The sequence below is a fragment of the Streptomyces flaveolus genome (assembly GCF_000716535.1).
Lineage (GTDB): Bacteria > Actinomycetota > Actinomycetes > Streptomycetales > Streptomycetaceae > Streptomyces > Streptomyces flaveolus_A.
This window is the reverse complement of record NZ_JNWV01000010.1, coordinates 171,432-285,423: the sequence shown is the minus strand read 5'-3', so window position 1 is coordinate 285,423 and position 113,992 is coordinate 171,432. Positions and strand designations below refer to the sequence as shown.

The following is a 113,992-nucleotide window of genomic DNA, read 5'->3' as shown; positions in this document are numbered from 1 at the left end:
GTAGATGTAGTTCCCGACGACGACGTTCTTGCCGAAGTCCGTCGTCTTCTCCGCGTAGTTGGTGTCCATGTGGAGCGGGTGGTGGTTCATGGTGAGGAGACAGAACAGGTGGTCGTCGTACTCCGTGACCGTCTTGCCCGGCCAGTGCTTGTACGTCGCCCCGACCTCGAACTCCTCGTACGTGCGTCCGAACTGCATCGCCGTCACGCCTCCGGGATCTCGAACGTGCTGGTGCGCTGCATGCCGGCGGCGCGGCCCTTGCCCGCGATGACCAGCGCCATCTTGCGGCTGGCCTCGTCGATCATCTCGTCGCCGAGCATCGCGGAACCCTTCTTTCCGCCGGCCTCGGACGTGTAGTAGTCGTACGCGTCCAGGATCAGCTCGGCGTGGTCGTAGTCCTCCTGCGACGGCGAGAAGACCTCGTTGGCGGCGTCGACCTGGCCCGGGTGCAGCACCCACTTGCCGTCGAAGCCCAGCGCGGCGGCGCGGCCGGCGACCTCGCGGAAGCCGTCGACGTTGCGGATCTGCAGGTAGGGGCCGTCGATGGCCTGGAGGTCGTTGGCGCGGGCGGCCATCAGGATCTTCATCAGGATGTAGTGGTAGGCGTCCGCCGGGTAGCCGGGCGGCTGCTCGCCCACGACCAGGGACTTCATGTTGATGGAGGCCATGAAGTCGGCCGGGCCGAAGATGATCGTCTCGATGCGCGGGGAGGCCTGCGCGATCTCGTTGACGTTGTTCAGGCCCTGCGCGTTCTCGATCTGGGCCTCGATGCCGATCCGGCCGACCTCGAAGCCCATCGTCTTCTCGATCTGCGTCAGCAGCAGGTCCAGGGCGACGACCTGCTGGGCGTTCTGCACCTTCGGCAGCATGATGCAGTCCAGGTTCGGGCCCGCGCCCTCCACCACCGTGACGACGTCCCGGTACGTCCATTCGGTCGTCCAGTCGTTGACCCGGACCACGCGCGTCTTGCCCGTCCAGTCGCCCTCGTTGAGGAACTTGACGATGGTGTGCCGCGCCTCGGGCTTGGCGAGCGGCGCGCACGCGTCCTCCAGGTCCAGGAAGACCTGGTCCGCGGGGAGGCCCTGCGCCTTCTCCAGGAAGCGCGGGTTCGAGCCCGGCACGGCCAGGCAGGAGCGCCGCGGGCGAAGGCGGTTGACAGGCGTGGTCATGCGGGGACCTCCAGGGGGTCGAGCTTGTTCGCTTTCCGGATCTCGTCGACGATGCGGCCGATGATCCCGGTGATGTCGAAGTCCTTCGGGGTGAAGACGGCGGCCACTCCGGCTTCCCTCAGCTGGTCGGCGTCACCGTTGGGGATGATGCCACCGGCGATCACCGGTATATCTGTGGCACCGGCCACACGCAGCCGCTGGAGCACATCGGGGACCAGTTGGGCGTGCGAGCCGGACAGGATCGACAGGCCCACGGCGTGGACGTCCTCGGCCAGGGCCGCGTCCACTATCTGCTCGGGCGTCAGCCGGATGCCCTGGTACACCACCTCGAAGCCGGCGTCCCGCGCGCGGACGGCGATCTGCTCGGCGCCGTTGGAGTGCCCGTCCAGGCCCGGCTTGCCGACCAGGAAGCGCAGTTTGCCGACGCCCAGCTCGCGGGCGGTGGCGTCCGCCTTGGCGCGCACCTCGGCGAGCGCCGAGCCGGCCTCGGCGGCGACGGCCACCGGTGCGGAGGAGACCCCGGTGGGTGCCCGGTACTCGCCGAACACCTCGCGCAGGGCGCCCGCCCACTCGCCCGTGGTGACCCCGGCGCGGGCGCACTCCAGCGTGGCCTCCATCAGGTTGTCGGTGCCCTTGGCGGCCTCCTTCAGCCGCTCCAGCGCCTTGCAGGGGCGCGGGTGGTTGAAGGGCGGCTGGTAGCGGGTGTCCCGCCAGCGCTGGAGCGAGTCGATGACGCGGGCCTCGACCGCCGGGTCGACCGTCATGATGGCGGTGTCCAGATCGGCCGTCAGCGGGTTCGGCTCGGTGCCCTCGAAGATGTTGACGCCGACGATCTTCTCCTCGCCGGACTCGATCCGGGCCCGGCGCTCGGCGTGCGAGGCGACCAGCTGCGACTTGAGGTAGCCGGACTCCACGGCGGCCAGCGCGCCCCCCATCTCCTGGATGCGGTCGATCTCCGCGAGGGTGTCCTCGACCAGCTGGTCCACCTTCGCCTCGATCACCTTCGAGCCCTCGAAGATGTCGTCGTACTCCAGCAGGTCGCTCTCGTAGGCGAGCACCTGCTGGATGCGCAGGCTCCACTGCTGGTCCCAGGGCCGGGGCAGGCCCAGCGCCTCGTTCCAGGCGGGCAGCTGCACGGCACGCGCGCGTGCGTCCTTGGAGAGGGTGACCGCCAGCATCTCCAGCACGATCCGCTGGACGTTGTTCTCCGGCTGCGCCTCGGTCAGGCCGAGCGAGTTGACCTGGACGCCGTACCGGAACCGGCGCTGCTTGGGGTTCTCGATGCCGTACCGCTCACGGGTGACCTTGTCCCAGATGCGGCCGAACGCCCGCATCTTGCACATCTCCTCGATGAAGCGGACGCCCGCGTTCACGAAGAAGGAGATGCGGGCGACGACGTCCCCCATGCGCTCCTGCGGCACCTGGCCGGAGTCGCGCACGGCGTCGAGGACGGCGATGGCGGTGGACATCGCGTACGCGATCTCCTGCACCGGCGTGGCCCCGGCCTCCTGCAGGTGGTAGCTGCAGATGTTGATCGGGTTCCACTTCGGGATGTGGGAGACCGTGTACGCGATCATGTCCGTCGTCAGGCGGAGCGAGGGTTCCGGCGGGAAGACGTGCGTCCCGCGGGACAGGTACTCCTTGACGATGTCGTTCTGGGTCGTGCCCTGGAGCTTGGTGATGTCCGCGCCCTGCTCCTCCGCGACGACCTGGTAGAGCGCCAGCAGCCACATGGCGGTGGCGTTGATCGTCATCGAGGTGTTCATCTGCTCCAGGGGGATGTCCTGGAACAGCCGGCGCATGTCACCGAGGTGCGCGACGGGCACGCCCACCCGGCCGACCTCGCCGCGCGCGAGGATGTGGTCGGGGTCGTAGCCGGTCTGCGTCGGCAGGTCGAACGCCACCGACAGACCGGTCTGGCCCTTGGCGAGGTTGCGCCGGTACAGCTCGTTGGAGGCCTCCGCCGTGGAGTGACCGGCGTAGGTCCGCATGAGCCACGGCCGGTCCCTTTCCTTTTGCGCCTGACGCTCTGTCATCTATGACCTCCCGGCTCTCAGACGTTCCGGAAGCGGTTGATGGCGTCGATGTGCTTCGCGCGCATCTCCTCGTCGCGCACGCCCAGGCCCTGCTCGGGGGCGAGGCACAGGACGCCGACCTTGCCCTGGTGCAGGTTGCGGTGGACGTCGTAGGCCGCCTGGCCGGTCTCCTCCAGGGAGTACGTCTTCGACAGCGTGGGGTGGATCTTGCCCTTGGCGATCAGGCGGTTGGCCTCGTACGCCTCGCGGTAGTTGGCGAAGTGCGAGCCGATGATCCGCTTCAGGGACATCCACAGGTACCGGTTGTCGTACTCGTGCATGTAGCCCGAGGTCGACGCGCAGGTGGTGATGGTGCCGCCCTTGCGGGTGACGTAGACGGAGGCGCCGAAGGTCTCGCGGCCGGGGTGCTCGAAGACGATGTCGATGTCCTCACCGCCGGTGAGTTCGCGGATGCGCTTGCCGAAGCGCTTCCACTCCTTGGGGTCCTGGGTGTGCTCGTCCTTCCAGAACTTGTAGCCCTCGGCGTTGCGGTCGATGATCGCCTCGGCGCCCATCGAGCGGCAGATCTCCGCCTTCTGGGGCGAGGAGACGACACAGATCGGGTTGGCGCCGCCCGCGAGCGCGAACTGCGTGGCGTACGAGCCGAGCCCGCCGCTCGCGCCCCAGATCAGGACGTTGTCGCCCTGCTTCATGGCGGCACCGTTGCGGGAGACCAGCTGGCGGTAGGCGGTGGAGTTCACCAGGCCCGGGGCCGCGGCCTCCTCCCAGGTGAGGTGCTTCGGCTTCGGCATCAGCTGGTTCGTCTTGACCAGCGCGATCTCCGCGAGGCCGCCGAAGTTGGTCTCGAAGCCCCAGATGCGCTGCTCGGGGTCGAGCATGGTGTCGTCGTGGCCGTCGGGCGACTCCAGCTCGACGCTCAGGCAGTGCGCGACGACCTCGTCACCGGGCTGCCAGGCGTTGACGCCGGGGCCGGTGCGCAGGACGACGCCCGCGAGGTCGGAGCCGATGATGTGGTACGGCAGGTCGTGTCGCTTGGTCAGCGGCGACAGCTTGCCGTAGCGCTCCAGGAAGGCGAACGTCGGCACCGGCTCGAAGATCGAGGTCCACACCGAGTTGTAGTTCACCGAGGAGGCCATGACGGCCACCAGGGCCTCGCCCGGGCCCAGCTCGGGCACGGGGACCTCGTCCAGGTGGATCGACTTGCGCGGGTCCTTGTCGCGGGTCTCCAGGCCCGCGAACATCTCCGTCTCGTCCTTGTGGACGGTGATCGCGCGGTACGAGTCGGGGAGCTGCAGGGCGGCGAAGTCGGCGGACGTGGCGTCCTTCGACTGGATCGCGTCCAGGATGTCCTTCACGGTCACGGTGTTGCCTCCGGCGGGTGAGCGCCCTGAGGGAGGGGCGCCTAAGGGTTCGTCGGTGCTGTCAGTGCTGCTGAGGGTGGTGAGGGTGTGCCGTCGGTCCGGCTCGGTGGTGCTTCGGCAGCGCGTTGTGGCGCGGGAGGTTGCCTGTGACGCAGGCGTTCGGGCGCGCAGGTGATGGTCTGCGGGGACAGCCCGGACACCTTCAACGTATGACACCGCGTGTCACCCCGCAAGGCACTGAGTGCCAGAACTTCCTCTCAAATGAAATCTTTACTTGACAGATGAGCGATGATCGATCGAACGGGCCTGTGCCGGCGGGTCAAAAAGGGCGCTGACATGCAAAAACGGCCACCCGGAGGGTGGCCGTTGTCACAGGGGGAAGGGCGGGTCAGCGCTCCTTCAGGGCTTGTTCGATGGTGCGCATGACCTCTTCCAGGGGTGCGTCGGTGCGTGCGACGGTCACCAGCACCTCGCCCTCGGCGGAGGCTGCCACCGGCGCGGAGGCGGCCGGCCGGGAGGCCGTGTCGCGGCCGGCCCCGATCCCCGTGCCGAAGGTCTTGCGCACGATCGCGAAGGCGTGGTCGAGCTGTGCCTCCACGTCCCCCTGGCCGCCCGCCCGCAGCCAGCGCCTGAGGACGTGGTTGTGGGCGGTGACCACGGCGGAGGCGGCGACCTCGGCCAGCAGCGGATCGTCGTTGGCGTCGTCGGCGTGCGCGTGCTCGTCGAAATGGCCGAGCAGATACCGCGTGAACAGGCGCTCGTACCGGGCCACCGAGGCGATCTCGGCCTCACGAAGGGTGGGCACCTCGCGGGTGAGCTTGTAGCGGGCGACCGAGATCTCCGGCCGCGCCGCGTACATCTTCATGACCTCCTTGATGCCCCGGCACACGGTGTCGAGCGGGTGCTCGTGCGCGGGCGCGGCGTTGAGGACCGCCTCCGCGCGGATCAGCGTGTCGTCGTGGTCCGGGAAGATCGCCTCTTCCTTGGAACGGAAGTGGCGGAAGAAGGTGCGCCGGGCGACGCCGGCGGCGGCGGCGATCTCGTCGACGGTGGTGGCCTCGTACCCCTTGGTCGCGAACAGCTCCATGGCTGCTGCCGCCAGTTCTCGGCGCATCTTGAGCCGCTGGGCGGCGGCGCGACTGCCTGCGGCACTTTCCGGCGCGTCGGGCGTAGCTGGTGTACGGGAGGACTTGGCGGGCTGGGACATGACCCGAACGTACTGCATGTGCGCAGCTCGATGCGCAGGTCCGGGGTGTCCCCCGCCCCCGGAGGGCGGGGGAGAGCCGGACCGGGCGGACGGGGGAGAGCCGCCCGGGTCGAGCAGTCCGCCCCAGTCCGCCTCCGTCCGGAACCAGTCGCCGACGCCGTCAGCGGCGGGCATACTCGCGGAAGCCGCGGCCGGTCTTGCGGCCGAGGCAGCCCGCGGCCACCAGGTGCTCCAGCAGGGGCGCCGGGGCCAGACCGGGGTCGCGGAACTCGCGGTGCAGCACCTTCTCGATGGCCAGCGAGACGTCCAGCCCGACCACGTCCAGCAGTTCGAAGGGGCCCATCGGGTAGCCGCCGCCCAGCTTCATCGCCGCGTCGATGTCGTCGAGGGACGCGTAGTGCTCCTGCACCATCTTGATCGCGTTGTTGAGGTACGGGAACAGCAGCGCGTTCACGATGAAACCGGCGCGGTCGCCGCAGTCCACCGCGTGCTTCTTGATCTTCGCGCAGACCTCGCGCACGGTGGCGTGGACGTCGTCCGCCGTCAGCACCGTCCGCACGACCTCGACCAGCTTCATCGCCGGTGCGGGGTTGAAGAAGTGCATCCCGATCACGTCCTGCGGGCGTGAGGTGGCGCGGGCGCAGGCGACGACGGGCAGCGACGAGGTGGTGGTGGCCAGGACCGCGCCCGGCTTGCACACCTTGTCCAGCGTGGCGAAGAGCTGCCGCTTGATCTCCAGGTCCTCGGCGATCGCCTCCACCGCCAGGTCGACCTCGGCGAAGGCGTCGTAGGAGCCGGCCGGCGTGATCCGGTCCAGGATCAGGGCCGCGGCCTCCGCGGTCAGCCGGCCCTTGTCGACGGAGCGGGAGAGCGACTTGCCGATACGGGCCTTGGCGGCCTGCGCCTTCTCCTCGCTGCGGGCGGCCAGGACGACGTCGTAGCCCGCCTTGGCGAACACCTCGGCGATGCCGGAGGCCATGGTGCCGGAGCCGGCGACGCCCACCGAGCGCACCTCGCGGCCCGCGGCCGCCGAGCCGCCCGTCGCCGGGGTCAGCACGTCCGGCACGACCGTCCCGCTGCCCGGCGCCTCGTAGGTGTAGAAGCCGCGCCCCGACTTGCGGCCGGTCAGGCCGGCCTCGCTGAGCTGCTTGAGGATCGGGGCGGGGGCGTGCAGCCGGTCCCGGGACTCGGCGTACATGGCCTCCAGGACCGTCCGCGCGGTGTCGATGCCGATCAGGTCCAGCAGGGCGAGCGGGCCCATGGGCAGGCCGCAGCCGAGCCGCATGGCGGCGTCGATGTCCTCCCGGGAGGCGTACTTGGCCTCGTACATGGCGGCGGCCTGGTTGAGGTAGCCGAAGAGCAGTCCGTCCGCGACGAAGCCGGGGCGGTCGCCGACCGCGACCGGCTCCTTGCCCAGCTCGATCGCGAGGTCGGTGACGGCGCCCACGGCCTGCGGCGCGGTCAGCACCGAGGAGACGACCTCGACCAGCCGCATCGCCGGCGCCGGGTTGAAGAAGTGCAGGCCGAGCACGCGCTCGGGACGGGCCGAGTCGGCCGCCAGCCGGGTCACCGACAGCGCGTTGGTGCCGGTCGCCAGGATCGTCTCCGGACGGACGATGCCGTCCAGCTCGCGGAGGATCTGCCGCTTGATCTCGTACGACTCCGGGGCCACCTCGATGACGAGGTCGGCGTCGGCCGCCGCGGTGAGGTCGGTGGCGGTGCGGACCCGGGCCAGCGCCCGGGCGCGCTCCTCCTCGGTGAGCCGGCCGCGCGCCACGGCACGGGCGGTGGCGGCCTCCAGGGTGGCGAGCGCCTGCGCGGTCCGCGCCTCGCTGATGTCGATGCCGATCACCTCGCGGCCGGCCTTCGCGAGGACCTCGGCGATGCCGGTGCCCATGGTGCCGAGGCCGACGACGGCGATCGTCTTGAGCGGGGACGGGGACAGAGCTGAGTCGGACAGGGGAGTGGCCATCGCGGGACTCCAGGAATGAGGGTGACGACGAGGAGCGCGCCGGGGGCGCCGGAGGGCGCACCACGGGGCGAGAGGGTGCGGGTGTTGCCGGGCTGCGAGCGCACACGCCCGGGGTGCCGGTGCCACGGGCGTGCACACGCCCGGGAGCGGCGGAACTTCCGACCGGCTCTGTCCCGAAGCCGGGTCGTACTGCGGTACACACGGCGTACCGAACCGACCTGCTCGCTCGCGACGGCCGCGTCACCAAACCGTCGCCAGCGGAAATGCGAGAGGGTTACTCGCTCGTATGAGCTTAACCGGCGGGTAACGAGCGCGCTAGTCCCCGATGGCCAACCGACTTTGTGATGTACCTCCCTCGGCCGCCGCGACCCGCCTACGCTGGACCTCGTGGACGAAGAGTTGCGATCACTCACGGAGCGCTTACGGCAGGAGTCGGGCGGCTCGGCCGCGTTCCAGCACCTGCTGGCCACCGGGGACCACGACGAACTGGCGGAGGTGCTCACCGCGCCCGGACAGCCGCTCTGGGCCAGGGAGCTGGCCGCGTTCCGCCTCGGCCGGGCGGGCGACCGGCGGGCCTTCGAGTCCCTGGTGCTGCTGCTCAACCACCGCGACCCGCCGCGCTGCGCCTCCGCCGCGCACGCCCTCGCCCGGCTCGGCGACCCGCGCACGGCCCGGGCCGCCGCCGCCCTCGCCACCAACGAACTCCGCGTCGCCTACGCCCTGCACCCGGTGCGGCTCCTGGTGGCCCTGCGCGCCCCGGAGTCCGTGCCCGCGCTGATCACCACGCTGGAGCGACGGCTGCGCCCGCACGACCCCTACCGGCGGGTGGCCCTCGCCTGTGTGGAAGGCCTGGGCGCGCTCGGCGACGCCCGCGCCCGGCAGGTCCTCACCGAGGCCCTCGCGCATCCCGCGCTCGCCGAGGCAGCGGTGCACGCGCTGGCGCGGATACCGGAGCAGCAGCCGAGCTGACGCCCGGTCAGCCGCCCAGCGTCTTCACGTACCGCACCTCGGGCACCGGCACGCCGTCCACCTCGAAGGGCTCCTCGGCCCCGTCCGGGCGGAACCCGGCGCGCTCGTAGAAGCGGCGGGCGGGCGCGTTCTCCTTCAGGACCCACAGGAGCATGCGGGGAAACGCCCGGCACCGCTCGGCCGACGCGGCCAGCAACGCCCGCCCGATCCCGCCGCCGAGCCGGGCCGGGTCGACGTAGATCGCGTACAGCTCGGCGTCGCCGGTGCGCCTCTCGCCGTCGCGGTACGGCCCGTGCGCCGCCCATCCGACCACCGCGCCGTCCCGCTCGGCGACCAGGTTCACCACGGAGCCGTTCCCTTCGGCGAACCAGGTCCGTCGCCGTTCGGCGTCCGCGGTGACGCAGAGCCCGTCGAGGTACGGCTGGGGCATGAGCCCCCGGTAGGCGTGCTGCCAGCCGCGGATCCGTATCTCGGAGACGCGCTCGCAGTCGGCGAGGGTCATCTCCCGGACCGTCGGCGAACTCACGGGGCCACCACCGCGAGAGCCTCGACCTCCAGCAGGAACTCCGGCGCCACCAGCCCGGCCACCTGGACCGCCGAGGAGGCGGGCAGGCGGTCGTCGGGTATGTGGGCGGCGCGGGCCGCGCGGATCGCCGGCATGTGGGCCATGTCCGTGACGAAGTACGTCAGCTTCACCACGTCCCCGAAACCGGCCCCCGCCGCGGCCAGGCAGCGCCGCAGGTTCGCGAACACCTGCCGGGCCTGGGCCGCCGGGTCGCCCGCCCCGACCAACTCGCCGTCCTTGTCGAGGGGAAGCTGGCCGGAGACCGCGACGAGACGGCCGGTCGCGGTCACCACATGGCTGTACTGGGCGGCGGGGAACACCCCGGCCGGGGCGGGGATACGGGTCGGTCCACCACCGGCCCGAGTCGGTTCGCTCATGCCCCCCATGATGGACCACCCCACTGACAACGCCCCCGACGGACCAGGCCCGTTGCCGGGCACGAGCACGCCACCCTCCGGCGGAGGCCGAGGCTGTGTCGGGTTGGGTGACGGGCCGGGTGTGGGGGCCTTGCCCGCAGGTGGAGGCCGAGGCTGTGCCGGGTGCGGGGGCCTCGCCCACCGGCGGAGGTTGAGCTGTGGCGGGCTGGGTGTGGTGCCGAGTGCCTGGCGTGGCGCCTGCCGGTCGCAGCCGAACCTTCAGCTGTGTCGGGTGGCGGGCGCGGGTGCGTGGCGAACCGGCGGAAGCGGGGCCGCCGACGGGTCGCGCGCGTTGCCCGGAGTCTGGTTCGTCGTCTGCCGGTGGAAGGTCAGCCTCCGAGGGGCCGCGCGTGTTGCTCGGCGTCTGGTTCTGTCGGCGGAAGGGCAGCCTCCACGCGGCGCGCCCGGTGCCCCGCACCGGGCTCGTCGGTCTGCCGGTGGAGGGTCAGCTTCCGACGGGGCGCGCGCGGGCCCCGCGCCTGGCTCGTCGTCTACCGCCGGAAGGCCAGCAGGCCGTGCAGGGTCGAGCCGCGGGACGTCGTCGACGCCGACTTCGCCTTCAGCGGCTTGGGGCCGGGGGACTTCGGGCAGACCGCGTCCACCGCCCCGCGGCCGCGCGGCACCCTGCCGTCTCCCAGGTAGGCGGCCAGGTGCTTGTCCAGGCATGCGTTGCCGCTCAGCGTGACGCCGTGGTTGCCGCCGCCCTCCTCGACCACCAGGCTGGAGCGGGCCAGCAGCCGGTGGGCCGTGGCGCCGCCGGAGTAGGGGGTCGCCGCGTCGTCGGTCGCCTGGAAGAGCAGCGCCGGTGGCAGCGTGCCGTTGGTGATGTCCACCGGCCGCAGCGGCGCCGTCGGCCAGAACGCGCACGGCGCGTTGTACCAGGCGTTGCTCCAGGCCATCACCGGCGCCTTCGCGTACACGCCCCAGGCGTCCGAGCGCCACCGGTTCCAGTCGCGCGGCCAGGCCGCGTCCCGGCACTGCACCGCCGCGTAGACGCTGTAGCCGTTGTCTCCCGCGGCGTCCACGGCACCGAAGTTCCGGTACGCCTCCACCAGCGGCCCGGTGTTTTTGTGGTGGACCCAGGCCGCGAACGCCTCGGCGAGGGAGGGCCAGTAGCCGTCGTAGTAGGCGCCCGGCGTGAAGGTGTCCTCCAGCTCGGCGGCGCCGACCCGGCCCCCGGCCGGCTTCTTCGCCAGGGCCGCCCGCATCGCGTACCAGCGGGCCGCGATCTTCTCGGGGTCCTTGCCCAGCTTGTAGCTTGCGTCATTCTTGGCGATCCAGGCCATCAGCGCCCGGTGGCGGTCGTCGAAGGCGTAGTCCTGGCCGAGGTTGTCCTCGTACCAGACGCCCTTCGGGTCGACGATCGAGTCCAGTACCAGGCGGTGCACCCGCCCGGGATACAGCTTCGCGTAGACCGCGCCCAGGTAGGTGCCGTAGGAGTACCCGAAGTAGCTGATCTTCCGGGCGCCGAGGGCCCGGCGGACGGCTTCCAGGTCCCGGGCCGCGCTGACGGTGTCCAGATAGGGCAGCAGGTCGCCGTACTTCCGGCCGCAGGCCGCGGCGAAGGACCTGGCGCGGTCGAGACTGGCCCGCTCCAGCGCGGGCGTGGCCGGTACGGAGTCGGGGCGCACCGGCTTGAAGTGGCCGGGCACGCAGTTCAGGGCCGGCCGGCTGCGGCCGACCCCGCGCGGGTCGAAGCCGATGACGTCGTACCGGGCCGCCACGCTCTTCGGCAGCGACGAGGCGACGAACCCGGCGAGCGACAGACCGCTGCCGCCGGGGCCGCCGGGGTTGACCAGCAGCGGGCCCTGCGAGGCCCGCGCGGTGTGCGGGACGCGGGACAGCGCGATGGTGATCCGCCGCCCCGACGGGTCGGCGTGGTTCAGCGGCACGGTCAGGGACGCGCACTGGAGCCTGGGGTAGTCGGTGATGCCGCACTTCTTCCAGTTGAGCTGCGCCGGCCGGGCGGCCTGCGCGGGTGCGGCCGTGACCGCGCCCGCCAGCACGGTGGCGGCCGCGGCGGCGCACAGCAGGGCTGCGCGTGTTCTCATACGGGTCCTCCCGGGACGGAGGTCTTCGGCGAACCGCGAGGCTCACGGTTCTCGCCGGATCGTCCCGGAGTCGGGGCCCTGAAGAACGCGTTGCGGTGATACGTGACCCGATTGGGCCGTGGGATGCCCTCGAACGACCCTGGGCGTCCTCACATGAGGCTGAGCTGGACCGGTTCCGGCTCGGTGGGGGCCGGTGCCGGCTCGGCCGGGCGGATCCGGCGGGCCAGGCCCGCGCGCGCGGGCCCGATGCCGTACTCCTGCGCCAGCTCGTGCACCTGCCGGGTGATCCGGCGCTGGTACCACTTGGGCGCGTAGGCGCCCTCCGCGTACAGCCGCTCGTACCGCCGCACCAGGTGCGGATGGTGCTGCCCGAGCCAGGCCATGAACCACTCCCGGGCGCCGGGGCGCAGATGCAGCACCAGGGGTGTGACGGAGGTGGCCCCGGCCGCCGCGATGGCCCGTACCGTGGCCCGCAGTTGGGCCGGGTCGTCGCTCAGGAACGGGATCACCGGCGCCATCAGCACTCCGCAGCCGATCCCGTGCTCCCCGAAGGTGCGGACCACGTCCAGCCGGCGCTCGGGCGCGGGCGTGCCCGGCTCCACCGTGCGCCACAGCCCGGCGTCCAGGAAGCCGACGGAGACCGAGACGCCCACGTCCGTCACCTCCGCGGCGCGCACCAGCAGGTCCAGGTCGCGCAGGATCAGGGTGCCCTTGGTGAGGATCGAGAACGGGTTCGCGTGATCGGTGAGCGCGGAGATGATGCCCGGCATCAGCCGGTAGCGGCCCTCGGCGCGCTGGTAGCAGTCGACGTTGGTGCCCATCGCCACGTGGTCGCCCTGCCAGCGGCGGGAGCCGAGCTGGCGGCGCAGCACCTCGGGGGCGTTCACCTTGACCACGATCTGGGTGTCGAAGCCGATGCCGGTGTCCAGGTCCAGGTAGCTGTGCGTCTTGCGGGCGAAACAGTAGACGCACGCGTGCGAGCAGCCCCGGTAGGGGTTGACCGTCCATTCGAACGGCATGCGGGAGGCGCCGGGCACCCGGTTCAGCACCGAGCGCGCCCGGACTTCGTGGAAGGTGATGCCCTGGAACTCGGGCGTGTCGAAGGTCCGGGTGGTGACGGCGTCCGCGCCGAACAGCACGGCGTCGGCGGCCCGGCCGTGTTCGCTCTCGTCTGTGAGGTTCTCCCAGCGCATGACGCCTCCTCGCTCGCACTGCCCACAGAATAGAACACATGTTCCCATGATCGTGCGAACTCGATTTGGGCGGCCGGGCGCCGGGGTGGTTGGCTTGCCCCAACCCCGAGGAACCAGGTCGTGGAGGAACGCAATGGCGCAGGTCGAGGCCACTACGGAGCGGGTCGTCGCGGCGGACGCGGAGAAGGTGTTCGACGCCCTCGCCGACTACCGCGGCACGCGGCAGAAGCTGCTGCCCGAGCAGTTCAGCGAGTACGAGGTGCGCGAGGGCGGCGACGGCGAGGGCACCCTCGTCCACTGGAAGCTCCAGGCCACCAGCAAGCGGGTGCGCGACTGCCTGCTGGAGGTCAGCGAGCCCACCGACGGCGAGCTGGTCGAGAAGGACCGCAACTCCTCCATGGTCACCACCTGGCGCGTCACCCCCGCCGGTGAGGGCAGCTCCCGCGTGGTCGTCACCACCACCTGGCAGGGTGCCGGCGGCATCGGCGGCTTCTTCGAGCGGACCTTCGCACCCAAGGGCCTCGGCCGGATCTACGACGCCGTGCTCGCCCGGCTCGCCACCGAGGTCGAGAAGTAGCCCAAGCGCCCACCGGTGAAGGGGGATTGACCGCCGGCCGACCCCTTCACCGGTTCGAGTGCATCTCCGGGCCGTACCGGATCGTGCCGTAACTCGCCGCAGATGTTCGCAGTTGTCGCCTTACGCGGGAAATGTGAACGGGTGTGACGAGGGGAGCGGTACGTGGGCGGGACGACACTGGTGAAGCGGGAGCCGGTCGTGGCGCCGGCCGCCGGCGAGGAGACCGCGACCGCACCGCCGCCTCCCGCGCCGCCCGCCGGACTCGGGCCCCGCCGGGTGCGGTTGGTGTTCCTCGGGCTGATGCTGGCCCTGCTGCTGGCCGCCCTCGACCAGATGATCGTCGCCACCGCGCTGCCGAAGATCGTCGGCGAACTGCACGGCCTGGACAAGATGTCCTGGGCGATCACCTCCTACCTGCTCACCTCCACCATCGGCCTGCCGGTCTACGGCAAACTCGGCGACCTGGTCGGCCGCAAGAGCGTCTTCCAGTTCGCCATCGCCGTCTTCGTCCTCGGCTCCGCCCTCGCCGGCCGGGCCGGGACCATGGACCAGCTGATCGCCTTCCGCGCGGTCCAGGGCGTCGGCGCCGGCGGGCTCATGATCGGTGTGCAGGCGATCATCGCGGACATCGTGCCGCCCCGGGAACGCGGCCGGTACATGGGCCTGATCGGCGCCGTCTTCGGTCTCGCCTCCGTCGCCGGACCGCTGCTCGGCGGCTACTTCACCGACCACCTGTCCTGGCGCTGGTGCTTCTACGTCAACGTCCCCTTCGGCCTGGTCACCCTCGCCGTCATCGCCGTCGTCCTCAAACTCCCCAGACCGCGCACGCGCGCCCGGCTCGACGTCCTCGGCGCGCTGCTGCTCGCCGCCGCCTCCACCTGCCTGGTCCTGCTCACCAGCTGGGGCGGCACCGAGTACGCCTGGGGCTCGCGGCAGATCCTCGGCCTCGGCGCCGGCGCCCTCGTCGCCACCGTCCTCTTCCTCGTCACCGAGCGCTTCGCCGCCGAACCCCTCATCCCGCTCAGGCTGTTCCGCGACTCCGTGTTCAACATCAGCGGCCTGGTCGGCCTGGTGATCGGCGTCGCCCTGTTCGGCGCCGCCAGCTATCTGCCGACCTTCCTGCAGATGGTCGACGGCGCCAGCGCCACCGAGTCCGGACTGCTGATGCTGCCCATGATGGCCGGGATCGTCGGCGCCTCCATCATCGGCGGACAGCTCATCAGCCACACCGGCCGCTACCGGATCTACCCCGTGCTCGGCGGCGCCGTCGCCACCGTCGGCATGTGGCTGCTGTCCCGGCTGGAGACCGACACGCCCCGGCTGCACTACAGCGTCTGGATGGCCGTCCTCGGCGCCGGGATCGGCCTGGTCATGCCCGTCCTCGTCCTCGCCGTGCAGAACTCCGTCCGCCCCGCCGACCTCGGCACCGCCACCAGCGCCAACAACTACTTCCGGCAGATCGGCGGCAGCGTCGGCGCCGCCGTCTTCGGCACCCTCTTCGCCGACCGGCTCACCTCCTCGCTGCGCGAGGAACTGCCCCCGCGCGCGGGCACCGGACTGCCCGCCGCCGACTCGATCACCCCGCAGCTCGTCCACGCGCTGCCCCCGGCCCTGCGCGACGCCTACATCCGCGCCTACGCCGACGCGATGCCCCGGATCTTCCTCTACCTGGTACCGGTGCTCGCCCTCGGCCTGCTCATCGCCTTCTTCCTCAAGGAGAAACCACTGGTGTCCCACAACACCGCCGAAACGGAGCCGCAGACCGTGACCGCCTCGATCCCCGGGGCCCGGGCCCCGTACGCCGCCGGGGTCCCCGTCTGCGGCACCGTGCAGCACCCCGACGGCACCGTGGTGCCCCGCGCGGCCCTCACCCTCATCGACGTCGCCGGACAGCAGATCGGCCGGGGCGCCAGCGGCGACGACGGGCGGTACGCGCTCAGCACGCCCGGCTCCGGGTCGTACGTGCTGATCGCCGCCGCCGGCGGGCACCAGCCGCAGGCCGTCTCCGTCACCGTCGGCGAACGCCCCGTCGAACTCGACGTGGTCCTCGGCGGCGCCGGCCGCCTCGCCGGCAGCGTGCTCACCGCCGACGGCAGTCCCGTCCGCGACGCCACCGTCACGCTCACCAACGTGCACGGCGAGGTCGTCGCGAGCACCCGCAGCGGGCGCGAGGGCGGCTACGTCATCACCGAACTGGTCGCGGGCGAGTACACCCTCGCCGCCAGCGCCCCCGCCTTCCGGCCCGCCGCGCTCCCGGTCACCGTGCAGGCCTCCCGGGAGACCCGCCAGGACGTCGAACTCGCCGGCGGCGCCGTGCTGAGGGGCACCGTCCGGGCGAGCGGCGGACGGCCCGTGGAGGACGCGCGCGTGACCCTGCTCGACGCCGCCGGCAACGTCGTCGACACCCTCACCACCGGAGCCGACGGAACGTTCCGGTTCGTCGATCTCTCCTCCGGCGAGTACACGGTCATCGCCGCAGGTTACCCGCCGGTCGCCACGGTGTTGCAGGTCGCGGGGGGTGGCCGGACGGAACGCGATCTCCAACTGGGCCACGAGGACTGAGCGGGGCGCCCGCTCGCCGCGCCGGCGCGATCCGGTGAAACCAATTCCAGGATTGCCACACATCGCGACCGGCGGTCGTCTTACCGTAGTGGCGGGCGGCACAGATCGTTTGCGGACAGCCGTGGGGAGAGAGGGCCTGGGCCATGGACCGTGGCAGCGAGCGGGACACAGCTCCCGGGCGCGGCATCGGCGAAACCGCCGCGGGCCGGATTCCGCTGGCCGTGGTCGTCGTCGACCGGGCCGGGCTGGTGTCCCACTGGAGCACCGGCGCGCGGCGCCTGTTCGGCGTGAGCCGTGAGGACGCCGTCGGACAGCCCGCCGCCGACCTGCTGCCCGTCTCCGGCGCCCTGCCGGAGGACCTCCAGGACGGTGCGGTGCCGGACGCGTACGAGGCGTACGACGGACCCGGCCCCGACCTGGAGACGTCGCTCGGCGGGCACAGCGGCTACGCCACGGCCGGCCGCGCCCGCCTCTGCCCGCCCCCGCAGGCGCCCGGCGGCGAGCGGCTCGACGTGCTCTGGTGGGCCTACCCGCTGGTCGGCCCGGACCCCGCCCGGCTGCTCGTGCTCGCCGCCGACGCCAGCCGGCTGCGCGACGAACGCGGCTACGACGACGAGACCGCCGAACGCGTCTCGCCCGGCTTCGCCCGCCACACCGAACTGCCCGCCCCCGACGAGCTCGAACGGCGGCTGCCCGAGATCCTGCCCAACATGGGCCCGGGACTCAGCGCCCGCATCGTCGCGCAGGTCCTCGAACTGGGCTACCCGGTGCTGGAGTTCAGCCAGTACGACCGGGTGCCCGTGACCCCGTACTGGGGCGTGCCCCGCCGTCCGGGCCGCAGCCGCGCCGAAGAAGCCGTGGTACCGCAGCAGCGGGCCGCGGCCGTGGTCCCGGCCGGCGCCGAGCAGGACCTGGAGTACGCCGCCGTCCGCGAGCGGCTGGAGTTCCTCAACGAGGTCAGCTCCGGCATCGGCTCCTCCCTGGACCTCGGCGAGACGATCCGCGAGGTCACCAGCGCCGCCGTGCCCCGGTTCGCGGACTTCGCCGGCACCCATCTGCGCGCCGCGGTGCTGGCCGGCGAGGGCTTCCCGGACGGCCCGCCGGACGCCAGCACCGTGATGTTCCGCGTCTGGGTGGAGCACAACGACGAGCCGGGCCGCTGGGACGACACCGTGCCCGTCGGCGAGGCCTTCGCCTTCCCCGAGCACACCCCGTTCTACCGGTGCATGGTCACCGGCGAGCCGGTGCTCATCCCGAGGGTCACCGAGGAGCTGTCCGAGCGCATCTCGGGCGAGTTCGAGAAGCGCGACCTGCGGCCCCTCATCGGCGGCCGGTCGCTGCTGATCGTCCCGCTCAAGGCGCGCAACGTCGTCCTCGGCTTCATGGTGCTGATGCGCCGCCCCGACCGGCCGCAGTTCGACGACATGGACCGCACCACCGGTGCCGAACTCGCCGCCCGGGCGGGCCTGGTGCTCGACAACGCCCGCATGTACACCTACCAGGAGAACGTCGCCGACACCCTCCAGGACAGCATGCTGCCGCAGGTCAACCCGAGGATGGCCGGCTGCGACGTCGCCACCCGCTACCTGCCCGGCACCCGGCTCGGCCGGATCGGCGGCGACTGGTTCGACACCATCAAGCTGCCCGGTTCCCGAACCGCCCTGGTGGTCGGCGACGTCATGGGTCACGGGCTCAACTCGGCGGCGATGATGGGCCAGTTGCGCACCGCCGTGCAGACCATGGCCGCGATGGAGACCCCGCCCGCCCAACTGCTGCGCAGCCTGGACGACCTGGCCCGCAGGCTCGGCGACACCTACCTCGCCACCTGCCTGTACGCCGTGTACGACCCGATCCGCGGCGAACTGACCCTCGCGAACGCCGGTCACATCCCGCCCGTGCTGGTCCGCGCCGAGGACGGCAGCAGCGAACTCCTCGACCTGCCCACCGGGGCACCGATCGGCGTCGGCGGCGTCCCCTTCGAGGCCACGCGGGTCAAGGTGGCGCCCGGCGACCGGCTGGTGCTGTGCACCGACGGCCTGGTCGAGGTGCGCGGCTCCGACATCGGCGAGGGCCTCGCCGCGCTCTGCGAGTCCGCCGCCCACCCCGCGGCCTCCATGGACGACGCCTGCGACACCATCATCCGCGCCCTGAACACCCGCGGCGGACGCAAGGACGACGTCGCCCTGCTCATGGCCCGTCTCAACGGCATCCCCGACGACCACGTCGCCGAGTGGCGGCTCGACGCCGACCCGCGCGAGGTGGCCCGGGCCCGCCGCCTGGTCCGCGAACGGCTCCTGGACTGGGGCCTGCCGCAGGCCGTGGAGACGGCCGAACTGCTGGTCAGCGAGGTCGTCACCAATGCCGTCCGGCACGCGGAGAGCGACCGGATCGGGCTGCGGGTGGTCCGCACCGACGCGCTGCTGTTCGAGGTCACCGACGACGAACCCGCCCTGCCCGCCATGGTGAGCGCCGGCCCCTACGACGAGTCGGGCCGCGGCCTGCGCGTGGTCAGCCGGCTGGCCCGGGAGTGGGGCGCCAGCGCCAGCGGACACCGCAAGACCGTCTGGTTCGAGCAGTCCGTCACCACCGGCCACTGACGAAGGCGCGGCGCGTGGACCGCGCGCCGCCCGGAGCGACCGGGGGCCGTATATCTCGTGAAAGGTGGCCACCCGGCCCTTGCCCCGCCGCCGGTCCCCGCGATATTCCGATCACGGAACCGACCCGTGGGGAGATCGCATGAACGTCTCGGAGAACTACCGCAACGCGTGGGAGAGTTACTGGCGCGGGACCTCCGACGCCCGGGGCGAGGCGATATGGGACGCCGACCCCTCACTGAGCGCGGCACCGCACAGCGAACTGCTCCTGCCCCACGCCGACACCGGCCGGACGATCGTCGACCTCGGCTGCGGCAACGGCACCCAGACCCGCTACCTGGCCACCCGCTTCGCCCGCGCCGTCGGCGTCGACCTCTCGCACGCCGCCGTCGAGCACGCCCGCCGCGCCGCGAACGGCGCCCCCGTCGAGTTCCAGCAGCTCGACCTCACCGACACCGACGCCGTCCGCGCCCTGCACCACAGGCTCGGCGACAGCCACGTCTACATGCGGGCCGTCATCCACCAGAGCGAACCGGCCGCGCGTCCCGCGGTGGCCGCCGCCGTCGCCGAACTCATCGGCACCGAGGGCCGCGCCTTCGTGGTCGAGCTGACCTCCGGCTCCCGCGACGTCCTCCAGCGGGCGGCGTCCGAGCCGGGCGGCCCGGGGCCCAAGCTCCAGCGCGTCTTCCACCACGGCCTCAAGCCCGCCGACGCCCCCGACGAGGAGATCCCGCGGCTGCTCGCCAAGGCCGGGCTCGCCGTCCTGGCCGACGGCGAGACGACGCTGCCGCAGACCGAGCACCTCCGGGACGGCACCCGCATCGACCTGCCGGCCCGCTGGTTCGTCCTCGCCAAGGCCTGACCGGACCCGAGATCGCTTCCTCGGGCGAGGTCGTAGCCTGTCCGCCGCTCGGCGCGTAACGTGACGGTCCATGAAGATCCTCATCAGTGCCGACATGGAGGGTGCCACGGGCGTCACCTGGCCTGCCGACGTGCTGCCGGGGACGCCGCAGTGGGAGCGGTGCCGGTCGATGTTCACCTCGGACGTGAACGCCGCCGTGGAGGGCTTCTTCGACGGCGGCGCCGACCAGGTGCTCGTCAACGAGGCCCACTGGACCATGCGCAACCTCCTCCTGGAGCGTCTCGACGAGCGCGTCGAGATGCTCACCGGCCGGCACAAGGCGCTGTCCATGGTGGAGGGCGTCCAGCACGGTGACGTCGACGGCATCGCGTTCGTCGGCTACCACGCGGGCGCCGGCATGGAGGGCGTCCTGGCCCACACCTATCTGGCCAACCAGATCACCGGGGTGTGGCTGAACGACGTCCGCGCCAGCGAGGGTCTGCTCAACGCGCACGTCGTCGCCGAGTACGGCGTCCCCGTCGTCCTCGTCACCGGCGACGACGTGGCCTGCGAGGACGCCCTCGGCTACGCGCCCGAGGCCCTGAAGGTCGCCGTCAAGGACCATGTGTCGCGGTACGCGGCCGTGTGCCGGACCCCGGCCCGGACCGCGGCCGACATCCGCGCGGCGGCCAAGGAGGCCGCACAGCTCGCGGTCCGTCACGCACCGGTCGAGGCAGGGCCGTTCACGGTCGCCGTCGAGTTCGACGCCGAGCACCTCGCGATGGCCGCGACCGTCGTGCCCGGCGTGGCGCGGACCGGGGAGCGGAAGGTGGCGTACACCAGCGCCACGATGTACGAGGGGATCAGGACGTTCAAGGCGGTCACCACGATCGTCTCTGCCGCCGTGGAGGAGCAGTATGGCTGACCAGCAGGCCGACGAACTGGCCCTGGCCGAGGTCGTGGAGTTCACCTCCGGCCTGATCCGCATCGACACCACCAACCGGGGCGGCGGGGACTGCCGGGAGCGGCCCGCCGCCGAGTACGCGGCCGAACGGCTGGCGGGGGCGGGTCTGGACCCCCTGCTGCTGGAGCGCACACCGGGCCGCACCAACGTGGTGGCCCGGATCGAGGGCACCGACGCGTCCGCCGACGCGCTGCTGGTGCACGGGCACCTCGACGTGGTGCCGGCCGAGGCCGCCGACTGGACCGTGCACCCGTTCTCCGGCGAGGTCCGGGACGGCGTGGTGTGGGGGCGGGGCGCCGTCGACATGAAGAACATGGACGCGATGATCCTGGCCGTGGTCCGGTCCTGGGCCCGGCAGGGCGTGCGGCCCCGCCGGGACATCGTCCTCGCGTTCACCGCCGACGAGGAGGCCAGCGCCGAGGACGGCTCCGGATTCCTCGCCGACCGGCACCCCGAACTCTTCGAGGGCTGCACGGAGGGCATCAGCGAGTCGGGCGCCTTCACCTTCCACGACGGGTCCGGGCGGGAGATCTACCCGATCGCCGCGGGGGAGCGGGGCACCGCCTGGCTGAAGCTCACCGCGCGCGGCCGGGCCGGACACGGCTCCAAGGTGAACAGGGAGAACGCGGTGACCCGGCTCGCCGCCGCCGTCACCCGCATCGGCGAGCACGAGTGGCCGCTCCGGCTCACGCCCACCGTACGGGCCGCCCTCGCCGAACTCGCCGCGCTGTACGGCATCGACGCGGACTTCACCGACGTGGACCGGCTGCTGGAGAAGCTCGGCCCGGCCGCCAAGCTGGTCGAGTCGACCGTCCGCAACAGCGCCAACCCGACCATGCTGGACGCCGGTTACAAGCTCAACGTCATTCCCGGCGAGGCGGTCGCCCACGTGGACGGGCGCTATCTGCCCGGTGCGGACGCGGAGTTCACCGCCACGCTGGACGAGCTGACGGGACCGGACGTCGACTGGGAGTTCGCACACCGCGAGGTGGCCCTCCAGGCACCGGTCGACGCGCCGGTGTTCGCGAGGATGCGGGCCGCCGTGGAGGCGTTCGCGCCGGGCGGGCACGTGGTGCCGTACTGCATGTCGGGCGGCACGGACGCCAAGCAGTTCTCCCGGCTCGGCATCACCGGCTACGGCTTCGCACCGCTGAAGCTGCCGGTGGACCTCGACTACCAGGCGCTGTTCCACGGAGTGGACGAGCGGGTGCCCGTGGAGGCGCTGCACTTCGGGGTCCGTGTCCTGGACCGGTTCCTGCGGACGGCCTAGAGAATGGGGGAGCGGATGCGGAGCGCACCGTACGGATCGTGGCCCTCGCCGATCGACGCGGCCCTCGCCGCCGCGCACGACGGGCGGCCGGAGTGGGTGGGTTTCGTCGGGGACGAGGTCTGGTGGACCGAGCCCCGGCCGGCCGAGGGCGGCCGGCGCGCCCTGGTGCGGCGGACCGACGGGGGCGAGGAGTCGATGCTGCCCCCGCCGTGGAACGTGCGCAGCCGGGTCATCGAGTACGGCGGCCGGCCCTGGACCGGGGAGGTCCACGACGGCCGGCCGCTGATCGTCTTCGTGCACTTCGCCGACCAGCGGCTTTACCGGTACGAGCCCGGCGGCGAGCCCACCCCGCTCACCCCGGTCTCCCCGGTGGGCGGCGGCCTGCGCTGGGCGGAGCCCCGGCTGGACCTCGCCCGCGGTGAGGTGTGGTGCGTGCTGGAGGAGTGCACCGGGGACGGCCCCGACGACATCCGGCGGGTGCAGGCCGCCGTACCGCTGGACGGCTCGGCCGCCGACGACCGCGCCGCCGTCCGTGAGCTGACCGAGCCCCGGCACCGGTTCGTCACCGGCGCCCGGGTCTCCCCGGACGGCCGGCGGGCCGCCTGGCTGGCCTGGGACCACCCGCGGATGCCGTGGGACGGGACGGAGCTGCTGGTCGCCGACGTGACGGAGGACGGCCTGCTGAAGGACGCGCGGACGGTGGCCGGCGGCCCGGAGGAGGCCGTCGCCCAGGTCGAGTGGTCGGCTGACGGCGGCCTGCTGTATGCGAGCGACCGCGGCGGCTGGTGGAACCTCTACCGCGACGGCACCCCCCTGTGCCCGCGCGAGGAGGAGTTCGGCGGGCCGCTGTGGCAGCTCGGGCTGCGCTGGTTCGCGCCCCTGGACAGCGGTCTCCTGGCCGTCGTCCACGGTCGCGGGCCCACCGCGCTCGGGATACTGGACCCGGGGTCCGGCGAGATCGTGGACGCCGTCGGACCGTGGACGGAGTGCGCCGCCGCCCTCGCCACCCACGGCGCACGCGTCGTCACGGTCGCCGCGGGCCCCCGCACCGCCTACGAAGTGGTCGAGCTGGACACCGCCACCGGCCGCGCCCGCGTGATCGGCTCCCGGCACCGTGACCCCGTCGACCCGGCCTACTACCCGGAGCCACGGCTGCGCACCTTCACCGGCCCCGACGGCCGTGAGGTGCACGCCCACGTCTACCCGCCGCACCACCCGGCCCGCATTGCGCCCGACGGCGAGCTGCCGCCCTACGTCATCTGGGCGCACGGCGGGCCCACCAGCCGCGTGCCGCTCGTGCTGGACCTGGCGATCGCCTACTTCACCTCGCGGGGCATCGGGGTCGCCGAGGTGAACTACGGCGGCTCCACCGGCTACGGCCGGGCCTACCGGGAGCGGCTGCGCGGACACTGGGGCGTGGTCGACGTCGAGGACTGCGCGGCCGTCGCCCGCGCCCTCGCCGACGAGGGCACCGCCGACCCCGCCCGGCTGGCCATCCGGGGCGGCAGCGCCGGCGGCTGGACCACCGCCGCCTCCCTGACCACGACCGACGTCTACGCCTGCGGCACCGTCATCTATCCGGTGCTCGACCTCGCCACCTGGGGTCCCGGCGACACCCACGACTTCGAGTCCCGCTACCTGGAGTCGCTGATCGGCCCGCGCGGCGAGGTGCCCGACCGGTACGCCGAACGCTCGCCGACCACCCACGCCGACCGGCTCACCGCGCCGTTCCTGCTGCTCCAGGGCCTGGACGACGTCATCTGCCCGCCCGCCCAGAGCGAACGCTTCCTCGCCCGGATCGCGGGCCGGGGCGTGCCGCACGCCTACCTCGCCTTCGCGGGTGAGGGACACGGGTTCCGGCGGGCCGACACCATGGTCCGCGCCCTGGAGGCCGAACTGTCCCTGTACGCCCAGGTGTTCGGGCTGAACCCGACACCGCCGGTGCCGAAGGTGGAGCTGACCCCGTGAAGGAACTTCAGCGGCCGCGCCGGCTGGCCCCGGGCGCGCGGGTCGCCGTCGTCGCCACCAGCGGGCCGGTGCCCGAGGAGCGGTTGCAGGCGGGCCTCGACGTGCTGCGCGGCTGGGACCTCGACCCGGTGGTCGCACCCCATGTCCTGGACCGGCACCCCGAGTTCGGCTACCTGGCCGGCACGGACGCCGACCGCGCCGCCGACCTCCAGAACGCCTGGTGCGACCCCGCCGTCGACGCCGTGCTGTGCGCCCGCGGCGGCTACGGCGCGCAGCGCATGATCGACCTGCTCGACTGGGACGCGCTGCGGGCGGCCGGGCCCAAGGTCTTCGTCGGGTTCAGCGATCTCACCGTCCTGCACGAGGCCTTCGCGACCCGCCTGGGCCTCGTCACGCTGCACGGGCCGATGGCGGCCGGCGTCGACTTCATCAAGAACGCGCGGGCTCAGGAGCACCTGCGGGCCACGCTGTTCGCCCCGGAGACCGTCCGCACGATCACCTCCGGCGGTACGGCCCTCGTCCCCGGCCGGGCCCGGGGCGTCACCCTCGGCGGCTGCCTCTCCGTGCTCGCCGCCGAACTCGGCACCCCGCACGCCCGGCCCTCCGCGCACGGCGGACTGCTCTGCCTGGAGGACGTGGGCGAGGAGACGTACCGGCTGGACCGGTACCTCACCCAGCTGCTGCGCTCCGGCTGGCTGGAGGGGGTGCGCGGGGTGCTGCTCGGCTCCTGGGAGCGCTGTGCGGACTACGCCGAGCTGCGGCCCCTGCTGGCCGACCGGCTCGGCGGACTCGGGGTCCCGGTCGCGGAGAACGTCGGATTCGGCCACGGCGAAGGCGCGTTGACGATCCCGCTCGGAGTCGCCGCCACGCTGGACGCGGAGGCGGGCACGCTGACGCTGGACGAGCCGGCGCTGCGCTGACGCGGAGGCCGGCCGGATGCGCCGGCGCCGCGCCGACGCCGTAGGCTGGCCGGATGCCGCACCCGCAGTCCCGCCCCCTCGCCGAGGGCCCGCACGTCGTCATCCGCCCCTTCACCCTCGCCGACGGCCCCGAGTTCACCGCACGGGCCCGGGAGAGCAAGGACCTGCACCGGCCCTGGCTGTTCCCGCCGGACACCGACGAGGCGTACGCCGACTACGCCGGCCGGCTCATCGAGGACCCGGCGCGGGCCGGCTTCCTGGTCTGCGAGAAGGACAGCGGGGCCATCGCCGGCTTCATCAACATCAACAACATCGTGCGGGGCGGCTTCCAGTGCGGCGCGCTCGGCTACGGCGCCTTCGCGCACGCGGCCGGGCGGGGGCTGATGCGCGAAGGGCTGGAGCTGGTGATCGGGTACGCGTTCGGACCGCTCGGCCTGCACCGGCTGGAGATCAACGCCCAGCCGGGCAACGCGGCCTCCATCGCCCTCGCCCGGGGAGCCGGGTTCCGCCTGGAGGGCTTCTCCCCGGACATGATCTACGTCGACGGGGCCTGGCGCGATCACGAACGCTGGGCCCTCACCGCCGAGATGCGCGGCTGAACCGGCTCAGCCCCGCTGGTCCACGTACTCGAAGACCGACCCGTCCGGGTGCACCGCCAGCAGGTTCCGGCCCACCGGCGTCGGCACCGGTCCCGCGACGATCCCGGCGCCCAGCTCGGTCAGCAGCCGGTGGGCCTCGTCCACGTCCTTCACGGCGATCGTCGCCGTCACCTTGCGCAGGATCTCCAGCTCCGACTCGGGGCCGCTCATCAACAGGAAGGAGCCGACCGCGGCGACCTGGACGCCGCCGCGCTGGAAGCGCAGCGCCGTGCCGCCCGCCAGGCGCTCGTAGAAGGGGATCGCGGCTTCGAGGTCGTCGACGCAGATGCGCAGCGAGGCGCCCAGAATCTCCATGCGTCCGAGCCTAGTTGGGGCCACCGGGCGCGCGCAGGCCCCCCCGCGTTACCCGCTGTGCCCGGCGGGTACCCGCAAGGTATGGACCGTTTGGATCACCTGGAACATCTGGACAAGCACCTTGTCGAAGAGCTGGCACAGGTGGCACGCGAGACGGTACGCGACGAGCTGCGCGAGCAGTCACGCAAGCAACGCCGCACCGCCATGCTCTACGCCGCGTCGGGTGCCGCCGCCCTGTACGCGGGCGGCGCGGTGGCCCTCGCCGTGGGCCTGGCCCTGGCGATCGGCCTGCCCGGCTGGGCCGCGGCGCTGATCACCGCGGCCCTCCTGGGCGCGGTGGCCTACTTCCTCCGCGGCGCCGCCCACTCCGGGCACGGACCGCACGCCCCGCACCGCGTGGTCGGCGGCACCCCGCCGGCCGCCCCGCCGAGCGGCCTGGGCATGCCGTACCCCCCGATGCCCCAGACACCGCCCGACACCCCCCACCACAGGGCCTGACAGCGAGCGGGGGAGCGGGGCCGGCCGGCCCCGTCCCTCACCCGCTGAGCTGCGGCAGCACCTTCGTCCGGTAGAAGTCGAAGAAGCCCCGCTGGTCCGGGCCGATCTGGTTCACGTACACCCGGTCGAACCCGGCGTCGGCGAACGCCTTCAGCGCCGAGACGTGCTCCTCCACGTCGTCCCCGCACACCGACTTCTCCCGCACCATGTCCTCGGTGACCAGCTCCTGGAGCTGCTCGAAGTGCCGGGGCGAGGGCAGCACCTGCCCCATCTCGCCGGGCAGCAGCTCGTTGTACCAGAGCCGGTGCACCGTACGGACGCACTCGTCGCGGTCGGTGCCGTAGCAGACCTTCGTGCCGCCGCTGACCGGCTTGGCCCCGCCGCCGCCCTTGCGGAACTGGGTGACCATCTCCTCCTCCGGCATCATCGTGATGTAGCCGTCGCCCACGCGGGCGGCCAGCGAGGTCGCCTTCGGGCCGAAGCCGGAGATGTCGATCGGGACGGGCTCCTCCGGGACGGTGTAGAGGCGGGCGTTCTCCACGGTGTAGTGCGTGCCGTGGTGGTTGACCTCCTCGCCGGTGAAGAGCCGGCGCATCACCTGGATCGCCTCCTCCAGCATCTCCAGGCGCACGTGCAGCGGCGGCCACGGGTCGCCGAGGATGTGTTCGTTCAGCGCCTCGCCGGTGCCGAGGCCGAGCCGGAAGCGGCCCTGCGTCATCACCGCGCTGGTCGCCGCGGCCTGCGCCACGACCGCCGGGTGCATCCGCACGGTCGGACAGGTCACCGCGGTCTCGATGGGCAGCGACACCGCCTCCGACAGCGCGCCGATCACCGACCACACGAACGGGCTCTGCCCCTGCGCGTCGTTCCACGGATGGTAGTGGTCGGAGATCCACAGCGCCTGGAAACCGGCCTGTTCGGCCATCCGGGCCTGTTCGACGAGGGCTGCGGGATCGTGTTCCTCGCTCGCCAGGAAATAGCCGTACTCGGGCATGGGGGAAACCTCCGCGCGGGCGAAGCCGGTGATCTGATCCGGACGCGGCCCGGGTAACCGGGGCCGACAGCGCGAAACGCCGGTACGGCCGTGCGCGGAGGGCTGCCGGCGGGCTGCGGCGGTGTGCGGCGCGGCGGCGTTCGGGTGCTCCGACCGGCGTCCGGGTGACCGGCCCGGCGTTTGGGTGCCCCGGCCCCGGTTACGCGGAAGACCTCGGACGAGCCACACCGCCGGAGGCGCACCGTGAGCCGACCTCGCGTCGTGATCGTCGGCGCCGGTTTCGCCGGGTACCGGGCTGCGCGCACCCTGGCCCGGCTGACCCGGCACCGGGTCGACGTCACCCTGCTGAACCCGACCGACTACTTCCTGTACCTGCCGCTGCTGCCGCAGGTCGCCGCCGGGGTCCTGGAGGCCCGTCGGGTCACCGTGTCGCTGCCCGGCACGCTGCGCGGGGTGCGCCTGGTGCTCGGCGAGGCGGACAGCGTCGACCTGGACGCGCGTACGGTGCACTACCGCGACCCCGAGGGCGGCGCGGGCACCCTCGGCTACGACCGGCTCGTGCTGGCCGTCGGCAGCGTCAACAAGCTGCTGCCGATCCCCGGGGTCGCCGAGCACGCGCACGGCTTCCGCGGGCTGCCCGAGGCCTTGTACCTGCGCGACCACGTGACCCGGCAGGTGGAACTCGCCGCCGCCGAGGAGGACCCGAAGAGTTGCGCCGCCCGGTGCACCTTCGTGGTGGTCGGCGCCGGCTACACCGGCACCGAGGTGGCCGCCCACCTTCAGATGCTCACCGACCGCCTGGTCCGCCGGCACCCGCTGCCCGGCGGGCTGCGCCCCCGCTGGATCCTGCTGGACGTGGCGCCGCGCGTGCTGCCGGAGATGGACGAGCGGCTGTCCCGTACGGCCGACCGGGTGCTGCGGGCCCGGGGCGTCGACGTGCGGATGGGCACGTCGGTGAAGGAGGCCACCCGGGACGGGGTGCTGCTCACCGACGGGGAGTTCGTCGCGTCCCGGACGCTGGTGTGGTGCGTGGGCGTACGGCCGGATCCGCTGGTGGAGGCCGTCCGGCAGCCGCTGGAGCGCGGCCGGCTGATCGTCGACCCGTATCTGCAACTGCCGGGCCGGTCCGACGTGTTCGCCTGCGGGGACGCGGCCGCCGTGCCCGACCTGGAGCGTCCCGGGAAGTTCACGCCCATGACGGCCCAGCACGCCTGGCGGCAGGGCCGGGTGGCGGGGGAGAACGTGGCCGGCTCGCTCGGCCTCGGACGGCGCCGGCGCCCGTACCGCCACCGGGACCTGGGCTTCGCCGTCGACCTCGGCGGGGTCCGCGCCGCCGCCAACCCCTTCGGCATTCCGCTGTCCGGCCTGGCCGCCGGCGCCGTCACCCGCGGCTATCACCTGGCCGCGCTGCCCGGCAACCGCGTCCGGGTCACCGCCGACTGGCTGCTGGACGCCGTGCTCCCGCGCCAGGGCGTCCAGTTGGGCCTGGTGCGGGCCTGGTCGGTCCCGCTGGACACGGCCTCACCGGAACTGGCGCGGGTACCGGGCGGCCCGGAGCTGCCGGCCGCACAGGCAGGAGACGAGCTGATGACGCACAAGCCGATGCCAGAGGAACCGGTGAGACGACAGCCGAGCGGCGAGCCCGCCAGGAACCAGCCCGGCGGTGAGCCGGCCAAGAACCAGCCCGGGGGCGAGCCCGCCAAGAAGCAGCCGGGTGGTGAGCCGGCCAAGAACCAGCCCGGTGGCGAGACCACCGGCGCCGGCCCGGACCATCCGGCCCCCGGCCCCGTGAAGCGTACGGACCCCGCCGATCCCGCGGACCGCGCGAACGAATCCGACTGACCGCGCCGGGGCGCGACCGAGCGCCATCGACCGCGACCGAGCAAGGAGACCGAGGAGACCCATGAACACCGACGAACTCGCCGAACTGGGGCAGCAGTTGCGCGTGGACAGCGTGCGGGCGTCCGCCGCCGCGGGATCCGGGCACCCCACGTCCTCGATGTCCGCCGCCGATCTGCTGGCCGTCCTGCTCGCGAACCACATGCGCTACGACTTCGAGCGCCCCGAGCACCCCGCGAACGACCGCTTCGTGCTGTCCAAGGGACACGCCTCACCGCTGCTGTACGCCGCGTACAAGGCGGTCGGCGCGATCGAGGACGGCGAGCTGGTCACCTTCCGCAAGCTCGGCAGCCGGCTGGAGGGCCATCCGACGCCCCGGCGGCTGCCCTGGGTGGAGACGGCCACCGGCTCGCTCGGCCAGGGCCTGCCGGTCGGGGTCGGCATCGCGCTCGCCGGGAAACGGCTGGACCGCACCGACTACCGGGTGTGGGTGCTGTGCGGCGACAGCGAGCTCGCGGAGGGCTCGGTGTGGGAGGCCGCGGAACACGCCGGCTACGAGAACCTGGACAACCTCGTCGCCATCGTGGACGTCAACCGGCTCGGCCAGCGCGGCCCCACCCGGCACGGCCACGACCTGGACGCCTACGCCCGCCGCTTCCAGGCCTTCGACTGGCACACGATCGAGATCGACGGCCATGACGTCGACGCGATCGACCGGGCCTACGGGGAGGCGCTGTCCACCACCGGGCAGCCCACCGTGATCCTCGCCCGCACCCTGAAGGGCAGGGGCGTGGCCGCCGTCGAGGACCGGGAGGGCCTGCACGGCAAGCCGTTGCCCGAGGCGGAGGACGCCATCGCCGAGCTCGGCGGGCCGCGCTCGCTGCACGTCCGCGTGTCCGAGCCGCAGGCCGCCGCCGCGCTGCGCTCGCTCACCACCGAGGCGGTCCGGCTCCCGCGCTACGAGCTGGGCGACGAGGCCGCGACGAGGGACGCCTTCGGCAAGGCCCTCGCCGCGCTCGGCGCCGCCCGCGGCGACGTCGTCGCCCTGGACGGTGAGGTCGGCGACTCCACCCGCACCGAGGAGTTCGGCAAGGCGCACCCCGACCGGTTCTTCGAGTGCTACATCGCCGAGCAGCAGCTCGTCGCCACGGCCGTCGGCATGGCCACGCGCGGCTGGGTGCCGTACGCCTCCACGTTCGCCGCGTTCCTCACCCGCGCCCACGACTTCGTGCGCATGGCGTCGATCAGCGGCTCCGGGATCAACCTGGTCGGCTCGCACGCGGGCGTCGCGATCGGGCAGGACGGCCCGTCCCAGATGGGCCTGGAGGACCTGGCGATGTTCCGGTCCTTGTACGGCTCGACCGTGCTGTACCCGTGCGACGCCAACCAGACCGCCCGGCTGGTCGCGACCATGGCCGGCCTGGACGGCATCCGCTATCTGCGCACCTCCCGCGGCAAGACACCGGTGATCTACGGCCCGGACGAGGAGTTCCCGGTCGGCGGCAGCAAGACGCTGCGCTCCGGCGAGGGGGACCGGCTGACCGTCGTGGCCGCCGGGGTGACCGTGCCCGAGGCGCTGGCCGCCGCCGACCGGCTCGCCGCGGACGGCATCCGGGTCCGGGTGATCGACCTGTACTCGGTCAAGCCCGTCGACGCCGAGACCCTGCACCGGGCCGCCGAGGAGACCGGCTGCCTGCTCACGGTGGAGGACCACCACCCGGAGGGCGGACTCGGCGACGCCGTCGCGGAGGTGTTCGCCGACGGCAGGCCGGTGCCCCGGCTGGTCCGGCTCGCGGTGCGCACCATGCCGGGCTCGGCCGCGCCCGACGAGCAGCTCTACGCGGCCGGCATCGACGCCCTGGGCATCGCGGCGGCGGCCAGGATGCTGGTCGAGGAGGCGGTCGTGCGATGAGCGACGACGCGCGGACCATACGCGCGGGCCGCCGCACGGTGGAGATCAAGCGGCCGGGGAAGGTGCTCTTCCCCGGCGGCGGGGGCGCGAAGGAGTACACCAAGGGCGACCTCGCGGACTACTACCGGTCCGTCGCGCCGTACCTGCTGCCGCACGTGCGGGGCCGTCCGCTGATGCTGGAACGGTATCCGGACGGCCTCGACGGCCAGCGGTTCATGCAGAAGAACACCCCGGAGCACTACCCGGAGTGGATCACCCGGGCAAAGGTCGCCAAGGAGGGCGGCACGGTCACGCACGTCGTCTGCGACGACACCGCGACCCTCCTGTACCTCGCCGACCAGGCCTGCCTCACCGTGCACCGCTGGCTCTCGCGCACCGACCGGGCCGGCGGCCCGGACCACCCCGACCGGCTCGTCTTCGACCTCGATCCCCCCGGGGACGACTTCGGCGCCGTCCGCGCGGCCGCCGCCTGGCTGCGCGAGCTGCTGGACGAACTCGGGCTGCCCGCCGCCCCGATGACCACGGGCTCGCGCGGACTGCACCTCGTCGTCCCGCTCGACGGCCGCCAGGACTTCGACGCCGTACGGGAGTTCGCCCACGACGTCGCCGAACTCGCCGCGGCACGGCACCCGGACCGGCTCACCACCGCCGCCCGCAAACAGGACCGCGGCGACCGCCTCTACCTCGACGTGCAGCGCAACGGGTACGCCCAGACCGCCGTCGCGCCCTTCACCGTCCGCGCCCGCCCAGGCGCCCCGGTCGCCGTCCCCCTCACCTGGGAGCAACTGGACGACCCGGGGCTCGACGCCCGCCGCTGGACCATCGCCGACGCCGTCGAACAGGCCCGCACCGACCCCTGGGCCGGTCTGCCGGCCCGCGGGCGCTCCCTGGGCCCGGCCCGGCGTCGCCTCGCGGACATGCGCTCCTGAAGGTTTGGCCAAGGAAGGAAGGGCCACCCGCAGGAAGAGGTGGCCATGTCGAACACACACAGCACATCACAGTCACAGAGTTCACAGAAATCCCAGAACTCGCATACATCACAAGACACAGAGCAGACGAACGACACCACACGGAACGAGAAGGACGCCCGGCGGCCGACCCCCATGGAGGTGCTGCGCCAGGCGCGCAGCCAGCTCGCCGAACTGACGGGGCTCGTCCCGGAGACCGTGTCCTCCTTCGAGCAGACCGAGGACGGCTGGTCGCTGGAGGTCGAGGTGATGGAGATCGCCAGGGTCCCGGACACCATGAGCCTGATGGCGAGCTACCAGGTCGACCTGGACCCCGACGGGGAGCTCACCGGCTACCGACGCGTTCGCCGATACGAGCGCGGGCGGGCCGACGCACGTCGACCCGGCGGCTAAGGCCCGCCCGCGTCCCGCGGCCACGCCTCCGGCGTGGCCCCGACCAACCACCATTCTCACGAGGAGGAGCGGCCGGCATGACCGTTGTCCCGGCACAGCAGTCCGGAGGCGGAGGCGGCAGCAGTGGCCTCTACGACGTCCTGGAGCTGGTTCTCGACCGGGGACTCGTCATCGACGCGTTCGTACGGGTCTCCCTGGTCGGCATCGAAATCCTGAAGATCGACGTCCGGGTCGTCGTGGCCAGCGTCGACACGTATCTGCGTTTCGCCGAGGCGTGCAACCGCCTCGACCTGGAGGCAGGGCCCCGCAAGTCCCCCGGGCTGCCCGATCTCGTCGGCGAGATCACCGAGAGCGGAGCCCGCGGCAAGTCCAAGGGCGCGCTGTCCGGTGCCGCACAGACCATCTCCGACGCGTTCAAGCAGGCGCGGGAGGAAGGCGAGGCCGAGCCCCGGCGCCCCCGTAAGACCGCGGCCCGCCGGAAGGAGGAAGAGGAGTGAGCACGTACGTCTACGGCATCACCGCGCGCTCGCACCCGGCGCTCCCCGAAGGGATGACCGGCGTGGGCGAACCGCCCCGGCCCGTCCGGATCCTCACGGCGGGAGAACTCGCCGCCGTCGTCAGCGACGCCCCGGAGGATCTGCGCCCCAAGCGCCGCGACCTCCTCGCGCACCAGAACGTGCTCGCCGAGGCGGGTGCGGGCGGCTGCGTGCTGCCCATGCGCTTCGGCAGCGTCTCTCCCGACGACGACACCGTCACGTCGGTGCTGACCGAGCGGGCGGAGCACTACCTGGAACGGCTGCGCGAGCTGGACGGCAAGGTCGAGTACAACGTCAAGGCCACCCACATCGAGGAGGCCGTCCTGCACCGCGTGATGGCCGAGAACGCGGAGCTCCGTGCCCTCGCCGAGGCCAACCGGAAGGCGGGCGGCGGCACCTACGACGACCGTATCCGCCTCGGCGAGATGGTCGCCGGCGCAGTCAAGGCCAAGGAGGCCGAGGACGCCGCCGAGGTGCAGCGCCTGCTCCAGCCGTGCGCCGCGGCGGTCAGCGTGGGCCCGGAGTCCACCGGCTGGCTGCTCAACGTCTCGTTCCTGGTGTCCCGCGACTCGGCCGAGGACTTCCTGGCCGCCGCCGAGCAGGTGCGCCAGAGCCATGCCCATCTCGAACTGCGGGTCAACGGCCCGCTGCCGCCGTACAGCTTCGTCGAGCCCGGCCCGACCGCGCCCGCGGGCGCCACGGCCGGCGCGGACGCCGGAGCGTCGTAGCGGCCGGGGCCCGGACGGAAGGAGGATCCGTGGGACTGATCTCGGAGGTGCTGCTGCTGCCCTTCGCACCGGTACGCGGCGGCGCGTGGGCGATTCGGCAGGTGCTCCAGGAGGCGGAGCGGATCTACTACGACCCGGCCACCGTCCGGGCCGAGCTGGCCCGCCTCGAAGAGCAACTCCAGGCGGGCGAGATCACCGAGGAGGAGTTCGACCAGCGCGAGGACGAACTGCTCGACCGGCTGGAGATCGCCCTGCATCACGGCGACACGACAGGCAATGGGACGTGACCATGAACCGAACCGCACTGGGCCTCGCCGTAGGGGCCGGATATCTGCTCGGACGCACGAAGAAGCTGAAGATGGCGCTCGCGATCGGCTCCGCCGTGGCCGGCAAGAAGCTCAATCTCAGCCCGAAGATGCTCGCTGAGCTGGTGAACCAGCAGCTGAAGAACAATCCTCAGTTCAAGGAGATCGGCGACCAGCTGCGCCAGGATCTGCGCGGCGTCGGCAAGGCCGCCTCCGGCGCGATGGTCGAGCGGCAGATGAACTCGCTCGCCGACCGGCTGCACGGTCGTACGTCCCAGGTACGCGAGCAGCTGTCCGGAGTCGTGCCGTCCGGCTCGGACGAGGAGCGGGAAGAGGGCGAGGAGGAGCAGGAGGAGACGCGGGGTGAGAAGCCCCCCAGGGGGGAGGATCGGGGCGACGCGGACGAGGCGCCCCGGAAGCGGACGGGCAAGAAGCCGGTGAAGAAGGCCCCGGTGAAGAAGGCTCCCGGTGGGACGGCAGCCGACAAGACCCCGGCCAAGAAGGCTGCGGTCAAGAAGACGGACGCGGCCCGCAAGTCGGCCGCGAGTAAGACGGCGGCGGTCGGCGGTGCGACCCGGAGCGCCGTCTCCCGGCAGTCGAAGGGCGGCGATGACCAATGACCGAGACCCTCGGAAGAGTGACCTCCAAGGCCGGCCAGGCCACGGGCGGCGCGTCTGCGCTGACCGGTCTCGCTCACAGTGAGGCAGCCAACCGGCTGAAGGAAGAGGCCCGGGAGTACGCGAGCGCGCAGGCCCAGCGACTGCTGGCCGGGTTCGGCCGCAAGCTCGGCCAGACCACCGGCAAGCTGAACGACATCGCCGAGGGCAACAGCCCGGGCTTCGCCAAACTGGCGCTGGAGGGCGGGCGCAAGCTCGCCGAGGGCAAGGGACCGCTGCGCTCGGCGCTGGAACTGGGCGCCTCCCACGCCAAGGACAAGGTGATGGGCACCCTGCGGGGCCTCGGCGGCAGCAAGGGCAAGAAGGGCGGCGCGGGCAAGAAGCCCACGGTGATCATCGAGTCCGTCGACGTCGGCGTACCGCTGCGCACGGCCTACGACCAGTGGACCCAGTACCAGTCCTTCTCCACCTTCGCCAAGGGCGTCAAGAGCGCGAGCCGCGCCGACGACACCCATTCCGACTGGCAGGCGAAGATCTTCTGGTCCAGCCGGAGCTGGAAGGCGAAGACCACCGAGCAGATCCCCGACTACCGCATCCAGTGGACCTCCGAGGGCCCCAAGGGCACCACAAAGGGCGTGGTCTCCTTCCACCGGCTGGAGGAGAACCTCACCCGGGTGCTGCTGGTCATGGAGTACTACCCGACCGGCCTCTTCGAGAAGACCGGCAACATCTGGCGCGCCCAGGGCCGCCGGGCCAGGCTGGACCTGAAGAACTTCGCCCGCTTCATCACTCTCAAGGGAGAGGCGGAGGACAGCTGGCGCGGCGAGATCCGCGACGGCGAGGTCGTCCGCAGCCACGAGGACGCCCTCGCGGAGGAGGAAGAGGAGGCCCGGGGAGAGGAAGAAGAGGGCGAAGAGCAGGAAGAGGGCGAAGAGCAGGAAGAGGGCGAAGAGCAGGAAGAGGGCGAAGAGGAGGCCGAGGGCGAAGAGAAGCCCGAGGGCCGGGAGCGCCCCGAGGAAGGCGAAGAGGGCGAAGAGGAGGAAGAGGAGGAGGAAGAGGAGCCCTACGAGGACGAGTACGAGGGCGAGACCGAGGAAGAAGCCGGGGAGGGCGACAAGGAGGGCGACGAGGACTCGTACGAGGACGAGGCCGAGGAGCCCGCCGAGGACGAGGAAGGCGCTGAGGAAGAGGAGGACGAGTACGAGGAAGAGGAGCCTGAGCACGCTGAGCGCGGGAGCCGTCGATGACGACACCCGGCCGCTTTCCCGAGCCCTATGGCCAGGGCTCGGGGGCGAACCTCGCCGACATCCTTGAACGTGTACTCGACAAGGGTGTCGTCATCGCGGGGGACATCAGGATCAACCTGCTCGACATCGAACTGCTCACCGTCAAGCTGCGCCTCATCGTCGCCTCGGTCGACAAGGCCAAGGAGATGGGCATCGACTGGTGGGAGAGCGACCCGGCGCTCTCCTCCCGGGCCCGTCGTGACGAGCTGACCCGGGAGAACGCCGAGCTGCGAGAACGGCTCGCCCGGCTGGAGGAACTGGAGTCGGGCCGCGCCCCGAAGGAGGCACCATGACGACCGGACTGCGGTACGTGTACGCCGTCTGCCGTCCCTTCGGGACACCTCTGCAAGCACAGCTGCGGGGCGTCGGCGGCGCCCCGCCGGCGCTGCTGCACCATCACGGGCTGGTCGCGGTGGTCAGTATGGTCCCGGAGGCCGATTTCTGCGCGGAGGCGCTGAAGGCCCACCTGGAGGACCTGGACTGGCTGGCCGCGACCGCCCGCGCCCACCAGGGCGTCGTCGACGCGCTCACCACGGTGACCACCCCGCTGCCGCTGCGGCTCGCGACCGTCTTCCGTGACGACAGCGCCGTGCGCATGATGATCGAGGCCCGTGAGGAGGACTTCCGGCGCCTGCTCGACCGCCTGCACGGCCGCGTGGAGTGGGGCGTGAAGGTGTACCTGGAACCCGAGCCCGCCGAACCCGAGCCCGCCGAGGCGGCGCGGCCGGCCAGCGGGCGGGACTACCTGCGCCGCCGGCGCCTGCAGAGCCACGCGCAGGAGGAGAAGTGGCAGCGGGCCGAGCGGTTCGCCCACTCCCTGCACGAGCGCCTCGCCGAGCGCGCCGAAGATTTCCGGATGCATCCGCCGCAGAATTCCGCGCTCTCCGGAACGCCGGGACGCAATGTGCTCAACGCGGCCTATCTCGTGCCCCGGGAGCATTCCGAGGAATTCGTGGAAATGGTGGACCGGACGAAGGACGAGGCACCCGGACTGCGGGTGGAACTCACCGGTCCGTGGGCCGCGTACTCGTTTTCCGGTGAGGAATCCGGAGCGGAACCGAGCGTGGAATCGGGGGAGGGGCGGTGACCGTAGTCGAACGCCGCGAGATCGCGCTGGTCGACCTCCTGGACCGGCTGCTGGCCGGCGGAGTCGTCATCACCGGCGACATCACCCTGCGCATCGCGGACGTCGATCTCGTCCGCATCGACCTGAACGCGCTCATCAGTTCCGTGAACGAGCAGGTCCCGTCGCCCTTCGAGGAGCTCCTATGACCGCGCGGCAGCGGCGCAAACGGCTCGACCTGGAACCCGACACGGTCGAGCGCGACCTGGTGAAACTCGTGCTTACCGTGGTGGAGTTGCTGCGCCAGCTGATGGAGCGGCAGGCCGTGCGCCGCTTCGACACCGGTGAGCTGACCGAGGAGCAGGAGGAGCGGATCGGGCTCACCCTGATGCTCCTGGAGGACCGGATGGCCGAGCTGCGGGACCGCTACGGACTGCGGCCCGAGGACCTCAACCTGGACCTCGGGCCGCTCGGCCCGCTGCTTCCGCGCGATGGGCACTAGTGCGGTGGACCTCCGTGCGGTGGACCGCGCCGGGCACTAGGCACGGCGGACCGCTCACCACTTGTGGCAGAGGCCCCTGTCGCCGGCCGCGGTCGTGCCGCGTACCAGGAATCCCAGCGGCCCCTGCCGCCGTCCGGGTGTCCCGGAAGGCGCGGATCAGAGTTCTTTACGGCACAGAACTTCCCCGTGCAGGACCGCGAACCAGCCGTCCTCCCGCCGGCCCCAGTCCCGCCAGGCCTCCGACACGGCCCGCAACCGCTCCGCCGTCGCGTGACCTGACCGCGTCGCCCGGTCGGCGTAGTCGGAGGCGAGGGTGCGGTCCGCCCACAGGCCGCTCCACCAGGCCCGCTCCTCGGGCGTGGCGAACGTCCAGGTGCTGGAGCCGGCCGTGACGTCCCGCAGGCCCGCGGCCCGCGCCCACGCCGCCAGCCGGCGCCCGGCGTCGGGTTCACCGCCGTTGGCGCGGGCCACCCGCTCGTACAGGTCCAGCCAGTCGTCCAGGCCGGGCACCGCCGGATACCAGGTCATCGCCGCGTAGTCCGCGTCCCGTACGGCGATGAACCCGCCCGGCTTCGTCACCCGGCGCATCTCGCGCAGCGCCCGCACGGGGTCGCCGACGTGCTGGAGCACCTGGTGGGCGTGGACCACGCAGAAGGTGTCGTCCGGGTAGTCCAGGGCGTGGACGTCGGCCACCGCGAAGTCGACGTTCGTCAGACCGCGGCCGGCCGCGGTGGCCCGGGCCTGTTCCAGGACGCCGGGTGCCCGGTCGACGCCGGTGACCCGGCCGTCGGGGACCAGTTCCGCCAGGTCGGCGGTGATGGTCCCGGGCCCGCAGCCGATGTCCAGGATCCTCATGTGGGGCTTCAGCACGCCGAGCAGGTAGGCCGCGGAGTTGGCTGCGGTCCGCCAGGTGTGCGACCGCAGCACCGACTCGTGGTGCCCGTGCGTGTAGACGGCGGTCTCCTGCGCTTTCGGCATGGCTGAACCCCTCACCCTCGTCGGCGTCACCGGCCGGACCCGGCCGCCGGTACGGCCCCACCGTACGCGGGCATGCCGAATGATGAGACCTGGATTTCACCATGTGGACGGAGGGGGTGTCTCGCACGCCTCAGCGGGTGGCCGGCAGAGGGCGGTAGACCGTCAGTGCCTCCGGGAGCTTCTCCAGGGTCATCTCGCCCGACACCGCCGTCACCTCACCGTCGTACGCCATCGGGGTGCCCGGCGCGATCCCGGTCAGCCGCAGCCGGTTCACCTGGACCGCCGCGTGCCCGGGCGAGCGGGTCAGCGGGCCCGCCACCGCCGCCGTGAGCAGCCGCAGCGCGGGCCTGCCGTTGCCGTGCACCACCCGCACGTCCAGCAGGCCGTCCGCCAGATCGGTACGGCGCCCCGGGGTGAGGCCCACGCGGTGGTAGACGCCGTTGCCGACGAACAGCAGCCACAGGGGCCGCCGCTCACCGCCCAGCTCCACCTCCAGCGGGTGCCGGCCGGCGCGCAGTACGCGCAGCGCGCCGAGCACCCCGGCCGGCCAGCCGCCGATCCGGCTCGACCAGCTGTCCCGCGCGCGCACCAGCTCCGGGTACACGCCCAGGCTCAGCGTGTTGAGGAACAGCCCCCGCGTCTCCGGAGTGGTGAACCGGACCGCGTCCACCCGGACCGCCTCGCCGTACCGGACGGCCTGGGCCAGCTGGCGTTCGTCCTCCACGCCCAGGTCGTAGGCGAAGTGGTTGAGGGTGCCGCCCGGCAGCACCGCCAGCGGCAGATCGTGCCGCAGCGCGACCCCGGCCGCCGCGTTCACCGTGCCGTCGCCCCCGCACACCCCGAGCACCCGGGCGCGGACCGCCGCCTTCTCCAGCTCGTCGCCGACCTCCTCCGGCGCGCACTCGACGATCTCCGCCCTCGGCAGCGCGTCGTGCAGCGCCCGCACCCGGTCCGCCGTCCCCGACGACCGGTTGGCGACCACCACCAGACCGTCGCCCTCGGGCAGCGCGGGGGCCGCGGCGCGCGGCCGGTCGGGGCGCCGGATCTGGGAGCGGGTCGGCACCAGACGCCGTACCAGGAAGGCGGCGCCCGCGCCGAGTGCCGCCCCGGCCAGTACGTCGCTCGGGAAGTGCACCCCCGTGTACACCCGGGACATCGCCACCGAGAACGCCGCCGGTGCCACGGCCGCGCCCCACGCCGGGGACTCCAGGGCGACGCCGGTGGCGAAGGCGGCGGCGGACGCCGCGTGGCCCGACGGGAAGGAGGTGGTGATCGGCTGCCGCTTCAGCCGCCGCACCAGTGGGACCGGGTCCAGCACCGGCCGGGCCCGGCGCACCGAGCGCTTGCCGAGCGTGTTGATCGTCAACGAGGCCAGGCCGAGCGAGACCAGGCCGCGGGCCGCCGCCCGGCGGGCCCGGGGCGTACGGCTCGCGGCCATCGCGGCGGCCGTCGCGAACCACAGCACCCCGTGGTTCGCGCTGCGGCTCAGGCGGGGCAGGACGCGTTCGGCGCCGGGCCAGTGCCAGGCGGCGGCGGCTTCGAACAGGCGGCCGTCGAGATGGAGCAGCGTACGCAGCGGGGCGCGGGCGGCGGTCGCGGGGGCAGTCAGGTCCACGTCTGGGCTCATGCGGTGCGGTTACCCTGAAGTGCCCGTTTCTTGTCCCCGTGCGCCGGCCGCCGGCCCGGTGCGAGAGGAGAACCCGGATGCGTCTGCTCCTCGTCCGCCACGGCCAGACCCCGTCCAACCTGAACCACCTGCTGGACACCGCCGTGCCCGGCCCGGGGCTGACCCCCCTCGGCGAGGCGCAGGCCGCCGCGCTGACCGAGGCGCTCGCCGGCGAGGACATCGAGGCGCTCTACGCGTCCACGCTGGTCCGCACCCAGCTCACGGCCGCCCCGCTGGCCGCCGCCCGCGGCCTGGAGGTCATCGTCCGCGACGGCATCCGCGAGCTGTCCGCCGGCGACCTGGAGATGCTGCCGGGGCACACCCCGGAGGGCGAGCGGTATCTGCGCACGGTGTTCGCCTGGGCCGCCGGGGACACCGCGCTGCGCATGCCCGGCGGGGAGAGCGGCGAGGAGGCTCTGGCCCGGTACGACGCGGTGGTCGCCGAGGCCGCCGCGAGCGGCGCCGGGTCCGTCGCCATGGTCAGCCACGGCGCCGCGATCCGCGTCTGGACCGCCGCCCGCGCCGACAACGTCGACGTCACCTTCGCAGCGACCCACCCCCTGGAGAACACCGGCGTGATCATCCTGGAAGGCTCCCCGACGGACGGCTGGAAGGCCCTGTCCTGGGAGGGCGCCGCAGTGGAACCGGCGGGCGAGGGCGGCCCGGCGGGCGAGGCGCTGGGCGCGACGGGGTAGCCGGCGGGTCGCCCGGCGGGGGGCGCCGACGAGGGGCGGTCGGCGCGGGGCCGAACGGTGCAGCCATCGGTCGCCGCGGGACCGAGCGGTGCAGCCACGGTGACGTCTGGTCGCCGTGGCGCCCGGCATGGTGCCTGGGGCTCCCTTCGGCGGGCCGGAAGCGGCGGCCGAAGCCGCGCCGGTGCCGCGCGCCTGCCGCGAGGCCCGGCACCACCGTGCCCGCACGCTTGCCGCAGTGTCCCGCTGGGCCGGCTTCGCGGTGCCCGCGTGCCGCGGTGCTGTCCCGTTGGCCTGGTTTCGTGGGGGCCGCGTGCTGCCGCAGTGTCCCGCTGGGCCGACACCGTGCCCGCACGCCGCCGCACCGCCCCAGCAGGCCGATTCCGCGGTGCCCGCGTGCTGCCGCAGTGTCCCGCTGGGTCGGCTTCGCGGTGCCCGCGTGCTGCCGCAGTGTCCTGCCAGGCCGGCTCCACCGTGCCCGCACGCTGCCGTACCGCCCCGCCCGGTCGACTCCACCATGCGCGCACGCCACCGCACGCCCCGCCCGGCCGGCTCCACCGTGCCCGCACGCTGCCTGTCCTGCCGAGCCGACTCCACCGTGCCCGCACGCTGCCGTACCGCCCCGCCCGGCCGGCTCCACCGTGCCCGCACGCCGCCGTACCGCCCCGCCCGGCCGGCTCCACCGTGCCCGCACGCCACCGCACCGCCCCACCAAGCCGGCTCCCCGTGCCCCTCATCTCCAGCCGGGCCCGCCGTCTCGCGCCGCTTCCCGGGACCGGGGCGGTGGATAAGGGTTTGCCTCGGGTGTGGGGTGGCTCGGAGAATGCCTGGCCATGGGACATCTGGAAGCCGCGCACCTGGAGTACTACCTCCCCGACGGGAGGGCGCTGCTCGGCGATGTGTCCTTCCGGGTGGGCGATGGGGCCGTCGTCGCCCTGGTCGGTCCGAACGGCGCCGGCAAGACCACCTTGCTGCGGCTGATCTCCGGCGAGCTGAAACCGCACGGCGGCAGCGTCACCGTCGGCGGCGGGCTCGGCGTGATGCGCCAGTTCGTCGGCTCCGTACGGGACGAGACGACCGTGCGCGACCTCCTCGTCTCCGTCGCCCCGCCCCGCATCCGCGAGGCGGCGAAGGCGGTCGACGAGGCCGAGCACGGCATCATGACCGTCGACGACGAGGCGGCCCAGTTGCGGTACGCGCAGGCCCTCGCCGACTGGGCCGAGGTGCGCGGCTACGAGGCCGAGACCCTGTGGGACATGTGCACCACCGCCGCGCTCGGCGTGCCGTACGAGCGCGCCCAGTGGCGGCAGGTGCGCACCCTCTCCGGCGGTGAGCAGAAGCGGCTCGTGCTGGAGGCGCTGCTGCGCGGCACCGACGAGGTGCTGCTGCTGGACGAGCCGGACAACTACCTCGACGTACCGGGCAAGCGGTGGCTGGAGGAGCAGCTCAAGGAGACCCGGAAGACGGTCCTGTTCGTCTCCCACGACCGCGAACTCCTCGCCCGCGCCGCCGAGAAGATCGTCTCCGTCGAACCGGGCCCGGCCGGCGCCGACGCCTGGGTGCACGGCGGCGGCTTCGCCACCTACCACGAGGCCCGCCGCGAACGCTTCGCCCGCTTCGAGGAGTTGCGCCGCCGCTGGGACGAGAAGCACGCCCAGCTGAAGAAGCTGGTCCTGACGCTGCGTCAGGCAGCCGCCGTCAGCCACGAGATGGCCTCCCGCTACCAGGCCGCCCAGACCCGCCTGCGCAAGTTCGAGGAGGCCGGCCCGCCGCCGGAGCCGCCCCGCGAGCAGGACATCACCATGCGGCTGAAGGGCGGCCGTACCGGCGTACGGGCCGTCACCTGCGAGGGACTCGCACTGACCGGGCTGATGAAGCCGTTCGACCTGGAGGTCTTCTACGGCGAACGGGTCGCCGTCCTCGGCTCCAACGGCTCCGGGAAGTCGCACTTCCTCAGGCTCCTCGCCGGCGAGGACGTCGCCCACACGGGAGAGTGGAAGCTGGGCGCCCGGGTCGTGCCCGGCCACTTCGCCCAGACGCACGCCCACCCCGAACTCCAGGGCCGCACGCTCCTCGACATCCTCTGGAAGGAGCACGCCCAGGACCGGGGCGCCGCCATGTCCCGGCTGCGCCGCTACGAACTCACCCAGCAGGCCGAGCAGGCCTTCGACCGGCTCTCCGGCGGACAGCAGGCCCGCTTCCAGATCCTGCTGCTGGAGCTGGCCGGTGCCACCGCGCTGCTCCTGGACGAGCCCACCGACAACCTCGACCTGGAGTCGGCCGAGGCCCTCCAGGAGGGTCTGGAGGCGTTCCAGGGCACGGTCCTCGCGGTCACCCACGACCGCTGGTTCGCCCGCTCCTTCGACCGCTTCCTGGTCTTCGGCTCCGACGGCCGGGTCCGCGAGACACCGGAACCGGTCTGGGACGAACGGCGGGTGGAGCGGGCCCGCTGACGCGGACCACCCGCGCCGCTCGGCCGGCCCGCCGTCCCGCGGCCGTCACTTCCAGCGCAGCAGTGCGCCCATGCCGCCCGCCGCGACCTCGTCGCCGGTCTCCTCCAGCACCGGCGTCAGCGAGAGGACCGGTGCGTCCGTCACCACGGCCGCCCGCACCAGCGCGTCATCGGCACGGGCCGGCCAGGCGTGCTGCTCGCCGATGGTCCGCAGCTCCGAACGGCGGGCCGCCAACTGGTCCGGGTCCTCGCCGATCCACACCTCGCGGTGCGTGTCCGGCGCGTCCGGGCGGATCAGCAGCTCGGCCAGCCGGTGTTCACGCGCCGCCTCGACGAGCTGCGGCACACCCTCGATCGCCGCGGCCCGCCGCTCCTCGTCGGGCGTCCGGGCCGCCCGGTACCGGTCCACCTCGGCCAGGACCCGCTCCCGGACGTGCCGGGCCCGGATGTCCTCCACCTCCTGCGGCAGCAGCCTGCTGCCGATGCCGTGCGCGGCCTCCTCCGCCCGGTCCCGCAGGTGCTGGGGGAGCTGCTCGTGCACCGACCGGCACGCGCGCTCCTCCCCGCACAGGATCAGCAGGTCGGCCCCGGTCTCCGCCTGGCAGTCCGCGAGCGCCTCGGCGATCTCCCGGGCGTTGTACTCCCAGGTGTTCTCCACCTTGAGCTGGAAGTGCCGCTCGGACCAGTCGGAGGCCTTCGACCGGTGCATCGGCCACTGCCGGGTGCCCGTGACGTGCCCGGCCTCCTCCTGGAGCACCGCGCTGCGCAGCTCGAAGTCGGCACCGGTGCGGTCGATGTACGCCACCAGCGACACCGGGTCCTCCCCGGCCAGGTCCAGCAACGGCGTGACGTGCGGCAGCGTTCCCCAGTGCACCAGGCCGTGCGGCGGGGTCTGGGTCAGCGGCACCTGGAGCACCACCTCGCCGCTGCGGGCGAAGACGGCCCGCCCGTACGGCTCCGTGCTGTGCCGCAGCGCGTCCAGGGTGTCGTACACCGCCCGGCAGGTGGCCTCGTCGGCACCCTGCTCGCGCAGTTGCCGGGCCACCGCCTCCGCCGTCAGATGCCGCCGGTGCCCCATGTCCTCGTCGTGCTGCGACAGGTCGACGTACGCGGAGGCCCAGGACCCCGGATGTTCGTACAGTGGACTCAGGAACGCGAGCTCCATGGATTCCTCCCGGAAATCGCTCGGGGGCAGTGCGTGCCGGGCGGGTACCCGTAGCCCATGAACGAACACGACGAGCGGGGCACCACCATGACCGGAGTCGACCCCAGCCGGCTGGACGACCAGCAGCTCATGAAGGAGCTGGAGACGATCCACCGCACGCGCCACGACACTCTCCTGTACGGCTCGAACGACGCACTGCGGGCCCACAACGAGCGCATGGCGCAGCTGGAAGGCGAGTACCTGCGCCGCAACCCACGCCGCCTGGTGAGCGCGGCCCGCACCCGCGAGGGCGCCCGTGAGCGCGGCTGCGGCGAGACGGCGACCCCGGGCACGCCCGGCACCTGACGCCGCCCCGGGCACACCCGCAGGACGGCACCCTCACGAGACGAGGCACTCACACGAAAGGGCCGGCCCTGACGGGCCGGCCCCCGCACATCCCTCGTCCGGTCAGCCGGCCTCGCCGGCGAACACGTGCAGGAACGCGTCGCAGAACGCCTTCAGGTCGTCCGGCTTGCGGCTGGTCACCAGCTGGTTGGAGCCGTGATCGCAGATCTTCACCTGCTCGTCCACCCAGGTGCCGCCGGCGTTCCGGATGTCGGTGCGCAGACTCGGCCAGGAGGTCAGCACCCGGCCGCGCACGACGTCCGCCTCCACCAGCGTCCACGGCGCGTGGCAGATCGCGGCGACCGGACGGCCCCGCTCGAAGAAGTCCTTCACGAACGCGACGGCCTTCTCGTCCATCCGCAGGAAGTCCGGGTTGGCCACCCCGCCCGGCAGGACGAGACCGCCGAACGACCCGGCCGACGTCTCACCCACCACCTCGTCCACGGGGAAGGTGTCCGCCTTGTCGAGATGGTTGAACGCCTGGATCTTCCCGGACTGGGTCGACACCAGCACCGGCTCGTGCCCGGCACCGGAGGCCGCCTGCCACGGCTCGGTCAGCTCGACCTGCTCGACGCCCTCGGGTGCCACCAGAAACGCGATACGCATGATTCCTCAGCTTCCTTTCACTCTCCGCAGCGTGGCCCGGTGGGCCCGGGCCCGGCGCTTCCTCGCCCGGGCCGCCCGCCGGCAGCGCACCAGCTCCTCGCCGTACGGCAGCAGCACGCACGCGCCGACCACGAGGCCGATGCCCGCCAGGTAGCCGGGCGACAGCGGGCGCCGGCGCGGCACCAGGCGCCAGGCGTCCGGATCCCCGCGCCCCCCGCGCAGCAGCGACCGCACCTGATCGGCGTGCAGGCACATCAGCGAGACCAGCCCGCCGAACGGCAGCGACTCCAGAAAGCTGTGGATGTGCTGCTCGACGGGCTTGACCTCACGGTCGCCGTGGACGGCGGTCCGCACGTCCCACAGCGCCGTCGCCTCGTGCACCGCCGCCGCGCCGAGCTGCACGGACAGCAGCAGCGGATTGACCTCGTAGCGCAGGGTGAGCGCGATGGGCAGGCCCACCTCGGCCATCATCAACGAATGGATCAGGGACTCCTTCGTCCCCGTCGTGTCCTCGATCCTGGTCCGCCGGTGCATCGCCCAGTCGGCGAGCCCCGGCACGAACCAGCCGGGCAGCAGCCCGTACAGCAGAAACCGCGTGGTGGCGTCCCCCACGTCGACCGTGGCACCGCGCGCGATGTCGGCCGCCTGGTCCTGGCTCATGCGCCGCCCGCCACGGCCTCGGCCAGCTGCTGCATGTTCTCGTACCGGCCGCCGTGCGGCAGCCCGGCCACCGCGTCGATCAGCCCGCCGGGAGCGTTGCTCCGGCGCAGTGCCCGGGCCAGCTCGCCCGGCTTCGCGGGGAAGGCGTGCCGGCTCAGGTGCCGGGCCAGCTCCAGCCGGGTCCGCTCCAGCGATGCCGGAGACCCCAGACCGCCCACCGGTCCGCTCCACACCTCCGGATCGTCGTCCGCGGCCGGCTCCGGGTCGTGCCACTCCTCCACACGCGTGGGGTGGCCGGACCGGAGCAGACCCTTCAGTTCGTGTTTCATCTCGTCGTCCCGGTGGACGCTCAGCCGGTCACTGCCTCGCTGCATGTCTCCCTCCAGAGGGTCGAAGGTCCGCACCGCGTACCCGGTACCGCACGTCCGACACGGGGTCGGCGCCGCGCGGCCACCGCTCGGCCTAGTGCTTCTGCCGGCCCGGCAGGAACTCCTGCACCTTCGCCTTCAGCCCCTGCTTGACCATCGAGCCCCGGTCGGCGTCGCCCTTGAGGATCGACGCGGCCGTGGCCTCCATCTGCTCCCAGCTGGCGTGCGGCGGGATCGGCGGTACGGCGGGGTCGGTGAGGAACTCGATCACCGCCGGTCCGTCCGCCTCCAGGGCGGCCCGCCAGCCCGCCTCCACGTCCTCCGGCTTCTCCACCCGGATCCCGGTCAGACCGAGCGACCGGGCGAAGGCCGCGTACTGCACATCGGGGATCGACTGCGACGGCAGGAACGACGGGGCGCCCTCCATGGCCCGCATCTCCCACGTCACCTGGTTCAGGTCCTGGTTGTTCCACACGGCCACCACGAGCCGCGGATCCGACCAGCGGTCCTGGTACTTCGCCGCCGTGATCATCTCCGCCAGGCCGTTCATCTGCATCGCCCCGTCCCCGACCAGGGCGAACACCGGCCGGTCAGGGTGCGCGAACTTCGCGCCGATCGCGTACGGCACGCCCGGGCCCATCGTCGCCAGCGTCCCGGACAGCGAACCGCGCATGCCCGGCCGCATCGTGATGTGCCGCGCGTACCAGTTGGCGACCGACCCCGAGTCCGAGGTGAGGATCGCGTTGTCCGGCAGCAGGGGGTCCAGCGCGCGGGCCACGTGCTCCGGGTTGATCGGATCGGCCGACAGCCCGGCCCGCCGCTCCATCGTCTCGTGCCAGCGCTTCACGTTCGCGCACACCGTGTCGTACCACTCGCGCCCGCGGCCCTCCGCCTTCAGCAGCGGGATCAGCCGCCGCAGCGTGGCCTGGGCGTCACCGACCAGGTTCACCTCGTACGGATAGCGCATGCCGATCATGTGCGGGTCGATGTCGATCTGCACTCCGCGGGCCTTGCCGAAGTCCGGCATGAACTGCGTGTACGGGAAGGACGAGCCGATCGTCAGCAGCGTGTCGCAGTCTCGCATCATCTCGTACGACGCCCGGCTGCCCAGCAGCCCGATCGGCCCGGTGACGTACGGCAGCTCGTCGCTCAGCACGTCCTTGCCGAGCAGTGCCTTCGCCACCCCTGCGCCGAGCAGCTCGGCGACCTCCCGGACCTCCGCTTCCGCGCCCGCGGCACCCTGTCCGATCAGGATGGCCACCTTGTCGCCCGCGTTCAGGACGTCCGCCGCCCGGCGCAGCGCCTCGTCCGTCGGGGTCGCCGTGTAGTCGCTCATCCCCAGGCTGGAGGGCACCATCTTGAACTGGTGCGTCGGCGGCGAGTAGTCCAGCTCCTGCACATCGCCCGGGATGATCAGCGCGGTCGGGCAGCGCCGGGCGTACGCCGTCCGGATGGCCCGGTCCAGCACGTTCGGCAACTGCTCCGGCACGGTCACCGTCTCGACGAACTCCGAGGCGACGTCCTTGAACAGCGTGTGCAGGTCGACCTCCTGCTGGTACGAACCGCCCATCGCCGTCCGGTTGGTCTGCCCGACGATCGCCAGCACCGGCACATGGTCCAGTTTCGCGTCGTACAGGCCGTTGAGCAGATGGATGGCCCCCGGCCCCGAGGTCGCCGCGCAGACCCCGATCCGGCCGCTGAACTTCGCGTACCCGACCGCCTCGAACGCGGACATCTCCTCGTGCCGGGACTGGATGAACCGCGGCTGGTCCTCGGCGCGGCCCCAGGCGGCGAGCAGCCCGTTGATGCCGTCGCCCGGGTAGCCGAAAACCTGTTCCACCCCCCAAGCGCGCAGGCGCTCGAGGATGTGGTCCGAGACCTTGGTGCTCATGGAGAGACCTCCCGGTGCAGTGCGAAGCGGACGATCCGGTCAGCGCTTACCGAGTCACCTGCGCGGGGGACGGAAAACCTCCGGGGGCGGGTGCGGGGGCGGGTTCCGGGGCGCCTCGTGCGTGCCGCCGGCCGGACTGTCACCCGGCCGGCCCCGCGTGTCCCGCTAATGGGCTCCGGCCGCGCGCGGTACGGCGGCCCGCGGGCTGTCATGGCAGCGAGGGCACGACCCGTGCCCCCGTCACCCGGGCACCGCACGGTGTCGCCGACGCCCTGTACGACGGCCGCACCGCGCGCGACCGGTACGCCGGTGCACGCCGTACCGCGTGCCGACGCCCGGCCGTTTCCCGCCGCCATCCGCCATCCGCCGTCCGCTGTCGAGGAGCCCCTCCCATGCGCCGCACCGCCCGCGCCCTGTCCGCCGCCCTCGCCGCCGGTGCCGTGCTCGCCCTCACCGGCCCCACCGCCGTCGCGGCCCCCGCCTCCGGCACCACCCGTCCCGCCGCCGCGTCCTGCGACCCCGTCGGCGGACCGGCACCGGTCGCGCTCGCCGCCACCTCACCGGCCTTGCCCGACGGCACCCCGCACCCCAGCCGGGTCACCGCCCGCACCATCGCCGGTGACGAGGCCGGGAGCGCCCCCCGGGGCGCCGTCCCCGCCGCCGGCCGGACCGTCGACGGCCCCTGCCCGTCCGCCTCCGAGACCCCGGGCAAGCCCCTGACCGGCGGCCACCCCGTCACGCGGAGCGGCGAGGCCCCCACGGCGCCGTACCCGGTCTGCGTGGACGGCACACCGTGTGGTCCGGACAGCCCGCAGAACGCCGGGCGGGAGGACGCGGGGGCCGTGCCCGGACTGGACGGCATCGGGGACCCGGGCGCCGGGACCGGGCCGGGTACGGCGTGGGACGGCCTCGGCCAGGACGGCCTCGGCCAGGACGGTGCGGGTGGACTCGACGCCGGGGAGGTGGGACCCGGACAGGCGACCGGACCGGACGGTGCCGGCAAGGACGGGGGCGGGACGGGAGCCGGGCGGGAGGGCGTCGGGCAGGACAGTGCCGGACGACAGAACACCGGCAAGGACTCCGCCGGTCGGGACAGCACGGGGAAGGACTCCGGCGGGCGGGACGGCACCAGCAAGGACTCCGCCGGGCAGGACGGTTCCGGGCGGGAGTGCGCTGGGGCCGGGGGCGGCGCCGGGGCGGGCTCCTGCGGTCATGACGACGACTGGTGCGCGCAGTCGCGGGAGGCGACCTGCTCGGACGGCAGCTGCCGCGAGTCCCACGGCTCCGACGCGTGCACGCCGGCCGGCGTCCAGCACGGCGTGGACGCCGGCCGGGGCGGCACCTTCGGCGACTCGGTCCCCGCACTGGCCGCCGGCGCCGCCCTCATCGCCGCCGCCTGCGCGGGCGCCGTCTACCGGCTGTTCGGCCACCGGCGGTTCCGCGGAGGCGAACCCGCGGCGATGTGATCCGGGCAACTCCGGCCACCGCCCATGGAGAGCCGTCCGGCGGGTACACCCCTTCCGAGGGCACCGCCCAGGGACCCCACCGGAACCGCCCGCCGCACAGCCGGCCCGAGACACCACAGGACGCACACGACACGGCACGGACGACGAGACGGACGCCGGCCCCGACAGGTCACAGACCCCCACGGCACGCGCGGACGGCACAGCAGCCCACGAGGACAGCACGGCCCGGATCGGGCGGCACGACGGCACCACGGACTGCGCGGAGGCGGACATGCGGCGGACGGACCCCGAAGAAGGTCACGGCCCCGTCCGCTACGGCCCGCTGCTCCCCGGCGACGGCCTCCCCGTGCTCCCCGAACTCTCCGCCGTACTCTCCGCCGCCGCGAGCCGCGCCGACGCCCATCCCGTCGGCGGGTCCCCCGCCCTGCTGGAGGCGGCCTGCGGCTACTGGACCCGGCGCGGCCTGCCCTGCGTCCCCGACCAGGTGGCCGCCGGACCCGGCGCCCCCGCCCTGCTGCTCGCCCTGACCGCCGCGCTCGCCGGCGACGGCGCGGACGTCCTCGTACCCCGGCCCTGCGCCGCCTGGTGGGCCCCGTACGCCCGCATCCTCGGCCGGCCCGCCTTCCATGTGCCCACGCCGGCCGAGGGCGGCGGCGTCCCCGACCCGTACGCCCTGCTGGAGACCGTCCGCCGGGTCCGCGCCGAGGGCGGCGACCCCCGTCTGCTGGTGCTGTCCGTCGCCGACGACCCCACCGCCACCGTCACCCCGCCCGAACTGCTGCACGAGACCGTCGAGGCCGCCACTGGCGAGGGCCTGCACGTGGTCAGCGACGAGACCTGGCGGGACACCCTGCACGCCCCGCACGACACCGTCCTGCTCAGCCCCGCCGAGATGTGGCCCGACCAGGTCACCGTGGTCACCGACCTGGCCGGCGCCCTGCTGCCCCCCGGCTGGCCCGCCGCCATCGCCCGCTTCCCGGCCACCGACGGCGGACGGCACCTCCACGCGCGCGTGCTCGACATCCTCACCGCGCTCGGCGCCCGTCTCCCCACACCGGTCGCCGCGGCCGCCGGCTACGCCCTGGACGAACCCCCGCCCGTCATCGAACGCCGAGAGGCCACCGTACGGTTGCACGCGCGCGTGGCCGCCGCCGCGCACGCCGCCGTCGTCGCCGCCGGCGCGCTCGCCCGGCCCCCGCAGGCCGGCCGGCACCTGTACGTCGATCTCGGCCCGCTGCGCGAACCGCTCGCCGCCCAAGGCGTCGGCGACGCACAGGAACTGGAGGACCTCCTCACCGCACGGCTCGGCATGCCCGCGCCCGGCGGCCACCGCTTCGGCGACGACCTCGGAGCGCTGCGCGTCCGGCTCGCCACCGGGCCCCTGCTGGGCGCCACGGACGAGGAACGCACGGAATGCCTCACGTCACCAGAACCATTGGAACTGCCACACGTGCAACGCGCGTTGATCTCCTTGAGGTCGGCCTTCGACGATCTCCGCGACGACGCTCAGCGATGGGAGCCTCCTCGATGACGCAGCAGACGCATGAGCCCGGCCCGGCCACGACGACGACCACGGCAGCCGGCGAACCCGGCACGCCGGCCTCCCTCGCGCCCCCTTTCCCGCCCCTGGCCGAGCCCCGCCCGCTGGGCGAACACCGGGCCTGGCCCCGCACGTTCCACGACCGGCTCACCGCCCCGCTGCCCGGCCTGAAGGGCCTCGCCCGCTTCGCCCGCGAAGGCGCCGTGCGCCCCGGCCCCGAAGGCCTCGCCGACATCCCCCGCCTGCCCTACGCGCCGGCCCCGCTGCCCCGCGTCGACACCCGCACCCTCGCCGTCACCTGGGCGGGACACGCGAGCTGGATCGTCCGCATCGGCGGCCTGACCGTCCTCACCGACCCCGTCTGGTCCCGCCGCATCCTCGGCACCCCGGCCCGCATCACCCCCGTGGGCGTGCCCTGGGAGAGCCTGCCCCGCGTCGACGCCGTCGTCATCAGCCACAACCACTACGACCACCTGGACGCCCCCACCCTGCGCCGACTCCCGCGCGACACCCCGGTGTTCGCGCCCGCCGGTCTCGGCCGCTGGTTCCGCCGCCGCCGGTTCACCCGCGTCACCGAACTCGACTGGTGGGAGGGCGCCGAACTCTCCGGGGTCCGCTTCGACTTCGTCCCCGCCCACCACTGGTCCAAGCGCACCCTCACCGACACCTGCCACAGCCTGTGGGGCGGCTGGGTCCTCACCGACTCCGACGGACAGCGCCTCTACTTCGCCGGCGACACCGGTTACGGCCACTGGTTCTCCCGCATCGGCCGCCGCTACCCCGGCATCGACCTCGCCCTGATGCCCATCGGCGCCTACGACCCCCGCTGGTGGCTCAGCGACGTCCACTGCGACCCCGAGGAAGCGGTCCAGGCCACCCTCGACCTCGGCGCCCGCCGCATGGCCCCCATGCACTGGGCCACGTTCATCCTCTCGGCGGAACCGGTCATGGAACCGCTCGACAGGGCCCGGGTGGCCTGGGAGAAGGCGGGGCTGGACCGCGAGGACCTGTGGGACCTCCCGGTGGGAGCCTCAAAGGTGCTGGACCGAAGCGTCGCGTGAGGGGCGCCCCAGCCCGCGACGGTCCGTCACCCGGCGGCGCGGACCCGCCGCCACACACCGGGCGCCGCGCTGATGACGACGGTCAGCACCACCGCCACCACGACCCCCTCCCACGGCTCGTCGAACAACGAACCCCCCAGGATCCCGATCACCTGATACGTGGCCGCCCAGGCGAGACACGCGGGCAGGTTCCCCCGCGCGAACCGCCGCAGCGGCCACTCCGCCATCAGACAGGCCAGCATCACCGGTATCCGCCCGGCCGGCACCAGCCGGGACAGCACCAGCACCGCCACCCCGTGCTCGGCCAGCTTCCCCCGCGCCTGCGCGAGCCGGTCCTCCGGCGCCCGCGACCGGATCGCCTCCAGCCACCGCGATCCGTTCTTGGACCGCATGCCGCGCCGCCCCAGCCAGTACAGCGCCGCGTCCCCGAGGAACGCGGCCAGCGACGCCGTCCCGAACACCAGCGCCAGCGAGTACGGCGCCGTCCGGTGGAACGCCACCACCGCCGCCGAACTCACCAGCGCGCCCGTCGGCACGACCGGCACCAGCGCCCCGATCAGCACGAGCAGGAACAACGACGGATAGCCCACCACCTGCTGCGTGGACTCGGGCGTCACGGCCCGCGACGCGTCGGCGAGCCACGTCACCGCGCGACCTCCAGCCGCACACTCTCCCCGTGCCCCAGCCTGTGCACCGCCACCCGCGGCGCGGCCACCGCCGCCAGCCGCACGAACTCGTCGCCCGGCGCGTGGAACTCGTGCGGGCGCACCGCGTCCATGCCGATCGGCCAGTACGTCCCGTAGTGCACCGGCACCGCCACCCGCGGCGCCAGCCGGGCGAGCGCCCGCGCCGCGCGCCCCGCGTCCAGATGCCCCTCCCCGAGATACGGCCCCCAGCCGCCCACCGGCAGCAGCGCCACGTCCACCGGCCCCACCCGCTCGGCCATGTCGTCGAACAGCCCGGTGTCCCCGGCGAAGTACGTGCGCGCCTCGCCCTCGATGACGTAGCCCAGCGCGGGCGAGCGGTGCGGGCCCACCGGCAGCCGCCGCCCGTCGTGCAGCGCCGGAACCACACGCACCAGCAACTCGCCTATCCGCACCTCGTCCCCGGGGACCACCTCGGTGATCCGTAGCTGTCGCAGCCGGCGCAGACCGGGTACCGCCCGTGGTGCGCCCCGGGGCACGAGCAGGCGCGTGCCCGGGTCGAGGCAGGCCAGCGACGGCAGGTGCAGATGGTCGGCGTGCAGGTGGGAGACCAGCGCCACGTCCGCTCGGCGCGCGTCGGGGGGCGGCACGGCACCCCGGCGGCGTCGCAGATGTGCCAGCCGGCGGGCGAACAGGGGGTCGGTCAGCAGGCGTACGTTCGCATCCTCCAGCGCACAGGTGGCGTGACCCCACCAGGTGATCTCCACCGGCACCTTCTTCGCCTCCTTCACGCGACTCCCCGAAGCCTACGGGCAGGAGTAGGGTCGGCGGCGAAACCCGGAGGTGAGGGGGACGCCATGGGACAGCCGCGGGGTGCCTTCGGAGCGCTCACGACCGTGCGGGTCACCGCCATCGCCAGCCTCACACCCCTGGAGGAGCTGGAGGCCGACCCCTTCCTGGTGGACTCGCGCAGCCAGCACGCGATGTGCGCCCGCTGGGCCGCCGAGCGCGGCTACGTGGTCGCCCGGGAACTTCTCGTCGGCGGACTGCGTTTCGACCACTGCGCGCTCTGGGACGGGGTGCGGCCCGGGGTGGACGTGTTCGTCGCGCCCAGCCTCCGGGTGCTGCGCCGGGCCCTGTCGTCGGTGGAGGAGTTCACCGCCGAGTGCGCGCGCCGGGGCGTGCGCGTGGAGACGGTGGGGCGGGCCGAGCCGGCGTACGACGCGCAGATGAAGGCACGGGTGCACCGCCGGCTGTCGATGCCGACGGCCGGCTACGACGGACGCTGAACCCGTCCCCGTCCCGCTCCCGACGGCCCGCGCGGGCGGACGGCGGCCCGTGTGACAAGGTGGAGCCGGGCTCGATCGGGCCGGTGAAGCGAGAGGAGGCCCCCCGGCCGCAGGGTGGGGGAGGGCCGGGACGTGAGGTGTACGGGGCGTGCGCGGGGTGCGGTGGCGACGGATCGCCAGTCAGGTCGGGCGGAGCGTCGCCGTATGGGCGGTCTCCACGGTCACCATGCTGGTCCTCGCCGCGGTCCTGCCCGACTTCCAGCTCCAGTCCGCCGACGGTGACAGCGCCACCCGCATCGCCGTGGCCGCCGCCTGCGGTGCCGGCGCCTTCGGCCTCCTCTCGGCCGTGGTCTGGCCGCTCCTGGTCCGCCTGTTGCTACTCGTCCCCGCCCTCGTCCTCGGCCTGCTGGTCTTCTTCCTCAACGGCTCCCTGCTGCTGCTCGCCCTGCGCATCAACCCCTCCGGACGCGGTGAGGCCGCGCCCGAGACCGCCGTCATCGTGGCCGCCGTGATGTCCGCCGTCGCCTCCGCCACCGGCGCGGCCCTCACCGTGCGCGACGACGAGGCCTACCGGCGCCGCCTGCACCGCCTCGCCACCCGCAGCCGCCGGGCCCATCCGCCCTGCCCCACCGCGCCCGGGCTGCTGTGCGTGCAGCTCGACGGCGTCGGCCACGACGTCCTGGTCGACGCGGTCCGCAAGGGGCTGATGCCGACGGTGGGCCGCTGGCTGACCGGCGGCGACGGCGTACGGCCGACGAGCGGGGCCGGCTGGGCGGACGAGCGCACACCGCCGGCGGCCGGCACCGCGTTGCCGGCGGCGGGCCGGGTCCGGCCCACCCACCGCCTCACGCCCTGGCGCACCGACTGGTCAAGCCAGACCGGCGCCAGTCAGCTCGGCATACTGCACGGCAGCACCTTCGACGTGCCGGCGTTCCGCTGGTACGAGAAGGACCGGGGCGAGGTGATGGTCTGCAACCGGCCGACCAGCGCCGCCGAGCTGCAGCGCCGCGCCATACTCCACACCGGAGACGGCGGACTGCTCACCGTCGACGGCGCCAGCCGGGGCAACCTGTTCAGCGGCGGCGCCGGCGAACAGGCCCTCGTGCTGTCGATCGCCGCCCGCCGCCGCAGCCCGGCGAACCGTTCCCGCGCCGGGTACTTCGCCTACTTCTGCGACCCGGCCAACGCCGTCCGCACCGCCCTGTCGTTCGTCGCCGAGGTGGCCCGCGAGATCGGCCAGTCCACCCGCGCCCGGCTGCGCGGACAGCGCCCGCGCGTCGGCCGGGGCGGCCTCTACCCGTTCGTACGCGCCTTCGCCACCGTCGTCGAACGCGACGTCGTCGTCGCCGCGGTCATGGGCGACATGCTCGCCGGCCGCACCGCCGTCTACGCCGACCTCGTCGCCTACGACGAGGTCGCCCACCATTCCGGCCCGCGCGGCCGCGACGCCGAGAAGGTCCTGCAGCGCCTCGACCGCTCCCTCGCCCTCCTCGAACGGGTCGCCGAACACGCCCCGCGCCCCTACCGGATCGTCGTCCTCTCCGACCACGGACAGAGCCCCGGCGAAACGTTCCACGCCCGTTACGGCCTCACCCTCGGCGACCTGGTCCGGGCCGGCTGCGGACTGCCCGTCCCGCGCCGCGCCCAGCGCACCCGCAGCGGCGCCGAGGCCCGCGCCGCCGTCCGCGCCGCCCTGCGCCGGCCGGTGGAGGAGCAGGACGAGCAGCACCGCCCCTCCCGCCGCTCCGAGCCGATCGTGCTGGCCTCCGGGAACCTCGGCCTCATCTCCTTCCCGGACGTCCCGCACCGCATGACCAAGGAAGAGATCGACGCCCGCCACCCCGCCCTGCTCACCACCCTCGCCAACCATCCCGGCATCGGCTTCCTCCTCGTGCGCAGCGAGGAGCACGGCGGCGTCGTCCTCGGCGCCTACGGTGCCGAGATCCCGCTGGCCGAGCTGGACCACGAGCCCGGCCCGCTGGCCCGCTTCGGCGCCGGCGCCGCCGACGCCGTCCGCCGCACCCACTCCTTCCCGCACACCGCCGACATCATGGTGAACTCCGCCTACGACCCCGCCGACGGCGAGGTCCTCGCCTTCGAGGAACAGATCGGCTCGCACGGCGGGCTCGGCGGCGCCCAGTCCCACCCGTTCCTGCTCTCCCCGCGCGAGCTGTCCGCACCGGCCGGGGACGGCGAGGAACTGACCGGCGCCGAGCACGTCCACCACGTGCTCCGCCGCTGGCTGAGCGAGCTGGACGGGCCCCAGGTGCCGCTCACCCCGGACGTGGAGGAGGAGCGGGCCGCCTGAAATTCGGCTGCGCCCGCACCGCCGTACACGCACACTGTCCGAGTCGCCACGCCACTCGAACACCCCGAGGACTTTGCGCTTTGCAGGCCGCCGTCACCGTCACCCCCGCCCGTGTCCCCGAAATCCTCCTCGGACTCGCCACCGTCCGGCCCGTCTTCCTCTGGGGCGCCCCGGGCATCGGCAAGTCCTCCCTGGTGCGGGAGTTCGCCGCCTCGCTCGGTCTGGAGTGCGTGAGCCTGCTCGGCACCCAGCTCGCCCCCGAGGACCTGATCGGCGTGCCGCAGATCCGCGACGGGCGCTCGGTGTTCTGCCCGCCGGAGACGATCGCGCGGGACGAGCCGTACTGCCTGTTCCTCGACGAGCTGAACGCGGCCACCCCGGACGTGCAGAAGGCGTTCTACTCCCTCATCCTCGACCGCCGGATCGGGAACTACGAGCTGCCGCAGGGGTCCGTCGTCATCGGCGCCGGGAACCGCTCCACCGACAACGCCCTGGCCCGGCCGCTGGCTTCCGCCCTCGTGAACCGGCTCACCCACGTCCATCTGGAGGTGTCCGCCAAGGACTGGCTGGCGTGGGCCGCGGACAACGGCATCCACCCGTGGATCACGGACCACCTCACCGACCGGCCGGACCACCTGTGGTCCAAGCCGCCCAAGACCGAGGAGCCGTTCTCCACGCCCCGCTCCTGGCACATGCTCTCCGACGCCCTGCACTCCTTCGGCGCCGACCTCGACGAGCCGACCCTGAGCGTCCTCGCGCACGGCACGCTCACGCCCCGGCACGCCACCGCCTTCTGCGGCTACGTCAAGATCGTGCGCAGCCGGTTCGGGATCGAGGCGATCCTCAAGGGCGACGCCCGCTGGCCGCACCGCGTCCAGGACCGCGACCTGCTGTACTACCTCGCCGAGTCCTTCCGCGGCCGGCTCGTGAAGGAACTGCCCGCGAGCAAGGAGCACATGTCGGCGAACGGCCGGCAGACCGCCTACCGCGCCAAGTCGCTGCTGGTGCAGCTCGCCGAGATCTCGGTGGAGGTCGCCCAGACCGTCATCGCCTCGGACGCCGACGGCAACCCCGTCCTGCCGTCCTGGTTCCTGGTCGAGGCCGCCCGCGACATGCCCCGCCTGGTGGAGGCGCGGCGGTGAGCCGCACCCCGCCGAAGAAGAAGCGGGACCCGGCCGGCGAGGCGTTCGCCGCGGGCATGCGGCTGCTGCGCGCCAACCCGGCCCTCGCGGCCGTGGAGTTCGACGTGTGCCGCACCGAGACCTGCGCCTTCGCCCCGCGCGAGGGCCTGGTCGTCACCGACTCCGACGGCACCGTGCACGCCCACCCCGACCGGCTCGCCGACCCCGGCGCCTGGGCGTGGGCGCTCGCACACGCCGCTCTGCACCTCGGCTTCGGGCACCTCCCGGCCGCCCCGGGCGCGCGGGAACAGCCCGACCGGTACGACCTCGCCGCCCGCTGCGTCGTCGTCAACCGCTTCCTGCTCGGCTTCCCCGTCGGCACCACCCCCGAGCACCTGCCCGTGAGCTACCCCGACGGCGACGAGGAGCGGCTCGCCGCCCGCTGGCGCGCCCACGGCCTGCCGCCCGCCTACGAACGCTGCGGCACCGCGGGGCCCGAACCCGACCAGGTCCTCACCGAATGGCTCACCTGGCGGGGACCCGCCCCCGACCGCCAGCTCGCGTTCGCCACCGCCCTGACCCGGACCGTGTCCGCCGCGATGGACATGGCCGGCGGACGCCTGGACAGCCTCGACGGCGAGCGGACCCCGCGCCGCCCCTGGGAGAAGGCCCTGAGCTGGTTCATCTCCTCCTACCCGCTGCTCGGCGGCATCGCGGCCGGCATCACCCTGGTCGCCGACGCCGAACTCGCCCGGGCCCACGGCATCCAGATCGCCGCCGTCGACCCCGGGGCCGGGGAGATCTACGTCAACCCGCTGCGCACGTTCGAGGACGAGGAGTGGCGGTTCGTCCTCGCCCACGAGATGCTGCATGCCGCCCTGCGCCACGGCGACCGCTGCGGCACCCGCGACCCCTACCTGTTCAACATCGCCTGCGACTACGTCATCAACGGCTGGCTGGTCGAGATGCGCGTCGGCACCATGCCCGAGGGGCTGCTGCACGACCCGCGGCTGGCCGGCCTGTCCGCGGAGGAGGTCTACGACCGCATCGCCGGCGACCTGCGCCGGATGCGGCGCCTGGCCACGCTGCGCGGCAAGGGCGCAGGCGACGTCCTCGGCGGCCCGCTGCGCCCGGCCGCCGACCACGTCGACCTCGACGAGTTCTACCGCCGCGGGCTCACCCGCGGCCTGGACCTGCACCAGACCCAGGAGCGCGGCTTCCTGCCCGGCGGCCTGGTCGAGGAGATCCGCGCCCTCAGCCACCCGCCGCTGCCCTGGGACGCGCGACTGGCCCGCTGGTTCGACGAGTTCGTCCCCCGCCCGGAGCCCGTACGGTCCTACGCCCGCCCGGCGCGCCGCCAGGCCTCCACCCCGGACATCCCCCGCGCGGGCCGCTGGTTCCCGCCCGAGGAGGTCGCCCGCTGCACCTTCGGGGTGGTCCTCGACACCTCCGGCTCGATGGGCACCACCCTGCTCGGCAAGGCGCTCGGGGCCATCGCCTCCTACGCCGAGGCCCGGGACGTACCGGCCGCCCGCGTGGTGTTCTGCGACGCCGCCCCGCACGACGCCGGCTATCTGCCGGTCACCGAGATCGCCGGGCGGGTACGGGTGCACGGGCGCGGCGGCACCGTCCTGCAGCCCGGCATCGACCTGCTGCACCGGGCCGAGGACTTCCCGCCCGCCGCGCCGGTGCTGGTGATCACCGACGGCTGGTGCGACGTGCTGCGGGTGCGCAGGGAGCACGCCTATCTGATCCCGCAGGGAAGACACCTGCCGTTCACGCCCCGTGGGCCGGTCTTCTCAGTGCGCTGAGCCCGGATGTGATCGGATAGGGACATCCGGGAACCCCGGAACCGCGACACTCGCGAAAGGAAGCATCGTGGCAACCACGCGCACCGCGCACACCGTCTGGGAAGGCAACCTGCTCGAAGGCAACGGCATCGTCACCTTCGACTCCTCCGGCATCGGCCAGCAGCCGGTCACGTGGGCCTCGCGCGCCCAGGACGCGAACGGCAAGACCAGCCCCGAGGAGCTGATCGCCGCCGCCCACTCGAGCTGCTTCTCCATGGCCCTCTCGCACGCCCTGGCCGGCGCCGGCACCCCGCCCACCCGGCTGGAGACCAACGCCGACGTCACCTTCCAGCCCGGCGAGGGCATCACCGGCATCCACCTCACCGTGCGCGGCGAGGTGCCGGGACTGGACGCGGACGGCTTCCGGTCCGCCGCCGAGGACGCCAAGAAGAACTGCCCGGTCAGCCAGGCCCTGACCGGTACGACGATCACGCTGACGGCCGAGCTGGCCTGACGCCCGTACCGCCCCGGATGCCGCGCCCCCGCCCGGGGCGCGGCATCCGGTCACGGGGGTGCCGCGGTGGGCGGGGCCGGCACGGTGGCGCACACCGCGTCCAGGACGCCCGCGTACGGTGTGCCGTAGTCGGTCAACCGGGTCCGCAGCCGCTCCAGGCCGTCGCGGTACTCGGTCAGCAGGCCGGTGTCGCCGGTCCGCGAGGTGAACTCCAGCACCGCCGGCAGGAAGTCCGGCAGCTCGTTGCCGCTGCACTCCAGGCCGTGCCGGCGGTAGACGTCCTGGAAGCGGACCAGGGCCGTCCCGCGCCGCCGGGTGCCGCCGTCGTGCCACTGGCTCAGGTACAGGCTGTGCCGGTTCCCTGGGTCGAAGACCCGCACATAGTGCGCGGCCAGTTCCCGCTGCGGGGTGACGGCCGCGTGGTCGGTGAACGCCCGTAGCTGTGGGGCGGCCTCGCGCAGCAGCGGCAGCCGGGCGATCAGGTCGTCGTCCGGGTAGGTCAGGCACAGGGCCGCCGCCTGGTAGAGCACCGCGTCCGAGGGCATCAGGCCTCCTTCGCGTCGCCGGGGCGGCCCCGCCCGCCTGGCCGGGGCCGCACCACTCGGGCACTACTCAGAACCTAGGGGCGGCCCCGGGAACGCACCCGTCCGCAGACCCGTACGGGTCACACCGGGCTCAGAGGCTCTTGCGGTGCTCCCGCAGCAGCTTCAGCGTGCGCTGGGCGGACGCGGCCCGGGCCGTCATGTGGTCCAGCACCTCCAGGTGCGCGGCCACCTCCTGACGCGAGTCCAGATAGAGGGCGCCCGTCAGGTACTCGGTGAACACCATGTCCGGCAGCTCCGGCTCGGCGAACCGGAACAGCGTGAACGGCGCGTACGTCCCCGGGTGCGGGCCCGACGCGAACTCGGCGATCTGCAGCGTGACCCGGTCCCGCCCGGCGTACTCCAGCAGCCGGTCCAACTGGTCCCGCAGCACCTCGGGCCGCATGCTCACCGGGCGCCTGAGCACCGTCTCGTCCATGATCACCCACAGATGGGGCGGGTCCTCCCGCTCCAGCAGCCGCTGTCGCTCCATGCGCAGCGACACGTGCCGCTCGACCGTCTCCGGCGAGGTCTGCCCGATCGTCCCCGCCTCCATCACCGCGCGCGCGTACTCCTCGGTCTGCAGCAGACCGGGCACGAAGTGCGGCTCGTAGGAGCGGATGACCCGGGCGGCGCCCTCCAGACTGACGTACAGGCTGAACCAGTCCGGCAGCACGTCGTGGAACCGCTGCCACCAGCCCGGCTGGTTCGCCTCCTCGGCCAGCCGCACGAACGCGTCGGCCTCCTCCTCCGGCACCCCGTAGGTGGTCACCAGCACCTGCACGTAAGGGATCTTCAACGCGACCTCGGCCATCTCCATCCGCCGTACGGTCGCCGACGCCACCCGCAGGACCCGGGCGGCCTCCTCACGGCTGAGTCCCGCGGCCTCCCGCAGCTCCTGCAACCGCTTGCCCAGCACCACCTGACCCACGGTGGGCGCAGCCCGCCGCTCACTCACCGCCACGCCCTCCCCTGCGCACCGATTCACGCGGGGAGCAGTCTGTCATGTGTTGCCGTCTCGCACACGTGCCCGAGGCAAGGAGCCTCAACCGGTCAGCGTGTGCAGGTACTTGGCGGTCGCCGGGTCCGCCGGCAGGAACGTCTCGATGGCGAGTTCGGCGACCGTGACGTCCATCGGCGTGTTGAACGTGGAGATCGAGGACACGAACGACAGGGTCCGGCCGGCGTGCTCGATGCGCAGCGGCAGCGCGAAGTACGGCACGGGCTCGGCGGGTTCGCCGCCGGACGGCTCCTCGGGCACCGGATAGGCCGCCACCTCCTCGTACAGGGCGCGGAGCCGGTCCGAGCGGTGCAGGGCGATCTCCCGCTCCATCTGGGACAGCAGATGCCCGCGCCACTCCCGCAGATTCCTGATGCGCGGTGCCAGCCCCTCCGGATGCAGGGTCAGCCGCATCGCGTTCGGCGCCGGGACCATCAGCTCCTCCGGCACGCCCTCCAGCAGCAGGGCGATGCCCCGGTTCGCGGCGAGGACCGTGTAGCAGGCGTCGACCACCAGCGCGGGGTAGGGCTCGTAGCCCCGGATGAGCCGCTCCATGCCGTCGCGCAGCGCGTCCAGCGCCGGGTCGTCCAGCGGGGTCTCCGGATAGCGCGGCGCGTAACCGGCCGCCAGCAGCAGGGCGTTGCGCTCCCGCACCGGCACGTCCAGCCGTTCGGCGAGCCGCAGCACCATCTCCTCGCTGGGCCGGGACCGGCCGGTCTCCACGAAGCTGATGTGCCGCGCCGAGGAGTCGGCGCGCAGCGCCAGGTCGAGCTGCGAGATCCGCCGCCGCTCCCGCCAGGCGCGCAACAGCGGGCCGACGCCCTTGCCGGTGACGTCGACGGAAACGGTGGGACCGGACGCGGGGAGAGGCATGCCGCCGACCCTAGTCGAGCCCGGGGCGGGGGAACGAGCGGATTGTGCGGGGCCGCGTCGCGGTGCCGAGCCCCTCGTCGACGTGGCAGGCTGAACCCGTACCCGCCACGCCCCGCAGGGGGCACGCAGCGAAGGGAGCCCGGGCCATGGCCGTCGAACCGCTGTCGCAGAAGGAGATCGAGGACCGGCTGGCCGAGCTGCCCGGCTGGTCGGTGGACGGCGACCGCCTCACCCGCTCCTACCGGCTCGGCTCCCACTTCGCCGCGGCGGCCCTCGTCGTGCACATCGCCGGCATCCAGGACGAGCTGGACCACCACTCCGACCTCACCCTCGGCTACAACACCGTCTCCCTCAGCGTGAACACCCACAGCGCGGGCGGCGCCGTCACCGCGAAGGACTTCGCTCTCGCCCGCAGGGTGGAGGACATCGTCCCAGGTCACGGAGCACACTGAGCGATGTGCTCGACTACGACAAGGAAGCCGGCGACTACGACACCTCGCGCGGCGGCGAGGCTCGCGCGCACGAGGCCGCACAGGCCGTCCTCGGTCTGATACCGGGGAAGCCGGGCCGCCTCCTCGACGTCGCCTGCGGCACCGGGATCGTCACCCGGCGGCTCGCCGCCGCGCGCCCGGGGCTGCGGGTGACCGGCGCGGACCTCAGCCCCGCCATGGTCCGCAGGGCGTCGGACCGGCTGCCCGGCGCGGTCGTACGGGCGGACAGCCGCCGACTGCCCTTCCCGGACGGCGCCTTCGACGCGGTCACCAGCATCTGGTTGCTGCACCTGCTGGACGACCCCGAGGACGTGGGCGCGGTCGTCGGCGAGTGCGCCCGCGTGCTGCGCCCCGGCGGGGTGTACGTCACCACCGTCGACAAGGCCGCCGCGCACGACGTCGGCAGCGACATCGACGGCGTCCTCGCCGCCCGCCCGCGCCGCCCCGCCGCCGACGCCGCCGGAACGGTCACCGCCCACGCCGCCCGGCACGGACTCGGACCCGCCGGACACGGCTCCTTCCGCGGCACCGGGCAGGGCCGCAGCCCCCGCACCACCGTCGCCGACCTGCGCCGCGGCTGGTTCACCCTGCTGCCGCCCGGCGAGCCGCGCACCGAGGAGTTCGCCGCCCGCCTGGCCGAACTGCCCGACCAGGACCGTCCGCGCCCCGACCCGCGCTTCAGCCTGCGCGCCTTCCGCAAGCCGGCGCCGACTCCGCCCGCGTCACCATGAACCGAGCGCGGGTCCTGTCCGGGCCCAGTGCGACGAGCGCCCCTCCGGCCCCTGCCGTCCGAGATCCGTGCCGGACGCCGGGGCGCTCTCCGCGGAGATCGCCACGCGGCGGCCCCGGCACGACAGGACGGGAAGGGCGTCACCCGCTTCTCGCGGATCAGGATTGCGCGGTGCGCGGCTGCCGGCCGCTTCCCCGCGTCTGACAACGCGTCCTTCCCGCCACTACCAGGACACCACGGGAACCGCCGCCGCACCAGTGCCACGCGGTCAGCCGGTCGCGCAGCTCCGGCCGCCCAGGGTGAACACCGCCGGCTCCGAGTTCGCGCCCGACCGGCTGCCCGTGAAGCCGAAGGCGACCGAGGAGCCCGCCGGCACGGTACCGTTCCAGGTCACGTTCTTCGCCGTCACCGCCGAACCCGACTGCGTGTGGTCGGCGTTCCACATGTGCTGATCCTCTGGCCGTCGGGGAAGGTCCAGCGGAGGGACCAGCCGTTCCAGGCCGTCGCGCCGGTGTTGGTCAGTCGTACCTCCGCCTGGAAGCCGTCGGCCCACTGGTTGGTGATCTCGTAGGTGACCGTGCAGGCGCCGGCCGGTGGCGGAGTCGTACCACCGCCACCGCCACCGCCACCGCCACCGCCACCGCCACCGCTCCCGCCGTCGCCGCCGCTCGTGTCGGAGGTGTCGCCGTAGACGACGCCCCGGCCGTTGGTCGCGACGTACACCCGGCCGTACACCCGCGGGTCGCCGGTGATCGCCGCACCCGTCCAGCCCCACTGGTGGGCGTCGTCGTTGACGCGGGTCCAGCTCGCTCCCTCGTCCGTGGAGCGGAAGATGCCGCGCACTCCGCCGATCTTCGCGCTGGTGTACAGCGTCTGGTACGAGGCTCCCGTCGCGGCCTTGCCGAAGCCGACCGTGTCGGCCTGCTCGACGTTCGACAGCTTGGCGAAGCTCGCGCCGCCGTCCGTGGAGTGCCACAGGCCGTACGCGCCGTCCGTCGCCCCGCCCGCCAGCCAGACGTCGCCCTTCGTGCCGGGCAGCGCCTTGAAGCGCACGCTGTCCCCGCTCGGCAGGCCCGTCGCGGAGGAGGCGGTGAAAGTGGCGCCGCCGTCCTTACTGACGTAGAACTTCCCGGACTTGAAGCCGTAGAAGGTCTTCGGGTCGACGCGGTCCGACTCGACGAGCGCGCCGGACGGGATGCCGCTCGACGCCGTCCAGGACGTGCCGAAGCCCGTCGCGTACCGCACGCCCGTGCCGTCCGGGCTCCACACGAACCGGCCGCCGTCGGCCGCCGCGGCCACCGTGCCGCCGCCCGAGACACCCGGGGGATCGGTCCCCGCGAACCAGTTGGCGCCGTCGTCCGTGGAGAACGCGATGTGCGGGCCCGAGTCCAGGTCGCCGACCCGGACCACCGTCGCGGGGTCCGACTCCGCGAAGTCCAGGCTCGTGGTCGTCGTGAAGGTGGGGGAGGTGTACATCATCGACGGCACCTCGGTGAGGTCCGTGTGCCGGAAGCCGCCGATGTCGCCGAGGGCGCTGAACAGCCGGGCGTCACCTGAGGGCGGCGCCGCGAGGTCGTTGACCGCCGTCTCCTCCAGGCCCCGCACCATCGGCTGCACCGTGAACCGGCCGCCGCCGTCCCACTCGGTGAGGTTCTCGGTGCCGTAGAGCGTGGCGCCCGTCCCGTACATCATGCGCGAGGAGTCGAACGGGTCGATCTCCAGTGCCTCCGTCATCCAGCCCAGTTTCGGCGTCTGTTCGGGCGGTGACGGGGTGGCACCGAAGGTGAGCCAGGGGGAGGAGGACACGTCGATGGTGTACCGGTTCGAGCGGTCGGGATACGACGTGTAGTCCCAGGCCTTCGTCCAGGTGGCGCCGCTGTCGGTGGAGCGGAAGAGCTGGGTGTCCGGCCACCAGGAGCTGTACGCGGTCGCCATGACGGTGGACGGGTGCCGGCGGTCGACCGTCAGCCCGCTGAAGCCGTAGTAGGTGTCCGCCTCCGCGACCGGGCTGATGTCCGTCCAGGTGCCGGTGGCCGTCGCGTACCGCATCAGCCGGCCCTTGCCGCCGTCGTAGGGACCGCCCTTGTCGCTGTAGGCGAGGTACAGGAACCCGTTCTCCGTGTCCAGCACGCCCTTGTGCGCCAGGTATCCGGTCGGCTGGCCGGCCAGCCGGGTCCAGGTGGCGCCCGCGTCCGTCGAGCGGTAGACCGCGTTGTCCTTGTCGGCGACCCCGACGTAGATCGTCCTCGTCGCGCTCCCGGACGTCCCCGTGGACTCGTCGAAGGTGACCCAGACGATGCCCTGGTTGTCACTCGCGTAGCCGGTCGTGTCGCTCGGGTCCTGCTGGTAGGTGCCGGGGTTCGGGAAGCTCGTCACCTGCGACCAGGTCGCCCCCGAGTCCGTCGACCGCCACAGGCCCCTGCCGCTGGGCGCGCCCAGGTACAGCACGCTGTTCCTGTTCGGGTCGATCGCCAGCCGCTCGCCCATGCCCCGGCCGGGCATGTTGCCGCCCAGCTTGAAGGGCAGGTCGGCCTTGCCCCAGCTCGCGCCCCGGTCGGCGGAGCGCAGCACCGCGCCGTTCGCCGGGTCCCAGCCGTTGGTGTACGTCCCGACGGCCGCGTACACCTTGTCCGGGTCGACCGGGTCGGAGGCCAGGCTCACCACGCCGGTGTGGCCCCATTCGTTCCAGCCGACCGAGTCCAGCAGCGGCGTCCACGTCTTCGTCGGCTCCTGCCACCGGTAGGCGCCGCCGATGTCGGTGCGGGCGTAGACCAGGTTCTTTTCGGAGCGGTTGAAGACGATCCCGGGGACGAAGCCGCCGCCGTCGATCCGGACGTTCTTCCAGGTGTAGGTGTCCGCCGCGAGGGCCGTGCGCGGGGCGGAGGCGGCCAGTGCGGGCGGGGTGCCGGACAGCAGCCCGGCGGCGAGGGCCAGCACGGCGGTGAGGGCGCGGGTTCTTCGCATGGCGGGAGTCCCCTCATGACGGGGGGCGGCCCCCAGTGCGGGTGGGGGCCGCCGGAGAAGAGGTGCCGGTCTACTCCAGGAGCTCCGCGTACGAGCCCATGGCCAGGGCGATGTCCGCCTGGGCCCAGAAGCGGTGGTACGTGAAGACGGGCGCGGCGCCGCCCTTGAGGTAGGCCTCGATCTTCGACCAGTTCGGGTCGCTCTTGTAGAAGGACCGGAGCGAGGCGAACGTGGACGAGGAGTCGATCGCGTCGCCGTTCGGCATGGTGCCGGTCCAGCCGCTCGGCACGTACACGCTGTCGCCGAACCGGCTGTAGTCGGTGCGGGTCTCCGGGACGGCGATGCCGAGGCTGTCCTGGTGGTTGTTCCACATGCCGTCCAGCAGCGCCTTCGCCGTGGACTTGGCGGTGGCGTCACCGGACTTGGCGGCGTAGTACGTCAGCGTCTTGGCGTAGGCGGCGGCCACGCCGACGTCGTCGGTGTAGTCCGCGACGGTGACGTGCAGCCCGTTGTTGCCGCCGGGACTCGACGCGTTCCAGGTGTCGGGCTGGCCCGACCACTGGAGGGTGGAGGGGATGCGGTAGGTGCCGTCCGGGTTGATCGTGGTCTTGGACAGCGCCCACTTGACCCACTTGTCGAGGATCGCCTTCGCCGTGGCGTTCCCGGTCTGCTGGTAGTACTCGGCGACCCGCTCCATCGACCACGCCTGGAAGCCGAACCACTGGTTGGACGGCGGGTCGTGGTAGACGGGCTGCCAGTCGTAGTACATGCCGTAGAAGGTGGACGCGCCGGCCGGCGGGGTCGCGTACCGGCCCTGCCAGCTGTTGGTCGCGCCGCCCGCGATGGCGCCCTCGGAGGACTGGAGCCACTGGTAGAACTCGAGCTGCCGCTGGAGCGACTTGCCCCAGTCCGCCGCGCCCGTGGCCGACTTGGGCTTCAGGTCGGCGACCGAGCTGAGCGCGTAGGCGGCGAGGGGGTTCTGGTAGCCGCCGTGGACGTGGCTGGAGCCGATCCGCCAGGCCCAGCCGGCGGAGGTGTCGGTGGCGCCGCCCCAGGCGTAGTACCAGGACAGCAGGTAGTGCGAGGCGTCCTTGCCGGTGCCGGCCGGGCAGGACGGGCTCGTGCAGTTGCCGATCTTCTTGAAGTACTTGTCGTACATCGCGTACCGCAGGTAGTCGCCCATCTTGGCGGCCTTGGCGACCGTCGCGGACACGTCGCTCCCCTTGCCCTGCGCCTTCGCCCACACGTCCGCCCAGTACGCGGCCTGCACGGCGCGGGAGTCCGCGTCCGGGGCGTCCGTGTACTTCCACTGCTTGGCGTACGAGGAGTCGCCGGTGAACAGGTCCAGGTAGCCGTTCCTGCCGCCGTACTTGAAGGCGTCGCAGGTCGGCTGCGGGACCGTCTCCCAGACGGACTCCTGCGCGCCGCGCTGGAAGGTGTTGATGTACGACGGTCCGGTGGCCGTCGGACCGGCTTCGCACGTGCCGGGCTCGTTGCCGTAGCCGTAGACGTTGTCCACGTCCTGGATCCAGTGCATGCCGTAGACGTCGTCCGTGCCGTAGGCCGACTTCAGCTCACCGGCGATCGGGTCCGTTCCGACCGGCACCGACGAGTCCAGCTTCGCCGGGTACTCGTTCGGGGTGTCCAGTTCGGGCGCGTACGTGGCCGGCTTGGAGGCGTTGTAGAAGGAGTTCGTCGGCTGGTCCGCGTGCGTGGGGATCATGTACTTCTCCATGATGTCCCACGCGCCGTTGAACTTCGACCAGTCGCCGGTCACCTTGCCGTACATCGCCTGGAGCCACAGCAGGTAGCTGTACGCCTCCGAGGTGGTCTCGTGGCCCTGGTCCGGGGCCTCGACGATCAGCGTCTCCACCGCGTGGTACGGGATGCCCTCGGGCGAGAAGTAGCCGTTCGCCGGGTTGGTGATCTTCCCGTACAGGTCCAGGAAGCGGGCGTCGTACGCCTTCGACGCGGGCAGCTCCGTGACCGTGACCGTCGCCTTGGTGTGGCCGGTGGCCGACGCGGTGAAGGTCGCGCTGCCGGTGCCGGAGGAGTCCGCCGTGACGGTCACCGTCTGCGCGGTGTTCCAGTTGGACGGGGTGAAGGTCAGCGCGGAACCACCCGTCACGGACAGACCGGTGTTGCCGCTCGTGCGGCTCGTGCTCACCGTCACGTTCGCGCTCGGCTGTGTCGACAGCTTCACCGAGAACGTGCCCGACTTGCCCTGCTGGACGCCGAGCTGGGACGGCGAGGCGACCACGGCGGGCCCGGAGGCGACCGTGATGCCGACCGGGGTGGAGGCGGCGGACGCGCCGAGGCTGTCGTACGCCTTCGCCACCAGGGAATGACTGCCCACGGTCAAACTGGAGACCGAGAGCGAGTACGGCGCGCTCGTGTCCGTGCCCAGCAGCGTGGTGTCGTCGTAGAACTCCACCTTGCCGATGGTCGCGTTGTCGGCCGCGGCGGCGGTCGCCGCGAGGGGCACCGCCTCGCCCTGGGAGTAGACCGCGCCCGCGCTCGGGCTGGTCAGCACGGTCACCGGCGGCTGGTGCGCGCCGGAGCAGGTGGTGCCGTTGACGGCGAAGGACGTGGGGGCGGCGTTGGTGCCGGTGTAGGTGAACTGGGCGCCGGTGGAGACGGCGGCGCCCGCCGCGATGCCGCCGTTGTACGGGGCGTTCTTCACGGTGACCGTCTGGCCCGACTGGGACCAGGTGCCGTTCCAGCCGTTGGTCAGCTTCTGGTTGCCCGCGTAGGCGTACGTCAGCGTCCAGCCGTCGATGGCGTCGGTACCGCGGTTGGTGATCGTGAGGTCGGCGGTGAAGCCGGAACCCCAGTCGTTGGTCTTGTAGTCGACGCTGCACTGCACGGACGCCGCGTGAGCGGCCGGGGTGCCGGTGGCGAGCATCGTCAGGGGCAGCGTGAACGCGGCGGCCGCCGCGGTCCACAGCCGACGCACCGCTGTGCGTCTGCGTCCGGGATCCATGTGCTGGTTCCTCCTTGCGGCGTGCGGCTCGGGAGAAGTCAAGGCTTGAACCAGTGGGAGCGCTCCCATAGTGGGGACGGGGCCCGGAGCGGTCAAGGTGCTTGAAGAGTCGAAAAGATTCGACGGATCCGCTCGCGGAAAAGTCGAGCAACTCCTCTGGGCAGACAGGCCACTTGGCGCTACCTTCACTCGCACCAGTGGGAGCGGTTCCGTTCAGTCGACGCGTCCGTCACGACGCGCCAAGCTGCAAGGAGTCGCTCATGCGACACCCCCCGCGTTCAGTACTTTTAGCCGCCGCCGGTGCGGCCGCGCTCGTCGGGAGCGTGGTCGTGCCGGCGGTGTCGGCCCAGGGAGCCACACCCGCCTGCACGGTGGAGTACGCCGTCACCAGCCAGTGGGACAACGGCTTCCAGGCCTCGGTGAAGGTCACCAACAACCAGGCCGCCCTGAGCGGTTGGAAGCTCACCTTCGACTTCGCCGGCGGGCAGAAGGCCGGCCAGGGCTGGAACGCCAAGTGGTCCCAGTCCGGCACCACCGTGACCGCGGCCAACGAGGGCTGGAACGGCGCGCTCGGCACCGGCGCGAGCGTCAGCGCCGGCTTCCTCGCCTCCTGGTCGGGGAGCAACACCGCGCCGGCCGTGTTCAAGCTCAACGGCACGACCTGCAACGTCGACTCGGAGCCGACCACCCCGCCGCCGACGACCCCGCCGCCGTCCGGCGGCACCCCGCCCGCGCTGCGGGTCTCCGGCAACAAGCTCGTGGACGCCGACGGCACCACCCGCCGCCTGCTCGGCGTCAACCGGTCCGGCGGCGAGTTCATGTGCGTGCAGGGCTACGGCATCTGGGACGGCCCCGTCGACGACGCGGCCGTCGAGGCGATCGCCGACTGGAAGGCCAACGCGGTCCGCATCCCGCTCAACGAGGAGTGCTGGCTGGGCCTGTCCAACGTCAAGCCCGAGTACGGCGGCGCGAACTACATCGCCGCCGTCAGGGAGCTGGTGGCCCGCGTCGAGGCGCACGGCATGACCCCGGTCCTCGAACTGCACTGGTCCTACGGCCAGTACACCGGCAACTCGGCCGGCTGCACCGACGTGCACGCCACCTGCCAGAAGCCGATGCCCGACATGCGGTACTCCCCGTCGTTCTGGTCGTCGGTGGCGAGTACCTTCAAGGACGACCAGGCGGCCGTGTTCGACCTGTTCAACGAGCCGTACCCGGACCGGGCGGCCTCCAGCGTCACGGACGCCTGGAAGTGCTGGCGGGACGGGGGCACCTGCCCCGGGATCTCCTACGAGGTCGCCGGCATGCAGGACCTCGTGGACAGCGTCCGGGCCACCGGTGCCAAGAACGTCATCATGGCCGGCGGGCTGGCGTACTCGAACGACCTCGGTCAGTGGACCGCGTACGAGCCCACCGATCCGGCCGGCAATCTCGCCGCCGCGTACCACGTCTACAACTTCAACTCCTGCGCGAGCGAGAGCTGCTGGAACTCCACCCTCGCCCCGGTCGCCGCCCAGGTGCCCCTGGTGGCCGGGGAGATCGGCGAGAACACCTGCGCGCACGGGTTCACCGACCGGGTCATGAAGTGGTTCGACGACCACGACCTGTCCTACCTCGGCTGGACCTGGAACACCTGGGACTGCTCCTCCGGGCCGTCCCTGATCTCCGCCTACGACGGCACTCCCACCGCGTACGGCGCCGGGCTGCGTGACCATCTGCGCGCCCTGAACCCGTAGATCCAACCCGTAGATCCCACGGAACCCCGAAGGAACCCGCACTCATGAGTCGTACCAAGACAACACTGCTGGTGGCCCTTGGCCTTCTCGCCGGAGCCTCCGGAACGGCGTTCGCGGCCCTGCCCGGCGGCTCGGGCGCCGCCGTCGCCGCCGTGCCCTGTGCCGTCGACTACAAGATCCAGAGCCAGTGGGACACCGGCTTCACCGCCGCCGTGACCATCACCAACAACGGCGCCGCCAAGTCGGCCTGGTCGCTGAAGTGGTCGTACGGCGGCACCCAGAAGGTCACGAGCGGCTGGAACGCGAAGATCAGCCAGAGCGGCACCGCTGTCACCGCGGCCAACGAGAGCTACAACGGCGCGCTCGCGACCGGCGGCACGGTCAGCTTCGGCTTCAACGGCACCTTCAGCGGCACCAACTCCGTCCCCGCCACCTTCACGCTCGACGGCGTCGCCTGCAACGTGGACGACGGCAGCGGTGGCAGCGGCGGCGGCACGGGTGGAGACACCGGCGGCGGCACGGGCGGCGGCACCGGCGGGGACACCGGTGGCGGCTCGGGCGGCGGAGACGGCGGTGGCGGCACCGGCAGCCGCGTCGACAACCCCTACGCCGGGGCCAAGGGTTACGTGAACCCGGAGTGGTCGGCGCACGCCGCCGCCGAACCGGGCGGCAGCCGCATCGCCAACCAGCCCACCGCGGTGTGGCTCGACCGGATCGCCGCCATCAACGGCGTGAACGGCGGGATGGGCCTGCGCGCCCACCTGGACGAGGCACTGAAGCAGAAGGGCTCGGGCGAACTCGTCGTCCAGCTGGTCATCTACGACCTGCCCGGCCGCGACTGCTCCGCCCTCGCCTCCAACGGCGAACTCGGGCCGAACGACATCGACAAGTACAAGACCCAGTACATCGACCCGATCGCGTCGATCCTCTCCGACGCCAAGTACGCGGGCCTGCGCATCGCCACCGTCATCGAACCGGACTCGCTGCCCAACCTGGTCACCAACGCGGGCGGCACCGCCGGCAGCACCGACGCCTGCGCGACCATGAAGGCCAACGGCAACTACGAGAAGGGGGTCAGCTACGCCCTCGACAAGCTGGGCGCCATCTCCAACGTCTACAACTACATCGACGCCGGCCACCACGCCTGGCTCGGCTGGGACTCCAACCTCGGGCCCACCGTCCAGGAGTTCTACAAGGTGGCCACCACCAACGGCGCGAGCGTGAACGACGTGACGGGGTTCATCGTCAACACCGCCAACTACAGCGCCACCAAGGAGCCGTACTTCAAGGTCACCGACAGCGTCAACGGGCAGACCGTGCGCCAGTCGAAGTGGGTCGACTGGAACCAGTACGTGGACGAGCAGTCCTTCGCCCAGGCACTGCGCGACAAGCTGGTCGCGTCCGGGTTCAACAGCAACCTCGGCATGCTGATCGACACCTCCCGCAACGGCTGGGGCGGCTCCGCCCGGCCCACCAAGTCCGGCCCGCTCACCTCCGTCGACGACTACGTCAACGGCAGCCGCATCGACCGGCGCATCCACGCCGGCAACTGGTGCAACCAGAGCGGTGCCGGCCTCGGTGAACGGCCGACCGCCGCTCCCGCGGCCGGGATCGACGCCTACGTGTGGGTCAAGCCCCCGGGGGAGTCGGACGGAGCCAGCTCCGCCATCTCCAACGACGAGGGCAAGGGCTTCGACCGGATGTGCGACCCGACGTACGGCGGCAACGCCCGCAACGGCAACAACCCCACGGGCGCGCTGCCGAACTCGCCGCTGGCCGGGCACTGGTTCTCCGCCCAGTTCCAGCAGCTGATGCAGAACGCCTACCCGCCGCTGCCGTAGCGGGGTGAGCGTCCGCCGGGGCCGGACCGCAGCGGTTCAGACCGCGCCGGTCAGACCCCGGCGGATCGCGCGCTCCACCGGTGAGTACGCCCCGTCCGGCCGCTCCAGTTCGTACGGCACCGCCGGGTGCAGCGGCGGCTGCGCCAGGAAGCGGGGCCGGGTGCCGTGGTGCGGCTGGGCCGCGTGCACCAGGAACGGGTGGCAGAGGTAGACGTCACCGGGGCGGCCCGTGGCATGGGCGAGGGCACGGTGGGCCGAGGCCGCCGCCACCTGGGGGCCCAGCTCCAGGAAGGACGCCCCCGCCTCGCCGTACGGCCGGAGCACCGCGGGCACGTCCAGGTGCGAGCCGACCCTGATCCGGGTGGGGGCATCGGCCTGCGTGACCTCGCTGAACAGGAAGAGCATCAGCAGCGCACGGTCCCGGGAGCGCAGGTTGGTGTGGTAGTGCGCCCGGCCCTCGGGGAGGTAGCTGCCTTCGATGTGCCATCCGGCGTCGTCCGGTTCCTCCGGGTGCGGGAAGCGCAGCGGGAAGGTGCCCAGCGAGTAGCGCGGCTCCCAGCGTCCTGCGCCCACCAGCGCGTCGAACGCGTCGTGCAGCACCGGCGAGTTGGCCGCTGCCGCGAACGGGCCCTGGGCCATGCCGCCCACCCACACCACCGGGTCCTTCCAGGTCGCGCGGTCCTCGGGGTCGTAGCCCGTCTCCCGCCACAGCAGTCGCGCACAGTCCGCGGCGACCCGTGGCGGGACGGCTCCCTCGAGCTTCACGAACCCGTCTTCGACGAAGCGCTCCACCTGGTTGTCGTCCATGGGTCCATCGTCACCGGCGGCCTTGCCGGAACGCATCCCGTTTTTGCCGCATCGGCAACACCGCTGGCCTCCGACCGGCGTGCCGTCGCACCCTGGCCGCATCCGGAAGAGAGGCTGACCACCATGGCGCACGAGCACCACCACGACACCGAGCACCGGCACGGCCACGGGCACGGCCACGGCCACGGCACGGACATCGACTGGAGCGAGATGGGCCCCCTGCTGGAGTCGCAGGCGGAGCTGTTCACCCCGGTGTACGAGGGGGCCATGGCGTGGCTCGCGCGGGAGGTGACCGAGCCGGGGCTGATCGTGGACGCGGGCAGCGGGCCCGGGGTGGTCACCTGCCTGTTCGCCGAGGCGTTCCCCGGGGCCCGGGTCGTCGCCGTGGACGGCACCGGACCCCTGCTGGAGCGCGCCCGTGCCCGGGCAGCGCGCCAGGGCGTCGCCGACCGGTTCGACACCCTCACCGGCGAACTGCCCGACGTGCTGGACAAGTTGGAGTACCCGGCCGACCTGCTGTGGGCCAGCCGCAGCCTGCACCACCTCGGTGACCAGCGGGCGGCGCTCACCGCCTTCGCCGAGCGGCTCGCCCCCGGCGGCACCCTGGCCCTCCAGGAAGGCGGTCTGCCCTCCCGCTTCCTGCCCAGGGACATCGGCATCGGCCGGCCCGGACTGCAGGCGCGGCTGGACGCCCTGGAGGAGGAGTGGTTCGGCCGGATGCGCGCCGACCTGCCGGGCTCCGTCGCCGAGACCGAGGACTGGCCCGCCCTGCTGACCGCCGCCGGCCTCGAGCACGCCCGTACCCGCACCTTCCTGCTCGACCTGCCGGCCCCCGTCTCCGACCGGGCCCGCGCCTACGTCGCCGCGCACCTGTCCCGGCTGCGCGAGGGCCTCGGCGACGCGCTGGACGCCGACGACCGCGCCACCCTGGACCGGCTGCTCGACCCGTCCGACCCGGCGAGCGTGCACGTACGGCCGGACGTGTTCGTGCTGGGCGCGTACACCGTGCACACGGCGGTCCGCCGGGGATAGTCCTCCCGGTCGGGCGGGGCTTGACTTCGAGTGGTCTCCAAGTGATGGACTCCGGGCGTCTTCGACACCCGGAGACACACAACGCAGGGGGACCTCATGAACGACGCTCCGGTCGCGCTCATCACGGGCGGCGGCAGCGGTATCGGCGCCGCTGTGGCGCGGCAGCTCCTGGACGCCGGACACCGGGTCACCGTCACCGGGCGCGGAGAACAGCGGCTGGCGGATCTCGCCGAGAGCCTGGGACATCCCGAGGGACTGCTGACGGTCGCCGGTGACGCGTCCGCCTACGACGACGTACGGCACGCGGTCGACCGCACGCTCAAGGCGTACGGCCGGCTGGACACCGTCGTCGCCAACGCCGGCTTCGCCACCCATGACACCGTGGCGGAGGGCGACCCGTCCGGCTGGACCGAGATGGTCCTCACCAACGTCCTCGGTCCCGCACTCCTCATCCGCGCCTCCGTCGACGCGCTGAAGGAGACCCGCGGCCGGATCGTCCTCGTCGGCAGCGTGGCCGGGTTCGTGAACACTCCGGGCAACCTCTACGGCGCCACCAAGTGGGCGGTGACCGGTCTCGCCGAGAACACCCGGCGTCAGGTCACGGAGTTCGGGATCGGTGTCACGCTGGTCGCCCCCGGCCGGGTGGAGACCCCGTTCTGGGACGGCTACGGCAGCCTGCCCCCGGGGCACCTCCTCACCGCCGGTCAGATCGCCGACTCGGTCGTGTGGGCGATCCGGCAGCCGGCCGGGGTCGATGTCAACACCGTCGTCATCCGTCCGCTGGGCCAGCCCAACTGACCCGGCGCGTACCTCAGTTGTTCGCGATGAACTGCTTGGCCAGCTGGTCCCCGAGGGAGACCGCGGCGCTGTGGCTCTCGATGGGGGAGACCGTGGAGTTCTTGAACAGGATGTAGGTCACGCCCGAGTCGGCGCCGCCGGTGGCCGGGTCCGGGTCGATGCCGAGCGCCTTGGCGGTGGCGTACGACGCCTCGCCGATGATCTGCGTGGGGCCGGTGTCGCCGACGACGGCGTACTCGACCTTGTTGTTGTAGATGACGGCGACCACACCGCCGCCCTTGATGCCGGCGTTGGAGTAGTTCCAGATGCTGCTGGTGCTGGGCACGACGACGTACGGCAGGGTCTCCGCCTTCAGCGGCTTGCCGTCGGACTGGTGGAAGGCGGTGTCGTCCTGGTACCAGGGGTCGCGGTCCTCGTTGCAGTTGGTGGTGCGCTGGCCGTCGCAGTCGATGTCCATGTCGGCCTTCCAGAACACGGCGCCGTTCTTGCCGCACACGGGGACCGTGGCCGACGTCTCCTCGTCCGTCCGGTACTTGCCGTTGGAGATCTGCGAACAGGACGTCACCTTGGCGAGCAGGTCGGCGGCGCTGACCGTGCCCTCCTGGGCGGACTTGGGGGAGGCCGCGGCGGAGGCGTGCGCGGGCAGGAGGCCGGCGGCGAGCAGGGCGGTGCCGGAGGCCGCGGCGAGGGTGAGGGTGCGGAAACGCATGTGGGGGACCCTTCTGTTAGGAAAGTTTCCTTACCGGGTGCCGTACACGGTGACCCCTTCGCCATGCTCCCGTCAACCCTGGGGTTGCGAACGGCCGAAACCTGTGCGTATTGCGGTGAGTTCCGTCGGCGGTAAGACTGGACGAGACGGATATGGCACGTTGTGTCCGGTGCTGTCGGAGGTCCCCTTCCCCCGGAGGTGAGGCTCATGTTCGTCCGTACGGTGTACGCGACCGGTGATCCGGCACTGCTGGACACGGCCATCCGGTCGGTGAACAGCGAGGGGCGGGACCTGCTGGAGGAACGCCCCGGGTACCGCGGCGCGGGCGTGTTCGCGGACCGGGAACTCGGCAAACTCCTCACGGTGAGCTGGTGGGAGACGGAGGAGGCCCGGCGGAACAGCGACGAGGTGATGCGCGAGCGGCGCAGGGGCCTGCTGGAGCCGTTCGCCGGCACCGTGACGGTGGCCGACTACGAGGCCGCTGTGCTCCATGAGGTCACGCACCCGCGGCAGGGCGGCGGACTGCGCATCACCAGGATGGAGTTCGACCCACGGGACGCCGATCTGGTCGTCGACACCTTCCGGGCCACGGTGGTGCCGAGGTCCGAGTCGCTGCCCGGACTCGCCGAGACCACCCTCCTGATCGACCGGCTACGGGGACGGGCCATGACCGGCTCCCTGTTCGTCGACCGTGCCTCCCTGGCCGCCTCGCGCGCGGCCGTCGCGGGCCTGCGTCACGCGGCGTCGGCCAAGGCGCACGCGGACGTGGTCGGCCTGGAGGAGTTCGAGGTCGTGCACGCGGACGTGCGCCTCGACTGAGCGGCGGGCCGTCGCGGGAGGCCGAGCAACGACACGGCCGCGCGCCCCGCTCGGGTGCGGGGCGCGCGGCCGTGTCGGGTGGTGCGGGGCGTTGCGCTCGGGTCCGGCGGTCAGCCCACGTCGAAGGTGGCGGGGTCGGGGCCGATGCGCCGGTCCTCGTTGAGCGCGCTGATCGCGGCGAGGTCCTCGTCGTCCAGGCTGAAGTCGAACACCTCGATGTTCTCCTTGATCCGGGACGGCGTCACGGACTTCGGGATCACGATGTTGCCGAGCTGGACGTGCCAGCGCAGCACGACCTGGGCCGGGGTGCGGTTGTGCTTCTGCGCGATGGCGACGATCGCCGGCACCTCCAGCAGGCCCTTGCCCTGGCCGAGCGGCGACCAGGCCTCGGTGGCGATGCCCTGCTCCGCGTGGAACTCGCGCGCCTCGCGCTGCTGGAGGTGCGGGTGCAGCTCGATCTGGTTGACCGCGGGGATGACCGAGGTCTCCTCGATCAGCTGTCGCAGGTGCTCGGGAAGGAAGTTGGAGACGCCGATGGCACGGACGCGGCCGTCGGCGTGCAGCTTCTCGAAAGCCTTGTAGGTGTCGATGGACGTGCCCCGGGACGGCAGCGGCCAGTGGATCAGGTAGAGGTCGACGTAGTCGAGCCCCAGCTTCTCCAGCGACGTGTCGAACGCGCGCAGCGTGGAGTCGTAACCGTGGTCGCCGTTCCAGAGCTTGGTGGTGACGAAGATGTCCTCGCGGGGCAGGCCGGAGGCGGCGATGGCCTTGCCGGTGCCCTCTTCGTTGCCGTAGATCGCAGCGGTGTCGATGCTGCGGTACCCGGTCTCCAGCGCCGTGGCGACGACCCGCTCGGCCTCGTCGTCCGGCACCTGCCACACGCCGAAGCCCAGCTGGGGCATCTCGACGCCGTTGTTGAGGATGATCGGGGGGACCTTGCTGCTCACGAGCCTCTTGATCCTTCGGTTGTCGACAAGGTGGTACTCCCATCGTCAACGATCACGGCCCGCTTCGCATTCCTGACCGCGGAATCCGTCGCAACTGACCGGCGAGTCAGTGTCCCGGGCAGAGAATGGCCGGAAATGCATCCGACGTTCTCGGTCCGGACCATTGACCGGTGACCGCCGTGCCGCGACTCTGTATCGCGCCACCGGACGTCTGACTGAACCTGGTGCACACATGTGAACCGGCCCTGACCAGTGCCGCTGTCCCCCTTCTGGGATCCCCCACCCTCAGGAAAGCGGGTACATCCACATGAACGAGAGCCCTGCCATGCCGGATCGGTCCGAACCCTCCAGCGCGCAGACATCGGATGAAAAGGTCTGGCAAAGCCCTGGTTGCCACACTGTGGAGACCGCACCGGGCGTGCCCGCGTACGCGCTCGCGGACTGCCGTCCGCCGCCGCGCCGCCCGGCCTGGACCGCACCCACCCCGCCGCACTGCGTCGGCACGAACGTCGGCGACTACGCGTACTACGCCGGGCCGGGCCCGGGCCACCGGCGACTTCCACGGCCTCGGGGCCTTTCTGATCATGAACGAACGACTGCGAGACAAAGGAGTGTCATGAACACGTCCAGAAGAGCGGTGCTCGGAGCCGCGCTCGGCGGTGCCGCGGCGGCGGTCGTCCCCGCGACGGGCGCCCACGCGGCGTCCTGGCAGCTGAAGTGGTCACCGTCGGCGCGCTCCGACGGGCTCGGAGCCTTCGAGACCGTCGAGGACGACCGCGCGGACTCGCACCCGGCCGGCCACCCGCACATCTACGCCACGGGCGACAACTGGCGCTTCACCATGCACAAGGTCGACCGGGACACCTCGGACGACCGCCAGCGTCAGGAGGTCACCGGGCTGCGCACGAGCGGCAGCAGCTACCTGAAGTGGACCGAGGGCCAGACCTGGCGGATCACCTACTCGATGTACATCCCCAGCAGCCTGAAGGCCACCACCACCTTCACGCACATCATGCAGATGAAACAGCCCGGCGCCGGTTCCTCGCCGATCGTCGTGCAGTCCCTGCGCCGGGTGGACGGCAGGCAGACCATCGAACTGAAGATCGTCGAAGGTGACGTCCTCGTCGGCCGCGCCGACCTGGAGCCGCTGCACGACAAGTGGACCGACGTGGACTTCCAGATCAAGATCGGCAACGGCTCGGCCGGTTCCGTCCGCTGGATCCTCAAGAGCGGCTCCACCACGGTCCTCGACAAGTCGAAGACCGGGGACACCTTCCTGGCCGACCGGGTCCGCCCCAAGTGGGGCATCTACCGCTCCCTCGGCGACACCTCCGGCTCACTGCAGGACACCTACCTGCTCCTCACCAACCTCCGCGGCTACCAACTCCTCTGAGGGGTCGTCATGCACTCGCCGAATCGTCAGGCGCGCCTGCCGGGCGCGCGCAGAAGGCCGGCTGCGGCCGTCGTGCTCTGCGTCCTCGCCGTCGTCCTGGGACTCGCCCACCCGTCGGCCCTCGCGGCCCCGCAGCGGCAGACCGCCGCCGTCTACGACGTGCGCGACTACGGCGCCAGGGGCGACGGCTCCACCAACGACACCCCCGCCACCAACGGCACCCCCGCCGCCGACGACGGCCGCCCCGCCGTCATCGCCGACGCGGCGAGCGGCCTGCGCTTCACCCGCCTCACCGCCCAGAAGGGCGACGGCTCCCCGCACGACATCGGCTTCCGGAACGTCACCGGCTCCTGCCTGAGCGACAGCCGCGCCACTTCCGGCGGCGCCCTGCGGGTCTCGGCGAGCGGCTCCAGCCAGGACTGCTCCACGCCGGTGCGCCTGCGTGCGGCGGACGACTCCCGCCAGGCCTTCCTCCGCGCCTCCGTCGGCGGCCTCTTCCTGCACTGGGGCCTGCGCACCGCGCCCGCCCACACGAGCTGCACCGCCTGGGAGAAGGACGTCACCAACGGCGGCTGGACGCCGGACTACTGGGTGAACGAGGCGAGAAAACTGCACACGCAGTACCTCGTCCTTGCGACCTTCCACAGCCGGCTGGGCTACGCCCGCCCCTGGCCGTCCAGGATCCCCGGCTCCTGCTCCACCCAGCGGGACTTCCTCGGCGAACTGATAGGCGCCGCCAAGGCCAAGGGCATGAAGGTCATCCTCTACATGACCGACGACCCCCAGTGGCACGCCGAGGGCGGCCACGAATGGCTCGACTCCGTCGCGTACTCCGCCTACAAGGGCGAGGACGTCGACCTGACCACCCGCGACGGCTTCGGCCGGTTCTCCTACGACAACTTCTTCGAGGTCATGGACCGCTACCCGGACCTCGGCGGTTTCTGGATCGACAACGACAACGCCTACTGGGAGAGCCACCGGCTCTACGAGCAGATCCGCGAGAAGCGCCCCGCCTACACGCTGAGCAACAACAACGAGGACACGCCGATCATGGACATGATCAGCAACGAGCAGAAGACGGGGATGACGCCCGCGTACGACTATCCGCAGGCCGTCTACACCGCCCAGCCGCGCCTGACCGAGGCGGACTTCAAACTGCCGTCGACCGGCGCGTGGTGGTACGACGGATCCGATCCCGCGGTCGACCGGGGGCTCACCCTCGGCCGGCTGATCACCAACGCCGGTTCCTCGGTGAAGGCCCTGATGGCCGAGACCGCCCAGGTCAACGGCAAGTTCCCGGCCAACCAGGCGGCCTTCAACACCTTCGCGGACAGCTACCTCGACCCGGTCTGGGAGTCCCTGCACGGCACCGAGGGCGGCGGCTACATGTACGGCGGCCTCAAGCCCGGCTTCTGGAACGACGGCGCCCACGGCGTGACCACCGTCGCCAAGGACGACCCCGACCGCCAGTACGTCCACGTCCTGACCCCGCCCAGCACCGGCACCCTGCGCGTCCGCGACAACGGCTACCGCGTCGCGTCCGTGACCGACCTCCGTACCGGCAAGGCGGTCTCCTGGTCGCAGTCCGGCGGTGTGCTCACGCTCACCGGGCTCGGCGCCTGGGACCCGTACGACACCGTCTTCAAGGTGACCACGGCCGGCCGGCAGGGCATCCTGTCCGGCGTCACCGTGACCGCGAGCGCCTCGGCGAGCGGTCACCCCGGCTCCGCCGCCGGCGACGGCGACCACCGCACCTACTGGGACAACGGCAAGACCCTGCCCGTCACCCTCACCTTCGACCTCGGCTCGGCGAAGAAGGTGCGGTACCTGGGGCTCAACCAGCGCGAGGACTCCGTCGCCTACGCCCGCTCCGACACCGAGCAGTCGGCCCGGATCAAGGCGTACAAGGTGTTCCTCAGCGACGACGGCACGCACTGGGGGAGTGCCGTGAAGACGGGCCGACTGCCGAGCGCCCGCGGTGTCCAGGGCATCGACCTGACCGCCGCCACCGCCCGGTACGTCCGCCTGGAGGTCGACTCCACCTGGGCCGCCGCCACCGACACCACCCGCTACCAGCGGCTGCGGATCGACGAGGCCTGGGTCGGCACGTCGTACGCCACCCCGGCGACCGCCGTGCACGTCCGCTCGGACAACGGTCAGGCCCGGCGCCCCGCCATGGGCTGGAGCAGCTGGAGCCTCGTGCGGCGGCAGCCGACCGGGGCGAAGATCGAGGCACAGGCCGACGCGCTGGTCGCGGCCGGTCTGAAGGACCACGGCTCCCGGTCAACAGCCGGTCCAGGGGGGCAGTCATGACACGCGACAGAATCCTGGCCTGCGCCGTCTCCCTGGCCCTGGCCGTGCCGCTCGTCGCGCTGGGCCAGGGCACCGCGAGCGAGGCCACCGACTGCCAGGCCGAGGACGCCCGTGTCTCCCAGGGCACCGTGGCCACCAACCACACCGGGTGCACGGGCAGCGGCTTCGTCGACTACACCAACGTCAAGGGGAGGCGGAGTTCGGCAACAGCTCCAAGGGCGAACTCAACCTGATCAAGCCCGGCGCCGACTACGGCTGGCCGACCTGCGAGGGCGACCGCTCCGTCGCCGGCACCTACGGCCGGCTGCGCACGGTCACCACGGTCCCGGGCGCCGACCAATCGTGGCTGTCCACCACCAACTGTGACGACAACGGAGGCGCGGCGGACGGGTCCGACCAGGTCTTCCGGGTGACGATCGGCTGAGGAAGGGAGACTGACGGGACGTCAGGCCCGGTAGAGGGCCTCGACCTCGTTCGCGTACGCCTTCTCGATGGCCTTCCGCTTCAGCTTCAGCGACGGTGTCAGCAGGCCGTGTTCCTCGGTGAACGGCTGGGCCAGGATGCGGAAGGTGCGGATCGACTCGGCCTGGGAGACGAGAGTGTTGGCGGCGACCACCGCCCGCCGCACCTCCGTCTCCAGGTCCGGGTCGCGCACCAGCTCGGCCGGGGTCATCCTCGGCTTGCCGCGCATCTGGAGCCAGTGCTCGACCGCCTCCTGGTCGAGCGTGACCAGGGCCGCGATGTACGGGCGGTCGTTGCCGACGACGATGCACTGGTTGACCAGCGGATGCTCGCGGACCCGCTCCTCCAGCACGCCCGGGGAGACGCTCTTGCCGCCGGAGGTCACCAGGATCTCCTTCTTGCGGCCGGTGATGGTCAGGTAGCCGTCCTCGTCCAGGGAGCCGAGGTCGCCGGTGGCGAGCCAGCCGTCGTGCAGGGTCTGGTCGGTGGCCTTGGGGTTGTTGAGGTACCCCTGGAAGACGTTCGGGCCGTGCAGCCAGATCTCCCCGTCGTCGGCGATGTGCACGGTCGTGCCCGGGATGGCCTGGCCCACGGTGCCGTAGCGGGTGCGCTCGGGCGGGTTGGCGGTCGCCGCGGCCGTCGACTCGGTCAGGCCGTAGCCCTCGTAGATCTGCACGCCCGCGCCCGCGAAGAACAGCCCCAGCCGGCGGTCCATCGCCGATCCGCCCGACATCGCGTTCCGGATCCGGCCGCCCATTGCGGCCCGGACCTTCGCGTACACCAGTTTGTCGAAGAGCTGGTGCTGCATCCGCAGCCCCGCCGACGGGCCGGGCCCGATGCCCCACGCCTTGGCCTCCACCGCCTCCGCGTACCTGACAGCGATGTCGACGGCCTTCTCGAACGGGCCCGCCTTGCCCTCCTTCTCGGCCTTGCGGCGGGCCGCGTTGAACACCTTCTCGAAGATGTACGGCACCGCGAGGATGAACGTCGGCTGGAAGGCGGCCAGGTCGGGCAGCAGGGCGGCGGCGTGCAGCTGCGGCTGGTGCCCGAAGCGGACCCGGCCGCGGATCGCGGCGACCTCCACCATCCGCCCGAAGACGTGCGCCAGCGGCAGGAACAGCAGTGTCGACGCCTCGTCGCCCTTCTTCGAGTGGAACACCGGCTCCCACCGCTGGATCACGGTGTCCGCCTCGAACATGAAGTTGCCGTGGGTGATCACACAGCCCTTGGGGCGGCCGGTGGTGCCGGAGGTGTAGATGACGGTGGCCACCGAGTCCGGTGTGACCGCCTCCCGGTGCCGGTGCACCACCTCGTCGTCCAGGTGCGCCCCGGCGTCGTACAGCTCCTGCACACAGCCCTCGTCCAGCTGCCAGAGCTGGCGGAGCCGCGGCAGCCGGTCGATGACCGTCGCGATGGTCATCGCGTGGTCCTCGTGCTCCACGATCGCCGCGGCCACCTCGGCGTCGTAGAGCATCCAGAAGCACTGCTCGGCCGAGGAGGTGGGGTAGACGGGCACCACCTGGGCGCCGATGGTCCACAGGGCGAAGTCGAACAGGGTCCACTCGTAGCGGGTGCGGGACATGATCGCGACCCGGTCGCCGAAGCGGATGCCGCGGGCCAGCAGCCCCTTGGCGAGGGCCATGACCTCGTCGCGGAACTCGGCGGCGGTGACGTCCCGCCACTGTCCCGAGGCGTCCTTGCGGCCGAGCGCGATGTGCAGCGGGTCGGTCCGGGCATGGTCGAAGACGACGTCTGCCAGACCGCCCACCGGCGGCGGCGACGCCAACGGAGGGTTGGTGAACTCGCGCAACCTCGCTCCCCGTGTTCGCGCCTCAGTGACGTTGGTCCACGCACCGCACAGCGCCGTGAAAGCTACCCCACCCGGACGGTGCGTGGGAGGGGTACGGAAACCGAGCAAACCTCACGTTCCGCCTGGACGGTGACCCTGAAATGCCCGCACATGGGGAAGGGCCGGACACAACTACTGACGGGTCAGTAAGTTTCGGTGCCGTAATCTCCACCGAATCTGTACGCGCCGATTACGGCACCACGCGCGCGGGGCGGCCCCGGAACACTGCTCCGTGACCGCCCCGCGCACGGGGAGTGCCGGTCCGCCGCTCAGCCGCGGGCCGGCACCGTCTCCTCCGGCACCGCGCCGGAGACCTCCGGGGCCGTCGGCCGGCCCGCCCGCACGAGCACCAGCACCAGGGCGCCCGCCACCAGGCCGGCCAGCCCGGCCACCACGAGCGCGCCGTTCAGGCCCGAGGCGAACGCGGCCCGCAGCGTGTGCTCGGGGAAGGCCCCGCGCAGCGCCCCGGCGCCGCCACCCGCCAGCGTGTGGGCCGCGCCGTCCGGGAGCCGCCCGGTCATCCGCGAGGTGAGTACGGTGCCGAACACGGCCACCCCGAGCGCGTACCCGAGCTGCCGGACCGTGTTCACCGCGCCGCCCGCCATCCCGGAGCGCTCCGCCGGAACCGCCGCCAGCGCGGCCCCTGCCACCGTCGGTGCGACGAACCCGGTACCGACCCCGACCAGCACGAACCCGGGCACCAGCGCCGTCCAGTCGGAACCGGCGTCCAGCACCGCCTGGCACAGGGTGCCCGAGGCGATCAGCAGCAGCCCGCCGCCGACCGTCAGCCAGGCGGGCACCCCGTGCAGCAGCCGCCCGACCAGCACCGCCACCACCATGGACACCGCCGTCATCGGCAGCAGCGTCAACCCGCCCCGAACCGGTGACATGCCGAGCAGCGTCTGCATCCAGACCGACAGGTACGCGACCCCGCCGAACGCCACCCCGTTGAACGCGAACGAGCCCAGCATCACCCCCACGAACGCCGGCCGGCGCAGCAGCGACAGATCCAGCAGCGGATGCGCCACCCGCCGCTCCACCAGCACGAACACCACCAGGGCCAGTGCGGCCACCGCGCACGCGGTCAGCGTGGCCGGGGACGTCCAGCCGTCCTCACCGGCGCGCACGACGGCGTACGTCGCACCGCCCGCGAACACCGCGAAGGCCGCCGTACCCGCCCAGTCGACGCTCAGCCCGCGCGGCCCCCGGGACTCTGGGACCGCACGCAGCGCCAGCCACACCGCCACCACACTCACCGGCAGGTTCACGAAGAAGATCCACCGCCACCCCGGGCCCTGTGTGATCAGCCCGCCCAGCACCGGCCCGACCGCCGCGGCACCGCCGCTGACCGCGCCCCACACCCCGAGGGCCGCGGAGCGCTGCCGGCCCTGGTAGGCCGAGGCCAGCAGGGGCAGCGTCGTCGCGAACACCGCCGCCCCGCCGATGCCCTGCAGCGCCCGCGCCGCCACCAGCATCCCCGGCCCGGATGCCAGCCCGCACAGCAGACTGGCCGCCGCGAACAGCACCACGCCCGTCACATGCACCCGGCGCCGCCCCAGGACGTCCGCCGCGGCCCCCATCCCGAGCAGCAGCGCGGCCAGCGCCAGCGCGTACCCGTCGACCACCCACTGCAGATCCCCCAGCGACGCGTGCAGCGAACCCGTCATGTCCGGCAGCGCCACCACCACGATGGTCACGTCCAGCAGCAGCATGAACGTGCCCAGGCACACGGCCGTGAGCGTCCCCCAACTCCGCATGTCCTCAACTCCCCTGTCCGAACGGACTGTGCGACGCTGCGTACGATGACCGCACGACGGCCGATCGGACGTCCCGGAAACCCGCACGCGACGGAATCCGACGGGGGAGAGCATGCTGCGGATGGAATCCGACACCTTCGACCTGCTGGACCTCCAGCTCCTGTCCGCCCTGGAGGTCGACGGCCGGGCCCCCTTCAGCCGGATCGCCGCCGTCCTCGGCGTCTCCGACCGGACCGTTGCCCGCCGCTACCACCGCCTGTGCGCCGAGGGCGGTCTGCGGGTCGTCGTCCTGCGCGACGCCGTACGCCTCGGCCAGGACCAGTGGATGCTGCGGCTGCGCTGCGCACCCGACGGCGCCACGGTCATCGCCGACGCGCTCGCCCGGCGCCCCGACACCTACTGGATAGGGCTGGCCTCCGGCGGCACCGAGATCGCCTGCCTCACCCGGCCGCGCAGCCCCGACGAGCACGACGACCTCCTGCTCGGCAAGCTGCCCCGCACCCCGAGCGTCGTGGAGATCCGCGCCCTGCAACTCCTGCACCGCTTCTACGGCGGCCCGGTCGGCTGGCTGCCCAAGTTCCGGGCGCTCAGCGACGAGCAGATCGCCGCCCTGCGCCCCGACCTGCCCGAGCCCGGCCCGGCCCGCCTGGAGCCCGGGGACGCCCCGCTGCTCGCCGTCCTCGAACGCGACGGCCGCGCCACCTACCCCGAACTCCAGCGCGCCACCGGCCGCTCCGAGTCCGCCCTCAAACGCCGCCTGTCCGCCCTGATCGCCTCCGGCGCGGTGTACGTCGACATCGAGTACGACTCCGCGATCCTCGGCCATCCCAAGGCGGCCATCCTGTGGATCACCACCGCCCCCGGTGCGCTGGACTCCGTCGGCCGGGCCCTCGCCACCCACGACGAGATCGCCTTCGCGTCGGCCACCGCGGGCCCGTCCCACATCGTCGTCACCGCCGTCGTCCGCGACACCGCCGCCCTGTACGCCTACCTGAGCGGGCCCCTGGGCCACCTGGACGGGGTCCAGCACGTGGAGGCGACGCCCTTCCTGCGCCGGGTGAAGCAGCTCACCTACCGCCCGGTGCGGTGAGGCCCCTCCAGCGCACCGGGCCCGACGGTGTCAGCCGCTTCTGCGCCGCAGCCGCTCGCCGCCCGCCAGGACCGCCGCCGCCAGCGCGTCCGCGGCGGCCTCGGCCAGGCCCCGCCGGTGGCCGTGGACGAGGACGAAGTCGACCTTGCCCAGCTCGGGCAGGCCTGCCCGGTCGGGCAGCCGGAACAGACCCGGCGGGATCAGCCGCCGGGAGTGGGCCATCACCCCGAGGCCGGCGCGGGCCGCCGCGATCAGCCCGCTGAGACTGCCGCTCGTGCACACGATCCGCCAGTCGCGGCCCTGCCGCTCCAGCACCTCCAGCGCGCGGACCCGGGTGATGCCCGGCGGCGGGTACACGATCAGCGGAACCGGCCGGTCGGGTTCCAGCCGCAGCCGCTCGGCTCCGATCCACACCAGGTCGTCCCGCCAGACCAGCTCGCCGCGCGGATCCTGCGGGAGCCGCTTGGCCAGCACCAGGTCGAGCTTCCCGGCGGCGAGCTGCTCGTGCAGGGTGCCGGACAGCTCCACCGTCAACTCCAGGTCGACCTCCGGATGGTCGTAGCGGAAACCCTCCAGGATCTCCGGCAGCCGGGTCAGCACGAAGTCCTCCGAGGCGCCGAAGCGCAGCCGGCCACGCACACGCGTGCCGCTGAAGAACGCCGTCGCCTGCTCGTGCACCGCCAGGATCCGGCGGGCGAACCCGAGCATCGCCTCGCCGTCCTCGGTCAGCTCCACCGAATGGGTGTCCCGGGAGAACAACTGCCGGCCGGCCGCGTCCTCCAGGCGCCGCACGTGCTGGCTGACCGTGGACTGGCGCAGCCCCAGCCGCCGGGCGGCCTGCGTGAAGCTCAGCGTCTGGGCGACCGCCAGGAAGGTGCGCAGGTGCGTCGGTTCGTACACGACGTCCGAGCCTAGCGCGCTCATCGCGCAACGTGATGACAGTCAGAGCGGTATCCGGGATTCCCGATCAACGGCCGGAGGAGGAGAATCGACGGGGGCCCTACGGGCCCGCGACCGCACGTCCCCCACAGCAATCGGAGCACCGTGAAACGCCTGCGCTGGCCGACCTGGATGCCGATCGACCCGTACATCGTGCTGCTGCTCGGCACGGTCGGTCTCGCCGCGCTCCTGCCGGCCCGGGGCACCGCGGCCGACGTCACCTCGGGCGCCTCCACGGCCGCGATCGCGTTCCTGTTCTTCCTCTACGGCGCCCGGCTGTCCACCCGCGAGGCGCTGGACGGACTCAAGCACTGGCGGCTCCACGTCACCGTGCTGACCTGCACCTTCGTCGTGTTCCCGGTGTTCGGGCTCGCCGCGCGCGGGCTGGTGCCGGTGCTGCTGACCCAGCCCCTCTACCAGGGCCTGCTGTTCCTGACGCTGGTGCCGTCCACCATCCAGTCCTCCATCGCGTTCACCTCGATCGCCCGGGGCAACGTGCCCGCCGCGATCTGCGCCGGGTCCTTCTCCTCCCTCGCCGGCATCGTCCTCACGCCGCTGCTCGCGGCGGGGCTGCTCGGGGGCGAGGCGGTCGGGTTCTCCGCCGACTCGGTGGTGAAGATCGTGCTCCAGCTCCTGGTGCCGTTCCTCGCCGGACAGCTGCTGCGGCGCTGGATCGGCACGTTCGTCACCCGGCACAAGAAGGTCCTCGGGCTGGTCGACCGGGGTTCGATCCTGCTGGTCGTCTACACCGCCTTCAGCGAGGGCATGAACCAGGGCATCTGGCACCAGGTCAGCCCCGTCCGACTGGCCGGACTGCTCGCCGTCGAGGCCGTCCTGCTGGCCGTGATGCTGATGCTGACCTGGTACGGCGCCAAGGCGCTCGGCTTCCGCCGGGAGGACCGGATCGCCATCCAGTTCGCCGGGTCGAAGAAGTCCCTCGCGTCCGGGCTGCCGATGGCGAGCGTCCTGTTCGGCAGCCACGCCTCGCTGGCCGTCCTGCCGCTGATGCTCTTCCACCAGATGCAGCTCATGGTGTGCGCCGTCATCGCCAAGCGGCGCGCCCGTGACCCGGAGGCGGCCACGGACGCGCCCGGCGCGTCAGCCGCGCACACGGTCCAGGGGCAGCCACAGGACCGTGTCCTGCGGTGACCGCAGCACCTTCGGGTCGGCCGTCTCGGCGTCGCCGAGTACCCGGTCCCAGACGCGCACCTCGTCCAGCGCGCCGGTGAAGAAGGCCCGGCTGTCCATGCGCTGACCGAGGTGCACGCCGAAGGGCGAGTTGCGGCTGACCGAGCCCGGTACGTCGGCGACGGAGGACAGCGCGCCGTCGACGGACAGGGACAGCCGGCCCCCGCCGCGCCGGAGCACGGCGTGGTGCCACCGGCCGTCGTTGTACGCCGTGTCGGTGCGCACGTACGCGGTCTGCGGCGGGGCGGCTCCGTTCCGCACGGTGATCAGCCCCTGCACGCGGTTGTTCGCCGGCTCCCCGCGCAGCCACACCTGCGGCTGGCTGGTGCCGATCCCGCCCATCCACAGCAGCGGCTGCTCCCCGGCCGTCGCCGTGTACCGGAACCACAGCGACACCGTGAAGTCCTTCGTGCCCAGCGGGAGCCCGGTGCGGTACGGCAGGCGTACGGCGTCGTCGGTGCCGTCGAACTCCAGCGCGCCCCCGGACACCCCGTCCGTCTCCTCCGGACCGCCCAGCACCGCCGCCGGGCGGGCGTGCGGGGCGAGGTCGGCGGTGACCGGATCGGGGCCGCGGCGCGGCGCCAGCCAGTCCTCGGTGAAGCGGGCGAAGCGGATCTCGTCGCGGGCGTCCACCGCGCCGCCCTCGTACATCAGGCCGACCGTGCCGGAGTCGACGCGCACCAGGTCGGAGTAGCCGGACCAGTCCGTGGTGACGACCGTGCCGCGATCGACGCCGTCCCAGGTCCGGCCGCCGTCGTAGGAGGAGCGGATCATCATCGTGCGGCGCCGGTCGGGATCGCCGGGGCAGGCGAGCAGGAGGCGGTCGCCCAGCCGCAGCAGCGAGCCCTGCACCTGCGGGGTGTACAGATCCGGCAGGTCGCGGAAGGGCGCGGTGAAGCTGGAGCCGCCGTCGCGGCTGACGGCCTGGGTGCGGTGGCCCAGGTCGGTGCCGTCCTGCTCCCGGCCGCTGACCAGGACCGAACCGTCGCCGCGCTCGGCGAGCGTGAGTTCGGAGGGCTTCTGCCGGAAGGTGCCGTCGGCGGCGATCGGCCAGGTGTCGGTGGCGCCGATCCGCCAGTGGCCGCCGTGGTCGTCGCTGACGACCAGGGCCGCGTGGTTGGCGGTGACCCGGCTGCCGTCCCAGGTCTCGGTGTTCACCCCGAAGACCAGGCGTCCGGCGTACCGGCCGCGGGTGAGCTGGATGCCGTGCACGGGACCGGTGGCGTACCAGGAGTTCCAGTCGGCGGGCAGGATCTCGGGGCTCAGATCGCGCGGCGGGGACCACGTCCGGCCGTCGTCGTCGCTGTACTGCAGATGCGGGGTGCGGTCGCAGGGGACCGTGCAGCCGGCGCTGTCCGTACGGCCCGTGTTGTACGTCTCCGCCAGCCAGACCCGGCCGGTGACGCGGTCCACGACCGGGGCCGGGTTGCCGTGGGTGTCGCCCCCGCCCTCGTTGACCACCTGCAACGGGCCCCAGGTGCGCCCGCCGTCGGTGGAGCGCTTGAGGACGATGTCGATGTCGGCCGCGTCCCCGCAGTTGAGGACGCGGCCCTCGGCGAACGCCAGCAGGGTGCCGTCGGCCGTTTCGACGACCGCCGGGATGCGGAAGCACGCGTACCCCGGGTCCTGGGCGGCCTTGAACAGCACCTGCTGTTCGAACGCCGGGGAACCGCCCGCCGGTGCGGCGTGTGCCGGATGAGCGGGGAGGAACGGCAGGACCAGGCCGGCCGCGGTGAGGGCCGCGGTGGCGAGTGCGGATCTGAGACGGGCGCGAAGACCTGACGGCACGGTGCGACCTGCCCTTCGTCGGCCGGATATCTGGACATCCGGACATCCCACGTCCAACGTGCGTCCCATGAACGGTAGTTGGGAGTGGCGCGCGTCACAAGAAGCGTGCGTGTGGTCACGGGCGCAGGACGACCTTGCCGAGGTTGGCCCGGCCCGTGATCGCCTCGTGTGCCGCCGCCGCGTCCTCCAGGGCGAACTCCCCGTGCACGGCGGGCTTCAGGGTGCCCTCGGCGAAGAGCCGCCACAGCTCCTGCCGCCACCCCTCGTACAGCTCCGGCCGACCGCGGGCGATCAGCGCCATCTGGAAGCCGATCACCGACTTGGCCCCCACCAGCAGGTCGTACGCCTGGATGGTGCCGCCGCCCGAGCTGTAGGCGACCAGGCGCCCGTGCGGGGCGAGGGCCGCGAGGGCCGGGGTGAGCAGGTCGCCGCCGACGGCGTCCAGGACGCAGTCGACGGGATCGCCCCAGCTCTCGTCGTCGTACCGCACGCAGTCGTCCGCGCCGAGCGAGCGCACGAAGTCCGCCTTCGTCCGCCCGGACACGGCCCCCAGCACCCGCCCCGCGCCCCGCGCCCGCGCGAGCTGCACCGCGAGATGCCCGACGCCGCTCGCCGCCGCCGTGACGAGGACCGACTCTCCCGGTGCGAGGCGGGCCGCCTCCAGCGCCCCCGACGCCACCAGGCCGCCGCGCACCAGCGCCACCGCGGTCACGGCGTCGGCGCCCTCCGGCACCGGTGAGGCCATGGCCTCGTGCAGCAGGGCGTACTCGGCGTACCCGTGGCCGAAGCACAGCCCGGTCACCCGGTCGCCGGCGCGGAAGCGGGTCACGCCCTCGCCGGCCGCCGCCACCTCGCCCGCGATCTCACCGCCCAGCGGCACCGGCTTGGCGGCCTCGGTCACCTTGCGGACCACCGGCAGGGTGACGCCGACGGCCGCGCAGCGCACCAGCAGCTCACCGGGGCCGGGCGCGGGAACGGGAACCTCCTCCACGAACAAGGGGCCGCCGGTGGCCTCGTACCGGACGCGACGCATCGAACCTCCAGGGGCCGGGCGCACCCGGCGCGAGCGATCGTTGGGGATACCCATGAAATCGTTGGGAGGCCCAACGGTAGAGGGGATTCGTTGGGAAGTCCAATGATTCTTCGGCTAGGCTGCCGTCATGGCCGAAGCACCCCTGCCCGCGATCCGCTCCCTGCCCAGCTGGCTCCTCGGCCGGGCCGCCGCGCGGGGCCGCGCCCTGGTCGCCGACGCGCTCGCGGCGGAAGGGCTGAGGATGTGGCACCACGTCGTCCTCTCCGCCGTCCGCGACCTCGCCCCGGTCGCCCAGGCGGACCTCGGCCGCAGCGTGCGCCTCGACCCCAAGGACGTGGTCGGCATCCTGAACGACCTGCAGTCCTCCGGTCTGGTCGAGCGCGCCCCCGACCCCCGCGACCGGCGCAAGAACGCCGTCTCCCTCACCGAGGAGGGCGCCCGCCTCCTCGTGCGCTGCGAGAAGGCCGCCCGCGAGGCCAACGACGCACTGCTCGCCCCGCTGTCGGCCGCCGAACGCGATCAGTTCATGGGCCTGTTGATCCGGATTTCCGGCACGGACGGCTGACGACGGCTAACGTTCCGTCATGACCGCAGCTCCCGTGCTCGATCCGCAGCGCACCGCCCTCATCCTCATCGACCTGATGGACCGCATCGTCGCGCTGCCCCTGGAACCCCGCAAAGGCACCGAAGCGCTCGCCGCCGCCGAGGAGTTGGCCACCACGTTCCGCCGCGCCGGTGCGCTCGTCGTCCTCGTGCGGGTCGAGCGCCCCGCCGTCGCCGAACAGCCGCCCGGCAGCGGACTGGTGTCCGGCCTGCGCCGGGACGGCGACCTGGAGGTCGTCAAGCGGACCCTCGGCGCCTTCCAGGACACCGTCCTGGACGAACGGCTGCGTGAACGCGGCATCACCACGCTGGTGTTCGGCGGCATCGCCACCAACCTGGGTGTCGAGTCCACCGCCCGCGCCGCCGCCGACCTCGGCTACGACCTCGTCTTCGCCGAGGACACCATGGCGGCGTTCACCGCAGCCGAGCACGAGGCGTCCGTACGCCTCGACTTCCCGAGACTGGGCACGGTGACGAGGTCGACGGACATCGACTTCGCCTGAACGGCCCCCGAAAAAGGGCAAGGACCCACCAAGTCCGGCTGTCCCCTCGCGTCGGCCGCGAAGAGAGCCGCAGGGGGCGCGCCGGTCTCTCGACACCGGCTGAGGCGCCCCCGGAGGCGAACGAAGCCAAAAGTGACGGGACCCCGCGGGCGCAGGGGGCGCTCCCCGCCGGGCGGGGTCCCGCCGCCGTGCCGCGGGGACCGGTCAGCCCTGGGCGGCCGCCTCCCGCAGGGCGATCCGGTCCTGGCCCGCGTACACGTTCATCGAGCTGCCCCGGAGGAAGCCCACCAGGGTCAGCCCCGTCTCGGCGGCCAGGTCCACCGCCAGCGACGACGGCGCCGACACGGCCGCGAGCACCGGGATGCCCGCCATCACCGCCTTCTGCGCCAGCTCGAAGGAGGCCCGGCCGGAGACCATGAGGATCGTCCGGGACAGCGGCAGGGCGTCGTTCTGCAGCGCCCGGCCGACCAGCTTGTCGACCGCGTTGTGCCGGCCCACGTCCTCCCGGGTGTCCAGCAGCTCCCCGTCCTCGCTGAACAGGGCCGCCGCGTGCAGGCCCCCGGTCCGGTCGAACACCCGCTGGGCCGCCCGCAGCCGGTCGGGAAGGCTAGCGAGCAGCTCGGGGGTGACCCGGAGCGGGGGAGTGTCGGCGATCGGCCAGCGGGCGGTCGTACGGACGGCGTCCAGGCTGGCCTTGCCGCACAGCCCGCACGAGGAGGAGGTGTAGACGTTGCGCTCCAGGGTGAAGTCCGGGAGCGTGACGCCCGGCGTGGTCTTCACGTCGACCACGTTGTAGGTGTTCGAACCGTCCACCGTGGCGCCCGCGCAGTAGACGATGTTCTGCAGGTCGGACGCCGTGGCCAGCACGCCCTCGCTCACCAGGAAGCCGGCCGCCAGCGCGAAGTCGTCGCCGGGGGTGCGCATGGTGATCGCGAGCGGCTTGCCGTTCAGCCGGATCTCCAGTGGTTCCTCGGCGACGAGCGTGTCCGGCCGGGTGGAGACCGCCCCGTCCCGGATGCGGAGGACCTTGCGTCGTTCCGTGACTCGTCCCATTGTCTGATCAGCCCCGGTTCTGTACGTGCTGGTAGCCGAAACGGCCCTTGATGCAGAGGTTGCCGTGGGTCACCGGGTTGTCGTGCGGTGAGGTGACCTTCACGATCTCATTGTCCTGCACGTGGAGGGTGAGTGTGCAGCCCACCCCGCAGTAGGCGCAGACCGTGGTCGTCTCCGTCTGCCGCGACTCGTCCCAGTCGCCGGCCGCCCGCAGGTCGAACTCCCGCTTGGCGGACAGCGCCCCGGTCGGGCACACCTCCACGCAGTTGCCGCAGAACACGCAGGCCGAGTCGGTCAGCGGCGCGTCGTGCTCCACGGCGATCCGCGCGTCGAAACCGCGCCCGGCGACCGAGATCGCGAAGGAGTTCTGCCACTGGTCGCCACAGGCGTCGACGCACTTGTAGCAGAGGATGCACTTCGCGTAGTCGCGCACGTACAGTTCGTTGTCGATCTTCGGATCGTCGTTCAGGCGGGCCGCGTCGGGGCCGAACCGGTCCGGCTTCGCCTCGTACTCCTTGATCCACTCGGCGACCCGTGGCGTGGTCGACAGGTCGGCCGAGGAGGCCAGCAGCTCCAGGACGATCTTCCGGCTGTGCCGGACGCGCTCGGTGTCCGTGCGCACCTCCATGCCGGGCTCGGCCCGGCGCGAGCAGGCCGGCACCAGCGTCCGCGACCCCTCGACCTCCACCACGCACACCCGGCAGGCGTTCTTCGGGCGCAGGGTGTCGCCCTCGCACAGCGTCGGGACGTCCTTGCCCGCGGCCCGGCAGGCGTCGAGGACGGTGCCGCCCTCGGGAACCCGGGCCTCCTGCCCGTCGAGCGTGAACTCGACCAGCCGGCGCGGCACCCCGATCGGTATCGCGGTCATGTGTAGGCCCCCAGACGGTCGATGGCGGATTCCACGGCGTTCCACGCGGTCTGTCCCAGACCGCAGATCGAGGCGTCCCGCATCGCCCGGCCGACCTCCCGCAGCAGGGCGACGTCGTCCGCGGCACCGGCGCCGGTGCGGTCCGCGATCCGGCGCAGCGCCTCCTCCTGCCGCACGGTCCCGACCCGGCAGGGCACGCACTGTCCGCAGGACTCCTCCCGGAAGAACTGGGCGATGCGCAGCAGCAGCCGCGGCAGCGGCACGGTGTCGTCGAAGGCCATCACCACCCCGGAGCCCAGCGTGGTGCCGGCCTCGCGGGTGCCTTCGAAGGTGAGCGGGAGGTCCAGCTCGTCGGGCCGTACGAACCCGCCGGCCGCCCCGCCGAGCAGGACCGCCCGCAGCCCCGCCCGCACCCCGGCCAGCGTAAGCAGCTCGCCCAGCGTGGCACCGAACGGCAGTTCGTAGACCCCGGGCCGGTCGACACTGCCGGAGACGCAGAACAGCTTCGGCCCGGTGGAGCGCGCGGTGCCGATCGCCGCGTACGCCGGGGCGCCCATGGTCAGGATCGGCAGGACGTTGACCAGTGTCTCCACGTTGTTCTCGGCGGTCGGCTTGCCGAACAGGCCCTTCTCGACGGGGAAGGGCGGTTTGCTGCGGGGCTCGCCGCGGTGGCCCTCGATGGAGTTGAACAGGGCCGTCTCCTCCCCGCAGATGTAGGCGCCGGCGCCGCGCCGGATCTCGATGTCCAGGTGGTAGCCCTGGCCGAGGATGTCGTCGCCGAGCAGACCGCGGGCACGGGCCTGGTCGATCGCGTGCTGGACGCGGCGGACCGCTCGCGGGTACTCACCGCGGATGTAGACGAAGGCCCGGTGCGCGGAGACCGCGTACGACGCGATGGTGATCGCCTCCACGAGCGCGAACGGATCGCCCTCCATCAGCACCCGGTCCTTGAAGGTCCCCGGCTCCGACTCGTCGGCGTTGCACACCAGGTAGTGCGGGTGGTCCGGCTGGGACGCCGTGGCCTGCCACTTGCGGCCGGTGGGGAAGGCGGCGCCGCCGCGCCCGACCAGGCCCGCGTCCGTCACCTCCCGGATCACCCCGGCCGGCCCGAGCTCGAAGGCCCGGCGCAGGGCCGTGTAGCCGCCGTGCGCCCGGTAGTCGTCCAGCGAGGACGGGTCCACCACACCGACCCGGCGCAGCAGCGTCAGCGAGGGGTCCCCCGCCTGCGGCACCGCCGCCACGGCCGGCGGCTCCTCGGGCGCCGCGTCGGGTGCGCCCGCCGCGTCGACGGCCTCCGTCACGGACGCGGGCGCCGACACCGCCGTACGCACCGGGTCGCCCGCCCGGACCGCGAGCGCGGCCGGTGCGCGTTCGCACAGGCCGAGGCACGGGCCGCGTTCGACGCTCACCCCGCTGCCGGGGCCGAGCCGCGCCTCGATCCCGGCGCACACCTCCTCGGCACCCGCGGCCATGCAGGCCAGGTCGGTGCAGACGTGCAGCACCGTCGCGGGGCGCGGCCGGACGGAGAACATGGCGTAGAAGGTGGCCACCCCGTACGCCTCGGCCGGCGGCACCGTCAGCCTGCGGCACAGATAGCCGAGGCCGCCCTCGCTGATCCAGCCGACGCGGTCGTTGAGGGCGTGCAGCCCCGGCAGCAGCAGATCGCGCCGGTCGCGGGCCGCCCGGCCGCCACGCGCCCACCGCAGGTCGGCGTCGGTGCGGTCCGCTCCCTCCCAGGAGGATTCCGGGGGGCCCAACAGCGCGTCCACGGCGGCGCGTTCCTCGTCCGTCGGTTTGCTGTCGCCGAAGTGCAGGTCCACGGGTGGGTCACCTCACATAGGTCACTACGGGCAGCTTCTCTATCCGGATCGCCGACGCCTTGAACTCCGCCGTCCCCGCGATCGGGCAGTTCGCCTCGATGGTCAGCTGGTTGGTGTCGACCTCGTCGGGAAAATGCATGGTCATGAAGGCGAGGCCGGGCCGCAGGGCCGTGTCGATCCAGACCGGGGCCACGACCGAGCCCCGCCGTGACGACACCCGCACCTCCTCGCCGACGACGACCCCGTACCGCTCGGCGTCCTCCGGGCACAGCTCGATGTACTCGCCGCGCCGCAGCGGGGAGGCGAAACCACCGCTCTGCACACCGGTGTTGTAGGAGTCCAGCCGCCGGCCGGTGGTGAGCCGGATCGGGTACTCCTCGTCGGTGAGGTCCACCGGCGGATCGTGCTGCACCAGCCCGAACGGCGCCGGCCTGCCCCGCCGGCCGGGATCCGGCTCCCACAACCTGCCGTGCAGGAAGGGCGGTTCGAGCTCGTCGGTGCTCGGACAGGGCCACTGGATGCCCTGGTGCTCCTCCAGCCGGGAGTACGTCATCCCGTAGTGGTCCGGGGACACCGACCGCAGCTCGTTCCACACGGCCTCCGAGTCGGCGTACTTCCAGTCGTGGCCCAGCCGGGCGGCCAGGTCGCAGATGATGTCGATGTCCTCGCGGGCCTCGCCGGGCGGGGTGACGGCCCGCCGCACCCGCTGCACGCGCCGCTCGCTGTTGGTGGTGGTGCCCTCGGTCTCCGCCCAGCCGGCCGTCGCGGGCAGGACGACGTCCGCCAGCTCGGCGGTCTTCGTGAGGAAGATGTCCTGGACGACGAGGAAGTCCAGTGCCTTCAGGCGGCGCACGGCCTGCTCGCTGTCGGCCTCCGACTGGGCCGGGTTCTCCCCGACGCAGTACACCGCGCGCAGCCTGCCGTCCTCCATCGCCTCGAACATCTCCGTCAGGTTCAGCCCGTAGTGCGGCTGGATGACGGTGTTCCAGGCCGACTCGAACTTCAGCCGGACGTCCGCGTCGAGGATGTCCTGGAAGCCGGGCAGCCGGTTGGGGATGGCGCCCATGTCGCCGCCGCCCTGCACGTTGTTCTGCCCGCGCAGCGGCTGGAGCCCGGAGCCGTAGCGACCGACATGGCCGGTGAGCAGGGAGAGGTTGATCAGCGCGCGGACGTTGTCGGTGCCGTTGTGGTGCTCGGTGATGCCGAGCGTCCAGCAGAGCTGGGCGCGTTCGGCGCGGGCGTAGGCGTGCGCCAGCTCCCGGATGGCGCGGGCCGGTACGCCGGTCACCTTCTCGGCCAGGGACAGCGTCCAGGGCTCGACCAGCTCGCGGTACTCCTCGAAGCCGGTGGTCGCCCGCCCGACGAACGCCTCGTTCACCAGCCCGGCATGGATGATCTCCCGGCCGATCGCGTGCGCCATCGGGATGTCGGTGCCGACGTTCAGCCCGAGCCAGCTCTCCGCCCACTCGGCGGTGGAGGTCCGGCGCGGGTCGACGGCGTACATCCGGGCGCCGTTGCGGATGCCCTTCAGTACGTGCTGGAAGAAGATCGGGTGCGCGAAGCGGGCGTTGGAGCCCCACATCACGATGACGTCGGTGTGCTCGATCTCCTCGTACGACGAGGTGCCGCCGCCGGAGCCGAACGCGGCCGACAGCCCGGCGACACTGGGCGCGTGACACGTCCGGTTGCAGGAGTCGACGTTGTTGGTGCCCATCACCACCCGCGCGAACTTCTGCGCCACGTAGTTCATCTCGTTGGTGGCACGGGCGCAGGAGAACATCCCGAACGCGTCCCGGTTGCGCTCCAGGCCCCGGGCGGCGCGGTCCAGCGCCTCCTCCCAGCTCGCCTCCCGGAACGGCTCGTCACGACGGTCGCGCACCAGCGGACGCGTCAGCCGGGTGTAGGTCTTCGGTTGCCGGTTCCTCATGCGGCGCTCCTCAGCGCGAGCAGGTCCGAGATGGCGTGCACGGTGCGCAGGGTGGGCACCTCCACGCCGGTGATCTCCGCGAGTTCGACCACGGCGGCGAGCAGCACGTCCAGCTCCAGCGGCTTGCCGCGCTCCAGGTCCTGGAGGGTGGAGGTGCGGTGGTCGCCGACGCGTTCCGCGCCGGCGAGCCGGCGCTCGATGGAGACGCCCACCTCGCAGCCGAGGGTCTCGGCGACGGAGAGCGTCTCGCGCATCATCGTCTCGATGACCCGGCGCGTGCCGCCGTGCAGGCACATCTGCCGCATGGTGGCACGCGCCAGGGCGCTGATCGGGTTGAAGGAGATGTTCCCGAGCAGCTTCAGCCAGATGTCGTTGCGCAGGTCCGGCTCCACGGGGCACTTCAGCCCGCCGGCCTGCATGGCCCCGCTCAGCTCCAGGCAGCGCGCCGAGATGCTGCGGTCGGGCTCGCCGAGGGAGAACCGGGTGCCCTCCACGTGCCGCACCACGCCGGGGGCCTCGAGTTCCGTCGCCGCGTAGACGACACAGCCGACGGCCCGTTCGGGGGCGAGGACCGCGCTGACGGCGCCGTCCGGGTCGACGCTCTCCAGGCGGCGGCCGTCGTAAGGGCCGCCGTGCCGGTGGAAGTACCACCAGGGGATGCCGTTCTGCGCGGCCACCACCGTGGTGCGCTCGTGCAGCAGGGGTGCGATCAGCGGCCCGCACGCCGCGTACGCGGTGGCCTTGAGGCCCAGGAAGACGTGGTCGACCGGGCCGACCTCGGCCGGGTCGTCGGTGGCGTGGGGGTGCGCGGTGAAGTCACCGCGCGGGCTGACCACGCGCACGCCGTGCCGCCTCATGGCCGCGAGATGCGGTCCACGGGCGATGAGGTGCACGTCGGCGCCGGCGCGGTGGAGCGCGGCACCGACGTAGGCGCCGATCGCACCGGCGCCGAGGACTGCGACTTTCACGAGGACGCTCCGTTCGGTTTGAGGGATACCGCGGAGGTGAGGACGGGGAGCCGGCGGAAGCGTCGGCTGAATCCTGTCGACGAAATATTGTCTACAGTATGGAGTTGGCGTCAGCAAGGGTTCGGGCGGCGACCGTTGCAGGCATCGCGCGGCGACCGTCGCGGGGCGAGGCGTCGAACCCGGGCTCGCGCGGCGACCGTTGAGCGCAGCGCGCATACCGTTCACCGCATACGGTCGACGGCCGTCTTCTCAACTCCCGTGCGCCGCCCTACCGTCCGGCGTCATGAGCAGCCCCCCTGTCGCACCCCCGGGCTGGAGCCGCTGGCTCGTCCCGCCCGCCGCCCTCTCCGTCCACCTCTCCATCGGCCAGGCCTACGCCTGGAGCGTCTTCAAGCCGCCGCTCGAATCCGCGCTGGGTCTCGACGGCACCCAGAGCGCGCTGCCCTTCCAGGTGGCGATCGTGATGCTCGGGCTGTCGGCCGCGTTCGGCGGCACGCTCGTCGAGCGCAACGGTCCGCGCTGGGCGATGACCGTGGCCCTCGTCTGCTTCTCCTCCGGCTTCCTGATCTCCGCCCTCGGCGCCGGGACGAAGCAGTACTGGCTGATCGTCCTCGGCTACGGCTTCGTCGGCGGGATCGGCCTCGGCATCGGCTACATCTCGCCCGTCTCCACCCTGATCAAGTGGTTCCCGGACCGCCCGGGCATGGCCACCGGCATCGCCATCATGGGCTTCGGCGGCGGCGCGCTGATCGCCTCGCCGTGGTCGGCCCAGATGCTCGAATCCTTCGGCTCCGACAACGATGGCATCGCCCTCGCCTTCCTGGTGCACGGGCTGGCGTACGCCGCCTTCATGACCCTCGGCGTCCTCCTGGTCCGTGTGCCGCGCACCGAGAAGCCCGTCGAGAGCGGGCCGAGCGCCGTCGAGGGCGTGCAGGTCTCCGCCCGCGAGGCCGTGCGCACCCCGCAGTTCTGGTGCCTGTGGGTCGTGTTGTGCATGAACGTGACGGCCGGCATCGGCATCCTGGAGAAGGCCGCGCCGATGATCACGGACTTCTTCGCGGACAGCTCCACCCCCGTGTCGGCCTCGGCCGCGGCCGGCTTCGTCGCGCTGCTGTCGGCCGCCAACATGGCCGGCCGCATCGGCTGGTCCTCCACCTCCGACAGAGTCGGCCGCAAGAACATCTACCGCGTCTACCTCGGTGTCGGCGCGCTGATGTACCTGCTCATCGCGCTGTTCGGGGACACGTCGAAACCGCTGTTCGTGCTGTGCGCGCTGGTGATCCTCTCCTTCTACGGCGGCGGCTTCGCGACGATCCCCGCCTATCTGAAGGACCTCTTCGGCACCTACCAGGTCGGCGCCATCCACGGCCGGCTGCTGACCGCCTGGTCCACGGCCGGCGTGCTCGGGCCGCTGATCGTCAACTGGATCGCCGACCGGCAGGAGGCGGCCGGCAAGCACGGCTCGTCGCTGTACGGGCTGTCGTTCGGCATCATGATCGGCCTGCTCGTCGTCGGCTTCGTGGCCGGCGAACTCGTCCGTCCCGTCCACCCCCGCCACCACGTCCCCGCCCCGAAGGAGGCCGCAGATGTCCAGCGACAGCAGCCCGCCTAGCCGAAGGGGCCTGATCGCCTTCTCCTGGCTGTGGGTGGGCACACCCCTCGCCTACGGCCTGTACGAGCTGGTGCGCAAGGCGACACAGCTCTTCACGGGCTGAAAGGTCGGGCGTCCGAGGGCCTGAGCGAAGCCGACAACCCGGGCGCCCGATTCCTGTGGCTTCACCTGCCGTCGTACTCGCGAGTCACTCATCAGACTGGTGGATCCCGCTACCCACGGCACGAGGGGATACCCCGGCATGAACGGCTCGCGCATCGCCGCCATCGGTCACTACCAGCCCGCCAAGGTGCTCACCAACGACGACCTGGCGGGCATGGTCGACACCAGTGACGCGTGGATCCGCAGCCGGGTGGGCATCCGGACCCGGCACATCGCAGGCCCCGACGAGCCGGTCGACGAGCTCGCCGCGCACGCCGCCGCCAAGGCCCTCGCCGCGGCCGGACTCGCGCCGCACGACATCGACCTGGTGCTGGTGGCCACGTCCACCGCGATCGACCGCTCCCCGAACACCGCCGCCCGGGTGGCGGCCCGCCTCGGCATCCCGCGGCCGGCCGCGATGGACGTCAACGTCGTCTGCGCCGGTTTCACCCACGCCCTCGCCACCGCCGACCACACGGTCCGGGCGGGCGCCGCGACCCGTGCGCTCGTCATCGGCGCCGACAAGATGTCCGACGTCACCGACTGGACCGACCGCTCCACCTGCGTCCTCGTCGGCGACGGGGCGGGGGCGGCCGTGGTGGAGGCGTGCGGGCCGGACCGCGAGCCCGGGATCGGACCGGTGCTGTGGGGATCGGTGCCCGAGATGGGGCACGCCGTGCGGATCGAGGGCACGCCGCCGCGGTTCGCCCAGGAGGGGCAGAGCGTCTACCGCTGGGCCACCACCCAGTTGCCGGCCATCGCCCGCCAGGCCTGCGAGAAGGCCGGGGTGGCACCCGAGGACCTCGCCGGGGTCGTGCTGCACCAGGCCAACCTGCGGATCATCGAGCCGCTGGCCGAGAAGCTCGGCGCCGTCAACGCGGTGGTCGCCCGCGACGTCACCGAGTCCGGCAATACCTCGGCCGCCAGCATCCCGCTCGCCTTCTCCAAGCTGACCGAACGGGGAGCGCTCAGCACCGGGGATCCGGTGCTGCTGTTCGGGTTCGGCGGAAATCTGTCGTACGCCGGTCAGGTCGTGCGGTGCCCCTAGCGGACGCCCGGTGCCCATACGAGCCGTGGGGGGCTCAGTTGCGTACTCGGCCGGATTGCCTCGTGCTTCCGTACGCCTGGTGCTGAATACTGTGCACCGTAGACTGTAGACGAAAGACAATTGATACTGAGCCGACAGTGAGCGTCTCAGGGTCCACGCGTTCAGACCTGCTCAGGAGGGGACCGCGATGTTGTCGACCGGACTGCCGCAGGGGGCGGTGCCCAAGCTGGAACGGCCCGGCCCGCTGCGTGAGCGCGTCTACGAGGCGCTGCTGGAACTCATCACCACCCGCGCTCTGCAGCCCGGCCAGCACCTCGTGGAGAGCGAACTCGCCGGGCACCTCGGCGTCTCGCGGCAGCCCGTGCGCGAGGCGCTGCAGCGGCTCAACACCGAGGGGTGGGTCGATCTGCGGCCCGCCCAGGGCGCGTTCGTGCACGAGCCGACCGAGGAGGAGGCCGACCAGCTCCTCACGGTCCGCACCCTGCTGGAGGCGGAGGCCGCCCGGCTCGCCGCCGCGCACGCGGACAGCGCCGGCATCACCGTGCTGGAGGAACTGTGCGCCGAGGGCGAGAAGGCGGTGGCGGCCGAGGACGTGGACCGCGCGGTCGCCCTCAACGCGGCCTTCCACGCCAAGGTGATGGAGCTGGCCGGCAACACCGTCCTCGCCGGACTCGCCGCCCAGGTGGACCGGCGGGTCCGCTGGTACTACACGCCGGTGGCCCGGCAGCGCGGCCGGCAGTCGTGGCGCGAGCACCGCGAACTGATCACCGCGATCGCCGCCCGTGACGAGCAGCGGGCCACCCAGCTGATGCGCGAACACACCGAGCACACCCGACGCTCCTACCACGAGCGGAACGCGACCTGACCGAGGCCTTCGTGGGGACCGGCCGCGCTGGTATCTGGGGCTGGGGCCGGGGGCGACTTGGCCGAGGCCTTCCGCCATGCGGTGAGGGCGCGGCCGGTCCGGGGGGTGGTGAGCCGGACCAGCTCACAGGGAACGCCCGGGCCGGGAACAGCCGGGGCGACGGAAGGTTCCCCGTCCCCGGTCGGCGAGCCGGTCGGGGACGGGGAACACCGGTCGGGCAGGGCGGTCAGGTGGCCGGGTGCGGCTTCGCGGCCGGTACCGGCTCGCCGCCACGGGTGCGGCCCGGCTGGCGCAGCAGGAGCGCGAGCGCCGCCGCCACCATCGAGACACCGCCGGCCAGCGCGTAGGCGCCGTTGTAGCCCCAGGCGCCGACCACCATCGAGCCGAGGCCGCCGCCGAACAGGCCGCTGACCAGCTTGCCGCTGTACACCAGGCCGTAGTTCGTGGCGTTGTAGTTCTCGCCGAAGTAGTCCGGGGTCAGCGCGGCGAACATCGGGTAGAAGGCGCCGCCTCCGAAGCCGGAGAGGAAGGCGAAGAACAGGAACAGCCACTCGCTCCTGACGTCACCGGCCCAGATGACGCCGAACTGCGCGAGGCCGAGGACGACGATGACGAAGACGAGGGTCGTCTTGCGCCCCCAGTGGTCCGACAGCCAGCCCACGACACCGCGGCCGATGCCGTTGATGACCGCCATCACGCCCATCGAGGACGCCGCGACCAGCGGGCCGAAGCCCACCTCCTTGGCGAAGTCGACCTGGAAGGAGATCCCGAAGATCGACACGCCGGCGGTCATCACGATGGAGATCCACATCAGGGGCAGCATCCCGGTGCGGATGGCCTCCTTGGGCGTGAACTGCCGTACGGCGGGCGGGTTCTTCGCCAGCGACCGGGCGTTCTTGCTGTCGCCGGAGAAGGAGAGCGGGTCGATGTCCGCCGGCCACCAGTTCTTCGGCGGGTCCTTGAAGAAGAACGCCGAGGCGAACACGACGATCATCACGTAGACGCCGATGAGGTCCAGGACCCGGTGGTAGTTCTCCGTGTCGAAGGCGTAGTTGAAGATGAAGATGAACGGCAGCGAGCCGTACGCGAAGCCGCCGTTGACGAACCCCGTGCGGGCGCCGCGCCGTTCGGGGAACCATTTGCCGACCATGTTGATGCACGTCGCGTACACCAGCCCGGCGCCGATGCCGCCGACCACGCCGAAGCCGAGGATCGCCAGCCACACGTCGTCCAGATGCGACAGGGCCAGGAACCCGACCAGGCACAGGCCGGATCCGGTGTACATCGCGCGGCGGGCGGTCAGGATGCCCTTCTCGCGCAGCCAGCCCGCCGGGAAGGCGATGCCGGCCTGGAAGAACACCCAGACGCTGAGGATCCAGAAGGTGTTGGACTGGGTCCAGCCGTGCGCGTGCGAGAGGGTGTCCTCCGCGGAGCCGTACGCGTACTCGAAGACGCTGATCGCCATCATGGCGATCCACGGCAGGTAGACCATGAGCTTGCGGGAGTGGCCGAGGATGTCCCGGTCGGTCTCGCCCACGCGGTAGACGCGGCCGTGCGAGTCGGTCACCTCGCGATAGGGACGTGGTGCGGCGTGCAGGTCGGCCGAGAGTGGATCTGCCGTCATGCTTATGCCATCTCCTCACCGAGGGGGTGCGGGTTGGGGACGATGCGCCGGGCCTTCGGCCTGCCCGGGGCCTTCAGGAAGAGCGCCAGCACCGCGGAGGCCAGCCCGACGGAGCCCGCGAGGACGAACGCGCCGTGGTAGTCCCACGCGTCGACGACGACCGCGCCCAGGCCCGAACCGACGAGCCCGGAGACGAGCTTCGAGCTGTAGACCATCCCGTAGTTGGAGGCGTTGTTGTTCTCGCCGAAGTAGTCCGCCGTCATGGCCGCGAACAGCGGGAAGATCGCCCCGCCGCCGAAACCGGAGACCATGGAGCACAGCAGGAAGAACGGCATGCTGCCCATCTGGCCGGACACCAGCACACCGAACTGCGCCGAACCGAGCACGACGCACACGATGATCAGCGTGTGCCGGCGCCCGTACCGGTCGGATATCCAGCCGATGACCCCGCGCCCGGTGCCGTTGACGATGGCCTTCAGGGACATCGCCGTCGCCACGATCCCGCCCGCGAAGCCCATGTCCTTGCCGAACGGCACCTGGAAGGCGATGCCGAAGATATTGATCCCGGCCGTGCACAGCAGACAGAACCACATCATCCACAGAACGGGGGTACGCGCCGCCTCCTTCGGGGTGTACTGCTTCACCGCCGGCGGGTTCTTCTCCAGCGCCCGGCGGATCTTCGGGTCGTGGGTCACCATGAGCGGGTCGACGTGCGCGGGCCACCAGTTCTTCGGCGGGTCCTTGAAGAACCAGCCGGCGGACGCCACCACCAGGCACAGTCCGATGCCGACCGTGACCAGCACGTTCCGGTAGTTGCTCAGGTCCATGTACGACGTGAACAGGAACACGAACGGCACCGAGCCGTAGGCGAACCCGCCGTTGACGAAGCCGGTCTTGCCGCCCTTGCGCTCCGGATACCACTTGCCGACCATGTTCACGCAGGTCGCGTAGACCAGGCCGGCGCCGATGCCGCTGCACATGCCGAAGCCGAGGTAGGCGACGGCGACATGCGGCGCGTACGCCAGTGACAGATAGCCCAGCAGTGTGCCGACCGCGCCGAGCAGCATCGCCGTACGGGCGGGCAGCCGGCCGCTCTCCCGCAGCTGCCCGGCCGGGAAGGCCACGGCCGCCTGGAAGAACACCCAGACGCCCATCAGCCAGAAGATGTGCCCGCTGCTCCACAGATGCGCCTCGTGGAGCGTGTCCTCCGCCGACGTGAACGCGTACTCGGCGGAGCTGATGCCCATCATGCCGACCCAGGGCAGGATGACCATCCAGGTGCGCCTGCGGCCCATGATGTCGATGTCGGACTCGCCGACCCGGTACACGCGTCCGTTCCGGTCCGTCACTTCCCGGTACGGCACGGACGTCGAGTAATCGGTCGTTCTCATCGCTCACCCCTTGCGTCGAAAGTTCTGGCCAGCGCCCCCTGTCCCATGCCTTTCGTGCGCAGACGGGTCCCGGGGCCGGCCGGCGCGCACCGCCGGCCGGCCCCGTTCCGCTCAGCTCATGAACCGCCCCCCAACAGGCCCGCCCGTCGCCCGCCACCACCCTCAGCGGAGGGGCCTTCGGCCCCGAGCCTTCCCGCTGCCCGCGCCCACCGGTACTTCGCGCCGAGCACCGCCACCGGCTTCTCGGTCGTGTACGGATACGCCACGACCCCCCGCTCGAACAGGTACTGGCAGGCCTCCTCGACCTCGACGTCACCGGCCAGCGACGCCACGACCGGCTTCTCGACACCCCGCTCGCGGAACTCGGCGACCACGCGCGCGGTGAGTTCGGCGAACACCATCGGCGGGGTGACGATCGTGTGCCAGTAGCCGAGCACCAGGGCGTGGATGCGCGGATCCTCCAGGCCCAGCCGGATCGTCGCCTCGTACGTCGACGGCGGCTCGCCCCCGGTGATGTCGACGGGGTTGCCGGCCGCGCCGAACGGCGGGATGAACCGGCGGAACGCCTCGTCCAGGTCGGGCGGGATCTCCATCAGGGACAGCCCGTTGTCCGTCACCGCGTCCGACAGCAGCACACCGCTGCCGCCCGCGCCGGTGATGATCACGACGTTGTCGCCCTGCGGAGTGGGCAGCACCGGCAACGCGCGCGCGTACTCCAGCATGTCGTTCAGGCCCGGCGCCCGGATGACCCCGGCCTGCCGGAGGATGTCGTCGTACACCGCGTCGTCGCCCGCGAGCGCGCCGGTGTGCGAACCGGCCGCCTTGGCGCCCGCCGCCGTACGGCCCGCCTTCAGGACCACGACCGGCTTCTTCGGCACGGTCGCGCGGGCCGCCTCCACGAACGCCCGCCCGTCCTTGAGGTCTTCGAGGTGCATCGCGATGCACTCGGTGTGCGGGTCCTCACCGAACCAGGTCAGCAGGTCGTCCTCGTCCAGGTCCGACTTGTTGCCGAGGCCGACGATCGCCGACACGCCCGTCTTGGTGGTGCGGGCGAAGCCGAGGATGGCCATGCCGATGCCACCGGACTGCGAGGTCAGCGCCACCCCGCCCTTGACGTCGTACGGCGTGCAGAACGTGGCGCACAGGTCCTGCCAGGTGGAGTAGTAGCCGTAGATGTTCGGGCCGAGGAGGCGGACGCCGTGCCGCTCGGCGATCGCCACGATCTCCGCCTGGAGCTCGTGCTCGCCGGTCTCCGCGAAACCGGAGGGGATCAGGACGGCGTTGGGGATGCCCTTGCGCCCCACCTCCTCCAGGGCCGCGGCGACGAACCGTGCCGGGATGGCGAAGACGGCCACGTCGACCTCGCCGGGCACGTCCGTGACGCTCTTGTACGCCTTGCGGCCCAGGATGTCGTCGGCCTTGGGGTTCACCGGGTGGATGTCCCCGGCGAAGCCGCCGTCGACCAGGTTGCGCATCACCGAGTTCCCGATCTTGCCGGGCTCGTTGGAGGCGCCGATCACGGCGACGGAGGAGGGCTGCATCAGCCGCCGCATGGAAGCGAGGATCTCCTCGCGCGAGTACTTCCTCCTCGGCACCGGCTGCCGCTCGGCGAGGAGGATCCGGATGTCGGCGGCGACCGCGCCGTGCGCCGTCGCGATCACCGGGTTGAGGTCCACCTCGGCGATCTCCGGGAAGTCCGCGACGAGTTGGGACACCCGCCGGATCTGCTCGGCCACCGCCCACCGGTCCACCCCGGCCTGTCCGCGGACGCCGCGCAGGATCTCCGCCGACCGGATGGAGTCGAGCATCGACAGCGCCTCGTCGGCGGAGACCGGCGCGAGACGGAACGTGACGTCCTTCAGCACCTCCACCAGCACGCCGCCGAGTCCGAACGCCACCACCTTCCCGAAGGTCGGATCGGTGACCGCGCCGACGATGACCTCCTGGCCCGCCGGCAGCAACTCCTGTACCAGCACGCCCTCGATCCGAGCCCCGGCGTCGTAGGCGCGCGCGTTCTCCACGATCCGGTGGAACGCGGCGCGCACGTCGGCCGCGCCCTCCACCCCCACGACGACCCCGCCGGCCTCGGTCTTGTGCAGGATGTCCGGCGAGACGATCTTCATCACCACCGGCCCGCCGAGCCGCGCCGCCGCGGCCACCGCCTCGTCCACGTCCGCCGCCAGTTCCTCGCCCGGTACGGCGATCCCGTACGCGTCGGCGATCACCCGGCCCTCGGGCGCGGTCAGCGCGGTACGGCCCTCGGCCCGCACCGACTCCAGCAGGGACCGCACCCGCAGTACCCGGTCCTCGGCCATCACGTCAGATCACTCCGTTCGACTTCAGCAGGCGCAGCTCCTCGTCGCCGAGGCCCAGTTCGCCGACGTAGACCTCTTCGTTGTGCTCGCCGAGGAGGGGTGAGCCGGTCACCTCCACGGGGGAGTCGGAGAGCTTGAGCGGGCTGCCGACGGTCACGAACTCGCCGCGCTCGGGGTGCGGGACGCGGACCACCATCTCGTTGGCGGCGAGCGAGGCGTCCTCGATGATCTCCTTGGTGGACAGGATCGGACCGCACGGGATGTTGTGCGCGTTCAGCCGCTCCAGCACCTCCCACTTGGGGAGCGTCGCCGACCACTCCTCGATGAGCTGGAACATCTTGTTCAGCTTCGGCAGCCGGGCCTCGGGGGTCGCCCACTCGGGGTCCTCGGCGAGTTCGGGCCGGCCGATGAGTTCGGTGATCGGCTTCCAGCCGACGGGCTGGACGATGACGTACACGTAGTCGTTCGGACCGCCCGGCGCGCACCGGACCGCCCAGCCCGGCTGGCCGCCGCCGGACGCGTTCCCCGAGCGGGGGACCTCCTCGCCGAAGTCCTCGTTGGGGTACTCGGCGAGCGGGCCGTGCGCCAGGCGCTGCTGGTCCCGCAGCTTCACCCGGCACAGGTTGAGCACGGCGTGCTGCATGGCCACGTTGACCCGCTGCCCGCGCCCGGTCCGCTCGCGCTGGAACAGCGCCGCGAGAATGCCCGCCACGGCGTGCACACCCGTCCCCGAGTCCCCGATCTGCGCCCCCGTCGCCAGCGGCGGCCCGTCCTCGAAACCGGTGGTCGACATCGACCCGCCCATGGCCTGCGCGACGACCTCGTACGCCTTGAAGTTGGTGTACGGGCCGTCCCCGAACCCCTTGATGGAGGCGTAGACGATCCGCGGGTTGATCTCCTTGATGCGGTCCCAGGTGAACCCCATCCGGTCGACCGCGCCCGGCCCGAAGTTCTCGACCATGACGTCCGAGCGCCGGATCAGCTCGGTGAGGATCTCCTTGCCGCGCTCGGTCTTGGTGTTCAGCGTGATGCTCCGCTTGTTGCAGTTGAGCATCGTGAAGTACAGGGAGTCGACGTCCGGCAGGTCCCTCAGCTGCTTGCGGGTGATGTCGCCGGTCGGCGCCTCCAGCTTGACCACGTCGGCGCCGAGCCAGGCGAGGAGCTGGGTGGCGGACGGCCCGGACTGGACGTGGGTCATGTCCAGGACGCGGATGCCGGTCAGGGCCTTGGTGGGCGTTCCAGTCATGCGGGCCACCTCACTTGTACATGGTCTGGTTCATGGTTCCGGGGGCGTACGCGTCCGGGTCGACCCAGACGTTGATCAGCGACGGCTTGCCGGACTCGCGGGCCCGGCGCAGGGCGGGGCCGATGTCGGCGGGGTCGCGGACCTCCTCGCCGTAACCGCCGAGGATCTGCGCGAACTTGTCGTACGGGACGTCGCCGAGGGTGTTGCCGATCCGTTCGCGGTCCTTGCCGTACTTGGCGGCCTGGCCGTAACGGATCTGGTTCATCGAGGAGTTGTTGCCGACGATCCCGACGAACGGGAGGTCGTAGCGGACGAGGGTCTCGAAGTCCCAGCCGGTGAGCGAGAAGGCGCCGTCCCCGAAGAGGGCGACCACCTCCTTGTCGGGGCGGGCCTGCTTGGCGGCGAGCACGAACGGGATGCCGACGCCGAGGGTGCCGAGGGGGCCCGGGTCCATCCAGTGGCCGGGCGACTTGGGCTGGACGACCTGCCCGGAGAAGGTGACGATGTCGCCGCCGTCGCCGATGTAGATCGAGTCCTCGGTCAGGAAGTCGTTGATCTCGCTGACCAGCCGGTACGGGTGGATCGGGGAGGCGTCGGACCGCAGCTGCGGCAGCCGCTTCTCGATCGCCGCCTGCTCGGCCGCGCGCAGTTCGTCGAGCCACTCCTTGCGCCGGGCCGCACCGCCGCCCGGCCGCCCGGCGGCGGCCTCCGTCACCGACTTCAGCACCAGGCCGGCGTCGCCGACGATGCCGAGGCCGATGTCGCGGTTCTTGCCGACGGTGCGGTAGTCGAGGTCGATCTGCACGACCGTGGCGTCGGGGGAGAGGCGTTTGCCGTAGCCCATGCGGAAGTCGAACGGGGTGCCGACGATGACGATGACGTCGGCGTTGGAGAAGGCGTAGCGGCGGGAGAGCTGGAAGTGGTGCGGGTCGCCGGGCGGGAGCGTGCCGCGTCCGGCGCCGTTCATGTACGCCGGGACGTTCAGGGTGCGCACCAGCTCGATCGCCGCCTCGGTGCCCCGGGTCGTCCACACCTGGCTGCCCAGCAGGATCGCCGGCTTCTCGGCGTGGACGAGCAGGTCGGCGAGCTTCTCGATCGCCTCCGGGTCACCGGCCGAGCGGGTCGAGGCCCGGTAGGCGCCGGGCTGCGGGACACGGGCCCTGGCGACCGGCACCTTCGCGTCGAGGACGTCCCGGGGGATCTCCAGGAAGGAGGGGCCGGGTGCGCCGTGGTAGCACTCGCGGAAGGCCATCGACACCATGTCCGCCGCGCGGGCCGTGTCCGGCACCGCCGCCGCGAACTTGGTGATCGGCGTCATCATGTCGACGTGCGGCAGGTCCTGCAAGGACCCCATCTTGTGCTGCGTGAGCGCGCCCTGACCACCGATCAGGAGCATCGGGGACTCGGCGCGGAAGGCGTTGGCGACCCCGGTGACGGCGTCGGTCGTCCCGGGCCCCGCGGTGACCACCGCACAGCCCGGCTTGCCGGTGATACGGGCGTAGCCGTCGGCGGCGTGCGCGGCGACCTGCTCGTGGCGGACGTCGACGACTTCTATTCCCTCGTCCACGCAGCCGTCGTAGATGTCGATGATGTGGCCGCCGCACAGGGTGTAGATGCGGTCGACGCCTTCGGCCTTCAGGGCCTTGGCAACGAGATGGCCACCGGAGATCACGTCCTGGGTGTCGTCGGGCATGGCGAAGTCCCGTCCCTTTCGTAGGAGTTTGGGCGGCTCGCGGGGCAGAGGATGCGTACAGCGGTGCATACAGCGGTGCGTACGGCGTTACTACAGCGGCAGGCTGTATGCAGTAGATTGCATACAGTCGACGAATACTGTATGAAGCTTGTTATCCCGCATCCAGTGGGCGGTGTCCAGGGGGCGCACACAGTTTTCGGTCATCGGTGTCCGGTCCATTCCAGTCACCGGAGCGCGCGCGATGATCCCCGCAGACAGGAGCCGGTCATGGACCTGTACGAACACCAGGCACGACAGCTCTTCCAGGACCACGGCATCCCGGTGCCGCGGGCCGAGGTCACCCGGTCGCCCAAGGAGGCGCGGGAGATCGCCCGGCGGCTCGGCGGCCGGGCCGTGGTCAAGGCACAGGTGAAGACGGGCGGGCGCGGCAAGGCGGGCGGAGTCCGGCTCGTCGCCGACCCCGCAGCCGCCGAACTGACGGCCCGGCAGATCCTCGGCATGGACATCAAAGGCCACCGGGTCCGCACCCTGATGTTGGCCGAACCGGTCGACATCGCCGAGGAGTTCTACGTCTCCTACGTCCTGGACCGCGCGGCCGGCGGCTTCCTCGCCATCGCCTCCGCGCAGGGCGGGGTGGACATCGAGGAGGTGGCCGCGAACCACCCGGAGGCCGTGGCGCGCATCCCGGTCGACCGGGCCGAGGGCGTCACCTCCGCCAAGGCGGGGGAGATCGCGAGTGCCGCCGGGCTGCCGCCGCAGACCGCCGACGTCCTCATCCGGCTGTGGCAGGTGCTGGTCGACGAGGACGCCCTGCTGGTCGAGGTCAACCCGCTCGTGCGCACCGCCCAGGGACACGTCCTCGCCCTCGACGGCAAGGTCACCCTGGACGACAACGCACGCTTCCGGCAGACTCGTTGGGGCGCCGAGCCCGAGGAGCACCGGGATCCGCTGGAGACCGAGGCGGCCGCCCGCGGGATCAACTACGTCAAGCTCGACGGCGAGGTCGGGATCATCGGCAACGGCGCCGGCCTCGTCATGTCGACCCTCGACGTGGTCGCCGGCTGCGGCGCCCGCCCCGCCGACTTCCTCGACATCGGCGGCGGAGCCTCGGCGGAGGTCATGGCCGACGCGCTCTCGGTGGTGCTCGCCGACCCCGCCGTGCGCAGCGTCCTCGTCAACGTCTTCGGCGGGATCACCGCCTGCGACACCGTCGCCGACGGCATCCTGGCGGCGGTCGACCGCATCCAGCCCACCAAGCCGCTCGTCGTGCGCCTCGACGGCAACAACGCCGCCCGCGGCCGGGCGATCCTCGACGCCCGCGCGCACCCGCTGGTCGAACAGGTCGCCACCATGGACGGCGCCGCCCGCCGGGCCGCCGAACTCGCCCACACCGCCTGAGGAGTCCGGACATGGCCATCCACCTCACCACGGAGAGCAAGATCCTCGTCCAGGGCATGACCGGCGCCGAGGGCATGAAGCACACCCGGCGCATGCTCGCGGCCGGCACGAACGTCGTCGGCGGCGTCAACCCGCGCAAGGCCGGCCGTACCGTCGACGTCGACGGGCACCCGCTGCCCGTCTTCGGCTCGGTCGCCGACGGCATGCGCGCGACCGGCGCCGACGTCAGCGTCGTCTTCGTCCCGCCCGCCTTCGCCAAGGCGGCCGTCACCGAGGCCGCCGACGCCCGGATCCCGCTGGCCGTCGTCATCACCGAGGGCATCCCGGTCCACGACACCGTCGCCTTCACCGCGTACGCGCGGCAGCGGGGCACGCGGATCATCGGGCCCAACTGCCCCGGCCTGATCTCCCCGGGCCAGTCGAACGCGGGCATCATCCCCGCCGACATCGCCAAGCCCGGCCGCATCGGCCTGGTCTCCAAATCGGGCACCCTCACCTACCAGCTCATGTACGAGCTGCGCGACACCGGCTTCTCCACCTGCGTCGGCATCGGCGGTGACCCCGTCGTCGGCACCAGCCACATCGACTGCCTGGCCGCGTTCCAGGACGACCCCGACACCGAACTGATCGTCCTGATCGGGGAGATCGGCGGCGACGCGGAGGAACGGGCCGCCGCCTACATCCGCGACCACGTCACCAAGCCCGTCGTCGGCTACATCGCCGGGTTCACCGCGCCCGAGGGCCGCACCATGGGCCACGCCGGCGCCATCGTCTCCGGCTCCACCGGCACCGCCCGCGCCAAACAGGAGGCCCTGGAGGCGGCCGGGGTGCGGGTGGGCCGTACCCCTACGGAGACGGCCCGCGCGGTGCTGGAGACGCTGCGGCAGGGCTGAGCGCAGGCGCGTGCTTCCCGCACCGCCACCTCCTGAGCAAAGGCAGGTACCCCGCCTCCCGCCAGGAGGCGGGGACC

99 protein-coding genes and 1 pseudogene (1 of these 100 running past the window's edge) are annotated in these 113,992 nt (G+C 72.4%); 56 read left to right on the top strand and 44 right to left on the bottom strand.

All coding sequences use genetic code 11. The features are described 5' to 3' along the window. The 6 genes from OO52_RS13165 to OO52_RS13140 all read right to left on the bottom strand — a co-directional run. Positions 1 to 198 carry the start of a MaoC family dehydratase gene (locus OO52_RS13165; RefSeq protein WP_030643666.1) on the bottom strand. Its footprint begins 315 nt before the window's first position, so 198 of the gene's 513 nt are visible here — the first part of the coding sequence; its start codon is at positions 196 to 198; its stop codon lies off the left edge, out of view. Between the two features lie 5 nt (positions 199 to 203). Beyond that, on the bottom strand, positions 204 to 1,169 hold the full coding sequence (locus tag OO52_RS13160; protein ID WP_030643664.1) for an HpcH/HpaI aldolase/citrate lyase family protein: 966 nt from the start codon (positions 1,167 to 1,169) through the stop codon (positions 204 to 206). Continuing rightward, positions 1,166 to 3,205, bottom strand: a complete 2,040-nt coding sequence (locus OO52_RS13155; RefSeq protein WP_030643662.1) for a protein meaA — start codon at positions 3,203 to 3,205, stop codon at positions 1,166 to 1,168. Before OO52_RS13155 ends, OO52_RS13160 begins: the two co-directional genes overlap by 4 nt. Positions 3,206 to 3,222: 17 nt before the next feature. Further along, positions 3,223 to 4,560: a crotonyl-CoA carboxylase/reductase gene (gene ccrA, locus OO52_RS13150; RefSeq protein WP_030643660.1), complete on the bottom strand. Its 1,338-nt coding sequence runs from the start codon at positions 4,558 to 4,560 to the stop codon at positions 3,223 to 3,225. Between the two features lie 394 nt (positions 4,561 to 4,954). Then, positions 4,955 to 5,773, bottom strand: coding sequence for a TetR family transcriptional regulator (locus tag OO52_RS13145; RefSeq protein WP_196943648.1), 819 nt, complete (start codon positions 5,771 to 5,773; stop codon positions 4,955 to 4,957). Between the two features lie 160 nt (positions 5,774 to 5,933). Then, the gene (locus tag OO52_RS13140; RefSeq protein ID WP_030643656.1) at positions 5,934 to 7,745 is read right to left on the bottom strand and encodes a 3-hydroxyacyl-CoA dehydrogenase family protein; all 1,812 of its coding nucleotides are present in this window, start codon (positions 7,743 to 7,745) and stop codon (positions 5,934 to 5,936) included. 387 nt (positions 7,746 to 8,132) lie between these two features. Between OO52_RS13140 and OO52_RS13135 the strand changes: the two genes are divergently transcribed. Beyond that, positions 8,133 to 8,714, top strand: coding sequence for an adenylosuccinate lyase (locus OO52_RS13135; RefSeq protein ID WP_030643654.1), 582 nt, complete (start codon positions 8,133 to 8,135; stop codon positions 8,712 to 8,714). A 7-nt stretch (positions 8,715 to 8,721) separates the two neighbouring features. Here the strand turns inward: OO52_RS13135 and OO52_RS13130 are convergent, their stop codons facing one another. The 4 genes from OO52_RS13130 to OO52_RS13115 form a co-directional block, all read right to left on the bottom strand. Continuing rightward, on the bottom strand, positions 8,722 to 9,240 hold the full coding sequence (locus OO52_RS13130; RefSeq protein WP_030643651.1) for a GNAT family N-acetyltransferase: 519 nt from the start codon (positions 9,238 to 9,240) through the stop codon (positions 8,722 to 8,724). Further along, the gene (locus OO52_RS13125) at positions 9,237 to 9,656 is read right to left on the bottom strand and encodes a RidA family protein (protein WP_030643650.1); all 420 of its coding nucleotides are present in this window, start codon (positions 9,654 to 9,656) and stop codon (positions 9,237 to 9,239) included. Before OO52_RS13125 ends, OO52_RS13130 begins: the two co-directional genes overlap by 4 nt. Positions 9,657 to 10,186: 530 nt before the next feature. After that, complete coding sequence (locus OO52_RS13120) at positions 10,187 to 11,746, bottom strand: alpha/beta hydrolase (protein ID WP_030643648.1); 1,560 nt, start codon at positions 11,744 to 11,746, stop codon at positions 10,187 to 10,189. A 149-nt stretch (positions 11,747 to 11,895) separates the two neighbouring features. Then, positions 11,896 to 12,939 carry an Rv2578c family radical SAM protein gene (locus tag OO52_RS13115; RefSeq protein ID WP_030643646.1) on the bottom strand — a complete coding sequence of 348 codons (1,044 nt, stop codon included), beginning with the start codon at positions 12,937 to 12,939 and terminating at the stop codon, positions 11,896 to 11,898. 133 nt (positions 12,940 to 13,072) lie between these two features. On the opposite strand from OO52_RS13115, the gene OO52_RS13110 reads away from it, so the two are divergent. The 9 genes from OO52_RS13110 to OO52_RS13070 all read left to right on the top strand — a co-directional run bounded on the left by OO52_RS13110 (position 13,073) and on the right by OO52_RS13070 (position 25,234). After that, entirely contained in the window at positions 13,073 to 13,516 is a 444-nt protein-coding gene (locus tag OO52_RS13110) for an SRPBCC family protein (RefSeq protein WP_030643644.1), read from the top strand. Positions 13,517 to 13,678: 162 nt separating this feature from the next. Beyond that, on the top strand, positions 13,679 to 16,078 hold the full coding sequence (locus OO52_RS13105) for an MFS transporter (RefSeq protein WP_030643642.1): 2,400 nt from the start codon (positions 13,679 to 13,681) through the stop codon (positions 16,076 to 16,078). A gap of 143 nt (positions 16,079 to 16,221) precedes the next feature. Further along, positions 16,222 to 18,675 (top strand): ATP-binding SpoIIE family protein phosphatase, encoded by a 2,454-nt coding sequence (locus OO52_RS13100; RefSeq protein WP_030643640.1) that lies wholly within the window; start codon positions 16,222 to 16,224, stop codon positions 18,673 to 18,675. Between the two features lie 139 nt (positions 18,676 to 18,814). After that, on the top strand, positions 18,815 to 19,534 hold the full coding sequence (locus OO52_RS13095) for a class I SAM-dependent methyltransferase (RefSeq protein WP_030643638.1): 720 nt from the start codon (positions 18,815 to 18,817) through the stop codon (positions 19,532 to 19,534). A 70-nt stretch (positions 19,535 to 19,604) separates the two neighbouring features. Then, positions 19,605 to 20,438, top strand: a complete 834-nt coding sequence (locus OO52_RS13090) for a M55 family metallopeptidase (protein WP_030643636.1) — start codon at positions 19,605 to 19,607, stop codon at positions 20,436 to 20,438. Further along, positions 20,431 to 21,747, top strand: coding sequence for a M20/M25/M40 family metallo-hydrolase (locus tag OO52_RS13085; RefSeq protein WP_030643634.1), 1,317 nt, complete (start codon positions 20,431 to 20,433; stop codon positions 21,745 to 21,747). Before OO52_RS13090 ends, OO52_RS13085 begins: the two co-directional genes overlap by 8 nt. 15 nt (positions 21,748 to 21,762) lie before the next feature. Further along, a complete protein-coding gene (locus OO52_RS13080; protein ID WP_420711387.1) occupies positions 21,763 to 23,715 on the top strand; it encodes a S9 family peptidase in 1,953 nt (650 codons plus the stop codon). Continuing rightward, a complete protein-coding gene (locus OO52_RS13075; RefSeq protein WP_030643631.1) occupies positions 23,712 to 24,635 on the top strand; it encodes a S66 peptidase family protein in 924 nt (307 codons plus the stop codon). Before OO52_RS13080 ends, OO52_RS13075 begins: the two co-directional genes overlap by 4 nt. A gap of 53 nt (positions 24,636 to 24,688) precedes the next feature. Then, complete coding sequence (locus tag OO52_RS13070) at positions 24,689 to 25,234, top strand: GNAT family N-acetyltransferase (RefSeq protein ID WP_030643629.1); 546 nt, start codon at positions 24,689 to 24,691, stop codon at positions 25,232 to 25,234. A gap of 6 nt (positions 25,235 to 25,240) precedes the next feature. Here OO52_RS13070 and OO52_RS13065 read toward each other — a convergent pair whose 3' ends face one another. Beyond that, a complete protein-coding gene (locus OO52_RS13065; protein ID WP_030643627.1) occupies positions 25,241 to 25,588 on the bottom strand; it encodes a VOC family protein in 348 nt (115 codons plus the stop codon). Positions 25,589 to 25,669: 81 nt separating this feature from the next. On the opposite strand from OO52_RS13065, the gene OO52_RS13060 reads away from it, so the two are divergent. After that, positions 25,670 to 26,086, top strand: a complete 417-nt coding sequence (locus OO52_RS13060; protein ID WP_030643625.1) for a phage holin family protein — start codon at positions 25,670 to 25,672, stop codon at positions 26,084 to 26,086. 37 nt (positions 26,087 to 26,123) lie between these two features. On the opposite strand, the gene OO52_RS13055 is transcribed toward OO52_RS13060, so the two are convergent. Continuing rightward, the gene (locus tag OO52_RS13055; protein ID WP_030643623.1) at positions 26,124 to 27,080 is read right to left on the bottom strand and encodes an LLM class F420-dependent oxidoreductase; all 957 of its coding nucleotides are present in this window, start codon (positions 27,078 to 27,080) and stop codon (positions 26,124 to 26,126) included. A 261-nt stretch (positions 27,081 to 27,341) separates the two neighbouring features. Here OO52_RS13055 and OO52_RS13050 point away from each other — a divergent pair, with 261 nt between their 5' ends. The 13 genes from OO52_RS13050 (at position 27,342) to OO52_RS12990 (ending at position 37,229) form a co-directional block, all read left to right on the top strand. Further along, a complete protein-coding gene (locus tag OO52_RS13050; RefSeq protein WP_030643621.1) occupies positions 27,342 to 28,922 on the top strand; it encodes an NAD(P)/FAD-dependent oxidoreductase in 1,581 nt (526 codons plus the stop codon). Between the two features lie 61 nt (positions 28,923 to 28,983). Beyond that, positions 28,984 to 30,831 carry a transketolase gene (locus OO52_RS13045; protein WP_030643619.1) on the top strand — a complete coding sequence of 616 codons (1,848 nt, stop codon included), beginning with the start codon at positions 28,984 to 28,986 and terminating at the stop codon, positions 30,829 to 30,831. Continuing rightward, positions 30,828 to 31,760, top strand: coding sequence for a non-homologous end-joining DNA ligase (gene ligD / locus OO52_RS13040; RefSeq protein ID WP_030643617.1), 933 nt, complete (start codon positions 30,828 to 30,830; stop codon positions 31,758 to 31,760). The genes OO52_RS13045 and ligD overlap by 4 nt, the downstream gene beginning before the upstream one ends. A gap of 45 nt (positions 31,761 to 31,805) precedes the next feature. Continuing rightward, positions 31,806 to 32,192: a gas vesicle protein gene (locus OO52_RS13035; protein ID WP_078629675.1), complete on the top strand. Its 387-nt coding sequence runs from the start codon at positions 31,806 to 31,808 to the stop codon at positions 32,190 to 32,192. 77 nt (positions 32,193 to 32,269) lie between these two features. Beyond that, positions 32,270 to 32,689, top strand: a complete 420-nt coding sequence (locus OO52_RS13030; RefSeq protein WP_030643613.1) for a gas vesicle structural protein GvpA — start codon at positions 32,270 to 32,272, stop codon at positions 32,687 to 32,689. Beyond that, positions 32,686 to 33,456 (top strand): GvpL/GvpF family gas vesicle protein, encoded by a 771-nt coding sequence (locus tag OO52_RS13025; RefSeq protein ID WP_030643611.1) that lies wholly within the window; start codon positions 32,686 to 32,688, stop codon positions 33,454 to 33,456. The genes OO52_RS13030 and OO52_RS13025 overlap by 4 nt, the downstream gene beginning before the upstream one ends. 29 nt (positions 33,457 to 33,485) lie before the next feature. Then, entirely contained in the window at positions 33,486 to 33,743 is a 258-nt protein-coding gene (locus tag OO52_RS13020) for a gas vesicle protein GvpG (protein WP_030643606.1), read from the top strand. Between the two features lie 2 nt (positions 33,744 to 33,745). Beyond that, a complete protein-coding gene (locus OO52_RS13015) occupies positions 33,746 to 34,381 on the top strand; it encodes a hypothetical protein (protein WP_030643605.1) in 636 nt (211 codons plus the stop codon). After that, positions 34,378 to 35,625 carry an SRPBCC family protein gene (locus tag OO52_RS13010; protein WP_030643604.1) on the top strand — a complete coding sequence of 416 codons (1,248 nt, stop codon included), beginning with the start codon at positions 34,378 to 34,380 and terminating at the stop codon, positions 35,623 to 35,625. The genes OO52_RS13015 and OO52_RS13010 overlap by 4 nt, the downstream gene beginning before the upstream one ends. After that, complete coding sequence (locus OO52_RS13005) at positions 35,622 to 35,957, top strand: gas vesicle protein (protein WP_030643602.1); 336 nt, start codon at positions 35,622 to 35,624, stop codon at positions 35,955 to 35,957. Before OO52_RS13010 ends, OO52_RS13005 begins: the two co-directional genes overlap by 4 nt. Continuing rightward, entirely contained in the window at positions 35,954 to 36,751 is a 798-nt protein-coding gene (locus OO52_RS13000) for a GvpL/GvpF family gas vesicle protein (RefSeq protein WP_030643600.1), read from the top strand. The genes OO52_RS13005 and OO52_RS13000 overlap by 4 nt, the downstream gene beginning before the upstream one ends. Further along, positions 36,748 to 36,936 (top strand): gas vesicle protein, encoded by a 189-nt coding sequence (locus OO52_RS12995; RefSeq protein ID WP_030643599.1) that lies wholly within the window; start codon positions 36,748 to 36,750, stop codon positions 36,934 to 36,936. The genes OO52_RS13000 and OO52_RS12995 overlap by 4 nt, the downstream gene beginning before the upstream one ends. Further along, positions 36,933 to 37,229 carry a gas vesicle protein K gene (locus tag OO52_RS12990; protein WP_030643595.1) on the top strand — a complete coding sequence of 99 codons (297 nt, stop codon included), beginning with the start codon at positions 36,933 to 36,935 and terminating at the stop codon, positions 37,227 to 37,229. Before OO52_RS12995 ends, OO52_RS12990 begins: the two co-directional genes overlap by 4 nt. 156 nt (positions 37,230 to 37,385) lie before the next feature. Here OO52_RS12990 and OO52_RS12985 read toward each other — a convergent pair whose 3' ends face one another. Both OO52_RS12985 and OO52_RS12980 read right to left on the bottom strand, forming a co-directional pair. Beyond that, positions 37,386 to 38,207 carry a class I SAM-dependent methyltransferase gene (locus OO52_RS12985; protein WP_030643593.1) on the bottom strand — a complete coding sequence of 274 codons (822 nt, stop codon included), beginning with the start codon at positions 38,205 to 38,207 and terminating at the stop codon, positions 37,386 to 37,388. A gap of 130 nt (positions 38,208 to 38,337) precedes the next feature. Further along, entirely contained in the window at positions 38,338 to 39,834 is a 1,497-nt protein-coding gene (locus OO52_RS12980; protein ID WP_030643591.1) for a bifunctional phosphatase PAP2/diacylglycerol kinase family protein, read from the bottom strand. Positions 39,835 to 39,911: 77 nt separating this feature from the next. On the opposite strand from OO52_RS12980, the gene OO52_RS12975 reads away from it, so the two are divergent. After that, a complete protein-coding gene (locus OO52_RS12975) occupies positions 39,912 to 40,568 on the top strand; it encodes a histidine phosphatase family protein (protein ID WP_030643589.1) in 657 nt (218 codons plus the stop codon). Positions 40,569 to 41,398: 830 nt separating this feature from the next. After that, complete coding sequence (locus OO52_RS12970) at positions 41,399 to 43,018, top strand: ABC-F family ATP-binding cassette domain-containing protein (protein ID WP_030643582.1); 1,620 nt, start codon at positions 41,399 to 41,401, stop codon at positions 43,016 to 43,018. Positions 43,019 to 43,063: 45 nt separating this feature from the next. On the opposite strand, the gene OO52_RS12965 is transcribed toward OO52_RS12970, so the two are convergent. After that, complete coding sequence (locus tag OO52_RS12965; RefSeq protein WP_030643580.1) at positions 43,064 to 44,182, bottom strand: Vms1/Ankzf1 family peptidyl-tRNA hydrolase; 1,119 nt, start codon at positions 44,180 to 44,182, stop codon at positions 43,064 to 43,066. Positions 44,183 to 44,239: 57 nt separating this feature from the next. Here OO52_RS12965 and OO52_RS12960 point away from each other — a divergent pair, with 57 nt between their 5' ends. Next, positions 44,240 to 44,527, top strand: coding sequence for a DUF6158 family protein (locus OO52_RS12960; RefSeq protein ID WP_030643578.1), 288 nt, complete (start codon positions 44,240 to 44,242; stop codon positions 44,525 to 44,527). Between the two features lie 102 nt (positions 44,528 to 44,629). On the opposite strand, the gene OO52_RS12955 is transcribed toward OO52_RS12960, so the two are convergent. The 4 genes from OO52_RS12955 to OO52_RS12940 form a co-directional block, all read right to left on the bottom strand. Next, positions 44,630 to 45,172 (bottom strand): type 1 glutamine amidotransferase domain-containing protein, encoded by a 543-nt coding sequence (locus OO52_RS12955; protein WP_030643576.1) that lies wholly within the window; start codon positions 45,170 to 45,172, stop codon positions 44,630 to 44,632. Positions 45,173 to 45,178: 6 nt separating this feature from the next. Further along, the gene (locus OO52_RS12950) at positions 45,179 to 45,832 is read right to left on the bottom strand and encodes a hypothetical protein (protein ID WP_030643574.1); all 654 of its coding nucleotides are present in this window, start codon (positions 45,830 to 45,832) and stop codon (positions 45,179 to 45,181) included. Then, positions 45,829 to 46,206, bottom strand: a complete 378-nt coding sequence (locus tag OO52_RS12945; RefSeq protein ID WP_030643572.1) for a DUF2795 domain-containing protein — start codon at positions 46,204 to 46,206, stop codon at positions 45,829 to 45,831. The genes OO52_RS12950 and OO52_RS12945 overlap by 4 nt, the downstream gene beginning before the upstream one ends. Before the next feature lie 88 nt (positions 46,207 to 46,294). Beyond that, positions 46,295 to 48,091, bottom strand: coding sequence for a thiamine pyrophosphate-requiring protein (locus OO52_RS12940; RefSeq protein WP_030643570.1), 1,797 nt, complete (start codon positions 48,089 to 48,091; stop codon positions 46,295 to 46,297). Between the two features lie 392 nt (positions 48,092 to 48,483). Here OO52_RS12940 and OO52_RS12935 point away from each other — a divergent pair, with 392 nt between their 5' ends. The 3 genes from OO52_RS12935 (at position 48,484) to OO52_RS12925 (ending at position 52,158) form a co-directional block, all read left to right on the top strand. After that, positions 48,484 to 49,557, top strand: a complete 1,074-nt coding sequence (locus OO52_RS12935) for a hypothetical protein (RefSeq protein ID WP_037628933.1) — start codon at positions 48,484 to 48,486, stop codon at positions 49,555 to 49,557. Between the two features lie 271 nt (positions 49,558 to 49,828). Next, positions 49,829 to 51,088, top strand: a complete 1,260-nt coding sequence (locus OO52_RS12930; RefSeq protein ID WP_030643566.1) for an aminotransferase class I/II-fold pyridoxal phosphate-dependent enzyme — start codon at positions 49,829 to 49,831, stop codon at positions 51,086 to 51,088. Continuing rightward, on the top strand, positions 51,085 to 52,158 hold the full coding sequence (locus tag OO52_RS12925; protein WP_030643565.1) for an MBL fold metallo-hydrolase: 1,074 nt from the start codon (positions 51,085 to 51,087) through the stop codon (positions 52,156 to 52,158). Before OO52_RS12930 ends, OO52_RS12925 begins: the two co-directional genes overlap by 4 nt. Before the next feature lie 26 nt (positions 52,159 to 52,184). Here the strand turns inward: OO52_RS12925 and OO52_RS12920 are convergent, their stop codons facing one another. Together OO52_RS12920 and OO52_RS12915 are read right to left on the bottom strand one after the other, a co-directional pair. Then, positions 52,185 to 52,805 carry a DedA family protein gene (locus OO52_RS12920; RefSeq protein WP_030643563.1) on the bottom strand — a complete coding sequence of 207 codons (621 nt, stop codon included), beginning with the start codon at positions 52,803 to 52,805 and terminating at the stop codon, positions 52,185 to 52,187. After that, complete coding sequence (locus OO52_RS12915; RefSeq protein ID WP_030643561.1) at positions 52,802 to 53,575, bottom strand: MBL fold metallo-hydrolase; 774 nt, start codon at positions 53,573 to 53,575, stop codon at positions 52,802 to 52,804. The genes OO52_RS12920 and OO52_RS12915 overlap by 4 nt, the downstream gene beginning before the upstream one ends. Before the next feature lie 84 nt (positions 53,576 to 53,659). On the opposite strand from OO52_RS12915, the gene OO52_RS12910 reads away from it, so the two are divergent. From OO52_RS12910 to OO52_RS12890, 5 genes are all read left to right on the top strand, one after another. Then, on the top strand, positions 53,660 to 54,091 hold the full coding sequence (locus OO52_RS12910; protein ID WP_030643559.1) for a hypothetical protein: 432 nt from the start codon (positions 53,660 to 53,662) through the stop codon (positions 54,089 to 54,091). Positions 54,092 to 54,239: 148 nt separating this feature from the next. Next, positions 54,240 to 56,399, top strand: a complete 2,160-nt coding sequence (locus OO52_RS12905) for a phage holin family protein (protein ID WP_030643557.1) — start codon at positions 54,240 to 54,242, stop codon at positions 56,397 to 56,399. Between the two features lie 80 nt (positions 56,400 to 56,479). Continuing rightward, positions 56,480 to 57,541, top strand: coding sequence for an ATP-binding protein (locus OO52_RS12900; RefSeq protein WP_030643553.1), 1,062 nt, complete (start codon positions 56,480 to 56,482; stop codon positions 57,539 to 57,541). A 56-nt stretch (positions 57,542 to 57,597) separates the two neighbouring features. Beyond that, positions 57,598 to 59,331, top strand: a complete 1,734-nt coding sequence (locus OO52_RS12895; protein WP_078876815.1) for a vWA domain-containing protein — start codon at positions 57,598 to 57,600, stop codon at positions 59,329 to 59,331. Between the two features lie 67 nt (positions 59,332 to 59,398). Beyond that, positions 59,399 to 59,824 (top strand): OsmC family protein, encoded by a 426-nt coding sequence (locus OO52_RS12890; protein ID WP_014676038.1) that lies wholly within the window; start codon positions 59,399 to 59,401, stop codon positions 59,822 to 59,824. A gap of 50 nt (positions 59,825 to 59,874) precedes the next feature. Here the strand turns inward: OO52_RS12890 and narJ are convergent, their stop codons facing one another. The 3 genes from narJ to OO52_RS12875 all read right to left on the bottom strand — a co-directional run bounded on the left by narJ (position 59,875) and on the right by OO52_RS12875 (position 62,278). Then, the gene (gene narJ, locus OO52_RS12885) at positions 59,875 to 60,369 is read right to left on the bottom strand and encodes a nitrate reductase molybdenum cofactor assembly chaperone (protein ID WP_030643548.1); all 495 of its coding nucleotides are present in this window, start codon (positions 60,367 to 60,369) and stop codon (positions 59,875 to 59,877) included. Positions 60,370 to 60,499: 130 nt separating this feature from the next. After that, entirely contained in the window at positions 60,500 to 61,363 is an 864-nt protein-coding gene (locus tag OO52_RS12880) for a helix-turn-helix domain-containing protein (protein ID WP_106971981.1), read from the bottom strand. Positions 61,364 to 61,450: 87 nt separating this feature from the next. Next, positions 61,451 to 62,278 carry a helix-turn-helix domain-containing protein gene (locus tag OO52_RS12875; RefSeq protein ID WP_030643544.1) on the bottom strand — a complete coding sequence of 276 codons (828 nt, stop codon included), beginning with the start codon at positions 62,276 to 62,278 and terminating at the stop codon, positions 61,451 to 61,453. Positions 62,279 to 62,424: 146 nt separating this feature from the next. Here OO52_RS12875 and OO52_RS12870 point away from each other — a divergent pair, with 146 nt between their 5' ends. Both OO52_RS12870 and OO52_RS12865 read left to right on the top strand, forming a co-directional pair. Further along, entirely contained in the window at positions 62,425 to 62,730 is a 306-nt protein-coding gene (locus tag OO52_RS12870) for a 4a-hydroxytetrahydrobiopterin dehydratase (RefSeq protein WP_030643542.1), read from the top strand. 5 nt (positions 62,731 to 62,735) lie between these two features. Next, entirely contained in the window at positions 62,736 to 63,500 is a 765-nt protein-coding gene (locus OO52_RS12865) for a class I SAM-dependent methyltransferase (protein WP_030643540.1), read from the top strand. 267 nt (positions 63,501 to 63,767) lie between these two features. Here OO52_RS12865 and OO52_RS12860 read toward each other — a convergent pair. Together OO52_RS12860 and OO52_RS12855 are read right to left on the bottom strand one after the other, a co-directional pair. Continuing rightward, a pseudogene (locus OO52_RS12860) lies at positions 63,768 to 66,463 on the bottom strand (cellulose binding domain-containing protein). A 70-nt stretch (positions 66,464 to 66,533) separates the two neighbouring features. Further along, complete coding sequence (locus OO52_RS12855) at positions 66,534 to 69,446, bottom strand: glycoside hydrolase family 48 protein (protein ID WP_030643539.1); 2,913 nt, start codon at positions 69,444 to 69,446, stop codon at positions 66,534 to 66,536. A 260-nt stretch (positions 69,447 to 69,706) separates the two neighbouring features. Between OO52_RS12855 and OO52_RS12850 the strand changes: the two genes are divergently transcribed. Both OO52_RS12850 and OO52_RS12845 read left to right on the top strand, forming a co-directional pair. Further along, positions 69,707 to 71,182 (top strand): cellulose binding domain-containing protein, encoded by a 1,476-nt coding sequence (locus OO52_RS12850; RefSeq protein ID WP_030643537.1) that lies wholly within the window; start codon positions 69,707 to 69,709, stop codon positions 71,180 to 71,182. Between the two features lie 44 nt (positions 71,183 to 71,226). Continuing rightward, a complete protein-coding gene (locus OO52_RS12845) occupies positions 71,227 to 73,023 on the top strand; it encodes a glycoside hydrolase family 6 protein (RefSeq protein ID WP_030643535.1) in 1,797 nt (598 codons plus the stop codon). A 36-nt stretch (positions 73,024 to 73,059) separates the two neighbouring features. Here OO52_RS12845 and OO52_RS12840 read toward each other — a convergent pair whose 3' ends face one another. Beyond that, positions 73,060 to 73,830, bottom strand: a complete 771-nt coding sequence (locus OO52_RS12840; protein ID WP_037628952.1) for a phytanoyl-CoA dioxygenase family protein — start codon at positions 73,828 to 73,830, stop codon at positions 73,060 to 73,062. Positions 73,831 to 73,953: 123 nt separating this feature from the next. Between OO52_RS12840 and OO52_RS12835 the strand changes: the two genes are divergently transcribed. Together OO52_RS12835 and OO52_RS12830 are read left to right on the top strand one after the other, a co-directional pair. Further along, a complete protein-coding gene (locus OO52_RS12835) occupies positions 73,954 to 74,862 on the top strand; it encodes a class I SAM-dependent methyltransferase (RefSeq protein WP_030643531.1) in 909 nt (302 codons plus the stop codon). A gap of 96 nt (positions 74,863 to 74,958) precedes the next feature. Beyond that, complete coding sequence (locus OO52_RS12830; protein ID WP_030643529.1) at positions 74,959 to 75,660, top strand: SDR family oxidoreductase; 702 nt, start codon at positions 74,959 to 74,961, stop codon at positions 75,658 to 75,660. 13 nt (positions 75,661 to 75,673) lie between these two features. Here the strand turns inward: OO52_RS12830 and OO52_RS12825 are convergent, their stop codons facing one another. Further along, positions 75,674 to 76,369, bottom strand: coding sequence for a glycoside hydrolase family 75 protein (locus tag OO52_RS12825; protein WP_030643527.1), 696 nt, complete (start codon positions 76,367 to 76,369; stop codon positions 75,674 to 75,676). Positions 76,370 to 76,576: 207 nt separating this feature from the next. Here OO52_RS12825 and OO52_RS12820 point away from each other — a divergent pair, with 207 nt between their 5' ends. After that, a complete protein-coding gene (locus OO52_RS12820; RefSeq protein WP_030643524.1) occupies positions 76,577 to 77,188 on the top strand; it encodes a hypothetical protein in 612 nt (203 codons plus the stop codon). A gap of 110 nt (positions 77,189 to 77,298) precedes the next feature. On the opposite strand, the gene OO52_RS12815 is transcribed toward OO52_RS12820, so the two are convergent. After that, a complete protein-coding gene (locus OO52_RS12815; protein WP_030643522.1) occupies positions 77,299 to 78,135 on the bottom strand; it encodes an aldo/keto reductase in 837 nt (278 codons plus the stop codon). Positions 78,136 to 78,751: 616 nt separating this feature from the next. On the opposite strand from OO52_RS12815, the gene OO52_RS12810 reads away from it, so the two are divergent. Genes OO52_RS12810 through OO52_RS12800 form a run of 4 tightly spaced genes read left to right on the top strand, consistent with a single transcriptional unit; the run spans position 78,752 to position 82,265 of the window. Next, positions 78,752 to 79,528: a heparin lyase I family protein gene (locus OO52_RS12810; protein ID WP_030643520.1), complete on the top strand. Its 777-nt coding sequence runs from the start codon at positions 78,752 to 78,754 to the stop codon at positions 79,526 to 79,528. A 9-nt stretch (positions 79,529 to 79,537) separates the two neighbouring features. Continuing rightward, complete coding sequence (locus tag OO52_RS12805) at positions 79,538 to 81,841, top strand: discoidin domain-containing protein (RefSeq protein WP_234339511.1); 2,304 nt, start codon at positions 79,538 to 79,540, stop codon at positions 81,839 to 81,841. After that, the gene (locus OO52_RS50745; RefSeq protein ID WP_158712491.1) at positions 81,838 to 82,074 is read left to right on the top strand and encodes a hypothetical protein; all 237 of its coding nucleotides are present in this window, start codon (positions 81,838 to 81,840) and stop codon (positions 82,072 to 82,074) included. The genes OO52_RS12805 and OO52_RS50745 overlap by 4 nt, the downstream gene beginning before the upstream one ends. After that, the gene (locus OO52_RS12800) at positions 81,990 to 82,265 is read left to right on the top strand and encodes a PQQ-dependent sugar dehydrogenase (protein WP_030643516.1); all 276 of its coding nucleotides are present in this window, start codon (positions 81,990 to 81,992) and stop codon (positions 82,263 to 82,265) included. The genes OO52_RS50745 and OO52_RS12800 overlap by 85 nt, the downstream gene beginning before the upstream one ends. A gap of 21 nt (positions 82,266 to 82,286) precedes the next feature. On the opposite strand, the gene OO52_RS12795 is transcribed toward OO52_RS12800, so the two are convergent. Beyond that, the gene (locus tag OO52_RS12795) at positions 82,287 to 84,113 is read right to left on the bottom strand and encodes an AMP-dependent synthetase/ligase (RefSeq protein ID WP_030643514.1); all 1,827 of its coding nucleotides are present in this window, start codon (positions 84,111 to 84,113) and stop codon (positions 82,287 to 82,289) included. Positions 84,114 to 84,421: 308 nt separating this feature from the next. Next, on the bottom strand, positions 84,422 to 85,909 hold the full coding sequence (locus tag OO52_RS12790) for an MFS transporter (protein ID WP_030643512.1): 1,488 nt from the start codon (positions 85,907 to 85,909) through the stop codon (positions 84,422 to 84,424). 112 nt (positions 85,910 to 86,021) lie between these two features. On the opposite strand from OO52_RS12790, the gene OO52_RS12785 reads away from it, so the two are divergent. Beyond that, positions 86,022 to 86,999 carry an Lrp/AsnC family transcriptional regulator gene (locus tag OO52_RS12785; protein ID WP_030643510.1) on the top strand — a complete coding sequence of 326 codons (978 nt, stop codon included), beginning with the start codon at positions 86,022 to 86,024 and terminating at the stop codon, positions 86,997 to 86,999. 30 nt (positions 87,000 to 87,029) lie between these two features. Here OO52_RS12785 and OO52_RS12780 read toward each other — a convergent pair whose 3' ends face one another. Further along, complete coding sequence (locus OO52_RS12780) at positions 87,030 to 87,899, bottom strand: LysR substrate-binding domain-containing protein (protein ID WP_030643508.1); 870 nt, start codon at positions 87,897 to 87,899, stop codon at positions 87,030 to 87,032. A 171-nt stretch (positions 87,900 to 88,070) separates the two neighbouring features. Here OO52_RS12780 and OO52_RS12775 point away from each other — a divergent pair, with 171 nt between their 5' ends. Then, the gene (locus OO52_RS12775; RefSeq protein WP_048910316.1) at positions 88,071 to 89,087 is read left to right on the top strand and encodes a bile acid:sodium symporter family protein; all 1,017 of its coding nucleotides are present in this window, start codon (positions 88,071 to 88,073) and stop codon (positions 89,085 to 89,087) included. On the opposite strand, the gene OO52_RS12770 is transcribed toward OO52_RS12775, so the two are convergent. Continuing rightward, positions 89,037 to 90,914, bottom strand: coding sequence for a sialidase family protein (locus tag OO52_RS12770; RefSeq protein ID WP_030643503.1), 1,878 nt, complete (start codon positions 90,912 to 90,914; stop codon positions 89,037 to 89,039). The two genes, OO52_RS12775 and OO52_RS12770, sit on opposite strands and share 51 nt — an antisense overlap. 115 nt (positions 90,915 to 91,029) lie before the next feature. Next, the gene (locus tag OO52_RS12765; protein WP_030643502.1) at positions 91,030 to 91,947 is read right to left on the bottom strand and encodes a quinone oxidoreductase family protein; all 918 of its coding nucleotides are present in this window, start codon (positions 91,945 to 91,947) and stop codon (positions 91,030 to 91,032) included. Positions 91,948 to 92,074: 127 nt separating this feature from the next. On the opposite strand from OO52_RS12765, the gene OO52_RS12760 reads away from it, so the two are divergent. Next, on the top strand, positions 92,075 to 92,512 hold the full coding sequence (locus OO52_RS12760) for a MarR family winged helix-turn-helix transcriptional regulator (protein ID WP_030643500.1): 438 nt from the start codon (positions 92,075 to 92,077) through the stop codon (positions 92,510 to 92,512). Between the two features lie 19 nt (positions 92,513 to 92,531). After that, positions 92,532 to 93,053, top strand: a complete 522-nt coding sequence (locus OO52_RS12755; protein WP_030643499.1) for an isochorismatase family protein — start codon at positions 92,532 to 92,534, stop codon at positions 93,051 to 93,053. Positions 93,054 to 93,257: 204 nt separating this feature from the next. On the opposite strand, the gene fdhD is transcribed toward OO52_RS12755, so the two are convergent. Genes fdhD through OO52_RS12730 form a run of 5 tightly spaced genes read right to left on the bottom strand, consistent with a single transcriptional unit; the run spans position 93,258 to position 99,689 of the window. Then, positions 93,258 to 94,106, bottom strand: coding sequence for a formate dehydrogenase accessory sulfurtransferase FdhD (gene fdhD / locus OO52_RS12750; protein WP_030643497.1), 849 nt, complete (start codon positions 94,104 to 94,106; stop codon positions 93,258 to 93,260). A gap of 7 nt (positions 94,107 to 94,113) precedes the next feature. After that, on the bottom strand, positions 94,114 to 94,974 hold the full coding sequence (locus tag OO52_RS12745; protein ID WP_030643495.1) for a 2Fe-2S iron-sulfur cluster-binding protein: 861 nt from the start codon (positions 94,972 to 94,974) through the stop codon (positions 94,114 to 94,116). After that, entirely contained in the window at positions 94,971 to 96,794 is a 1,824-nt protein-coding gene (locus OO52_RS12740) for an NADH-ubiquinone oxidoreductase-F iron-sulfur binding region domain-containing protein (protein WP_030643493.1), read from the bottom strand. The genes OO52_RS12745 and OO52_RS12740 overlap by 4 nt, the downstream gene beginning before the upstream one ends. Positions 96,795 to 96,801: 7 nt before the next feature. Beyond that, positions 96,802 to 98,721 (bottom strand): molybdopterin oxidoreductase family protein, encoded by a 1,920-nt coding sequence (locus OO52_RS12735; protein ID WP_030643491.1) that lies wholly within the window; start codon positions 98,719 to 98,721, stop codon positions 96,802 to 96,804. Further along, positions 98,718 to 99,689 (bottom strand): 2-dehydropantoate 2-reductase, encoded by a 972-nt coding sequence (locus tag OO52_RS12730; protein ID WP_030643489.1) that lies wholly within the window; start codon positions 99,687 to 99,689, stop codon positions 98,718 to 98,720. The genes OO52_RS12735 and OO52_RS12730 overlap by 4 nt, the downstream gene beginning before the upstream one ends. 283 nt (positions 99,690 to 99,972) lie before the next feature. On the opposite strand from OO52_RS12730, the gene OO52_RS12725 reads away from it, so the two are divergent. The 4 genes from OO52_RS12725 to OO52_RS12715 all read left to right on the top strand — a co-directional run bounded on the left by OO52_RS12725 (position 99,973) and on the right by OO52_RS12715 (position 103,355). Next, entirely contained in the window at positions 99,973 to 101,301 is a 1,329-nt protein-coding gene (locus tag OO52_RS12725) for an OFA family MFS transporter (protein ID WP_030643488.1), read from the top strand. After that, positions 101,276 to 101,404 (top strand): MFS transporter small subunit, encoded by a 129-nt coding sequence (locus tag OO52_RS53960; protein WP_267881521.1) that lies wholly within the window; start codon positions 101,276 to 101,278, stop codon positions 101,402 to 101,404. The genes OO52_RS12725 and OO52_RS53960 overlap by 26 nt, the downstream gene beginning before the upstream one ends. Before the next feature lie 138 nt (positions 101,405 to 101,542). Then, on the top strand, positions 101,543 to 102,490 hold the full coding sequence (locus OO52_RS12720) for a beta-ketoacyl-ACP synthase III (protein WP_030643486.1): 948 nt from the start codon (positions 101,543 to 101,545) through the stop codon (positions 102,488 to 102,490). A gap of 187 nt (positions 102,491 to 102,677) precedes the next feature. Next, a complete protein-coding gene (locus tag OO52_RS12715) occupies positions 102,678 to 103,355 on the top strand; it encodes a GntR family transcriptional regulator (RefSeq protein WP_030643484.1) in 678 nt (225 codons plus the stop codon). A 226-nt stretch (positions 103,356 to 103,581) separates the two neighbouring features. Here the strand turns inward: OO52_RS12715 and OO52_RS12710 are convergent, their stop codons facing one another. From OO52_RS12710 to OO52_RS12690, 5 genes are all read right to left on the bottom strand, one after another. Next, complete coding sequence (locus tag OO52_RS12710; RefSeq protein ID WP_030643482.1) at positions 103,582 to 104,979, bottom strand: OFA family MFS transporter; 1,398 nt, start codon at positions 104,977 to 104,979, stop codon at positions 103,582 to 103,584. A gap of 2 nt (positions 104,980 to 104,981) precedes the next feature. After that, positions 104,982 to 106,370, bottom strand: coding sequence for an OFA family MFS transporter (locus tag OO52_RS12705; protein WP_030643479.1), 1,389 nt, complete (start codon positions 106,368 to 106,370; stop codon positions 104,982 to 104,984). A gap of 116 nt (positions 106,371 to 106,486) precedes the next feature. Next, complete coding sequence (locus OO52_RS12700; RefSeq protein ID WP_234339514.1) at positions 106,487 to 108,685, bottom strand: acetate--CoA ligase family protein; 2,199 nt, start codon at positions 108,683 to 108,685, stop codon at positions 106,487 to 106,489. 4 nt (positions 108,686 to 108,689) lie between these two features. After that, positions 108,690 to 109,931 carry a formyl-CoA transferase gene (gene frc / locus OO52_RS12695; RefSeq protein ID WP_030643475.1) on the bottom strand — a complete coding sequence of 414 codons (1,242 nt, stop codon included), beginning with the start codon at positions 109,929 to 109,931 and terminating at the stop codon, positions 108,690 to 108,692. A gap of 10 nt (positions 109,932 to 109,941) precedes the next feature. Continuing rightward, positions 109,942 to 111,624 carry a thiamine pyrophosphate-binding protein gene (locus tag OO52_RS12690; RefSeq protein WP_030643473.1) on the bottom strand — a complete coding sequence of 561 codons (1,683 nt, stop codon included), beginning with the start codon at positions 111,622 to 111,624 and terminating at the stop codon, positions 109,942 to 109,944. A gap of 267 nt (positions 111,625 to 111,891) precedes the next feature. Between OO52_RS12690 and sucC the strand changes: the two genes are divergently transcribed. Next, the gene (sucC, locus tag OO52_RS12685; protein ID WP_030643471.1) at positions 111,892 to 113,022 is read left to right on the top strand and encodes an ADP-forming succinate--CoA ligase subunit beta; all 1,131 of its coding nucleotides are present in this window, start codon (positions 111,892 to 111,894) and stop codon (positions 113,020 to 113,022) included. Positions 113,023 to 113,033: 11 nt separating this feature from the next. Beyond that, a complete protein-coding gene (gene sucD / locus OO52_RS12680) occupies positions 113,034 to 113,915 on the top strand; it encodes a succinate--CoA ligase subunit alpha (protein ID WP_030643469.1) in 882 nt (293 codons plus the stop codon). The last annotated feature ends 77 nt before the right edge of the window (positions 113,916 to 113,992 follow it).

Bases quoted from the DNA above. Each gene is read 5' to 3' on its own strand.
- OO52_RS13160 (WP_030643664.1), bottom strand. From the start codon at position 1,169: ATGACCACGCCTGTCAACCGCCTTCGCCCGCGGCGCTCCTGCCTGGCC.
- OO52_RS13155 (WP_030643662.1), bottom strand. From the start codon at position 3,205: ATGACAGAGCGTCAGGCGCAAAAGGAAAGGGACCGGCCGTGGCTCATG.
- OO52_RS13145 (WP_196943648.1), bottom strand. From the start codon at position 5,773: ATGTCCCAGCCCGCCAAGTCCTCCCGTACACCAGCTACGCCCGACGCG.
- OO52_RS13140 (WP_030643656.1), bottom strand. From the start codon at position 7,745: ATGGCCACTCCCCTGTCCGACTCAGCTCTGTCCCCGTCCCCGCTCAAG.
- OO52_RS13125 (WP_030643650.1), bottom strand. From the start codon at position 9,656: ATGAGCGAACCGACTCGGGCCGGTGGTGGACCGACCCGTATCCCCGCC.
- OO52_RS13120 (WP_030643648.1), bottom strand. From the start codon at position 11,746: ATGAGAACACGCGCAGCCCTGCTGTGCGCCGCCGCGGCCGCCACCGTG.
- OO52_RS13115 (WP_030643646.1), bottom strand. From the start codon at position 12,939: ATGCGCTGGGAGAACCTCACAGACGAGAGCGAACACGGCCGGGCCGCC.
- OO52_RS13110 (WP_030643644.1), top strand. From the start codon at position 13,073: ATGGCGCAGGTCGAGGCCACTACGGAGCGGGTCGTCGCGGCGGACGCG.
- OO52_RS13100 (WP_030643640.1), top strand. From the start codon at position 16,222: ATGGACCGTGGCAGCGAGCGGGACACAGCTCCCGGGCGCGGCATCGGC.
- OO52_RS13095 (WP_030643638.1), top strand. From the start codon at position 18,815: ATGAACGTCTCGGAGAACTACCGCAACGCGTGGGAGAGTTACTGGCGC.
- OO52_RS13090 (WP_030643636.1), top strand. From the start codon at position 19,605: ATGAAGATCCTCATCAGTGCCGACATGGAGGGTGCCACGGGCGTCACC.
- OO52_RS13085 (WP_030643634.1), top strand. From the start codon at position 20,431: ATGGCTGACCAGCAGGCCGACGAACTGGCCCTGGCCGAGGTCGTGGAG.
- OO52_RS13080 (WP_420711387.1), top strand. From the start codon at position 21,763: ATGCGGAGCGCACCGTACGGATCGTGGCCCTCGCCGATCGACGCGGCC.
- OO52_RS13070 (WP_030643629.1), top strand. From the start codon at position 24,689: ATGCCGCACCCGCAGTCCCGCCCCCTCGCCGAGGGCCCGCACGTCGTC.
- OO52_RS13065 (WP_030643627.1), bottom strand. From the start codon at position 25,588: ATGGAGATTCTGGGCGCCTCGCTGCGCATCTGCGTCGACGACCTCGAA.
- OO52_RS13060 (WP_030643625.1), top strand. From the start codon at position 25,670: ATGGACCGTTTGGATCACCTGGAACATCTGGACAAGCACCTTGTCGAA.
- OO52_RS13055 (WP_030643623.1), bottom strand. From the start codon at position 27,080: ATGCCCGAGTACGGCTATTTCCTGGCGAGCGAGGAACACGATCCCGCA.
- OO52_RS13045 (WP_030643619.1), top strand. From the start codon at position 28,984: ATGAACACCGACGAACTCGCCGAACTGGGGCAGCAGTTGCGCGTGGAC.
- ligD (WP_030643617.1), top strand. From the start codon at position 30,828: ATGAGCGACGACGCGCGGACCATACGCGCGGGCCGCCGCACGGTGGAG.
- OO52_RS13035 (WP_078629675.1), top strand. From the start codon at position 31,806: ATGTCGAACACACACAGCACATCACAGTCACAGAGTTCACAGAAATCC.
- OO52_RS13030 (WP_030643613.1), top strand. From the start codon at position 32,270: ATGACCGTTGTCCCGGCACAGCAGTCCGGAGGCGGAGGCGGCAGCAGT.
- OO52_RS13015 (WP_030643605.1), top strand. From the start codon at position 33,746: ATGAACCGAACCGCACTGGGCCTCGCCGTAGGGGCCGGATATCTGCTC.
- OO52_RS13010 (WP_030643604.1), top strand. From the start codon at position 34,378: ATGACCGAGACCCTCGGAAGAGTGACCTCCAAGGCCGGCCAGGCCACG.
- OO52_RS13005 (WP_030643602.1), top strand. From the start codon at position 35,622: ATGACGACACCCGGCCGCTTTCCCGAGCCCTATGGCCAGGGCTCGGGG.
- OO52_RS13000 (WP_030643600.1), top strand. From the start codon at position 35,954: ATGACGACCGGACTGCGGTACGTGTACGCCGTCTGCCGTCCCTTCGGG.
- OO52_RS12990 (WP_030643595.1), top strand. From the start codon at position 36,933: ATGACCGCGCGGCAGCGGCGCAAACGGCTCGACCTGGAACCCGACACG.
- OO52_RS12985 (WP_030643593.1), bottom strand. From the start codon at position 38,207: ATGCCGAAAGCGCAGGAGACCGCCGTCTACACGCACGGGCACCACGAG.
- OO52_RS12980 (WP_030643591.1), bottom strand. From the start codon at position 39,834: ATGAGCCCAGACGTGGACCTGACTGCCCCCGCGACCGCCGCCCGCGCC.
- OO52_RS12975 (WP_030643589.1), top strand. From the start codon at position 39,912: ATGCGTCTGCTCCTCGTCCGCCACGGCCAGACCCCGTCCAACCTGAAC.
- OO52_RS12970 (WP_030643582.1), top strand. From the start codon at position 41,399: ATGGGACATCTGGAAGCCGCGCACCTGGAGTACTACCTCCCCGACGGG.
- OO52_RS12965 (WP_030643580.1), bottom strand. From the start codon at position 44,182: ATGGAGCTCGCGTTCCTGAGTCCACTGTACGAACATCCGGGGTCCTGG.
- OO52_RS12960 (WP_030643578.1), top strand. From the start codon at position 44,240: ATGAACGAACACGACGAGCGGGGCACCACCATGACCGGAGTCGACCCC.
- OO52_RS12955 (WP_030643576.1), bottom strand. From the start codon at position 45,172: ATGCGTATCGCGTTTCTGGTGGCACCCGAGGGCGTCGAGCAGGTCGAG.
- OO52_RS12950 (WP_030643574.1), bottom strand. From the start codon at position 45,832: ATGAGCCAGGACCAGGCGGCCGACATCGCGCGCGGTGCCACGGTCGAC.
- OO52_RS12945 (WP_030643572.1), bottom strand. From the start codon at position 46,206: ATGCAGCGAGGCAGTGACCGGCTGAGCGTCCACCGGGACGACGAGATG.
- OO52_RS12940 (WP_030643570.1), bottom strand. From the start codon at position 48,091: ATGAGCACCAAGGTCTCGGACCACATCCTCGAGCGCCTGCGCGCTTGG.
- OO52_RS12935 (WP_037628933.1), top strand. From the start codon at position 48,484: ATGCGCCGCACCGCCCGCGCCCTGTCCGCCGCCCTCGCCGCCGGTGCC.
- OO52_RS12930 (WP_030643566.1), top strand. From the start codon at position 49,829: ATGCGGCGGACGGACCCCGAAGAAGGTCACGGCCCCGTCCGCTACGGC.
- OO52_RS12925 (WP_030643565.1), top strand. From the start codon at position 51,085: ATGACGCAGCAGACGCATGAGCCCGGCCCGGCCACGACGACGACCACG.
- OO52_RS12910 (WP_030643559.1), top strand. From the start codon at position 53,660: ATGGGACAGCCGCGGGGTGCCTTCGGAGCGCTCACGACCGTGCGGGTC.
- OO52_RS12895 (WP_078876815.1), top strand. From the start codon at position 57,598: ATGCGGCTGCTGCGCGCCAACCCGGCCCTCGCGGCCGTGGAGTTCGAC.
- narJ (WP_030643548.1), bottom strand. From the start codon at position 60,369: ATGCCCTCGGACGCGGTGCTCTACCAGGCGGCGGCCCTGTGCCTGACC.
- OO52_RS12875 (WP_030643544.1), bottom strand. From the start codon at position 62,278: ATGCCTCTCCCCGCGTCCGGTCCCACCGTTTCCGTCGACGTCACCGGC.
- OO52_RS12870 (WP_030643542.1), top strand. From the start codon at position 62,425: ATGGCCGTCGAACCGCTGTCGCAGAAGGAGATCGAGGACCGGCTGGCC.
- OO52_RS12855 (WP_030643539.1), bottom strand. From the start codon at position 69,446: ATGGATCCCGGACGCAGACGCACAGCGGTGCGTCGGCTGTGGACCGCG.
- OO52_RS12850 (WP_030643537.1), top strand. From the start codon at position 69,707: ATGCGACACCCCCCGCGTTCAGTACTTTTAGCCGCCGCCGGTGCGGCC.
- OO52_RS12845 (WP_030643535.1), top strand. From the start codon at position 71,227: ATGAGTCGTACCAAGACAACACTGCTGGTGGCCCTTGGCCTTCTCGCC.
- OO52_RS12840 (WP_037628952.1), bottom strand. From the start codon at position 73,830: ATGGACGACAACCAGGTGGAGCGCTTCGTCGAAGACGGGTTCGTGAAG.
- OO52_RS12835 (WP_030643531.1), top strand. From the start codon at position 73,954: ATGGCGCACGAGCACCACCACGACACCGAGCACCGGCACGGCCACGGG.
- OO52_RS12830 (WP_030643529.1), top strand. From the start codon at position 74,959: ATGAACGACGCTCCGGTCGCGCTCATCACGGGCGGCGGCAGCGGTATC.
- OO52_RS12825 (WP_030643527.1), bottom strand. From the start codon at position 76,369: ATGCGTTTCCGCACCCTCACCCTCGCCGCGGCCTCCGGCACCGCCCTG.
- OO52_RS12820 (WP_030643524.1), top strand. From the start codon at position 76,577: ATGTTCGTCCGTACGGTGTACGCGACCGGTGATCCGGCACTGCTGGAC.
- OO52_RS12810 (WP_030643520.1), top strand. From the start codon at position 78,752: ATGAACACGTCCAGAAGAGCGGTGCTCGGAGCCGCGCTCGGCGGTGCC.
- OO52_RS12805 (WP_234339511.1), top strand. From the start codon at position 79,538: ATGCACTCGCCGAATCGTCAGGCGCGCCTGCCGGGCGCGCGCAGAAGG.
- OO52_RS50745 (WP_158712491.1), top strand. From the start codon at position 81,838: ATGACACGCGACAGAATCCTGGCCTGCGCCGTCTCCCTGGCCCTGGCC.
- OO52_RS12790 (WP_030643512.1), bottom strand. From the start codon at position 85,909: ATGCGGAGTTGGGGGACGCTCACGGCCGTGTGCCTGGGCACGTTCATG.
- OO52_RS12785 (WP_030643510.1), top strand. From the start codon at position 86,022: ATGCTGCGGATGGAATCCGACACCTTCGACCTGCTGGACCTCCAGCTC.
- OO52_RS12775 (WP_048910316.1), top strand. From the start codon at position 88,071: ATGCCGATCGACCCGTACATCGTGCTGCTGCTCGGCACGGTCGGTCTC.
- OO52_RS12765 (WP_030643502.1), bottom strand. From the start codon at position 91,947: ATGCGTCGCGTCCGGTACGAGGCCACCGGCGGCCCCTTGTTCGTGGAG.
- OO52_RS12760 (WP_030643500.1), top strand. From the start codon at position 92,075: ATGGCCGAAGCACCCCTGCCCGCGATCCGCTCCCTGCCCAGCTGGCTC.
- OO52_RS12755 (WP_030643499.1), top strand. From the start codon at position 92,532: ATGACCGCAGCTCCCGTGCTCGATCCGCAGCGCACCGCCCTCATCCTC.
- fdhD (WP_030643497.1), bottom strand. From the start codon at position 94,106: ATGGGACGAGTCACGGAACGACGCAAGGTCCTCCGCATCCGGGACGGG.
- OO52_RS12745 (WP_030643495.1), bottom strand. From the start codon at position 94,974: ATGACCGCGATACCGATCGGGGTGCCGCGCCGGCTGGTCGAGTTCACG.
- OO52_RS12735 (WP_030643491.1), bottom strand. From the start codon at position 98,721: ATGAGGAACCGGCAACCGAAGACCTACACCCGGCTGACGCGTCCGCTG.
- OO52_RS12725 (WP_030643488.1), top strand. From the start codon at position 99,973: ATGAGCAGCCCCCCTGTCGCACCCCCGGGCTGGAGCCGCTGGCTCGTC.
- OO52_RS53960 (WP_267881521.1), top strand. From the start codon at position 101,276: ATGTCCAGCGACAGCAGCCCGCCTAGCCGAAGGGGCCTGATCGCCTTC.
- OO52_RS12720 (WP_030643486.1), top strand. From the start codon at position 101,543: ATGAACGGCTCGCGCATCGCCGCCATCGGTCACTACCAGCCCGCCAAG.
- OO52_RS12715 (WP_030643484.1), top strand. From the start codon at position 102,678: ATGTTGTCGACCGGACTGCCGCAGGGGGCGGTGCCCAAGCTGGAACGG.
- OO52_RS12710 (WP_030643482.1), bottom strand. From the start codon at position 104,979: ATGACGGCAGATCCACTCTCGGCCGACCTGCACGCCGCACCACGTCCC.
- OO52_RS12705 (WP_030643479.1), bottom strand. From the start codon at position 106,370: ATGAGAACGACCGATTACTCGACGTCCGTGCCGTACCGGGAAGTGACG.
- OO52_RS12700 (WP_234339514.1), bottom strand. From the start codon at position 108,685: ATGGCCGAGGACCGGGTACTGCGGGTGCGGTCCCTGCTGGAGTCGGTG.
- frc (WP_030643475.1), bottom strand. From the start codon at position 109,931: ATGACTGGAACGCCCACCAAGGCCCTGACCGGCATCCGCGTCCTGGAC.
- OO52_RS12690 (WP_030643473.1), bottom strand. From the start codon at position 111,624: ATGCCCGACGACACCCAGGACGTGATCTCCGGTGGCCATCTCGTTGCC.
- sucC (WP_030643471.1), top strand. From the start codon at position 111,892: ATGGACCTGTACGAACACCAGGCACGACAGCTCTTCCAGGACCACGGC.
- sucD (WP_030643469.1), top strand. From the start codon at position 113,034: ATGGCCATCCACCTCACCACGGAGAGCAAGATCCTCGTCCAGGGCATG.